The organism is Nocardioides baculatus (assembly GCF_016735675.1).
Taxonomy (GTDB): Bacteria; Actinomycetota; Actinomycetes; order Propionibacteriales; family Nocardioidaceae; genus Nocardioides; species Nocardioides baculatus.
In genome coordinates, this window is the sequence record NZ_JAERSG010000002.1 from 620054 (window position 1) to 732724 (window position 112671).

Below are 112671 nucleotides of genomic sequence, written 5' to 3' on the forward strand. Positions count from 1 at the left end.
TGGACTGCGTGGTGCGTCGAGAAGTCGTTCGGAGCGGCCCTGCCCTACTGGCCGATCCGCGTCCGGACCTCGTAGAGCTCCGGGAAGAAGGTGAGCGACAGCGCCCGGCGGAGGAAGTCGACGCCCGACGAGCCGCCGGTGCCGACCTTGTGGCCGATGACCCGCTGGACGACCTGGAGGTGGCGGAAGCGCCACTGCTGGAAGGCGTCCTCGACGTCGACGAGCTCCTCGCAGGTCTCGTAGACGCCCCAGTGCTCCGCGGGGGCGGCGTACACCTCGGCGAAGACGTCGATGAGGTCGGCGTCGGTCGTGTAGGGCTGGGACCAGTCCCGGTCGAGAAGGCGCGCGGGGATGGCATAGCCCTGGCGTGAGAGGTGGGCGAGGAACTCGTCGTAGAGCGACGGCTCGTGCAACAGCTCGTGCAGGGCGTCGTGCGCGGCGGAGTCGTGGGAGAAGACCTTGACCATGTCGGCGTTCTTGTTGCCGAGGAGGAACTCGACCTCGCGGTACTGCGCGGACTGGAAGCCCGAGCTGGTCGCGAGGAACGGCCTGATCTCCGCGTACTCCGACGGCGTCAGCGTCGCGAGCACGGACCACTGGTCGGTCAGCGTGTGCTGGATGTGCTTGATCCTCGCCATCCGCTTGAGGGCGGGGGAGAGGTCGTCGGTGCGCAGCAGCGCGCGGGCCGAGCGGAGCTCGTGGATCATCAGCTTCATCCAGAGCTCGCTCGTCTGGTGCTGGATGATGAAGAGCAGCTCGTCGTGCTGCGGCGGGTCGGACAACGGGGTCTGCGCTGCGAGCAGCGTGTCGAGGCGGAGGTAGTCGCCGTAGGACATCGACGTCGAGAAATCGCGCTGGATGCCGTCCTCGAGGTCGCGCTTGTGGGGCGTCGCATCTGCCATGGCGGCAACCTAGTCGACGTACGCTCCGGGGATGAGCGACGACCTCGACCTACGCCGCCCCGAGCTGATGGGTGAGACACGGACGGGGACCGTGCGATGGTTCAAGACCGAGAAGGGCTACGGCCGGATCACCGCGGACGACGGCGAGGTCCTGTTCGTGCACTTCTCGGCCGTGGTCAGGGACGGGTACCGCGCCCTCGAGGCCGACCAGCGGGTGGAGTTCGTGTGGCGGGGCACGCTCGGCGCCCACGGTCGCCACGCCGCCGAGGACGTGCGCGTCCTGGGCTGACCGCGCGTCGGTGGGCTGGTCTACCGTCGTCACCATGGCCAGCCCCACCAGCCTTGACGACGGGGGGCGCACGCGCACGTGGGTGCCCGACTGGCCGTGCGCGCCCGCCCAGGTCCTGCGTCCGCAGCGCCGCGGCGCCGGGGACCCGACGCAGCGGCACGAGGAGTCCGGTCGGATCTGGCGTGCCATGCGTACGCCGACGGGGCCGGCGTCGCTGTGCATCCAGCCGCGCCCCTCGACGGGCGACGTCCTCGGGCGCGCGTGGGGGCCGGGTGCGGAGTGGGCGCTCGACCGGATGCCGTCGCTGCTCGGCGCCGACGACGACCCGACCGGCTTCGAGCCCCACCACCCCGAGGTCGCGGCGGGATGGAGCCGCCACCAGCACTGGCGGATCGGTGCGACCGGTCTCGTGATGGAGGCGCTGTTGCCGTCGATCCTCGAGCAGAAGGTGACCGGCAAGCAGGCGTTCGGTTCGTTCCGCGAGCTGGTCCGGCGCCACGGCGAGCCCGCCCCGGGGCCCGTCGCGTCGCTGCGGCTGATGCTCCAGCCGACCCCTGCGGTGATCGCGTCGATCCCGTCGTGGGAGTGGCTGCGGCTCGGCGTCCAACCTGCGCAGTCGCGCACCGTCGTGACTGCCTGCCGGCTCGCCGCGTCGCTCGAGCGGATCACGCAGGTGTCGCACGAGGAGGCCGACCAGCGGCTCCGCACCGTCCGTGGCATCGGCGTCTGGACGAGCGCGGAGGTGCGCCAGCGCGCGCTCGGCGACGCCGACGCGGTCAGCTACGGCGACTACCACCTCGCCAACTGGGTCGGCTGGGCGCTCGTCGGCCACGACATCACCGACGACGAGATGGCCGTCCTGCTCGAGCCCTACAAGCCCCAGCGGGGCAGGGCCGCCGCGATGGCGATGGCGGGCGGGCAGAGCCGTCCGCGCCGCGGGCCGCGGATGAGCATCCCGACCCACCTGCCGACCCGCTAGGTCACAGCAGGGGGCGCAGCGGAGCGAGGAAGCTCTCGGTGAACTTCCGGTTGAGGTCGCGGGCCTGCCACTCGTCGAGGGTCAGCTCGAGGCAGTTGGTCTCGTCGGTCCGGAACACCTTCTCCATCACCGCCGCGAAGTCCGGGTCGATCACCTCGAGGTTGATCTCGTAGTTGCCCTGGAGGCTGAGCCGGTCGATGTTGGCGGTGCCGACGGTCGCCCAGCTGCCGTCGATGGTCGCGGTCTTCGCGTGCACCATCGCGTCCTTGAAGCGCAGGATCCGCACGCCCGCCGCGAGCAGCTGGCCGTAGTAGCCGCGCGAGATCCAGTCGGCCACGATGTGGTTGCTCTTCAGCGGCAGCAGGATGCGTACGTCGACCCCGCGACGCGCCGCGTCGGCCAGCGCGTCGACGAAGTCCTGGTCGGGCAGGAAGTAGGCGGTGGTCAGCCAGACGTTGCGGCTGGAGCGGTTGATCGCCTCGAGGTACATGCTGCGGATCGGGAAGTTCCACTGCCGCGGGATGTTGCGGTGGATCCTGATCTGCGGGTCCCAGTCGGACGCCGTCTCCAGCAGCAGCGGCCGCTCGCTGCGGGTGAGCCGACGGCGGCGGTTGAGGTTCCAGAAGTCGGCGAAGGCGCGCTTCATGTCCCAGACCCCCGGCCCGGTGATCCGCACGTGGGTGTCGCGCCACTCGGTGGCGTAGGCCGAGCCGATGTTGTAGCCGCCGAGGAAGGCGACCTCCTCGTCGACGACCAGCATCTTGCGGTGGTTGCGGCCGTAGCGGCGCAGGTCCCAGAAGCGCAGGCCGGCGTTCCAGATCGGGTAGCGCATGACCTTCAGCGACGCCGGGAACCTCTTGAACGCCGGTGACACGACGACGTTGGCGAAGCCGTCGTAGATGCAGTGCACGTCGACCCCGCGGGCGGCGGCCGCGGCCAGGGCGGACTTGAACTTCCACCCGATCTCGTCGCCCTTCCAGATGTAGGTCTCGAAGAGGATCTGCTTCTTGGCGCCGTCGATCGCGGCGAGCATGTCGTCGTAGAGGTCGCGCCCGAAGGTGTACGTCGTGATGAGCCCGGCGCCCACCGGCACTGTCTCGGGGGGCGACACCGGGAAGGGCTTCGGCTTCTTGCCACGCCGGCGGTAGGAGTCGACGAGCGACAGGGCGATGGCGACCGCGAGCTGGAGGCCGAGCAGCATGAGCAGGCTGCGCCGCACGGCGGTCAGTGTGCGGGCGACGGTCACGCGCACAATCTAGCGAGGGGGTGCGCGTGGTCGGCCCCGCCCCGGATGGCAACATGCGGCCCCATGCGTCGCCTCGTCTACCTGGTCGCCGTCACGCTCGACGGGTTCATCGCGGGACCCGACGGAGGGGACCCCAGCGGAGCCGACTTCTTTCCGGTCACGCCCGACCTGGTCGAGCACCTGGTCACCTCTTGGCCGGAGACGCTGCCGGGACCGGCCCGCGACGCGTCGGGTCTCAGCGGTCCCGGTGCGCGGTTCGACACGGTGGTCGAGGGCCGCGCGTCGTACGACGTCGGGCTGGCCGCCGGTCTCACGGACGCCTACCCGCACCTGCGCCACCTCGTCGTCTCCCGGTCACTCGCGGGTCGCGACGACCTGCCGGTCGAGGTCGTGGGCGGAGACCCGGTCGAGCGGGTGCGCGAGCTCAAGGCCGAGGAGGGGAGCGACATCTGGCTCGTCGGCGGCGGAACGCTGGCGCACGCGCTGCTGCCGGAGATCGACCGCCTCGTGCTCAAGGTGAACCCGTCGGTCATCGGTGACGGCGTACGCCTCTTCGCCGGTCCGTTCACCCATGCCCGCTTCGAGCACGTCGACCAGGTCGACCTGCCGGGCGGGGTCCGCGTCGTGACGCTCGACCGCGTGCGCTGATCAGGTCGGGTCGCTAGCGATCGGCCGGCCGCTTCCTGCGCCAGAGCGGTGCGAGCATGAACCGGGCCACCGTTGAGTCCGGCCAGAGGTACGACGCGCCGACGAGGAGGCCCAGCCCGATGCCCGCTGCGCCGTACCACGTGCGGCCGTCCTCGATCCCGATGATGCCGAGAGCCGCCCACCCGAGGGCGAGCACGAGGAAGATCGGCCGGCCTCGCCGACTGGTGTCCGACGACGCCGTCATGGTCAGATCGTAGCCAGCGCGGCGGCATACGTCTGCACGTCGCACGGGACGTCCGAGAGCACCCGGAAGATGGCGGCGCGCAGCATCGCCTGCCTCCGGACGCCCGTCCGCCACTCGTCGAGCGCGCTGTCGTCGGCGCCCAGCCACAGCACGGCGTCCAGCACGCAGATCGCCTCGGCCCAGAGCGCCGGGCGCCAGGAGGGCGAGAAGTCGATGACGAACGGGACGCCGGACGCGTCGAGCAGCACGTTGCCGGCGAGGTCGGCGTGGACGAGCTGGTCACGGCCGAGGTCGGAGTCGTCCAGGCCGTCGACGAGGCGCGCCACGAGGTCGGCCAGCCCGGGCTCGGGCCGACCCGCCGCCGCCTCCCTCGCCAGCCCGGGGTCGTACGCCGCGCGCTCCGCGTCGGCCCACTGGCCGGTCCGGTCGTCGAGGCCGGGGGGCCGCTCGGGGACCTCGCTCGCCAGATGGGCATGGAGGAGGTGTGCCGTGGCCCGGAGGATCGCGAGGTCGTGGCACGGCGTCGCACCCGGCTCGAAGCGGGTCGCCGCCCACCCGTCGACGGCCAGGTTGCCATCCCGGGCGGGGACGGGCAGCGCCAGGCGCACGGACCGCGGGACCTCCTCGTCGAGGCGTACGGCGAGCCGGGCCTGGACCGGGGCGAGCCACGACCCGGACGCGTCGTGGCCGGGCTTCAGCACGAGGTCACCGGCCCGCCAGCTCGTCCCGCGACCGCCGTCGAGCGGTTCGAGCACGCCCTCGGCGGCGAACAGGTCGAGGACGTGGTCCGGGGGCTGCGACGGATGGGGCACCGCCCGAGCGTAGGGCTGCGCACGACGTGGGCAGTTCGCGGTCTCGGAGTGATCGGCCACGCTCGGCCCGGCGTCTGATCGACCGAACTGCCTTCCCAGGACCGTCAGCGGCGGTAGACGACCTCGGCCGGACTGTTCGCGTGGGCGTAGCGGAGGACCAGCACGCGCCGACCGGCCGGCCCGCGTAGCTCCAGGACGGGCTCCCCGATCACGCTGCCGAGCGCGATCTCCTGCCGCGTCGGCTCCACGCCGCAGCTCCCGGACGCGGCCGAGCGGGTGATCGCCGGAGCTCCGTGCCACTCGCGCCACCGGCCGCGCGTCGTCACGCAGCCGTTGCTCGTCGTGAACCGGCCACCGTTCGGGCTGCTCTCGTCGAACCGGACGAAGGGGCGGTGCCCACGTCTCCAGGTCGCGCGCCGGGTGGTGCCGGAGTCGTCGGTGTACGACGTCACCCACCAGGTGCGCCCGACGACCCGGGCGCGGGGCCAGAGCGGCTCGCGGCGCAGCTCGAGCACCACGCCATCGCCGGTCAGCATCAGCGTGTCGCCGTCGCGTGACACCGTCCCGACGTCGTCGAGGGCGGACAGGTAGGCCGACTCGAGGGCCTCGGGCTCCTCCCCGCACCCCATGAGGGTCCGGCTGATCCCGTCGCCCGTGACGGCGAAGGAGTCGCCGTGGACCTCGTAGTCGGAGCCGTAGTCGTTGCACGGCGCCGTGCCGCCGAAGCCGTCGTCGTCGAAGAACAGCGTGACGTGGGTGTGGCGGGTGACGGTCAGTGGCCCGTCCGGGGTGCTTCCCGACGCCAGGACCCAGGAGCCCAGCACGTCGACGTCCGTCTCGGTGCCGGCGGCCGAGCATCCGGCGGCCGCGAGCCCGCACGTCAGTGCCACCGCGGCTGCTGCTCGTCGTACCCCCATGGCAGCAGTGTGGACGACCCGGGTCACGACGGGGTCACGACCGGCGAACGCCCCGCTGTCGGTGGTGGCCCGTAGGCTCGACGCATGCGTCCAGTCACCGATCTCCAGCGCCGGGTGGCCCCCTTCAAGGTCGAGTCCGACTACGAGCCGTCCGGCGACCAGCCGGCCGCGATCAAGGAGATCGTCGGGCGGATCAACGCCGGTGAGCAGGACGTCGTGCTGCTCGGTGCGACCGGCACCGGCAAGACCGCGACGGTCGCCTGGGTGGCCGAGCAGGTCCAGCGCCCGGTGCTCGTGCTCCAGCCCAACAAGACGCTGGCCGCGCAGTTCGCCAACGAGCTGCGCCAGCTCTTCCCGCACAACGCGGTCGAGTACTTCGTCTCCTACTACGACTACTACCAGCCCGAGGCCTACGTCCCCCAGACCGACACCTACATCGAGAAGGACTCCTCGATCAACGAGGAGGTCGAGCGGCTGAGGCACAGCGCGACCAACAGCCTGCTCACCCGCCGCGACACGATCGTGGTCTCGACGGTGTCCTGCATCTACGGCCTCGGCACCCCGCAGGAGTACGTCGACCGGATGCTGCGGCTCAAGGTCGGGGAGGAGCACGACCGCGACTCGGTGCTGCGCCGCCTGGTGGAGATCCAGTACACCCGCAACGACATGTCCTTCACCCGCGGCACCTTCCGGGTCCGCGGCGACACCCTCGAGATCTTCCCGGTCTACGAGGAGCTCGCCGTGCGCGTCGAGTTCTTCGGCGACGAGATCGAGCGGCTGATGACCCTCCACCCGATCACCGGCGAGGTGATCTCCGAGGACACCGAGCTGCACGTCTTCCCCGCCACCCACTACGTCGCCGGTCCCGAGCGGATGGAGAAGGCGATCACGGGCATCGAGCTCGAGCTCGCCGACCAGCTCGCCGTGTTCGAGAAGCAGGGCAAGCTGCTCGAGGCGCAGCGGCTGCGGATGCGCACCACCTACGACGTCGAGATGATGCGCCAGGTCGGCTCGTGCTCCGGCATCGAGAACTACTCGATGCACATGGACGGCCGCAAGCCCGGCAGTGCACCCAACACGCTGCTCGACTACTTCCCCGAGGACTTCGTGCTCGTCGTCGACGAGTCCCACGTCGCCGTGCCGCAGATCGGTGGGATGTACGAAGGCGACATGTCGCGCAAGCGCAACCTCGTCGACCACGGCTTCCGGCTCCCGAGCGCGATGGACAACCGGCCGCTGCGGTGGGAGGAGTTCCTCGACCGGATCGGCCAGACGATCTACCTGTCGGCGACCCCTGGCAACTACGAGCTCGACAAGGTCGGCGGCATCGACGGCACCGTCCAGCAGATCATCCGCCCGACGGGCCTGATCGACCCCGAGGTCGTCGTCAAGCCGACCAAGGGCCAGATCGACGACCTGATCCACGAGATCCGCACCCGCTCCGAGAAGGGTGAGCGCGTGCTGGTCACGACGCTCACGAAGAAGATGTCGGAGGACCTCACCGACTACCTCCTCGATGCCGGCATCCGCACCCGCTACCTCCACTCCGAGGTCGACACGCTGCGTCGCATCGAGCTGCTGCGCGAGCTGCGGATGGGGGAGTACGACGTCCTCGTCGGCATCAACCTGCTCCGCGAGGGCCTCGACCTGCCCGAGGTGTCCCTGGTCGCGATCCTCGACGCCGACAAGGAGGGCTTTCTGCGCTCCGACAAGTCGCTCATCCAGACCATCGGCCGCGCGGCCCGCAACGTCTCCGGTCAGGTCCACATGTACGCCGACAAGATCACGCCCTCGATGGAGATGGCGATCGGCGAGACCAACCGTCGCCGCACGATTCAGGTCGCCTACAACACCGAGCGCGGGATCGACCCCCAGCCGCTGCGCAAGAAGATCGCCGACATCACCGAGATGCTCGCCCGCGAGGACGAGAACACCGAGGCGCTGCTCAAGACCTGGGCCGACGTCGGCCAGAAGGGTCGCGCCGGCGGGGTCAAGGCCGGCAAGTCACCGACGCCAGCCCTCTCGCGGATCCACGCGGACCAGCCCGACACCGCCGGTATCCCGTCCGCCGACCTCGCCGAGCTCATCCAGGGACTCACCGACCAGATGAAGCAGGCCGCCGCCGACCTCCAGTTCGAGGTGGCCGCCCGCCTGCGCGACGAGATCTCCGACCTCAAGAAGGAGCTCCGCCAGATGATGGAAGCGACGAAGTGAAGAGGGGGCCACGAAGCGACGACAGTGCGGTGACTGTGGTGCGGGAGACGCACCAGGAACACCGCACAAGCCTCGGCGCCGCGGGGGCGCCCGCCTAGTGGGCTGCGGCCGCAGACGCGGCCCGTGAGAACTTGTCCTCCACCGAGGTGAACCTCAGGTCGGGGTAGCGGTCGTTGTCGAGCGAGCCGAGCCGGACCCGCCCGGAGAACATGTCGCGGGTGTACTGCATGCCCTGCCACGCGGGGAAGACCGCGCCGTGCTCCGGGGCGATGGTCCTGATCGCGCTGATCATCAGGCCGAGGGTCCGGATGGTGCCCACGGGCAGCGGGCGGTAGCGCTCGCCGGTCGTCCGCGAGAGGACGCCGGCCAGGTCGCGGACGCTCAGGGTGTCCCCGGCGACCTGGAGCACGCGTGGCGTGGTGGGGTCGAGCGCTGCTTCAGCGGTGAAATCCGCGACGTCGTCCTTGGTGGTGAAGTCGAGCAGCTGGTCGGCGCTCTGCCAGTAGAGCACCCGCCGGATCCGCCGCTGGATGATCGGCATCTCGGCTCCCAGCATGTCCATGAAGGCGCCGTTGAGGATCGAGGTCACCTGGATCGGGGCGCGGTCCGCGCGGCCCATGAACTCGCGTCGGAGGTCCAGGTTGCGGTTGTCGCCCGGCGGGGTGGTGGTGAAGTCGCCCGAGTAGTCGGACGGGATGAAGCGGGGCACCCCTGCCGCGACGGCTGCGTCGAGCAGCACGCTCTGCCGGTCGACGATGACGTCGCGGAGCCCGTTGAGCGCGGAGACGACGCAGTCGGTGCCGCGGCAGGCCTCCGCCGTCGACCAGAGGTCCGTCGCGTCGTGGACGACCGGCTCGGCGCCGAGCTCCCGCACCTCCTGGAGCGCCTCGGGTCCGGCGTCGTTGCGTACGAGCGCGCGTACGGTCGCTCCCCGCGCCACCAGCGAACGGGTGATCCGGGATCCGAGGTCGCCGGTCGCGCCAGCGACGGTGATGGTGGGTTGCGGCATGCTGCGACCTCGATCTTCTGGGGGTCGACGAGCCGGTCCCGTCCTGCTCGACACTACGAGCGGGTGGAAAGCGTGCGGACGGTCCGGGTCAGAGCCCGTCCTCGCGGCGCTTGAGCTCCTTGCGCTCCTTCTTCTCGATCCGCTTCACGTGCTCCTCGATGATGTCGCGCTTGTTGACCTGCACGCGCACGAGGTTCATGAAGGCGAAGCCCATCGGAAAGAGCGGCCACGGGAACTCGCCGAACATCGTCACGGCCCAGATCGTCCACAGCAGCGCAGACAGGCCGATCAGGCCGACGAACGCCTCGCGGCGGTCGCTCTGCCACTTCCGGACGGCCTGCTCCTGCAAGGAGCTCGGGCTCGACTGCGGCTCGCGGGCGACCGGGAGGTCGTCGACGAGGGGGAGCAGGTCGCCGAGCGTCCGGCTCGTCATCGCGGCCTCCACGCGCTCGTCGTACTCGCTGCGGGTGAGGCGTCCCTCCGCGAAGGCGTCGGCCAGGACGGTCTCGATCACGGCGCGGTCGCGGTCGGACGCGCGCATCGTCGTGTTCGCGGGGATGCGCGGGTCGTGGTCGAACTGCTTCCACACCTCCATGCCTGGCACGTCGCCAGCATAGGCACGGCACGCCGACGGCGGACGGGCAAGCCCGTCCGCCGTCGGTGAGTCCTACCGGTGAAAGGTGCCGGTCAGGGGCAGCTGCTCGTGGTGCTGGCCTGGGCGGCGGCAAGCGCGGCCTGGGCGTTGGTCAGCGCGGTCGTCGCGGTCGCGGCCTTGGCCCGGGCCCGCTTGAGGGCCTTCTTGGCCTTCTTGACCTTCTTCTTCAGCTTCTTGATCTTCTTCTCGGGGGCGTCAGCCTTGCGGGCCTTCTTGAGCTTCTTCTTCGCCTTCTTCAGCACCTTCTTCGCGGTGGTCACCGTCTGGTTGGCAGCCGTCAGCGTCGACGTCGCGCTCGTGACCGTGGCCTGCGCCGAGGTCGCGGACGCCTGGGCGGTGGTGCATGCGGTCGACGCGTTGTCGGTGAAGGCCACCGAGTCGATGCCGACGTACAGGCCGTTGCGCTGCGTGTCCTTGACGTAGTAGCGGAAGGCGACGCAGCCCGAGACGTTGGTCGTGCTGAGACCCGTGAGTGGCAGGTTGTACTGCGTCCACACCGTGGGGTAGCCGTTGACGACCTGGTCCGGGTTGATCGCCCCCAGCAGCGTCGTGAAGTCGCCGACGCCGTCCGTCGTCGTGCCCGGGTTGCAGGAGCCGTTGGTCGACATCCGGACCTCGATGCGGTCCGGGTACGTGCTGCCCTCGACCCGCGTCCAGAAGTTGAGGGCGTCGGTGCTCGACAGGGACGTCTGCTGAGGGCTGATCAGCCACGCGCTGGCGTCCGGGAAGCCAGCCTCGTACGAGACACCGATGTAGGAGTTCTCCGCACCACTCTGGGCCGGGAAGTTGGCCGGGTCGCCCTGCTGCCACGAGGTCGCAGCGACGGGCTGGTCGGGGTTGCTGAGGTTGACGACCTTCCACGAGGTGAGGGCGGCCACGTTGTCGAACCCCTCGGTGTAGCTCGCGGCCTGGGCAGGAGTGGTGGTCGTGACGGCGAGCGCGCCCGCCACCAGGCCGAAGACGGCGAGGCGTGACGTGCGTCGGAACATGGACTTCAAGGAGACTCCCCATGAATCAGTGCGCCGACCCCCTGCCGACGCGATGTCGCGAACCTAGGCACTCAGGCGCGCAATCGCAGGGCTTTCGCCGAAAAGGGGACAGAACGAGACCCCCTGGGGTGAGTTCCGGTCACCACGGCGTCGCTACGGTCGCCCGCATGAGCACCTCGAGCACCCCCATCGACCTCGGCCGTCCCGTTCAGGGCGACGTCATCGACCTGATCCTCGACGACCACCGCCGCTTCGAGTCCCTGATGCGCCAGCTGCGCGACAGCACGTCCGACCGGGACGCAGTACGCAAGGCACTGGCCGCGCTGCACGTCGCGCATGCGGAGGCCGAGGAGCGGCACGTCTACCCCAAGCTGCGGCGCAAGGACGCGATCACCGAGCACGAGGCCGAGCACGGCGAGGAGGAGCACGCCGAGGGCCACGAGGCGATGCTCAAGGTGCTCGAGCTCAAGGGCACCGACACCCAGGCGTTCGACGACGCCGTCGAGGAGCTGGCGACGGCGCTCAACCACCACCTCACCGAGGAGGAGCTGACCATCCTCAATCCGGCCCGCGAGGAGGTCGGCGAACAGGTCCGCGCCGAGCTCGGGATCGCCTTCGCGACCGAGCGCAACAAGCAGCTCGACGACGACTGCGGCGCCATCGACAACGTACGACGGATCGTGGAGGCTGCCGAGAAGGAAGGTCTCCTCGACGACGACGAGGACGAGGAGTCCGAGGACTGACCCCGAGGGGGCACCGTGGACGTCACGCAGGTGCACGAGCTGTGCGCGGCGCTCCCCGGTGCTTGGCCGGACAACCCGTGGGACCACGAGCACCCGGTCTTCAAGGTCGGGCCGGGGGAGCGCGGCAAGATCTTCGCCCTCCTCGGCGCGACGACGGTCGGCGTGAAGGCCGGCGCCACCCGCGACGTGGCCGACGAGTGGCTGCACCGCTACCCCGACGACGCGAGCGTGATGGCCTACATCGGCCGCTCGGGCTGGAACGACCTCGCCCTGGGCGGGGCGATCCCCGACGACGAGCTGGTCGAGGCGGTCGAGGAGTCCTACCGCATGGTCGTCGCCAGGCTGCCGAAGAAGGACCGCCCCGACGCCTAGCGGCGGTGCCGCATCATCGTCAGGCCAACCATCCGCGAGACGACCATCGCGACGTAGAAGACGCCGACCATCATCTCGACCATCAGCAGGGCGCGCGCCTGCTCGCCCACGGCCACGATGTCGGACAGCCCGACGCTGGTGAGCGTCGAGAAGGACAGGTAGAGCAGCTCGAACCACGACCGGTCGAAGCCGTCGGCGTTGACGTAGGAGTCGGGCCACACGACCTGCACCGCGGCGTAGAGGTAGGTGAAGCCCCACGCGACCACGGTGAACGCCGCGCCGGTGGCGTAGTACTCGTCCGTGGTGACCACGTCGTCGTGGAAGAGGTAGCGCAGCATCGCGTAGGAGACGTAGAAGTAGAACGGCGCGTGCAGCAGGCCCGAGACCAGGACGATCGTGCCGTTCTCGTAGAACGTCGCCTCGAGCAGGGTGAAGACGATCGTCGGTGCCCCGAGGAAGAGCACGACACGGCTCACGTTCGGCGTACGCCGCACGGCGAGGACCGCTGACCCCACGGCGAGCATGCCGATGACCCCGAGGACCGCACCGCCGAACCGTGACTCGCCGAGGAACGGGTACGCCAGCACCTGCGCGAGCTGCGCCAGCAGCAGCATCGCCGACGGGTGCGCGGTGAGGTGCCGCATGGATGAGGTCACGACAACCCAGTCTAGGGAGGCCGATGAGCGGCGCGGCGGCACTCGGCTCCGCTAGGTTCGCGGCGTGGGAGGACGCGGCAGCAGGTGGCTGGTGGGCGCGCTCGCGCTCGCGCTGGTCGGCCTGCTGGTCGGGATCGGCGTCGTCGTCGCGGGTCGGGGCTCCACCGACGAGGAGCTGACGGACGCCCAGCAGGAGGTCGCTCGCGCCGCGCGCACCGAGGCGCTGGCGTTCCTGACCGTCGACCACACCGACATGGAGCCGCTCATCGAGGCGGTGCTCGCCGGCGCCACCGGCGACTTCAAGGAGGAGTACGACTCCCAGCGCACGAAGCTGACCAAGGAGGCGATCCGCACCGAGGCGACCTCGACCGCCGAGGTCGTGGCCCTCGGCGTCGGCGACCTCGACGACGACTCGGCCGTCGTCCTGCTCGCGGCCAACAGCACCGTCGCCAACAAGAGGACGGGGAGTGAGGGGCAGGTCCGCTACTTCCGCCTGCGGCTCGACCTGGTCCGTGAGGGCGACCGGTGGCTCACCAGCAACGTGCGGTTCGTGAGGTGACGACGTGACTGCACAAGGGGTGTCCCGGGTCCTGGCCGTGCTCGTGGTCGCGGCCGCTGCCGTGCTCGGCTGGATGGTGCGGGGTGCCGACGACAGCGCCGGGCTCACCACCACCAGCGCCGAGTCGTCCAGCTCGACGGTGGCCTCGGCCCGCACCAAGGCCGCCGCGCTCGACGTGGCCGGCGAGGCGACGACCCTCGCCTACAGCTACTCCTGGAAGAGCCTCGGCGAGGACCGCGCCGCGGCGCGAGCGCTGATGACCCGCGACATGCAGCGGCGCTACGACCGCACGATGGCGGGCGTCGGCACCGCGAGCCGGACCGACCACACCGTCGTCTCGGCCGAGGTCGTCGAGTCGGCGCTGGTGACGGCCACCTCGTCGTACGCCCGGGTGCTGCTCTTCGTGAACCAGACCACCGACGGCGACTCGCTCGACGACCCCCTGCTCGACCTCGACCGCGTGCTGGTCACCCTCGTGCGCGACGGGGACGAGTGGCGCCTCGACGACCTCGATGCCCTGTGACGACCTCTGTGACGACCCTTGTGGCTTGACCGACCGGACGGAAGGATCGCGGCGTGGACGACGTGACGACGGACCTGCTCATCATCGGAGCAGGCCCGACCGGGCTCTACTCCGCCTACTACGCGGGCTTCCGCGGGATGAGCGTCGCGGTCGTGGACTCGCTGCCGGAGCTCGGCGGCCAGATCACCGCGATGTACCCCGAGAAGGCAATCCTCGACGTCGCGGGCTTCCCCAGCATCAAGGGACGCGACCTCGTCGAGGGGCTCGTCGCGCAGGCCGCCACCGCGAGCCCGACGTACCTCCTCGACCGCACCGCCACGACCCTGGAGCACGGGGAAGACTCGGTCACGATCACGCTTGACGACGGCACGCGGGTCACCGCCGGAGCCGTGCTGATCACCTCGGGCATCGGGAAGTTCAGCCCGCGGCCGCTGCCCGCCGGTGACGACTGGGTGGGACGCGGGATGGAGTTCTTCGTGCCCAGCTTCGCGCCGTACGCCGGCAAGGACGTGGTCATCGTCGGGGGAGGGGACAGCGCCTTCGACTGGGCGCAGCACCTCGAGCCCGTCGCGAAGTCCGTGACCCTCGTCCACCGACGCGACGCCTTCCGCGCCCACGAGCGCACCGTCGCGGCGGTGAAGGCCTCGAGCGTCGAGATCGTCACCAACGCGCAGGTCACCGCGCTCCGCGGCGACGCACACCTCGAGGAGGTGGAGATCAGCGTCGACGGCGAGGAGCCGCGGGTGGTCGAGGCGCAGGCGCTGGTCGCCGCGCTCGGCTTCATCGCCGACCTCGGCGCCATCCAGCAGTGGGGCCTGGTCACCGAGAAGCGGCACGTGGTCGTCGACTCGGCGATGCGCACCAACCTCCCGCGGGTCTTCGCGGCCGGCGACATCACCGACTACCCCGGCAAGGTGCGGCTGATCGCGGTCGGGTTCGGCGAGGCCGCGACGGCGGTCAACAACGCCGCGGTGACGATCGACCCGTCGGCGCACGTCTTCCCGGGGCACTCGAGCGAGGGATAGCGCGCAGGGGCCTACCGACGGGTAGGCATAATGTCCGCGTGCGCATCGCCCTGCTGTCCTACCGGAGCAAGCCGCACTGCGGTGGCCAGGGCGTCTACGTCCGACACCTCAGTCGCGAGCTCGTCCGCCTCGGCCACGAGGTCGAGGTCTTCTCCGGCCAGCCCTACCCCGACCTCGACGAGGGCGTGGTGCTGACGAAGGTGCCGAGCCTCGACCTCTACCGCGAGCCCGACCCGTTCCGGGTGCCGCACGTGCGCGAGTTCCGCGACCGGATCGACGTCGAGGAGTTCCTCACGATGTGCACGGCCGGGTTCCCCGAGCCGAAGACCTTCGGCTCGCGGATCGCGCGGCTGATGAAGGAGCGCGCCGGCGACTTCGACATCGCCCACGACAACCAGGTGCTGGCCCCGGGGGTCATGGAGCTCGAGGAGCTCGGCCTGCCGGTGATCGCCACGATCCACCACCCGATCACGATGGACCGCCAGATCGACCTCCAGACCGCGCCGACCTGGCGCAAGCGGCTGACCCTGCGTCGGTGGTACGGCTTCCTGCGGATGCAGACCAAGGTCGCCCGGCGGGTCCGCACGGTGCTGACCCCGTCGGAGTCGTCGCGCCGCGACGTGGCCCGCGACTTCGGGGTCGACCCCGAGCGGATGCGGACGATCCTCCTCGGGGTCGACGACGTCTTCGCGCCGCCCACTGCGCCGCGCGTGCCCGGCCGGATCCTCGCCATGGCCAGCGCCGACGCCCCGATGAAGGGCATCGCCACGCTCCTGGAGGCCTTCGCCAAGCTGAGCGTCGAGCGCGACGTCTCGCTCGTGCTGGTGACCCGCCCCGAGCCCGGCGGGCGCACCGAGCGGCTGATCGACCAGCTCGGCATCGCCGACAAGGTCACCTTCGTCAACGGTGTCAGTGACGCCGAGCTCGTCGAGGTGATGGGCTCGGCCGAGGTGGCGTGCGTGCCCTCGCTCTACGAGGGCTTCTCGCTCCCGACCGCCGAGCTGATGGCCTGCGCCACCCCGCTCGTCGTGTCGCGGGCCGGCGCGATCCCGGAGGTCGTCGGCGACGACGGCGTCTGCGCCGACCTGGTGACCCCGGGCGACGTCGGCGAGCTGGTGACGGCGATCGCCGCGCTGCTCGACGACCCCCGACGCCGTACGACGATGGGTGCGGCCGGACGCGCCCGCGTCGAGGAGCTGTTCAGCTGGCGCGCGGTGGCCGAGGCCACCGCAGCGGCCTACGAGGAGACCATCGCCGACTACCGGCGGGAGAGCCAGGAGGCCAGCCGTGCTGACCGTTGACTTCGACCGGCTCGGGCTGCGCCCGGGCGACCGCGTGCTCGACATGGGCTGCGGCGCGGGCCGGCACGCGTTCGAGATGTACAAGCGCGGCGCCGACGTCATCGCCTTCGACCAGGACGCCGACGAGCTCGCGACCGTGCGCGAGTGGTTCGCCGCGATGCGCGAGGCGGGGGAGGTGCCCGCCGGCGCCGACGCCGACGTCAAGGAGGGAGACGCGCTGGCGCTCCCCTTCGCCGACGGCGAGTTCGACCGCATCGTGTGCGCCGAGGTGCTCGAGCACATCCACGCCGACGTCGACGCCATCAAGGAGCTCGTCCGGGTGCTGCGCCCGGGCGGCACGCTCGCGGTCTCGGTGCCGCGGTGGCTGCCGGAGGTCGTCAACTGGAAGCTGTCCGACGACTACCACAACGCCGAGGGCGGCCACATCCGCATCTACACGGCCGAGGAGCTCGTCGACAAGGTCACCAAGTCGGGCCGGCCCAACGACGGCACCCCCGGTGACGCGATGGTCCTCACCGGCAAGGGCTACGCCCACGGCCTGCACACGCCCTACTGGTGGATCAAGTGCGCGGTCGGCGTCAACGACGAGGACCACCCGCTCGCCAAGGCGTACCACAAGCTCCTGGTCTGGGAGATCATGAAGAACCCGCGCTCGCTGCGCGCGGCCGGCAAGGTGCTGGACCCGATGATCGGGAAGAGCCTGGTGCTCTACTTCCGGAAGCCTTCATGACGCTCTCCCGGGCGCAGGTCGAGCAGACCGCCGCCTCGATCGAGGCCGTGCAGGAGCCGTCCGGCGCGATCCCGTGGTCGGTCGGCGAGCACACCGACGTCTGGAACCACCTCGAGTCGGCCATGGGCCTGATGGTCGGCGGCCGTCGCGAGGCCGCCGAGCGCGCCTTCGCGTGGGCGCGCGCGACGCAGCGCCCCGACGGCTCGTGGCCGATGAAGATCGTCGCCGGCGAGGTCGAGGACCACTCCGGCGAGTCCAACATGTCGGCCTACGTCGCCGTCGCCACGTGGCACCACTGGCTGGTCGCGCGCGACGAGGACTTCGTCCGCCTCATGTGGCCGACCGTCCGGCGCGCGCTCGACTGGGTCGTGTCGCTCCAGCTGCCGTTCGGCGGCGTCGCGTGGTCCCAGGAGTGGCGCGACGGTGCGCCCGCCTCGGTCAACGAGGACGCCCTGCTCGCCGGCTCGTCGAGCATCCACCACTCGCTGCGCGCCGGGGTCGCACTGGCCGAGCTGGTGGGGGAGCCGCAGATCGAGTGGGAGCTCGCCGGTGGTCGGCTCGGGCACGCGCTGCGCGAGCACCGCGGCCTGTTCCTGGACAAGTCGACCTTCTCGATGGACTGGTACTACCCGGTCCTGGGTGGTGCTGTCCGCGGCGACGCGGCCCGCGCGCTCATCGAGGAGCGCTGGGACACCTTCGTGGTGCCGGGCCTGGGCATCCGTTGCGTCTCGACCAACCCGTGGGTGACCGGCGCCGAGACCTGCGAGCTGGTGCTGGCGCTCGAGGCGATCGGCGACCGCGACCGCGCCGCGCAGCTGCTCGCCGACATGCAGCACCTGCGCACCGACGCCGGCTCCTACTGGACCGGCTACGTGTTCCCCACGGACGTCGACGAGGTGGGCGTGAACTGGCCGGGGGAGCAGACGACCTACACGGCAGCCGCCGTCATCCTGGCCGTCGACGCGCTGACGGACGGGACCGCCGGCGCCGACATCATGCGCGGCACCACCCTCGCACCTGACTTCGCGGAGATCGCGCTCGAGTGCGGCTGCGCCTCAGAGGACGTCGCCGGCCTCGCCCGCCGTACGGCGTAGCACCCGCATCGACCCGACGACCTCCACCTCGGTGAAGGCGCCGCTCGCGAGCGCGGGGAGGTAGATGTCCTCGTAGGGCGGGCGCCCGCCGTCGGCGGGGTCGGGGAACACGTCGTGGACGACGAGCACGCCGCCGGACATCACCCAGTGCGGCCAGGTGCGGAAGTCGGCCCGCGCCGGCTCGACCCCGTGCCCGCCGTCGACGAACAGCAACGACAGCGGCGTACGCCACCACGCGCCGACCGTCTCGGACCGCCCGACGACCGCGACGACCTGCTCCTCGAGCCCCGCGTCGCGGATCGTGCGCCGGAAGGTGGGCAGCGTGTCCATCACGCCGAGGTCGGCGTCGACGAGGCTGTCGTCGTGGTGCTCCCACCCGGCCTGGTTCTCCTCCGAGCCGCGGTGGTGGTCGACCGTGAACACCGTGCCCCCGACATCGCGGGCGGCCGCGCCCAGCCAGATCGCCGACTTGCCGCAGTAGGTGCCCACCTCGAGCGCCGGCCCGTGAGGCAGCCGCTCCCGCGCCCACCGGTGCAGCAGCTCGCCCTCGTCCTCGGGCATGAAGCCCTTCGCCGCGCGGGCATGGGCGAGCAGGTCCTCCGGCATCACGGGTGCGAGCCTAGTTTGCCTCGACCGGGTGAGTGCACCCGAGGCCGACGAGCTGACCCGGACCCCGCCGTCGCTGGAGGACTACCTGCACCTGAGGTCGGCGTCCGGGCTGTCGCCGAAGACGGAGGCCCAGGGGAGCGGGGCGCTGGTGGGCACCTGGTGCTGGAGCGTCGTACGCCGTGGTGGCCGTGCGGTGGCGATGGGACGCGTGATCGGGGACGGCGGGTGGTACTTCCACATCGCCGACATGGCGACCCTGCCCGAGCACCAGGGTCGCGGGCTCGGGCGGCGCGTGCTCGCCGACCTCGTCGCCCAGATTGACGAGGCCACACCCGACGGTGCCTATGTCACGCTGATGGCCGACGCCCCCGGACGGCGGCTCTACGAGTCGGCGGGCTTCGTCGAGACCGCGCCCGACTCCCTCGGCATGCGACTCAGCTGACGAGGGACCAGAGGAGCACGGCCTCCGCGACGCAGAGGACGAGGGCGCAGGTCGCCATCGCAGTGGAGAGCCGCGTCCTCCCGCGTCTCGCGAGCAGCGCGGTGCAGGCCGCGATGACGGAGCCCGGCAGCCCGATGACAGGCAGGAGCAGCCACAGCAGAGCGACGATCGCGTGGTGGGCCGGCGTGGTGTCGGGCGGGGCCACCGCCGGCGTCGTCGGGGCAGGCGCCACGCCGGGCTGGGTCTCGTCCACGGATGGTCCCCCTCGTCGTCGACGGCGCAGCGTAGCCCGATCCAGGGCCATGTCGCGGGTGCGTCAGCCCGCGTCCGACATCTCCTCGGGGTCGACGCCGCTGTCGGCCTCGAGCCCGTGGCGCCACGTGTTCCAGTGCCACGTCAGGTAGCGGTCGACCGCGCGGACCGCGTGGCCGCTGCGGATCGAGTGGAAGACGTCGAAGGCGTGCTGGGTGCCGGGCAGCGTGGCGAGGACGACGGACTTCGTCGACGTCCGCCGCAGCTCGGCTGCGAACAACCGGGCCTGCTCGACCGCGACGAGCGTGTCGAGCTCGCCGTGGATGACGAAGAAGTCGGGAGCGTCGGCCGTGATCCGCAGGATCGGCGACGCCGCCTCGTAGACGTCGGGGGCGTCGTCCCACGTCGTCTGCATCACGCGCGGGCCGAGGAAGTGGTCGCGCATCCCGATGGCATTGGTCAGCCCGGTCGACCCGGCGAAGTCGTAGATGCCGTAGAACGGCACGGCCGCCTGGACGCTGGTGTCGGCGTCCTCGAAGCCGGGCTGGAACTCCGGGTCGCCCGGGGTGAGCGCGGCCAGCGCCGTGAGGTGGCCGCCGGCCGACCCACCGGTGATGGCGAGGTAGTCGGGGTCGCCGCCGTGGTCGGCGATGTTGTCCTTGATCCAGGCGATGGCGCGCTTGACGTCGACGATGTGCGCCGGCCAGGGATCGCGTGGGGAGAGCCGGTAGTTGATCGCGACGCACACCCAGCCCTTGGCGGCCATCCGGTTCATCAGCGGGCGGCCCTGGTGCTCCTTGTCGCCGACGGTCCACGCACCGCCGTGCACCTGGAGCAGGACCGGTGCCTTCTTGATCGCGTCGTCCCCGGCGGGGAGGTAGATGTCGAGGTGCCCGCGCCGTCCGGCGTCGCTGTAGGCCACGTTCCTGATGACCCGTACGCCCTCGTCACGGAAGTCGAAGGGCCGCGCCAGGCGCCGCCACGGGGTGGCGAGATCGGCCGGGTCGGGCACCTGGTCGAGCTGCTCGACGTAGTCCACGCCGAGCCCCTCGACGAGAGCGTCCTCGAACCCGTCGGCGACCCGGCGGCTCTGCTGCACCATCCGGGCCAGCCCGAGCACGCTGGCACCCGCGAGCGCGAGCCCGGCCTTCGCGCGGACGCCGGCTCGTCGCCCGCGCGTGAGGTGGGTGGCGATGTCGAGGGCGGTCAGTGCCAGCACCTGAGGGGCGGTCTCCGTGACGAACCAGCCGGCGAAGAACGCCGGGACGCCGGCGCGCCGCCCGCGCGGCGGTCGTACGGCGTTGGCGACGAGAGCGGCGAGGACGGACTGGCGGCTCAGGAAACTCACCTGAACGATATTACCGACCGGTACTACAGTCGCCCGCGATGACCGCGATGCATGCCGACGAGATCACCGTCGAGGACGAGACCGTACGCCGGCTGCTCGCCGACCAACTGCCGGAGTGGGCGTCGCTCCCGCTCGTCCGGCTGCCCCCGGCGGGCACGGACAACCAGCTGTTCCGGCTCGGCGACGAGCTGCTGGTCCGGATGCCGCGCGTCCCCGGGCCGGCGGAGACGGTCGCCTTCGAGCACACCTGGCTGCCGCGGCTCGCCGACCACCTGCCGCTCCCGGTCCCGGCGCCGGTGGCACTGGGCGAGCCCGGGCACGGCTATCCCTGGCAGTGGACGGTCGTGCCGTGGATCGACGGTGAGACGCCGACGCCCGAGACCTTCGACCCCGAGGAATGGGCGGTCTCGCTCGCGTCCTTCGTCCGGGCCTGTCGATCGGTGCCGGCGATGGACGGGCCGGTGAAGACCCGCGGGCGCGGGTCTCCGCTCGCCGCGCACGACGCCTGGGTGCGGGAGTGGGCACCGCGGGCCGACCCGTCGCTCGTCTCCCTCGATGCCGTGATGGCCCTCTGGGAGGACGCGCTCGCCGCGCCGGTGCACGACGGTGAGCCGCGCTGGTTCCACGGTGACCTCCACGAGGGCAACCTGATCGTGCGCGGCGGGCGGCTGGCCGCGGTGATCGACTGGGGCGCCGCCGGCCGCGGCGACCCGGCGATCGAGCTCAACGCGATGTGGGGCTACCTGCCCGAGCCGGTCGCCGACCTCTACCGCGCCGAGCTCGGCCTCGACGAGGCGGCCTACCGCCGCGCACGCGGCTTCGCGCTCGCACCGTCGATCAGCGCGCTGACCTACTACCGCGACACGGCCCCGTGGATCGCGGAGGGCTCGCTCGAGACGATCCACCGGCTGCTCGCCTCGATGGACTGACGCGTGGACACGTCGTACCCCTCGGTCGGACTCGTCGCGCACGACCCGTCGTGGGCGGCGCGGTTCGCCGCCGCGCGGGACAGCCTGGTCGACGTCCTCGGCTCCGGCTGGACGGTCGAGCACATCGGCTCGACCGCCGTGCCCGGCCTGCTCGCCAAGCCGGTGATCGACCTCGCGGTGCGGGTCCCGTCGGGCGAGACCCTCACGCCGTACGACGACGCGCTGGCCGCCGCCGGGTGGGTCGAGGTCGGGTCCTCGGTCACCACCCACGACGTGCGGATGCGGCTCGACGGGTCGGTGCGGACCCACATCGCGCACTTCTTTCCCGCCGACGGGTGGGAGACCGCCCACCAGCGGTTGTTCGTCGCCCGCCTCCTCGCCCACGACGACGAGCGCGACCGCTATGCCGCGCTCAAGGAGTCGCTGCGCGCGGCCGGAACCTGGGGCCGGGCCTACACCGAGGCCAAGGGCGCCTTCGTGCAGGAGGTCGTCGACCGGGCGCGCGCCGAGCGCGGACTGCCGCCCGTGGTTGTGACCGACAAGCCCTGACGTCCCGAGGACGCTGGTCTCGCGACGTCCTCACCCAGCGGTCGACAGGCGTTCGCCGAAGAACTCCAGCACCGCGTCGACCGCACGCTGGGAGCGGTGCTCGGTCACGGTCGAGTGACCCTTGCCCTCGAGGTCGACGCGGATGAACGCGTCGCCGAGCTCGGTGGTCAGCGTGTCGAAGCGCTTTCCGACGGCCGGGTCCTTGCGGTAGCGGACGCCCAGGACCTGCTGCCCGGCCGCGCAGCGGCCCTTGACCACGTCGAGGTCGGCGGGGGAGAGGTTGAGGTCGCGCGCGCGTCGGGGCGAGACCGCGAACGGGGCGCTGGGCTGGCACAGCACGGGCGCGGCGACCGAGTCGTCGACCATCATCGCCAGCGCGAACCCTCCGGTGAAGCACATCCCGAGCGCCCCCACGCCCGGCCCACCGAGATCGGCGTGCAGCTCGCGGGCCAGCGAGCGCAGCCAGGTGGCGACGGGTGTGGTCTCGCCGGTGCGGAGCTTGGTGAACTCCTTGCTGACGCACACCTGCCGGATCGCACTGGCGGTCGAGACCGTGGTCATCGCCGCGCCGTCGGTGCCGAACAGGCTCGGCATCACGACGGTGTAGCCAGCGTCGACGAGCTCCTGCCCGAAGCCTGCGACAGACGGCGTGATGCCCGGGATCTCATGGATGACGACCACCCCCGGCCCGGAGCCCTTGCGCCACACGGGGTGGGTGGTCGGCCTCCCGTTCACGTCGGCGGTGTGGTCGGAGCGGGTCCAGCTGTTGAGTGCGTCCACGAACGGAAATCTTCCAGCCGCACGACGCCGTGGGAAGGGCCTGTCCGCCGGAAGGCTTGACCCGCAGGGGTCTATCCGTGTGTCTGTCCGTCCGGTTAGGTTGCTGCGGTCCTACATCCCACAGACAGGTGAACACTCGGATGCGACACTCTCGCCCCCTCCGTGGCCTCGTGATGGCCGGCTCGATGGCGCTCGCCGCCACGACGCTCTCCGCGACAGCAGCGGTCCCCGCCACCGCCGTGGCTCTCTCGCCCGGCGCGCAGGCCTGCGACACCCACTCCGACCACGCGGCCGAAGCCCGCGTGCGCCAGGGATCCAAGAAGTCCGAGCCGGCGCCTTTCAAGGGCACCGGCGAGGAGTACGCCAACCTTGCGAACGCCGCGACCCTGCCGACGGGGTCCGTCACCGTCCCCACGTACTTCCACGTCGTGCTCCCGGCCGCCGAGGCGGCCGACGGCATCAGCGCCGCCGAGAACCGCCTCACGACGCTGGTCACCAACCAGGTCGCCGTGCTCAACGAGGCCTACGCCGGCCGCGCCGCCGGCAAGAAGTCGCCGGGCGCCTCAGCCGCGACCCCCTTCACGTTCGCCCTCCAGAAGATCGACTTCTCCTACAACGACGCGTGGTACGGCGTGGTGCCCGGCGGGGTCGAGAAGGAGATGAAGGCCGCGACCCGCGTCGGTGGCAAGAACACCCTCAACGTGTGGACCGCCAACATCGGCGACGACCTGCTCGGCTGGGCGACCTTCCCGAAGAAGAGCCTCGACACCAACGACGGTGTCGTCATCCTCGACGAGTCGATGCCGGGCGGCACCGCAGGCAAGTACGCCCTGGGCGACACGCTGCCCCACGAGGTCGGCCACTGGCTGGCGCTCTACCACACCTTCCAGGGCGGCTGTAACGGCCAGGGCGACCAGGTGTCCGACACGCCGGCCGAGGCGTTCCCGCAGTTCGACTGCCCGCCCGACTCGACCGACTCCTGCCTCAAGCAGCCGGGCACCGACCCGATCCACAACTACATGGACTACACGCAGGACTCCTGCATGTACCAGTTCACCTCCGGTCAGGCCGCTCGCATGAGCGACGCCTGGACGCAGTACCGCGCCAGCTGAGCCAGGCCAGCACGCCGTACGACAGACACCGGACACCGGGTCAGGCAGCCGCCTGACCCGGTGTCCGCACGTCCGGGTGCCGACGCGTCAGAACGTGTAGCCGTACGCCTCGAGGTCGGCGGCGTAGACGTCGGCCACCTTGTCGCGGGCAGCGGGGGAGTAGTAGTCGCGATAGTCCGAGCCGCCGTGGGCGGACTTGTTGCGATGGGGCACCCGCGTCGGCTCGCCGCCGAGGCGCCGCTCGACCTCCTGGAGGTCCTCGGCGAAGCTCTCGGTCCGCCCGACGAAGTCGACCTCGCGACCCGGTGCGCGCAGGTAGTCGACCTGCGGCCGCCCCACCCGGGGCAGCTCCTCGGTGCCGCGCAGGACGAACTCCTCGAAGCCCGAGTACGCGGCCGCGGCGCGCCACATGTCGTTGCCCTGCATCCTGTCGCCGGGCGGTCGTCCGCTGGACGGGCCCCACTCGCGGTCCCAGTCCTGGATCATCGACCACCACGACACCATCCGCGCCCACGGGTTGCGCACGAAGGCGAACGACCAGTAGTCGGCCACCTGCGGCTCCGCGCGCAGGATCCGCTCGTAGGGGGCGTGCCGGCCGAGCGGCGGCTTCACGCCCGGCGCCTTGCTGCGCGCGTCGGGGCAGCAGCGCTCGAAGGCCACGCCGACCGACACGCCACCGGTCTTGGGCACGTGCACGAAGAGCGCGCGCCGGGCGTCGGAGATCAGCACGGCGCGAGGCTAGCCCACGTGGGTGGGATGATCTGCGGGTGATGACGTTCCTCGGACTCGGCCCGGGACGGGACTTCGTCCTCCTCGCCCTGCCGAAGACGGCGAGCACGGCGCTCGAACGCACGCTGACGCCGTACGCCACCGAGGTGGTGGGCTCGCCGCCGGCCCAGAAGCACCTGCCCGCCCGCGGCTTCGTCCACACCCGGGTGGAGCAGCTCTCGGCGGACGGGCACCCGCGCGAGTCCTACGAGCTGGTCACGATGTTCCGTGAGCCGATCGAGTGGCTGGAGTCGTGGTGGCGCTACCGCGGTCGCGAGGACGCCCGGCACTCGACGGCGGGGATGAGCTTCGAGGAGTTCGCACTGAGCTACGTCTCCGGTGACGACGGGGCGCCGATCCCCGCGGGCCGGCCGGCCAAGTTCATCCGCGCCCAGGGCTCGGTCGCGGTCGACCGGATCTTCAGCGTCGACCGCCCGGACGTCTGGTCGGCCTGGTTCGCCGAGCGCGTGGGCGAGCCGCTCGCGTTCGAGCGACGCAACGTCTCCTCCACGGGGCGCGGGGAGCTCAGCCCGGCGACGCGGGAGCGGGTCGAGGCGTGGTTCGCGCCCGAGTACGACGTGTGGCGCAGGCTGGCCGACACCGGTGAGTGGGCGGACGCGCGCGGGACGAAGCTGGCGAAGCGGCCCCACTCCTGAGCAGCGCTCAGTAGGTGTAGCCGAAGAGGTCGATGTCCTCGGCGTAGACCTCGGCGACCCGCTGGCGCGTCTCGTCGGTGTAGTAGTCGTGGTAGGTCCCGTGCTTGGACTTGTTCTTGTGCACGGGCGTGCTCGGCTCGAGGCCCAGCTGCACCTGCACCCGCTGGAGGTCGGCGACGAAGTTCTCCGTGCGGCCGATGAAGTCGACCTCGCGGTCGTGCTTCGGCGCGCGCAGGTAGGTGATCTGCGGCGCACCGACGCGGGGCAGCTCCTCGGTGCCGCGCATCACGAACTCGTCGAAGCCGGAGTAGGCCGCCGCGGCGCGCCACATCTCGTTGCCGTCGCGCATCGAGCCGTGCTTGACGTCCTGCGGCTTGCCGCTGGCGGGGCCGTGGCGCCGGTTCCACGCGTCGATCATCGAGTACCAGGACACCATGCGGGCCCACGGGTTCCGGACGAAGCCGAAGGTCCAGTAGTCGATGACCTGCGGCTCGTTGCGCAGGATCTTGCCGAGCGTGGCGTGGCGGCCGATCTTCTTGCTCGCCTTCCGGGCGTCCGGGCAGGCCTCCTTGACCGTGTCCTCGACCGAGACGCCGCCCGTCTTGGGGACGTGGACGAAGAGGACCTTCTGGGAGTCGGAGATGAGCACGCGCCGAGGCTATCCCAGCCCGGTGGGCGGTCCGGACCTGTGCCCGCGTCTGGCACGATCGCGCCCATGTCGGCCCCGGTTGCAGCACCCGCGCGCGGCTACCGCGGGTCGCAGAAGCTGCTGCACTGGCTCACCGTGGGCGCGGTGGTCGCCCAGTTCGCCGTCGGCTACAACCTCGACCTCGACGACGGGGGAGCCGACTGCGACCAGCCGGGCGAGGAGCTCAGCGGCGGCGACACCACCGACGCGTTCGAGGACCGGCTCGACCGGCTCGAGGAGGCGTGCGAGGCGCGCGCCGGCGACTACGACCTGCTCGGCGGCGGGTTCGACCTCGCTGAGCTCCACCTCGCCCTCGGCCTGACGGTGCTGGTCCTCGGCGTGCTGCGACCCCTGGTCCGCAAGGTCGCCGGGCTGCCGCCCTGGTCGGACCACCTCTCGGCCGGTCAGCGACGGCTCGCCGGCGTCACCGAGAAGTCGCTCATGCTGCTGCTCGTCCTCGTGCCGCTGTCCGGCCTCCTGCTGGTCGGCACGGGCGACGACGCGTGGCTGCCGCTCCACGTCGGCGCGCACATCGCGTTCTTCGCGGCGCTGGCGGCGCACCTCGCGACCAACCTCAGACCGGCGATCCTGCGCCGGATGCTCTGAACCTCAGCGGTCGAGCGGCCAGCCGCGCTGCGCCCAGCCGTTGGTGCCGCCGGCGACGTTGAAGGCGGGGATGCCCTGGGCGCGCAGGTGGTCGACGACCTGACGGCTGCGCCCTCCAACCGCACAGATGACGAAGACCGGCTGGTCCTGCGGCAGCTCGGCCGCACGGGCGGGGATGTCGTTCATCGGGATGTGGACGGCGCCGGGCACGCGCCCGCCGGCCACCTCGTCGGCCTCGCGGACGTCGACGACGTACGCCCCCTGGCTGTGGGCGGCTGCGAAGTCGTCGAGGCCCACCTCGTCCTGCGGCGCGTTGGCGGCGGCCTCCTGCTGCGCGGCGACCTCCTGGCGTACGGCGTCCATGTCGAGGTCGCGGGCCTGCTGGATCACCCCGGTCAGGGCCTGCGGCGGCAGCGCGCCCGCCTGGTTGAACAGCAGCACGCCGTCGCGGAAGAGCATCAGGGTCGGGATCGAGGTGATCGCCGCCATCTGCGCGAGCTGCTGCTCGGCCTCGGTGTCGACCTTGCCGAAGACGATGTCGGGGTTGTCCTCCGCCGCCTTCTCGAAGATCGGCGCGAACTGGCGGCACGGTCCGCACCATGCGGCCCAGAAGTCGACCAGCACGATGCCCTCACCGCTGACGGTCTGCTCGAAGTCGGCCAGGGTCAGCTCACGCGTGCTCATGCCTCAAGCGTGCCACGCGTGCGGGCGCTGTCACCAACCGCGCTCGCGCCACTCCGCGAGGTGCGGGCGCTCGTCGCCGAGCCGTCCGTCGTTGCCGTGGCCGGGGTAGAACCAGGTGTCGTCGGGCAGGCGGCCGAAGATCTTCGTCTCCACGTCGCCGAGCAGCTGGGTGAAGGCCTCGGCGTTGCCGCGCGTCGCCCCCACGCCGCCGGGGAAGAGGCAGTCGCCGGTGAAGAGGTGGGCGCTGGGCGCGACCGCGGGGTCGTCGAGGAGCAGGCAGATCGACCCGGGCGTGTGGCCCGCCACCGGGATCACCGTGAGGTCGCACGGGCCGACCGCCACCTTGTCGCCGGCGTCGACGCGACGGTCGACCGTCACGCCGGTCTGCTCCTCGATGGCGTCGGCGTCGGGCGCCCCGGCGACCACGAGGGCGTCCGGGTGGGCGGCCTTGACCGCGGCGAGCGCACGGTGGTGGTCCCAGTGCTGGTGCGTGGTGACGATCGACAGCAGCGACGTGTCACCGATCAGCTCCAGCAGCCGCTCCGGCTCGGCCGCTGCGTCGATCAGCACTGCCTCGTCGGTCACCGCGCAGTGCAGCAGGTAGCAGTTGTTGGACATCTCGGGGTCCACGGCGAGCTTGGTCACCGTCAGCTCGCCCAGGACGCGCACGTCCGGGTCGCCGCCGGGGGACACCTCGCCCGTGTAGGTCTCGCTCACCATGACTCCACCTCCGGGAGGGTTCTGCTGTCGGATGTCAGGCCCTCGCCGTTGCCCCGGCCGGTGAGCCACCAGCCGAGCGCGGCCGACGTACCGCTCACGAGGGGTCTGCCGTCGCCGTCTTGTTCCCAGTCGCCGTAGCGCCACGTGCCGTCGAGGTCAGTGGGGTGCGCCTCGAACGGCGCCGGGTAGGGGCGCTTGGTCATCGACTCGAGGAGGACCACGCGGAAGTCCTCGGGCCAGTCGGCCGCGGTGTGGCCGACGCCGAGGTCGGCGTGGTGGATCGCGACCTCGCGCACCCGCATCAGTGGGACGTTGGCCAGCGCGAAGTCGGGGCCGCCGGGGGTCCGCTCGAAGCGTCCGTCCCAGTCGTCCGCGCGCATTGCTCCGTAGGCCTCGTCGAACGTGCCGCTCGAGGCGAGGAAGCGCTCGCGGAGCTCGGCCGGAGGAGCGGTCGCCAGCTCGGCGATGTCGCCGTCGCGGCCCTCGGGCGAGGCGTACATCGGCTGCGGCCGCCCGACGTGCGCGCCGTGCAGCACGCCGGCGAGCCCCTCGGCGTTGAGCGCGAGGTGCGCCACCACGTGGGCGCGGGTCCAGCCGGGGAGGAGCGAGGGCTCGGCGTACGCCGCGTCATCGAGGGCGTCGACGGTGCGGACGAGCGACTGGTCGACGTCCGCGAGGAGCCTGGCGAGGTCGGTCACGGTGCCCATCGTGCCACCACGGACCACCACCCCGCTGGGTGGACGATGGGCCCGTTGTCGGTGGTGGGTCATAGTGTGGAGCGGTGCGTCGCCTTGACCGGGGGACGCCGTCGAGACGAACATGTGTTCGACTCCACCACAGCTCGTTGTCGAGGACCAGACAGAGGACCACAGTGGCCGACCAGCTCATCATCCGGGGCGCCCGTGAGCACAACCTGAAGGACGTCTCGCTCGACCTCCCGCGCGACTCCCTGATCGTGTTCACCGGCCTCTCGGGCTCGGGCAAGTCCAGCCTCGCTTTCGACACGATCTTCGCCGAGGGCCAGCGCCGCTACGTCGAGTCGCTGTCGGCCTACGCTCGCCAGTTCCTCGGCCAGATGGACAAGCCCGACGTCGACTTCATCGAGGGCCTGAGCCCCGCGGTCAGCATCGACCAGAAGTCGACCTCGAAGAACCCGCGCTCGACGGTCGGCACCATCACCGAGGTCTACGACTACCTCCGCCTGCTCTACGCCCGCGCCGGCCGCGCGCACTGCCCGACGTGCGGCGCCCCGATCGAGCGGCAGACGCCGCAGCAGATCGTCGACCGGATCCTCGCGCTCGAGGAGGGTCGTCGCTTCCAGGTCCTCGCGCCCGTCATCCGGGGCCGCAAGGGTGAGTACGTCGAGCTGTTCCGCCAGCTCCAGCAGCAGGGCTTCAGCCGGGCGCGCGTCGACGGCCAGACCCACAGCCTCGACGAGCCGCCCACGCTCGACAAGAAGCTCAAGCACACCATCGAGGTCGTCGTCGACCGCCTCGCGGTCAAGGACTCGTCCAAGCGCCGCCTGACCGACTCGGTCGAGACCGCGCTCGGCCTCGCCGGCGGGCTCGTCGTGTTCGACTTCGTCGACCTCGACGCCAAGGACCCCGGCCGGGAGATGAAGTTCTCGGAGAAGATGGCGTGCCCCAACGACCACACCATCGACACCGACGACCTCGAGCCCCGGTCGTTCTCCTTCAACTCCCCGTTCGGCGCCTGCACGGTGTGCTCGGGCCTCGGCACCAAGATGGAGGTCGACCCCGAGCTGGTCGTCCCCGACACCGGTGCCACGCTCGGCGAGGGTGCGATCGCGCCCTGGAGCGGCGCCCACGTCGCCGACTACTTCCTCCGCCTGATCAACGCGCTCGGCGAGGAGCTCGGCTTCGACCTCAACACCCCGTGGGACCAGCTGACGCCGCACATGCGCACGTCGCTGCTCGAGGGTCACAAGACGAAGGTCCACGTCGTCACCAAGAACCGCTACGGCCGCCAGCGCGCCTACTACGCCGCCTTCGAGGGCGTCCGTCCCTATGTCGAGCGGCGCCACAAGGAGGCCGAGTCCGACACGAGCCGCGAGCGCTTCGAGGGCTTCATGCGCGAGGTCCCGTGTCCCGCGTGCCAGGGCACCCGGCTCAAGCCGGTGTCGGTGTCGGTGACCCTCGGCGCGCGCGACCAGGGCGGCAAGAACATCGCCGAGGTCTGCGCGATGTCGATCGACGAGACCGCCCACTACCTCCGCACCGTCGAGCTCTCCGCGCGCGAGCGCCAGATCGGCGAGCGGGTGCTCAAGGAGATCCAGGAGCGCCTGCGGTTCCTCCTCGACGTCGGTCTCGACTACCTCTCCCTCGACCGGCCGAGCGGCTCGCTGTCCGGTGGCGAGGCGCAGCGGATCCGGCTGGCCACGCAGATCGGCGCCGGCCTCGTCGGCGTGCTCTACGTCCTCGACGAGCCGTCCATCGGCCTCCACCAGCGCGACAACAAGCGGCTCATCGAGACCCTGCTCCGGCTCAAGGAGCTCGGCAACACGCTGATCGTCGTCGAGCACGACGAGGAGACCGTCCGCGTGGCCGACTGGGTCGTCGACATCGGTCCCGGGGCCGGCGAGCACGGCGGCCAGGTCGTCCACTCCGGCTCGGTCGAGGACCTGCTCGCGCACCCCGACTCGATGACCGGCCACTACCTGTCCGGTCGCCGCGAGATCCCCGTGCCGGCCGTACGACGCCCGCGCACCGTCGGTCGTGAGCTGACCGTCCACGGCGCCCGCGAGCACAACCTGCGCAACGTCGACGTGAGCTTCCCGCTCGGCGTCTTCACCGCCGTCACCGGTGTCTCCGGCTCCGGCAAGTCGACGCTGGTCAACGACATCCTCTACACGTCGCTGGCCAAGCAGATCTACAACGCCCGCACCGTCCCGGGGCGGCACACGAAGATCACCGGGCTCGAGCACGTCGACAAGGTCATCCACGTCGACCAGTCGCCGATCGGTCGCACCCCGCGGTCCAACCCGGCGACCTACACCGGCGTCTTCGACCACATCCGCCGGCTCTTCGCCTCGACGCCCGAGGCCAAGATGCGTGGCTACCTCCAGGGCCGCTTCTCGTTCAACGTCAAGGGCGGGCGCTGCGAGGCGTGCTCCGGCGACGGCACCATCAAGATCGAGATGAACTTCCTTCCGGACGTCTACGTCCCGTGCGAGGTGTGCCACGGCGCCCGCTACAACCGCGAGACGCTCGAGGTCCACTACAAGGGCAAGACGATCGCCGAGGTCCTCGACATGCCGATCGAGGAGGCCGCCGACTTCTTCGCCGCCGTGCCTGCGATCGCCCGCCACATGAACACGCTCGGCGAGGTCGGTCTCGGCTACGTCCGGCTCGGGCAGCCGGCCACGACCCTCTCCGGCGGCGAGGCGCAGCGCGTCAAGCTCGCCAGCGAGCTCCAGAAGCGCTCGACCGGTCGCACCGTCTACGTCCTCGACGAGCCGACCACCGGCCTGCACTTCGAGGACATCCGCAAGCTGCTCCACGTCCTCTCCGGGCTGGTCGACAAGGGCAACAGCGTGCTGGTGATCGAGCACAACCTCGACGTCATCAAGACCGCCGACTGGCTCATCGACATGGGTCCCGAGGGTGGGTCGCGCGGCGGCTACGTCGTCGCCGAGGGCACGCCCGAGGAGGTCGCCGCGGTCGAGGAGAGCCACACCGGCACGTTCCTCAAGCCGATCCTCGAGGGTCGTGGCGCCCGCCAGCCGGGACGCCCGCGTCGAGCGGCCGCGGCGAGCTCCGCGCCGACCCGGACGAGCGCCACGAAGAAGGCGACGAAGGCTCCTGCCAAGAAGGCGGCGAAGAAGACGGCCGCGAAGAAGACTGCCGCGAAGAAGACTGCTCCGAGGAAGGCTCCTGCGAAGAAGGCGGCGGCCAAGAAAGCCTGAGTCACAGGATCCTCACAGGTCGGCTGGTTACTGTCTGGCGGCATGACGTCCATCAACAGACGACGAGCCCTGTCCGGATCCGCCGCTGTCGCCGTGGGGGTGCCCCTCCTCGCCGCGTGCGGTGACGACTCCGGGTCGACGGCCACCGACGCGGGCTCGACCAGCAGCCCGAGCGACGACCCTTCCACGTCCAGCGAGGACACCGGGTCCACGGGCGTTGGGGCCACGGCCCTCGCCAGCACCTCCGACGTACCCGTCGGCGGGTGCTTCGTGGTCGCCGCCTCCAAGATCGTGCTGACCCAGCCGACCGAGGGTGACTTCAAGGCCTTCACCGCGGTCTGCACGCACCAGGGCTGCATCGTCGAGTCGAGCACCGAGGGCGACATCCCGTGCCCGTGCCACGGCAGCAAGTTCTCCCTCGACGACGGCTCGCCGCAGTCCGGGCCGGCCAGCTCGGCGCTCGCCGCCGTCGAGATCACGGTCGACGGGGACTCGATCACCCAGGCGTAGGCATCCCGGCAGACCTCGGACCATGTCGGAGGTTTGAGCGTCGGTCCGATGAGACATGATGCTCCCCGACACGCTCCGACGGACGGTGCGTGCGCACACGGGGGAGCACGACATGTCACGTCGGTCTGTCAGATCACGCATCACCATGGCGACGGCAGCGGCCGTCACCGCGGCGCTCGTCGCGCCGATCCAGGGGGGCGCCGGAGCGGCGCCCGCCACCGCCCGGGACACCGTCGACGTCAGCGGCACGGTCGTCGTGCTCGCTGGTGAGGACGGCAATCCCGACCGCTACTCGCTGCTGCTGCCCTCCGGGCGTACGGTCGACCTGGCGAAGGGCTTCACCGCCGAGCCGCTGTCGCACTTCACCGGCACGGTGGCCGCTCCGGGCGTCGGCAGCGGGCGGGTGCTGACCGGCTCACTGCGCTCCCGGACCCTCGGCCGCGCGGCCGCCTCGGGCACCCCGCTCGAGGTCGTCGACGCGCGCGTGGCCACCCCTGCCGCCCCGGCGGGCGGCCCGACGACCCACAACACCTACGTCGCGAAGGTGACCAACTTCGGGGCGATCGGCCTCACCGACCAGCAGATCCTCGACGGTCTCGCCGGCGCCCAGCAGTACTGGGTGCGAGAGTCGAGCGGCCTGATCCCCGCGTGGAACACCGTGACCGGGGTCGTCCCGGTCGCGTCCGGCGCGGGATCGGCGACCGACTGCGGACTGACCAACAACGGTGCCAGCTTCGGCGCCATCGCCGACAGCGTCGGGAGCCAGGCGTTCCCGGGCGTCGACTTCTCGGGCGGCTCACCCAACCACCTCGTGGTCGTCGTGCCTGACGGTTGTGGCGGCACCGAGGCGGCCGGGCGAGGCCGCCTCGGCACCTCGCTCGCCAGCGGTGGTCCGGTGATCACCGAGGCCAACGGAGGGTCGGGCTTCCGGGTGGTGATGGAGCACGAGTACGGCCACAACCTCAGCCTCCAGCACAGCAACAGCCGCTTCGGCGAGTACGGCGGCGTCTACGAGGTGATGGGCGCAGGCCCGTCCAACTACCTCAACCCCTCGCTCGGCACCGTCTACCGGATGGAGCAGGGCATCGTCGCCGCCGGCGAGGCGGTCGACGGCCTGGGCGGCGGCTCGTGGAACCTCGCGCCGCGGTCGTCGGGCACCGGCCTGCGGAGCGTGTTCTTCATCAACCCCGACGACGGCAAGCGCTACTTCGTCGACTACCGCGACGGGGGCGGCTCCGACGCCGGCACCTGGTACGCCGCCAACAGCGCGGGTGTCGTGCGGGGCCAGACCTACCGCACGGGCGTCGTCGTCGAGCGTGAGGACGACCGCACCGGCTCCTACCTCATCGACACCAACGGCGCGGCCGCCGACACGGGCGCGATGCGTCCCGGCGACGCCCCGTGGGCCAACGCCTCCAACACCCTGCGGGTCGCGGTCAGCGGCACGTCCACCGTCTCCATCAGCCGCTCGCCCGCACCCAACGGCTCCCTCGGTGCCGGCTCGGTGAGCTTCGCCAAGCCGGCCGCGCTGACCGAGGTGAGCGCCGCAGCCAGCCTTCCGGGTGCCACTGCGGTGCGCTACCAGTGGACCTTCAACGGACAGCCGATCCCGCAGGCGGACGAGCCGACCTTCACCCCCAACCTCTCCATGGTGGGCGGCACGCTCGGGGTCACCGCCACCGGCTATGCGGTCGGCTTCAATCCCAGCCCGACGGCGACCGCGTCGCAGGTGGTCGCCCCGGCCACCCTCTTCTACCGCAGCGGCACCAAGTCGCGGGCGACGATCAGCGGCAAGGCGCGGGTCGGCCAGGTGCTGACCGCCTCCGGGCTCGACTGGGTGAGCGACCTCGGCACCACGCCGCCCGGACTGAGTCTCTCCTACAAGTGGTACCGCAACGGCAAGCTCATCAAGGGCGCCCGCAAGTCGACCTACCGCCTCACCTTCCGCGACCTCAAGAAGAGGGTCCGGGTCAGGGAGCTCGTCAGCGCGCCGGGTTTCGAGACGGGCGCCTACTCCCTCGCGGACGAGACGAGGAAGGTCCGGATCGGCAAGCTCGCCTCGCCGCGTCCCAGGATCGGCGGCAAGGCCAAAGTCGGCAAGCGGGTCAAGGCCCGCACCGCGGGGTGGACCCGCGGGACGAAGTTCCGCTACCAGTGGTTCGTAGGGAAGAAGGCCATCCGCGGCGCGACCGGCAAGAAGCTCCGGATCTCCCGCTCGCTCAAGGGCAAGAAGATCGCGGTCAAGGTGACCGGCACGAAGAAGGGCTTCAAGAAGGCCAGCGCGAAGTCGCGGGCCACGAAGGTGAAGAAGTGACGTCTGCGTGACCCCCACCGGGCGGCCCCCTCTGTCGGGGGCCGCCCGTAGGGTTTGACCGTGGCCACGCCGAGCTCCTATCGACCCGCCCCCGGGTCGATCCCCACGCAGCCGGGGGTCTACCGGTTCCGCGACGCCAAGGGCCGCGTGATCTACGTCGGCAAGGCCAAGAGCCTGCGCGCCCGCCTGTCGTCCTACTTCCAGGACATCGGCAACCTCCACCCACGCACGGCGACGATGGTCACCACGGGCGCCAGCGTCGAGTGGACCGTCGTCGACACCGAGGTCGAGGCGCTCCAGCTGGAGTACAGCTGGATCAAGGAGTTCGACCCGCGGTTCAACGTGAAGTACCGCGACGACAAGTCCTACCCCTGGCTCGCGGTGACCGTCGGCGACGAGTTCCCGCGCGTCATGGTCGGTCGCGGCGCCAAGCGCAGGGGCACCCGCTACTTCGGCCCCTACAGCCACGCGTGGGCGATCCGCGAGACCGTCGACATCCTGCTGCGCGTCTTCCCGATGCGCTCGTGCTCCAACGGCGTCTTCAAGCGCTCCAGTCAGATCGGCCGGCCCTGCCTCCTCGGCTACATCGACAAGTGCTCGGCCCCCTGCGTCGGCAACGTCTCCGAGGAGGAGCACCGCCGCATCGTCGACGACTTCTGCGACTTCATGGGCGGCCAGACCAAGCCGTTCATGGCGCGGATCCGCAAGGAGATGTACGCCGCCAGCGAGGCGCTCGACTTCGAGAAGGCCGCGCGCCTGCGCGACGACCTCGGCGCGCTGGAGCGGGCGCTGGAGAAGCAGGCCGTCGTCCTCGGCGACGGTGCCGACGCCGACGTGATCGCCCTCGTGGAGGACCCGCTCGAGGTGGCCGTCCAGATCTTCTACGTCCGCGGCGGCCGGATCCGCGGCCAGCGCGGCTGGGTCGCCGACCGGACCGACGAGGGCGGCACGCCCGAGCTCGTCCAGGACTTCCTGCTCCAGCTCTACGGTGGCGAGGGCAGCGACAGCATCCCGCGGGAGGTGCTGGTCCCGGCGCTCCCGCCCGACCACGACGTGCTCGAGGAGCTGCTCTCCGAGCGGCGGGGGAGCAAGGTCGCGATCCGGGTGCCGCAGCGTGGCGACAAGAAGGACCTCCAGGAGACCGTCGCGACCAACGCCGCCCAGGCGCTGGCGCTGCACAAGACCAAGCGCGCCAGCGACCTCACCACCCGCAACCGGGCGCTCGAGGAGATCCAGACGTCGCTCGGGCTCGACGAGGTGCCACTGCGCATCGAGTGCTACGACGTCTCCAACCTCCAGGGCACCGAGGTCGTCGCCTCGATGGTGGTCTTCGAGGACGGCCTGTCCCGCAAGTCCGAGTACCGCCGCTTCGTGATCCGCGGCGTCGACGGCCAGAACGACGTCGCGTCGATGCACGAGGTGATCACCCGGCGCTTCAAGCGGCTCCAGGACGAGCAGGCCAGGAGCACCACGGTCGCGACCGACTCCGGTCCGATGCTCGTCGATCCCGAGACGGGCCGCCCCCGCAAGTTCGCGTACGCCCCCTCGCTGGTCGTCGTCGACGGCGGACCGCCGCAGGTGGCGGCCGCCCAGCAGGCGCTGTCCGAGCTCGGCGTCAACGACATCCCCGTGTGCGGCCTGGCCAAGCGGCTCGAGGAGGTGTGGCTGCCGGGGGAGGAGGACCCGGTGATCATGGCCCGCACCAGCGAGGGGCTCTACCTCCTCCAGCGCATCCGCGACGAGGCGCACCGCTTCGCGATCACCCACCACCGCGGCCGTCGCTCCAAGTCGATGGTCGAGAGCATGCTCGACGACGTGCCCGGCCTCGGCGAGGTGCGGCGCAAGACCCTGCTCAAGCACTTCGGCTCGCTGAAGAAGCTGCGCGAGGCCGAGCCCGAGGCCATCGCCCTCGTGCCCGGCATCGGTCCCCGCACCGCGACCGCGATCAAGGAAGCGGTCGCGAAGGCCGACGCGACCCGCAAGACTGCAGCCCAGCCGAAGGTCAACACGGCCACCGGCGAGATCCTGGAGGACTGATTCGTGGACCCGACTCCCGGCGAGCTCGTGATCGTCACCGGCATGACCGGCGCGGGACGCAGCACCGCGGCCAAGGAGCTCGAGGACCTGGGCTACTTCGTCGTCGACAACCTCCCGCCGACGCTGGTGCGCGACGTCGTACGGCTCGTCGACGACAGCCGCGGCGTCGACCAGCCCATCGCGGTGGTCGTCGACGTGCGCTCGGGCTCGTTCTTCGACTCGCTCCAGGCCAACCGGCACCAGCAGGTGACCGGCCGGCCGACGACCCTGCTGTTCCTCGAGGCGAGCGACGAGGTGCTGGTCCGCCGTCAGGAGGCCGCGCGCCGCCCGCACCCGCTTCAGGGCGGCGGTCGCCTGCTCCACGGCCTCCAGCGCGAGCGCGACGTGATGGCCGATATCCGCGGCGACGCCGACGTCCTGCTCGACACCTCCAACTTCAACGTGCACCAGCTCCAGGACCGGATCACCGAGCTCTTCGGGAGCGAGGCGTCGACGCGGCTCAAGGTGACGGTCATCAGCTTCGGCTTCAAGTACGGCATCCCGGTGGACGCCGACTGGGTGGCCGACATGCGGTTCCTGCCCAACCCCCACTGGATCCCCGAGCTGCGCCCGCAGAACGGTCGTGATCCGGCAGTGGCCGACTACGTGCTGTCCCAGCCCGGTGCCAGCACGTTCCTCGAGCAGTACCTCCCGGTGCTCGGCACGGTCGCCGAGGGGTACCAGCTCGAGGGCAAGCGGTTCATGCAGGTCGCCGTCGGCTGCACGGGCGGCAAGCACCGCAGCGTCGCCATGACGGAGGCGGTCGCCGCGCGACTGCGCGACTCCGGCTACGCCGTCCGCACCGCCCACCGCGACCTCGGCAGGGAGTGACGTGGCTCGCGGGACCGCGCAGGCCGCGGTCGCCCTGGGCGGCGGGCACGGGCTCTTCGCCACGCTGTCGGCTTTGCGCCGGCTCCACGACGACCTCACGATCGACGACCTCACCGCGGTGGTGACGGTCGCCGACAACGGCGGGTCGTCGGGCCGGCTGCGGGGCGAGTTCGGCGTCCTGCCTCCGGGGGACCTGCGGATGGCCCTTGCCGCACTCTGCGGCGACGACGAGTGGGGCCGCACGTGGGCCGAGGTGCTGCAGCACCGGTTCGCCGGGCACGGCGAGATGCAGGGGCACGTGACGGGCAACCTGCTGATCGTGTCGCTGTGGGAGCTGATGGGCGACCACGTGCGTGCGCTCGACTGGGTCGGCCGGCTGCTCGGCGCCCACGGGCGGGTCCTGCCGATGGCGACGACGCCGATGGACATCTCGGCGCGGGTGCGCGGCGCGGATCCTGCCGACCCGGACGCGATCACGGTGGTGCGCGGCCAGGTCGAGGTGGCCACGACCGACGGTCAGATCGAGTCGGTCGCCCTCGTCCCCGAGGACCCCGAGGCCTGCGCGGAGGCCGTCGAGGCGATCCGCGCCGCGGAGTGGGTCGTGCTGGGGCCGGGCTCGTGGTTCTCCTCGGTCATCCCGCACCTGATGGTGCCCGGGCTCCGACGTGCGCTCGCCGAGACCGACGGCCGGCTCATCGTCGTGCTCAACCTCGAGGCACAGGCGGGGGAGACGACCGGCTTCGGGCCGGCCGACCACCTCGCGGTGCTCTTCGAGCACGCGCCCGACCTCAGCGTCCACGCCGTCCTGGTGGACTCCTCGGCGGTCGCCGGCGAGCGCGACCGGCTCGAGAAGGTGGTCGCCGATCGCGGCGCCCGGCTCGTGGTCGCGGACATCGCCGTGCCGGGTGAGCCGCGGCACGACCCCGACCGGTTGGCCGCCGCGTTCGGGCGCATCGTCGACGAGGGCTGAGCCCCGTCGCCGTCGGCCTGTCCCGGCCCATCTCGGGGCCGAGGGTCGTTGACTCGCATGCGAGGATTCCGACCATGGCAATGACGGCACAGGTGAAGGCGGAGCTCGCCAACACTCAGATCACCAAGACCTGCTGCCGCAAGGCCGAGGTCGCCTCCATGCTCCGCTTCGCCGGAGGGCTCCACATCGTCAGCGGCCGGATCGTCGTCGAGGCCGAGCTCGACACCGGGGCGGCCGCCCGCCGGCTCCGTACGGACATCGCCGAGGTCTACGGCCACCCCTCCGACGTGGTCATGGTGCAGGGCAACGGCATCCGCAAGGGCAGTCGCTACATCGTGCGCGTGACCAAGGACGGCGAGGCCCTCGCGCGCCAGACCGGACTGCTCGACCAGCGGGGCCGACCGGTGCGCGGCCTGCCCCCGGCTGTCGTCAGCGGCGGCGGCTGTGACGCGGTCGCCGCATGGCGCGGTGCGTTCCTCGCGCACGGCTCCCTGACCGAGCCGGGTCGCTCCTCGTCGCTCGAGATCACCTGCCCCGGCCCCGAGGCCGCCCTCGCGATCGTCGGCGTCGCCCGCCGGCTCGGCATCTCGGCCAAGGCGCGCGAGGTCCGCGGCGTCGACCGCGTCGTGATCCGCGACGGCGACGCCATCGGCGCGCTGCTCACCCGCCTCGGCGCCCACGAGTCGCTCATGGCGTGGGAGGAGCGCCGGATGCGCCGCGAGGTCCGCGCCACCGCCAACCGGCTGGCCAACTTCGACGACGCCAACCTGCGCCGCTCCGCCCGTGCGGCGGTCGCGGCCGGTGCCCGGGTCGAGCGCGCGCTGGAGATCCTCGGCGAGGAGATCCCCGACCACCTGCGCCAGGCCGGTCACCTGCGCCTCGAGCACAAGCAGGCCTCCCTCGAGGAGCTCGGCCAGCTCCACGACCCGGTGCTGACCAAGGACGCGATCGCCGGTCGGATCCGTCGCCTGCTGGCGATGGCCGACAAGCGCGCCGAGGAGCTCGGCATCCCCGACACCGAGGCGTCGCTGACGCCGGAGATGCTCGCCGAGGACGGCTGACGTCGCGCTCATCTCGCCCGCAAGTCCCCGGATATCCGGGGACCTGCCTCCTTGTCGGCCGAGATATTGGCCGACAAGCAGGCATCTCGGGTGCAAAGCCCGCTTGCAGGGACTCGTCCGTGTGACGCTCGTCCCGAGGCTTGGAACGATCCAAAGTTACCTGTCCGTACCGCGGGAGACTGCGCTCGAAGCCCCCATCCGCAACCGATAGGGTCGGTTTCGGTCACCAAAGGCCAGATCGTCCACGGGGTCACTGAAGGCCCCACCCAAGGAGACAAGCACCCATGACCGTTCGCGTAGGCATCAACGGCTTCGGCCGCATCGGCCGCAACTTCTTCCGCGCCGTCCGCGCCTCGGGCGCCGACATCGAGATCGTCGGCGTCAACGACCTCACCGACAACGCGGTACTCGCGCACCTGCTCAAGTACGACTCGATCCTCGGCCGCCTCGACGCCGACGTGTCGAGCGACGACTCGTCGATCAAGGTCGGCGACCAGACCATCGCCGCGTTCGCCGAGCGCGACCCGGCCAACCTCACGTGGGGCGAGCTCGACGTCGACGTCGTCGTCGAGTCGACCGGCTTCTTCACCGACGCGACCAAGGCCAAGGCCCACATCGACGCCGGCGCCAAGAAGGTCATCATCTCCGCGCCTGCCTCCAACGAGGACATCACCATCGTGATGGGCGTCAACCACGAGGACTACGACGCCTCGGCGCACCACGTGATCTCCAACGCGTCCTGCACGACCAACTGCCTGGGCCCGATGGCCAAGGCGCTCAACGACGAGCTCGGCATCGTCAAGGGCCTGATGACCACCATCCACGCCTACACCGCCGACCAGAACCTCCAGGACAACATTCACAAGGACCTGCGTCGCGCCCGCGCGGCGGCGATCAACCTGGTGCCGACCTCCACCGGTGCCGCCAAGGCGATCGGCCTCGTGCTGCCCGAGCTGAAGGGCAAGCTCGACGGCTACGCCGTACGCGTCCCGGTCCCGACCGGTTCGGCGACCGACCTCACCTTCGAGGCGGGCCGCGAGACCACGGTCGAGGAGGTCAACGCGATCATCGAGAAGGCCGCCGACGGCCGCTTCCTCAAGTACTCCACCGACCCGATCGTGTCCTCCGACATCGTCACCGACCCGTCGTCGTGCATCTTCGACGCACCGCTCACCAAGGTGATCGGCAACCAGGTCAAGGTCGTCGGCTGGTACGACAACGAGTGGGGCTACTCCAACCGCCTCGTCGACCTGATCGGCCACATCGGCGCGACGCTCTGACGTCGATGACCTCCACTGCAGGCATCGAGTCGCTGGGTGACCTGACGGGGAAGCGCGTACTGGTCCGCTCGGACCTCAACGTGCCCCTCGACGGCACCACGATCACCGACGACGGCCGGATCCGCGCGAGCGTCCCGACCATCAAGCAGCTCGCCGAGGCAGGTGCCCGGGTGGTCGTCACCGCCCACCTGGGCCGCCCCGACGGCTCGCCCGACCCGAAGTACTCGTTGAAGCCGGTCTCCGAGCGGCTCTCCGAGCTGCTCGGCAAGCCGGTGGCGTTCGCGACCGACACGGTGGGCACCAGTGCCACCGAGACGGTCGAGGCGCTCCAGGACGGCGAGGTCGCCGTCCTGGAGAACGTCCGCTTCAACGACGGCGAGACCAGCAAGGACGACGCCGTGCGCGGCTCGTTCGCCGACCAGCTCGCGCAGGTCGCCGACGCCTTCGTCTCCGACGGCTTCGGCGTGGTGCACCGCAAGCAGGCGAGCGTGTACGACATCGCGCTGCGGCTGCCGTCCGCGATGGGCGGGCTGGTCGCGGCGGAGGTCGACGTGCTGCGCCGGCTCACCGAGCACCCCGAGCGCCCCTACGTGGTCGTGCTCGGCGGCTCGAAGGTGTCGGACAAGCTCGGCGTCATCGACAACCTGATCGACAAGGCCGACAAGATCCTCATCGGCGGCGGGATGGTCTTCACCTTCCTCAAGGCGCAGGGTCACGAGGTCGGCAAGAGCCTGCTCGAGGACGACCAGCTCGACACCTGCACCCGCTACCTCACGGAGGCGGCGGACCGGGGCGTCGAGATCGTCCTGCCGACCGACGTCGTGGTCGACACGGCGTTCCCGTCGGGCGACCGCGAGCCCGAGCCCCGCGTCGTACCCGCGTCGGAGATCCCGTCCGACGCGCTCGGGCTCGACATCGGTCCCGAGTCCGCGGCCGCGTTCGCCGCGGCGCTGGCGGACGCGAAGACGGTCTTCTGGAACGGCCCGATGGGTGTCTTCGAGGTCGACGCCTTCGCCGACGGCACCCGTGCCGTGGCGCAGGCGCTGACCGAGGTGGACGGGCTGTCGGTCGTCGGTGGCGGTGACTCCGCTGCCGCCGTGCGCCAGCTCGGTTTCGACGAGGCCGCGTTCGGTCACATCTCCACCGGCGGTGGCGCGTCGCTGGAGTTCCTGGAGGGCAAGGAGCTCCCGGGCATCGCCGTACTCGAGAGGGGCTGACATGGCCGACAAGCGCACACCGCTGATGGCGGGCAACTGGAAGATGAACCTCAACCACCAGGAAGCGGTGGTGCTGGTCCAGAAGCTCGCGTGGACGCTGTCCGACAAGCGCCACGACTACGGCAAGGTCGAGGTCGTCGTGGTGCCGCCGTTCACCGACATCCGCTCGGTGCAGACGATGGTCGACGGCGACCGGCTCGCGATCCGCTACGGCGCGCAGGACGTCTCCGTCCACGACAACGGCGCCTACACCGGCGAGATCTCAGCGGCGATGCTCGCCAAGCTGGGGTGCTCCTACGTCGTCGTCGGCCACTCCGAGCGTCGTCAGCACCACGGCGAGAGCGACGAGCTGGTCAACGCCAAGGCCCACAAGGCGCTGTCGGCGGGGATGGTCCCGATCGTGTGCGTCGGCGAGGGTCTCGACGTACGCCAGGCGGGCGAGCACGTGTCCTACACGCTCGCGCAGGTCGACGGCTCGCTCGACGGCTTCACCGCCGAGCAGGTGGCCGGCCTCGTCGTGGCCTACGAGCCCGTGTGGGCGATCGGCACGGGCGAGGTCGCGACCCCGGACGACGCCCAGGAGGTCTGCTCGGCCATCCGCGAGCGCGTGCGCGAGGTGCACGGCGACGCCGCGGCCGACGCGCTCCGCATCCTCTACGGCGGGTCGGTCAAGGCCGCGAACGTCGGCGGGATCATGGACAAGTCGGATGTCGACGGCTGCCTCGTCGGGGGCGCGAGCCTGCAGGTCGACGAGTTCGGCGGCATCTGCCGCTTCTACGACATGCCGGTGCTGTGAGGCGCTGGTGGGTTCGTCGCCGTCGTGACGTAGGCTTCCGCTCGTGATTCTGCTGTTCACCGTCCTGCTCGTCCTGTCGAGCGCGATCATGATCCTGCTGGTACTCCTGCACAAGGGCCGCGGTGGCGGCCTCTCCGACATGTTCGGTGGCGGGGTCTCCAGCAGCTTGGGGGGATCGTCGGTTGCCGAGCGCAACCTCGATCGGTTCACGGTCGGCGTCGGTGTCATCTGGTTCGCATGCATCATCGCCCTGGGCCTGCTGAAGGCCTACTCGGGCAACTGAGTCCCCCCACTCTTCGAAGGAGCCGTCGTGGCTGGTGCTGGAAACGCGATCCGGGGTAGCCGGGTCGGAGCGGGTCCCATGGGTGAGGCCGAGCGCGGTGACGCCGCGCCGCGGCAGACGGTCACCTACTTCTGCAGCCACGACCACCGCTCGGTCGTGACGTTCGCCATCGAGGCGAGCGTGCCCGAGTCGTGGGACTGCCCCAAGTGCGGCCTCCCGGCCAGCCTGGACAGCGAGAACCCGCCCCCGGCCCCGAAGATCGAGCCCTACAAGACGCACCTCGCCTACGTGAAGGAGCGTCGCTCGGAGACCGAGGCCGCCAGCATCCTCGACGAGGCCGTCGCCCTCCTCCGCTCCCGCCGCAAGGCCGGCGAGATCATCTTCTGACGACCTGACGCTTGTGCACGCGCTGAGCGTGCCGAGCTGACGCTTGTGTGCACGCGAGATGCGTCGAGCTGACGCTTGTGCTCACGCGCCGCGCCCGCGCGTACGTCGTACTGCCTCTGCCATGACCGCGAAGATCACCTCCTCGACGCGCTGCTGAGGTCCGTACACGTCGGCGCACACCAACGGCTCGATCACCCAGTCCGCGTCCTTGTTGAGCCACGTGCGACGTACGTCGTCACGGTGGCGGTCGTCTTCGGCGCTGTGCCACTCCTCGCCGTCGTACTCGACACCGGCGCGGACGTCGGCGTTGCCGACGTCGATGAAGGCCAGCCGACCACGGGAGCGGACCTCCACCTGGGGTTGTGGCGGGGCCACGGGCAGGTGCTTCCACCGCCACCGGATCACGCTCTCGCCGCCGGACTGCGAACGTCCGTCGGTGTGCGGTGCCACCTCGCGGAGCGTCGTGACCCAACGCATCCCCTTGAACCTGTCGATCTCGTGCAGCAGCTCGTCGACCGTGAAGGCGTCGAGCCGGTGCAGCGCATCCAAGGCCGTGATCGCGGGCTCGGGCCATCGCTGCCGTCCGAGATCGAGCGCAGTGCGTAGCGGGGTCGTCACGCGGACTCCGTGAACTTCGGTGATGTCTCTTGGCAACAAGGTGCGTTGGCCGCCGTCGACCAGCTTGTTGCGCAACCGCCCGCGACCGAGCGGCAGGTCCATCGTCAGCGGAAGCGCGCTGAGGTGTTCGTTCGGCAGGAGCAGCATCTCCGCACCCAGCAGCCAGCCGGCGTGACGCTCCACGACGATGGCGTCGGGCGGCACCACCAGCCGCAAGCAGGCGCAACGCGTGGAGATGTCGTCCGGCAGAGCGGCCGAGATGTAGCAGTTCCGGATCGGGTGCCGGAGCAGTCCCGCCCGCACGAGCGCTGCGAGATCACGACGTCCGACCCCGTTCTCTGCCGCTGTCCGCGCAGTGAACGGAACGCTGGTAGGCAAGGGGAAGGTGTCGTCGAGGAACGGCCGGTGCAGCCATGGTGTGAGGTCCATCCCGCTCGTGTGCCCAGCCCGTACGACCGATGAACACGTGCGCCATCGCCTGTGGAGAACTTGCACTCAAGCGTCGGCTCGACGCGCTCAGCGTGCGCACAAGCGTCAGCTCGCCACTGCCCGCGTGTGCACAAGCGTCAGGTCGGCAAGCCCGACGCGGCGGGGGCGTCGAGCCACCAGACGGTCTCGTCGCCGCGTACGCCGCGGGCGGGGGTCTCCTCGATCGAGCCGTCGGGAGCGAGGGCGCGGGCGACGGCGTCGGCCTTGCCCTCGCCGCTGGCGATGAACCAGACGGCGCGGCAGCGGTCCATCGCCTCGAAGGTCAGGGTCACCCGGTCGGGCGGCGGCTTGGGGGAGTCGTGGACGGCGACGGCGATCGCGTCGCGGGCCTCGAGCACCGGGTGGCCGGGGAACAGCGAGGCGCAGTGGCCGTCCGGGCCGATGCCGAGCATCAGCACCTCGAAGAAGCCGGCGCCCTCCGAGCGCATCGTCGCGCTGTAGGCCTCGGCCGCCTCCTCCGCGGTCACGACCTCGTCGCTCGCCGGCACCTCGTGCACGTTGGCCTCGTCGATGCCGACGTGGTCGAGCAGCGCCTCGCGGGCCTGGCGCGCGTTGCGGTCCTCGGAGTCGCGCGGCACGAAGCGCTCGTCGCCCCACCAGAAGACGACCCGGGACCAGTCGACCGCCGAGTCCGGGGCACGCCGGGCCAGCTCGCGGTGGAGCTGGTCGGCGATCGATCCGCCGGTGAGCCCGATCTGGGGCACCTCGCCCCGAGCCTGCGCGGCCTCGAGGCGGTCGAGCAGCGCGGAGGCGACGTCCCCGACGAGGACGTCGGCGTCGTCGTGACGGCGTACGTCGGGCGCGGTCACTTCTTGCTCCTGAGCTTCACCAGCCGGGCGGCGGTCGCTGCGTAGATGTCGTCCTCGTCGAGCCGGCGCAGCTCCTCGGCGAGGAGGGCCGGGACCTCGCGTCGCTTGAGGGCGACCGGCCGGTCGGGCCGGCGGGGCGAGGTGAAGGTGGCGAGGCGGCCGTCGGCACGCGAGATGCGGATCGGTCCCTCCTTGGTCTCCATGCTGACCTCGGTGATGCCCGGTCCGTCCGAGATCCCGCGGGAGACATCGACCTTGAGCCGGTCGCAGAGCCAAGCGGCCAGCAGGTCGGCGCTGGGGCTGACCCGCTCGGCCGTCACCTTGGCTCCGGTGACCTTCAGCGGGTGCTGGTCGAGGGCGGCCGCGAGCAGGGCGCGCCACGGGGTGAGTCGCGTCCAGCTGAGGTCGGTGTTGCCCGGCGCGTAGACCTGGGCCTGCGTCAGCATCGCCGTCGACCTGCCGCGCGACACCGACGCGGAGTCCGTGATCCGCCGCTGGGCGAGCGCGCCCAGCGGGTCGGCGGCCGGGTCGGCGGGTGCAGCCGTCGGCCACCAGATGGCGACGGGGGAGTCGGGGAGCAGCAGCGGCAGCACGACGGACTCCGCGTGCTTGACCACCTCGCCCTTGAGCCGGATGAGCGCGGTCTCGCCGCCCCACCCGTCCCCGCTGCCGACCTGCGCGTTGACCTGGCCGGACCCGCGGGCGTCGCCGAGGATCACGCCGAGCACGCGCGAGGGGTGCTCGCGCGATGCTCGCTTGGCCGCAGTCATCGCCTCGGCGGCGTCCTCCTCGGGCGCGACGATGATCAGCGTCATGACCATGCCCATCGCGGGACTGCCGGCGCGGGTGCGGGCCCGCACGAACTCCGCGGCGATCTTGGACGAGTTGGTGTCGGTGAGCTCGATCATCTCGGGGTCCCCTCGATGTTGTTCGGCGGAGGAGCCGCTTGGGGTCCCCGCGGGAAAGTGGTCCGGGGGAGCGAAGCGGAGGAGGTCACTTTGTCGCGGGGTGAAGCGTTGCGGGAGGAGCAAGCGGCTTCGTGGGGTGAGGTCATGGTCACGGCCTCCTCCAGACGCGTCCGTCGCGGGCGAGCATCTTGTCAGCGGACTCGGGACCCCAGGTGCCCGACTCGTAGGGCTCCGGCCGCCCCTTCTTCGCCCAGTGGGCGATCACCGGGTCGAGCAGCTTCCACGAGAGCTCGACCTCCTCGTGGCGCGGGAAGAGCGGCGGGTCGCCGAGCAGGACGTCGAGGATGAGGCGTTCGTACGCCTCGGCGCTGGCCTCGGTGAACGAGCCGCCGTAGGCGAAGTCCATGTTGACATCGCGGATCTCCATCGCGGTGCCGGGCACCTTCGCGCCGAACCGCATCGTCATGCCCTCGTCGGGCTGCACCCGGATCACGAGCGCGTTCTTGGTCAGGTCCTCGGTCGCGGTCTGCGTGAACGGCAGGTGCGGCGCCCGCTTGAACACCACGGCGACCTCGGTCACGCGGCGGCCGAGCCTCTTGCCCGTCCGCAGGTAGAACGGGACGCCGGCCCAGCGCCGGGTGTCGACGTGGACGGTGATCGCGGCGAAGGTCTCGGTGGCGGACGTCTTCTTGATGCCCTCCTCCTCGGTGAACCCGATGACCTTCTCGCCGCCGGCCCAGCCCGGGGCGTACTGCCCGCGCGCGGTGGTGGTGTCGAGCCGCGGCGGCAGCTGCGCCGACCGCAGCACCTTCTGCTTCTCGATGCGCAGGCTCTCGGCGTCGAAGGCGACGGGCTCCTCCATCGCGACGAGCGCCATCAGCTGGAGGAGGTGGTTCTGGATCACGTCGCGCGCGGCGCCGATGCCGTCGTAGTAGCCGGCCCGGCCGCCGATGCCGATGTCCTCGGCCATCGTGATCTGCACGTGGTCGACGTAGTTGGAGTTCCAGATCGGCTCGAACATGTTGTTGGCGAACCGCATCGCCAGGATGTTCTGCACCGTCTCCTTGCCGAGGTAGTGGTCGATGCGGAAGATCGAGCCCGACGGGAAGACCTCGGCGAGCGTCTCGTTGAGCTCGCGCGCGGACTCGAGGTCGTGGCCGAACGGCTTCTCCACCACGACGCGCCGCCACTGGTCAGGGCCCTGCTCGGCGAGGCCGTGCTTCTTGAGCTGGCCCACCACCGTGCCGAAGAAGCCCGGCGGGATCGCCAGGTAGAACGCCATGTTGCCGCCGGTGCCTCGCAGCTCGTCGAGCTCCTCGACCGTGCGGCGGAGCTGCTCGAAGGCGTGGTCGTCGTCGAAGTTGCCGGGGACGAACCGGAAGCCCTCGGACAGCTGCTTCCACACCTCCTCACGGAACGGCGTACGCGCGTGCTCCTTGACCGCGTCGTGCACGATCTGCGCGAAGTCCTGGTCCTCCCAGTCGCGCCGGGCGAAACCGACGAGGCTGAAGCCGGGCGGCAGCAGGCCGCGGTTGGCGAGGTCGTAGATGGCCGGCATGACCTTCTTGCGCGACAGGTCGCCGGTGACCCCGAACAGCACCATGCCGCAGGGGCCGGCGATGCGGGGGAGCCGACGGTCCTGGGGGTCCCGGAGGGGGTTGGTGTAGCTCATCAGCCGCGGTGCTCCTGGTAGTAGCGGATCAGGGACTGGGTGGACGCGTCCTGCTCTGCGGCGACGGCAGCATCGCCCGACACCGCCGGGCGCAGCTCCTGGGCCAGCTGCTTGCCCAGCTCGACGCCCCACTGGTCGAAGCTGTCGATGCCCCACACGGCGCCCTGGACGAAGGTGATGTGCTCGTAGAGGGCGATCAGCTGGCCGAGCACCGACGGCGTCAGCGCCGGCGCCATGATCGACGTCGTCGGACGGTTGCCCGGGAAGGTCCTGGCCGACACGAGCTCCTCGTCGACGCCCTCCGCCCGCACCTCGTCGGCGGTCTTGCCGAAGGCGAGGGCCTTGGTCTGCGCGAAGAAGTTCGCCAGGAACAGCTCGTGGACGTCACTGTCCCCGTCCGTGAGGGCGTACGCCGGCCGCGCGAAGGCGATGAAGTCCGCCGGCACGAGCCGGGTCCCCTGGTGGATGAGCTGGTAGAAGGCGTGCTGGCCGTTGGTGCCCGGCTCGCCCCAGAAGACCTCGCCGGTGTCGTAGCCGACGGTCTCGCCGTCCCACCTCACGCCCTTGCCGTTGGACTCCATCGTGAGCTGCTGGAGGTAGGCCGGGAAGCGGTGCAGCAGCTGGGCGTAGGGGAGCACGGCGTGGGTGTGGGCGCCGAGGAAGTTGGTGTACCAGACGTTGAGGAGGCCCATCCGCAGCGGGACGTTGGCCTCGGCCGGCGCGGTGCGGAAGTGCTCGTCCATCGCGTGGAACCCGGCGAGCATGTCGGCGAAGTGGTCCTTGCCGACGGCGATGACCAGTGACAGGCCGATCGCGGAGTCCATCGAGTAGCGCCCGCCGACCCAGTCCCAGAAGCCGAACGCGTTGTCGGTGTCGATGCCGAAGTCGGCGACCTTGTCGAGCGCGGTCGAGACGGCGACGAAGTGCCGGGCGACCGCGGCGTCGGGGTCGGTGCCGGACGGCAGGTTGTCCAGCAGCCACGCCTTGCACAGCCGCGCGTTGGTCAGGGTCTCCAGCGTGCCGAAGGTCTTGCTGGAGACGATGAACAGCGTCGTCTCCGGATCGAGCCCCGCGAGCTTCTGGCCCGCGTCGGTCGGGTCGATGTTGCTGATGAAGCGGCAGGTCAGTCCGTCCTGCCGGTAGGGCTTGAGCGCCTCGTAGGCCATGACCGGGCCGAGGTCGGACCCGCCGATGCCGATGTTGACGACGGTCTCGATGCGCCGACCGGTGACACCGGTCCACTCGCCCGAACGCACGCGCTCCGCGAAGGCGTAGGCCCGGTCCAGCACCTCGTGCACGTCGGCGACGACGTCCTGCCCATCGACGGTGAGCGAGGCCGACGCCGGGAGTCGGAGGGCGGTGTGGAGCACCGCCCGGTCCTCGGTGACGTTGATGTGCTGACCGGCGAACATCGCGTCGCGGCGCGCGACCACCGAGACCTCGTCGGCGAGGGCGAGCAGGGCAGCCTCGACCTCCGCCCCCGCGAGGTTCTTCGACAGGTCGACGCGGAGGTCGGCCGCGGTCAGCGTTCGCTGCGCGACGAAGTCGGCGTCGGCCAGCTGCCCGCGGAGGTCAGGGGCGTACGAGCCGGCGAGCCGGTCCAGCTCGGCCCACGCCGCAGTGGTGCTGGGATCGACCGCCTCGCTCACTTCCGTGCGGCCTCGAGCGAGGCGCCGAGCGTGGTCTGGAGCTCGTCCCAGGCGACGAGGAACTTGTCGACGCCCTCCTTGATCAGCACCTCGATCACGTCGTCGTAGTCGATGCCCGCCTCTGCCAGCGCGTGCATGTGCGCGTGCGCGTCGTCGTAGAACGGACGGACGCGGTCCCCGCGCACCTCGCCGTGGTCGGCGACGGCGTCGAGGGTCTTCTCCGGCATGGTGTTGACGGTGTCCTCGACGACGAGGTCGACGACGTACATCGTGTCGTCGTAGTCGGGGTTCTTCACGCCGGTCGAGGCCCAGAGCGGGCGCTGCTTGCGGGCGCCCTCGGCCTCCAGGGCCTCCCAGCGCGGACCGCTGAAGAACTCCTCGTACATCTGGAACGCCAGACGGGCGTTGGCCACGCCGGCCTTGCCCTTGAGGTCCGCGTCGGTGCCCGGGCCCTCGGTCGTGGCGTCGAGGCGCTTGTCGATCTCGGAGTCGACGCGCGAGACGAAGAACGAGGCGACCGAGTGGATGTCAGCGAGCGCGTGGCCGTTGTCCTTGGCCTTCTCGAGCCCGGAGACGTAGGCCTCCATCACGTTCTTGTACTGCTCGAGGCCGAAGATCAGCGTCACGTTGACCGAGATGCCGGCGGCGATGGTCTCGGTGATCGCGGGCCAGCCCTCCTTGGTCCCGGGGATCTTGATGAGCAGGTTGGGCTGGTCGACGATCTTCCAGAGCTCGGCGGCCTCGGCCACCGTCTGCTCGGTGTCGTGGGCCAGACCGGGGGAGACCTCGATGGACACGCGTCCGTCGACTCCGTCAGTCGCGTCGAAGACCGGACGCAGGACCTTGCAGGCCTCGCGCACGTCGTCGGTGGTGATCGTCTGGGTGGCCTTCTCGACGTCGGCACCGGCCGCGGCGAGCTCGCGCACCTGCGGGTCGTAGCGCTCGCCGTCCGCCAGCGCGGCCTGGAAGATCGCGGGGTTCGACGTCACCCCGACCACGTGCTTGTTCTGCACCAGGTCGGCGAGGTTGCCCGTCTCCAGGCGCTCACGCGACAGGTCGTCGAGCCAGATGGACACCCCGGCGTCGGCCAGGTCCTTCAAGCGGTCGTTCATGTGGTTCCTCTCGTAGAGGTGGTCTGGGTGGGTCAGGCGGTGACGACGGCGACGCTGTCGCGTGCGGCGTCGGCGACGGCCTGGGCGGTGATGCCGAACTCGGTGTAGATCCGGGCGTAGTCGGCGGATGCGCCGTAGTGCTCGATCGAGACGATGCGGCCGTTGTCGCCGACGAACTCACGCCAGCCCTGCTTGACGCCGGCCTCGACGGAGACGCGGGCCTTGACGGTGGGCGGGAGGACGGTGTCGCGGTAGGCCTGGTCCTGGTCCTCGAACCACTCGAGGCACGGCAGCGACACGACGCGCGCGGAGATGCCGTCCTCGGCGAGGAGGGTGCGAGCCTCGACGGCGAGCTGGACCTCCGAGCCGGTGCCGATGAGGATCACGTCGGGCGTGGCCTTCTCGGAGTCGATGAGGACGTAGCCCCCGCGGGCCACCCCCTCGGTCGACATGAACCCGTCCTCGTCGCGCGGGAAGACCGGCACGTTCTGCCGGGTCAGCACCAGGGCGGCCGGGCGGTCCGTGTGTCCGAGGATGGTCTGCCAGGCGGCGGCGGTCTCGTTGGCGTCCGCAGGGCGTACGACGTCGAGGCCGGGCATGGCGCGCAGGGCCGCGAGGTGCTCGATCGGCTGGTGCGTGGGGCCGTCCTCGCCCAGGCCGATGGAGTCGTGGGTCCAGACATAGGTCACCGGCAGCTTGCTCAGCGCCGCCACGCGCACCGAGCCGCGCATGTAGTCGGAGAACGTCAGGAACGTCCCGCCGAACACCCGGGTCAGGCGGTCGGCCGCGATGCCGTTCATGATCGCGCCCATCCCGTGCTCGCGGATGCCGAAGTGCAGGACGCGGCCGGCGTGCGGGTCGGTGCTCCACTCGCCGACCTCGGCGACCACAGGGCCGACCGAGGGAGCGCTGGTGATGGTCGTGTTGTTGGAGCCGGCGAGGTCGGCCGAGCCGCCCCACAGCTCCGGCAGGACCGGGGCGAGGGCGTTGATGACCTTGCCGGACGCGGCCCGCGTGGCGACGCCCTTCTCGTCGGCGGGGAAGGTGGGAAGCGCGTCGGCGAGGTCGTCGGGCATCGCCCGACGCTTGAGCCGCTCCAGCAGCTCGGCCGACTTCTTGTGGCTCGAGGACCAGGTCGCGTAGCGCTCGTTCCACTCCGTCGACCACGCCGAACCCCGCTCGCGCAGCTCGCGGGTGCGCTCGAGGACACCTGACGGGACCTCGAAGGTCTGCGCGGGGTCGAACCCGAGGACCTCCTTGGTCGCGGCGACCTCCTCGGGGCCGAGCGCGCTGCCGTGGGCGGCCTCGGTGCCCTGCGCGTTCGGGGCGGGCCAGGCGATCACCGTGTCGAGGACGATGATCGACGGCTTGTCGCGGACGGCGTGCGCCGCGCGGATCGCGGCGTAGAGCGCGGGGACGTCCTCGACGTACTTCTTGCCGCCGTTGGTCCAGTCGACGTTCTGCACGTGCCAGCCGTAGGCCTCGTAGCGGGCGGCGACGTCCTCGGTGAACGCGATGTCGGTGTCGCCCTCGATCGAGATCCGGTTGCGGTCGTAGATCATCGTGAGGTTGCCGAGCTGCTGGGTGCCGGCGATCGAGGAGGCCTCGGAGCTGACGCCCTCCTCGAGGTCGCCGTCGGAGGCGACGACGTAGACCTGGTGGTCGAAGAGGCCCTCGCCCGCCCCGGCCGTCGGGTCGAGGAGGCCGTGGATGCGGCGGTTCGACAGGGCCATGCCGACGGCGTTGCCGACGCCCTGGCCGAGCGGCCCCGTCGTCACCTCGACGGCAGCGGTGTGGCCGAGCTCGGGGTGGCCGGGGGTCTTGGAGCCCCAGGTGCGCAGCGCCTTGAGGTCGTCGAGCTCGAGGCCGAAGCCGCCGAGGAAGAGCTGGGTGTAGAGGGTGATCGAGCTGTGCCCGCAGGACAGCACGAACCGGTCGCGGGCGACCCACTCGGGGTCGGCCGGGTCGTGCCGCATGACCTTCTGGAACAGCAGGTACGCCACCGGCGCCAGGCTCATGGCCGTGCCGGGGTGGCCGTTGCCCACCTTCTGGACGGCGTCCATCGCCAGGACCCGGGCCGTGTCGACCGCCTTGTCGTCGGTGGCGTCCCACTCGAGGGTGGCGGGCAGGGCGGACTTCGTGGTCAACACAGTTCCTCTCGGTGGAGTGCAACGGGGAACACAGGCCCCTCGACTGCGAGCCTAGCGCCGTGCCCGAGTAGACTCGACCCCACCCGAGGGTGCCTCCGGACGCTGCGACGACAGGCGTTGAAACCCCTCGGTTCCCACGATGTACCCGTCTCATCCGCACCCTTCCCGCGAGGTCCCCTCCGTGTCCCAAGCAGGTCCGCACGCCGACGCCTCAGCGCGGCCGTCGGACGGCGACGGCGCGGGCGTCCCCGGTCCCGAGTCCACGACGTGGCGCGACGTCGTCGGGGCCTACGTCGGCCTGACGAAGCCGCGGGTCATCGAGCTGCTCCTGCTGACGACCGTCCCGGTCATGTTCTTCGCGGACCGTGGCATCCCGGACCTGATGCTCGTCGTGTGGACCGTCATCGGCGGCACGCTGTCGGCGGGCTCTGCGTCGGCCTACAACTGCGTCTACGACCGTGACATCGACGAGCAGATGCGGCGGACCCGGCGCCGGGCCCTGCCGCGGCACATCGTCACCGCGCGCTCGGCCCTGGTCTTCGCCACCGTGCTCGCAGTCGTCTCGACCGCGGTGCTCTGGTGGGGGGTCAACGGTCTCTCCGCGGCGCTCTCGCTGGGCGCCAACGCGTTCTACGTCTTCGTCTACACGATGCTGCTCAAGCGCCGCACGACCCAGAACATCGTCTGGGGCGGGCTGGCGGGCTGCTTCCCGGCCCTGATCGGCTGGACGGCCGTCACCGGTGAGCTCGCCTGGACACCGGTCGTGCTGTTCCTCGTCGTGTTCTTCTGGACGCCGCCGCACACGTGGGCGCTGGCGCTGCGCTACCGCGAGGACTACCGCAACGTCGACGTCCCGATGCTCCCGGTGGTCAAGCCGGCGGCCGAGGTCGGACGCCAGGTCGTCCTCTACAGCTGGGTGATGGTGGCGACGTCGCTGGCGCTCTGGCCGGTCGCCGGCACCAGCCTCGTCTACCCGGTCGCGGCGGCCGTCCTCGGCGCCGTCTTCCTCGTCGAGGCGCACCGGATGTGGCGGCGCGCGAAGACCTCGGACGCGCTCTCGGAGATCAACCCGATGCGCCTCTTCCACGCCTCCAACCTCTACCTCTCGCTGCTCTTCGTGGCCGTCGCACTGGATCCGCTGCTCGGACGCTGACAATCTCTTGAGACGTTGTCCCGGGTCTGCGAAGACTCTGGGCGTCTTCTTGAGACGTTGCCCCGTGCCCGGCCCGTGCCGATCTCGTTCAATCGAAGACCGGGGTGGGCATCAGGGCCTGCCCCTGACTTTGGGGAGCACCAGGACAATGACTTCAGTGGCAACACGCGGCAACCGCGCCGTGTCGAGAGCGGTGACGCTCGTCCTCGCGGTGGGCTTCGCCGTCGTGGGCGTGGCGGGGGCCGCGAGCGCCCACCACAACACGGTGACCGGCACGGTGACGTGCAAGTCGGGTGGCGGCTGGACCGTGACCTGGACCGTGCAGAACAGCGAGACCATCTCGGAGACGATCACCCAGTCCAACCGGACGTCCGTGATCCCGGTCGGCACGGTGATCGCGGGTTCGCAGAAGAAGACCGTGACCGAGACGGTGACCACGAAGCCGACCTCCGCGATCAACCTCACGGTTAAGGGCAAGTGGGTCCGCGACGGCCAGAACATCTACTCGACCAATGGCGACTCGGTCGAGGTCAGCGAGTTCAGCGACGGCTGCAACGTCACCACCGTGACCGCGCCGACCGTGCCGGTGATCGACGACTGCGGCCCGAACAACGCCCACTTCGGCACGGTTCCGTCGGGCCCGTGGACCTCGAAGCTCAACCCCGACGGCAGCATCACCATCACCGCCAACCCGGGCTACAAGTTCACCAACGGCCAGACCTCGGTGACCTACCCCAAGCCGACCGACAGCAACGCTCCGTGCCCCGTGGGGATCCCCCAGGTGCCGGTCATCGACGACTGCGGTCCTGGCAATGCGCGCTACGGCACGGTGCCGAGCGGCCAGTGGACGTCGGTGGTCAACCCCGACGGCAGCATCACGATCACGGCCGACGCGGGCTACTCGTTCCCGAACGGCCAGACCACGGTGAAGCTGCCGGTGCCGACCGACAGCAACACGCCGTGCCCAGCCGTCGTGCCGACGGTGCCGGTGATCGATGACTGCGGTCCTAGCAACGCGCGCTACGGCACGGTGCCGAGCGGTCCGTGGACGTCGGTGGTCAACCCCGACCGCAGCCTGACGATCACGGCCGACACCGGCTACGCGTTCCCCGGCGGTCAGGCAGCAGTGACCCTTCCGGCGCCTGCCGACAGCAACGTCGCGTGCCCGGTGGTGACGCCCCCGGTCGTCACCCCGCCCGAGGTCCTGCCCGCGCAGGTGCTCGTCGTGAAGGCCGGCGCGCGCCGCATCGACAAGTGCGGTCGCCAGGGTGACCTCTTCAAGGTCGCGAAGAAGTCCGGCGTCGTCTACACGGTCAAGGGCAAGGTGCTGCGCCAAGGCGTCTGGCTGAAGGCACGCACCCGCACGGTGAAGGTCCGCGCGAGCGCGGCCGACGCGTCGTACCGCCTCCGGGGCAAGTCCGTGTGGAAGCTCTCGTTCACCAACAGGTCGTGCGCGAAGGCTCCCGAGGTCGCGCCGAGCACCGGATCGTGATGCGACGCACCGTCGCCGCGATCACGCTCTGCGCGTCGGTGCTCCTGCCCGCCGGTCAGGGTGCGGCACTCGCTGCCGCCCCTGACCGGCTCACGATCGCCCGCACCGGGACCGACGCCGTGGTCGTCGAGGTGGCGTCGCGGGGCGACACGCTCGCGGTCGGCTCGCGGCTCCGTGGCACGGTCTACACCTGGTCGAAGGGCGACCCGCCCTGCGACCCCAGCGGGAGCACCGTGTACGCCGGCCACGCCTGGCGGGCCGGCCACGGTGTCGCCGACAGGTGGGGGCAGCTGCGCCCGGGCGACCGGATCAAGGTCGCCGGCTGCCGGTTCGAGGTGACCCGACGGGAGTACTGGCCGGCCAGGCGCCGGATGGGGCACCTCTACTCGGTGTCCGGACCGCCACGGATCGTGCTGGTGGGCTGCAAGGCCGACGACTACAGCAAGCGGACCGTGGTGTTCGCCCGCAAGCTCGGACGCAGCTGAGCCCGAGTCCGGGTCCGGGTCGTCAGGGAAGGCGCGTGGCCGCCCTCGGCTGCTCCTGCCCGTCCGCGCGCGCCTCGTGGTGCGCGTGGTGGGGCAGGACGGCCAGGGCGATCCGGGCCAGCCCGGCGGCGAGCAGGGCGGCGCCCAGCATGTGCAGGGCGACCAGGCCGACCGGCAGGTCGAGCCAGTACTGCACCCAGCCGAGCACGCCCTGCAGCACCTCGATGAGCAGCACCAGGCCGGTGACGCGGGCGAGCCACGGGTGGCCACCGCGCAGGGCCACCACGAGCAGCGCGACGGTCAGCGCCACCAGCACGTAGACGGCGTACGCGTGCACGTGCGAGACGGTGGCCGGGTCCAGACCGTTGCGGGGCGACTCGGTGTCACCGGCGTGGGGCCCGGCGCCCGTGACGACCGTGCCGAGGTAGAGCACGACCCAGCCGCTCACGAGCGTCGCCCACGCCAGCGCGCGCGGCAGGGGAGGGGCAGCCGTGCGGTCCGGGCTGCGCAGCTCGTCGACCAGCGCCACGCAGACCATGATCATCGCCATCGACAGCAGGAAGTGGCCCGCGACGATCCACGGGTTGAGGTCGGTCAGGACGGTGATGCCACCGATGACGGCCTGCAGCGGGATGCCGAGGCCGATCACGAGCGAGAGCCGCGTCGCCCGGCGGTGGGCGGCTCCGAGCGCCGCGAGGAAGCAGAGCACGGCGATCGCTGCGAGCGCGAAGGTCAACATCCGGTTGCCGAACTCGATGACGCCGTGGACGCCGAGCTCGCCATGGGCGACGTAGGACTCGTCGGAGCAGCGCGGCCACGTCGGGCACCCGAGGCCAGAGCCGGTGAGGCGTACGGCGGCACCGGTCACCACGATGCCGATGTTGGCGACGAGGTTCGCGAGCGCCAGGGGCCAGAGGTGGCGCGAGAGGCGTTGCAGGACTACGGACACGGTCACTCCCACCTGAAGGTCCGGGCGGTCAGGACGGTGCCCACGGCCGCCCAGACGGCGAGCACGAGGAGGGACCGTACGTCGACGGTCGCGTCGACCAGCGCGGAGCGCAGGGCCTCGCCGAGCGCGCCCGAGGGGAGCCACTGGATCACGGTCCCCGCGGAGCCGTAGGTCGTCGTCGGCAGCACGACGCCACCGCCCGCCATCAGCAGCAGGTAGACCAGGTTGGCGAGGGCGAGGGTGGCCTCGGCCCGCAGCACGCCCGCGACGAAGAGACCGAGGGCGGCGAAGGCCGCCGTGCCGAGGGCGACCGCCAGGACCAGCGCGAGGATGGACGTGGGCGGGTGCGCGAGGGAGGGCCGCCAGCCCAGAGCGAGGCCCACGACGACCAGCACCACGAGCTGGAGGGCGACGACGTTGAGGAGCGCGACGACCTTGCCCAGCAGCAGGCCGTGCCGGGGGAGGGGCGAGGACCCCAGGAGCTTGATCACGCCGTAGCGACGCTCGAAGCCGGTCGCGATCGCGATGGAGGTGAAGGCGGTGGACATCACGGCGAGCGCGAGCACACCCGGGGTCAGGACGTCGACCGCCCGGTGCCCGTCGAGGTCGAGGCCGAGCCGTCCCGCGGCTGCCACGCCGCCGACGAGGACGATGACCGGGATCACGATGGCGAGCAGCAGCTGCTCGCCGTTGCGCAGCATCAGCCGCGCCTCCATCCGGGCCTGTGACAGGACCATGCGCGACAGCGGGGCGGCGCCGGGTGCCGGTGTGAACGTCGCGCTCATGTGGCGAGCTCGCGTCCGGTGAGCTCGAGGAAGACGTCCTCCAGGTTGCGCTGACCGAGGTTGAGCGTCTCGGGCAGGACGTCGTGCTCCTCGCACCAGCGGGAGACCCGGCCGAGGGTCATCGAGTCGGCCGGTCCGTGGATCAGCATGCTGACCTCGTCGAGCTGGCGGACCTCGGTGTCGGGGCCGAGCTCGGCACGCAGCGACTCGGGTGCGCCGTCCGGGAAGGGGCGGTTGACGACCAGCCGGATGGTCGCGGAGCGGCCCTCGCGGGTCAGCTCGCCGGGCGTCCCGCTCGCGATGACGCGCCCGCGGTCGATGATGTGGATCCGGTCGGCGAGGTGCTCGGCCTCGTCCATGTGGTGGGTCGTGAGCACGACGGTCACGCCGTCCGCGCGCACCTCCTCGAGCAGCTCCCACGTCGTACGCCGCGCGGCCGGGTCCATGCCCGCGGTCGGCTCGTCGACGAAGACCAGCTCGGGTCGACCGACGAGGGCGATCGCCAGGCCGAGCCGCTGCTGCTGGCCGCCCGAGAGGCGGCGGTAGGGCGTACGCCCGCAGTCGGCCAGGCCGAGCCGCTCGCCGAGCATCGCCGTGTCGAGCGGGTGCGCGTGCAGCGAGGCCATGTGCTCGAGCATCTCGTGGGCGCGCACGCCGCTCCACGCACCACCGGCCTGCAGCATCACGCCGATGCGGGGCAGGAGGTCGGCGCGGTCGCGCTGCGGGTCGAGCCCGAGCACGCGGACGGTCCCCTGCTGCGGGACGCGGTAGCCCTCGCAGGTCTCGAGCGTGGTGGTCTTCCCGGCGCCGTTGGGACCGAGGACGGCGGTGATCGACCCGCGGGCCACCTCGAGCGAGAGCCCGTCGACAGCGACCTTGTCGCCGTAGCGCATCACCAGCCCGTCGACCGTGACGGCAGGCGTAGCGGTGGACACCCGGTCAGTCTAGGGAGAGCTTCGCGATGTCCCTCGTCCGCGTCGACGAGACGGTCGTCACCCGGGCCCTTACACCCGCAGCAGTCGGTTTCGCATCCTTTTGTGTGAAGTTCTCGCCCGGCCCCTTGACTGGTCGGCTGCGATGGCCTTGTGTGAGTTGGCCCACGCGCGTCGAGACCCGGCGACTGGGCGAGCTGGCGAGCTGGTCGCCAGCGCCATCCCCCGGAGGAATTACGTGTCGATCCACCTGACCGGGCGAGCCGCGCGACGCGGTCTCGCCGTCCTGACCACAGCCGCCGTGGTGTGCGGCGTGGCAGCAGGCGTTCCCAGCGCCAACGCCGCCACCAAGAAGAACGACCGCTCCATCGCCACCCGGACCGCCCCCAAGGCCTCCACCCTCGACGCCGGTCGCTACGTCGTCGTGCTCAACGACGCCGCCGCCGCGCGCTACGACGGAGGCGTCGCCGGTCTGAAGGCGACCGCGGCTGCGCCCGGGAAGTCCTTCGACGCCCGGTCGGACAAGGTCACCGCCTACCAGGCATACCTGACGAAGCGCCAGAACAGCATCGCCTCCCGCGTCGGTGCCGACGTGATGACGCGCTCGACGCTCGCCGCCAGCTCGTTCACCTCGCGCCTGACCGGCAAGCAGGCCACCGAGCTCTCGCAGTCCAAGGACGTCCTGATGGTCGTCAAGGACACGGCCTTCAGCCTCGACACGTACGCGTCCCCGACGTTCCTCGGGCTGGAGTCCGCGCCCGGAACCGGCACGGGCGGGGTCTGGCAGCAGCAGGGCGGCGTCGCCAAGGCCGGCGCCGGCACCGTGGTCGGCATCCTCGACTCGGGCATCTGGCCCGAGTCCGGCTCGTTCGCCGGCACCAAGATCGGCCGCAACCCGACCAGCGGATCCAGCCCCTACCGCAAGGGCAACCAGATCTTCTTCAAGAAGGCGGACGGCTCGACCTTCGTCGGCGAGTGCGAGCCCGGCGAGAAGTGGAACGTCGACGACTGCAACAGCAAGCTCATCGGTGCCCGCTACTACCCCGAGGCCTTCCTCGACAGCGTCAAGCCGCAGGACCGCTACGCGAACGAGTACATCTCGACCCGTGACGGTGACGGACACGGCTCCCACACCGCCAGCACCGCCGCCGGCAACTTCGGCGTCCCCGCGTCGGTCGAGGGCCGGAAGTTCGGCAACGTGAGTGGCATGGCTCCTGCCGCCAAGATCGCGGCCTACAAGGTCTGCTTCAGCGACAACGACCCCGACACGGGCGGGTGCTACACCTCCTCGACGCTGGACGCGGTCGACGACGCGATCCTCGACGGCGTCGACGTCATCAACTACTCGATCTCGGGAGCGACCGACACAGTCGTCGACGCGGTGGAGTTTGCCTTCCTCGGCGCAGCCGATGCAGGAATCTTTGTTGCCGCCTCGGCCGGCAACAGCGGACCGACCGCGTCGACCGTCGCCCACAACAGCCCGTGGATCACCACGGTGGCGGCGTCGACGCACGTGAACTACGAGAACACCGTGGTCCTCGGCAACGGCCAGAAGGTCAAGGGCGCGTCGATCGCGGACTCGCCGGTGCCGTCGACCCCGCTGGTGAGCTCCACGCTCGCCGGCGTCGCCGGTGCGGACGCCACCGCCCTGAACCTCTGCGGTCCCAACACCCTCGACCCGGCGAAGGTCACCGGCAAGATGGTCCTCTGCGTGCGTGGCACCTACGACCGCGTGGCCAAGAGCGCCGAGGTCAAGCGGGCCGGCGGTGTGGCCATGATCCTGGCCAACGCGACCACCGGCAGCCTCGACGCCGACTTCCACTCGGTGCCGACGGTCCACATCGACGACACGTCGGGCGCGGTCCAGGCCTACAGCAAGACCGCCGGCGCCACGGCGGCGTTCGAGCTCGGCAACAACGTCAGTCCCACGCCGATCCCGCAGATCGCCGGGTTCTCCTCGCGCGGTCCGGCCGTCGCCAACAGCTCCGACGTCATCAAGCCCGACATCTCGGCCCCCGGTGTCAGCGTGCTCGCAGCGGTGGCCCCGCCGTCGGGCGGTGGTCGCAGCTTCGACCTCTACTCCGGTACGTCGATGTCGAGCCCGCACGTCGCGGGCCTCGCCGCCTTCATCATGGGCAAGAACCCGACATGGACGCCGATGATGGTCAAGTCGGCCATGATGACGACGGCCTACGACCTCAAGAACGCGGACGGCTCGGACAACACCAACCCGTTCGACGAGGGTGCCGGACACGTGGACCCGAAGAAGTTCTTCGACCCCGGCCTGGTCGTCACTTCCGGCACGGCCGAGTGGCTGAGCTTCTTCGAGGGTCAGGGCTACGACTTCGGCCCGACCGTCTCGCCGATGGCCGCAACGGACCTCAACATCCCGTCGATGGCCAAGGGCCAGGTCACCTCCAGCGTCACGATCAAGCGCACGTTCACCGCACTGAAGGCCGGCACGTGGAGCGTCGCGGCCACGGTGCCCGGCTTCGACGTGAAGATCGACAAGCCGACGATCACCTTGGCGAAGGACGCCTCCGCGACGGTGACGTACACCTTCACCCGTACGGACGCGTTGCTCGGAAAGTTCTCGACCGGCTTCGCCACTCTGACGCCCGCGGGCGGCGGCAACGTCGTCCGGCTCCCGGTCGCGCTGCGGCCGGTGGCCGTCGCGGCTCCGGCCGAGGTCAAGGGCACCGGTGCCGCCGGCAGCGCCAAGGTCGACATCACGGCGGGCTTCACCGGTGACCTGGACGTCACGACCAGCGGTCTGGCCAAGGCGGTCACCAACGCGGGCACGCTCGCCGTGGGCGCCGCCTACACCGAGAAGGTCACGATCGCAGCGGGCACGAAGTTCGCCCGCTTCGACGTGGATGCCACCAACGACGGGGCCGACCTCGACCTCTACGTCTACCGCCTGAACGCGGCCGGTCAGCCGGTTGCGCTCGCCGGGCAGTCGGCGACGGGCTCGGCGGACGAGCGCGTGACGCTCACCAACCCGACCGCGGCCGACTACCTGGTCGAGGTCGACGGCTACGCCGCAGCCAGCGGCGAGAGCGGCATCGCCTACCGCTACGACCGGTACGTGGTCACCGGCGCCACCACGCTCGGCGGATTCGCGGCCGACCCCAACCCGGTGCCGGTGGTCCAGGGCCAGCCCACGTCGTTCAACGCGGTCTGGTCCGGGCTCGACCCGGCGGCTCGCTACCTCGGCGTGCTGGAGTACGAAGGTGCGCTCGCGCCGACGTTCGTCACGGTGACCGTGCCGTGACCTGAGCACCAGCAGCACCACCAGCACGACCAGCTCGACCTGTCGGCGGGCGTGACTCCTCCAGGTGTCACGCCCGTCGGCGCGTCCGGGGGACGCACTTAGGCGACCCTTGCTTGAATGCCGGGAAGCATTAACGACACACTGTCGTTGTGGAATTCGTGAGGACACCGGTGGCACAGCGTGAGGGCGACGCCCCCACGCGTGACCGCGTGGCCCGCACGATCCTCGAGAACGGCCCGTCCACGGCCGCTGACCTGGCGGTCGCGCTCGACCTCACCCCGGCCGCTGTACGACGTCACCTCGACCACCTCGCCGCCGAGGGCGTCGTGGAGTCGCGCGACCAGAAGGTCTACGGCGCCCGCGGCCGCGGTCGTCCGGCGAAGGTGTTCGCCCTGACCGAGTCCGGACGCGACAGCTTCGACCAGCAGTACGACGACCTCGCCGTGCAGGCGATGCGCTTCCTCGCCGAGACCCAGGGCGAGGACGCCGTCCTCGAGTTCGCCCGCCGGCGGGTGGCGTTCGTCGAGCGCGACTACGCCGCGGTGACCGAGCTGGACCCCGACCTCAGCCCGGCCGAGGCGCTGGCCAGGGTGTTCACCCAGAACGGCTACGCCGCCTCGGTGCGTGACCTGCCGGCAGCCAACGGGCAGAGCGTGGGGGAGCAGCTGTGCCAGCAGCACTGCCCGGTCTCCCACGTCGCCCACGAGTTCCCCCAGCTGTGCGAGGCCGAGACCGAGGCGATCGCCGCGGTGCTCGGCACCCACGTCCAGCGGCTGGCGACCATCGCCCACGGCGACGGCGTCTGCACCACGTGCATCCCCCAGATCACCAAGCCTGCACCACAGCCCGCACCAATGAAGGAGAAGGCATGACCTCCATCGAAGAGCTCAACCCGTCGCTCAAGGGCATCGGCAACTACGAGTTCGGCTGGTCCGACTCCGACACCGCCGGTGCGACCGCGACGCGCGGCCTCAACGAGGACGTCGTGCGCGACATCTCGTCGAAGAAGTCCGAGCCGCAGTGGATGCTCGACCTGCGCCTGAAGGGCCTCAAGCTCTTTCACCGCAAGCCCATGCCCACGTGGGGCTCGGACCTGTCGACGATCGACTTCGACAACATCAAGTACTTCGTGCGCTCCTCGGAGAAGCAGGCCACCTCGTGGGAGGAGCTGCCCGAGGACATCAAGAACACCTACGACAAGCTCGGCATCCCGGAGGCGGAGAAGCAGCGCCTCGTGGCCGGCGTCGCCGCGCAGTACGAGTCCGAGGTCGTCTACCACTCGATCCGCGAGGACCTCGAGGAGAAGGGCGTCATCTTCGTCGACACCGACACCGCGCTGAAGGAGCACGAGGACCTCTTCAAGGAGTACTTCGGCACCGTCATCCCGGTCGGTGACAACAAGTTCGCCGCGCTCAACACCTCGGTGTGGTCGGGCGGCTCGTTCATCTACGTGCCGAAGGGTGTGCACGTCGACATCCCGCTCCAGGCCTACTTCCGGATCAACACCGAGAACATGGGCCAGTTCGAGCGGACGCTGATCATCGTCGACGAGGACGCCTACGTGCACTACGTCGAGGGCTGCACCGCGCCGATCTACTCCTCGGACTCGCTGCACTCCGCCGTCGTGGAGATCATCGTCAAGAAGGGCGGCCGCTGCCGCTACACGACCATCCAGAACTGGTCCAATAACGTCTACAACCTCGTCACCAAGCGCGCGACCTGCGAGGCCGGCGCGACGATGGAGTGGGTCGACGGCAACATCGGCTCCAAGGTGACGATGAAGTACCCCGCCATCTACCTGATGGGCGAGCACGCCAAGGGCGAGACGCTGTCGATCGCCTTCGCGGGCGAGGGCCAGCACCAGGACGCCGGCGCCAAGATGGTGCACGCCGCGCCCCACACGTCGAGCTCGATCCTGAGCAAGTCCGTCGCACGCGGCGGTGGTCGTACGTCCTACCGCGGCCTGATCCAGGTCAACGAGGGCGCCTACGGCTCGAAGTCCAACGTGCTGTGCGACGCGCTGCTGGTCGACCAGATCAGCCGCAGCGACACCTACCCCTACGTCGACATCCGCGAGGACGACGTGTCGATGGGCCACGAGGCGAGCGTCTCGAAGGTCTCCGACGACCAGCTCTTCTACCTCATGTCGCGCGGCATGGAGCAGGACGAGGCGATGGCGATGATCGTGCGTGGCTTCGTCGAGCCGATCGCCAAGGAGCTGCCGATGGAGTACGCCCTCGAGCTCAACCGCCTGATCGAGCTGCAGATGGAGGGCGCGGTCGGCTGATCGCCGACCCGTCGCCCACGCCCGTACGTAGAAAGTAGAGCTTTGACCGTCACCACCGAATCCGTCCGCTCCGCCCTGGAGCAGGCCGCACCCGAGCGGAACAAGATCGAGAGCCACCTCAACCCGGTGGGCTCCTTCGACGTCGCTGACCACCCCGTGCCCACCGGCCGCGAGGAGATCTGGCGCTTCTCGCCGCTCAAGCGGCTCAAGGGCCTGCACGCCGAGGCGCCGTTCAACCCCAGCACCACCTCGTGCACGTGGAACACCCCCGAGGGCGTCCGCATCGAGGGCGTCAGCGGCGACGAGGCCCGGTCCCTGCGCGGGATCAGCGGCCTGGTGCCCAACACGCGCTTCGCGGCGCGGGTGCTGGCCGAGGTGCCGGCGTCGCTGCTCGTCGACGTGCCGGCCGACCTCGAGGTCGCCGAGCCGATCGTCGTCTCGCTCGACGGCGAGGACGCCTCCAACACCGAGGCCGGCCACGTGGCGATGCGCTTCGGTGCCCACAGCAAGGCGATCGTGGTGATCAACCACGAGGGCTCCTCGGCCATGGCCGCAGTCGTCGAGATCGTCGTGGGCGACGGTGCCGACGTGACGGTGGTGTCGATCCAGGACTGGGCCGACGACGCCGTGCACCTCGCGCACCACCAGGCGCGGGTCGGGCGCGACGCGACCTACAAGCACGCGGCGATCTCCTTCGGCGGCGACGTCGTACGCATGGACGCCAACGTGACCTACGACGGTCCCGGTGGCTCCGCCGAGCTGCTCGGGCTCTACTTCGCCGACGCCGGCCAGCACATCGAGCACCGGCTGTTCGCCGACCACAACGCGCCGCACACCAAGAGCAACGTGGTCTACAAGGGAGCCCTGCAGGGCGAGGGTGCCCACACGGTCTGGATCGGCAACGTCCTGATCCGCAAGGTGGCCGAGGGCATCGAGACCTACGAGGAGAACCGCAACCTGGTGCTCACCGACGGCTGTCGTGCCGACTCGGTCCCCAACCTGGAGATCGAGACCGGTGAGATCGAGGGCGCCGGCCACGCCTCGGCGACGGCCCGCTTCGACGACGAGCAGCTCTTCTACCTCCAGTCGCGTGGCATCTCGGAGAAGGAGGCGCAGCGCCTGGTGGTGCACGGCTTCTTCAACGACCTGATCCGCCAGGTCGGCGTGCCCTCGATCGAGGAGCGCCTGCTGTCCACGGTCGAGGCCGAGCTCGCGAAGAACGTCCTCAAGGACCTCGCCGCGTTCGGACAGGACGACTGATGGCGTTCGAGCGCGCCTGCGCACTGGACGAGATCCAGTCCGACAAGGCCCTGGCGGTCACCCTCGGGCGCTACGACATCGCGATCGCCCGCGACGGCGACGAGGTCTTCGCCATCGAGGACACCTGCAGCCACGCCGAGGTCGCCCTCAGCGAGGGCGAGGTCGAGCAGACCGACGGCGGCTGCCAGATCGAGTGCTGGCTGCACGGGTCGATGTTCGACCTCCGCACCGGCAAGCCCACCAACTTCCCGGCGACCGAGCCGGTCGCCACCTTCCCCGTCGACGTACGCGGCACCGAGGTGTTCGTCGACACCGAGACCACCCTGAACGGAGTCACCCCCGCATGAGCAAGCTCGAGATCACTGACCTGCACGTCACCGTCGACACCGAGGACGGCCCCAAGGAGATCCTCAAGGGCGTCACGCTGACGATCGCCGACGGCGAGACCCACGCGATCATGGGTCCCAACGGCTCCGGCAAGTCGACGCTGGCCTACTCCATCGCCGGCCACCCCAAGTACGCGATCACCGGCGGCACGGTGACCCTCGACGGCCAGGACGTCCTCGCGATGTCCGTCGACGAGCGCGCCCGCGCCGGCATGTTCCTCGCCATGCAGTACCCCGTCGAGGTCCCGGGCGTCTCGGTGTCCAACTTCCTGCGCACCGCGAAGACCGCCATCGACGGCGAGGCCCCCAAGCTCCGCACGTGGGTCAAGGACGTCAACGCCGCGCTCGAGCAGCTCAACCTCGACCCGTCGTTCGGCACCCGCAACGTCAACGAGGGCTTCTCCGGTGGTGAGAAGAAGCGCCACGAGATCGCGCAGCTCGAGCTGCTCGACCCGAAGGTCGCGATCCTCGACGAGACCGACTCGGGCCTCGACATCGACGCGCTGAAGGTCGTCTCCGAGGGCGTCAACCGGTTCCGTGCGCGTGAGGGCAAGGGTGTCCTGCTGATCACCCACTACACCCGCATCCTGCGCTACATCGAGCCCGACTACGTCCACGTCTTCGTCGACGGCAAGGTCGCCGAGTCCGGCGGCAAGGAGCTCGCCGACCAGCTCGAAGCAGAGGGCTACGACCGCTACCTGAAGGCCAACGCCTGAGGTCTCGGGGCTCGCTGCGCTCGCACCTCAACCACCGATTGCTGGCAGGAAAGGAAGACCGATGGAAGGACTGCTCCCGGATCTCGACGTGATCCGCAAGGACTTCCCCATCCTCGAGCGCGTGCTCGCGGGCGGGCAGCCGCTGGTCTACCTCGACAGCGCCAACACCTCGCAGAAGCCGCAGGTCGTCATCGACACGATGGTCGACCACCTCGAGCGGCACAACGCCAACATCGCCCGCGCCATGCACCAGCTCGGCGCGGAGTCGACGGAGGCCTACGAGGGCGCCCGCGACAAGGTGGCGACGTTCCTCAATGCGCCGTCGCGCAATGAGATCGTCTTCACCAAGAACGCCACCGAGGCGCTCAACCTGCTGGCCCGCACGATCGACCTCGGTCCCGGCGACAACGTCGTGATCACCGAGATGGAGCACCACTCCAACATCGTGTCGTGGCAGCTGGCGTGCGAGCGCTCGGGTGCGGAGCTGCGCTGGTTCGGGCTGACCGACGACGGCCGGCTCGACCTCAGCAACGCCGACCAGCTGGTCGACGAGCACACCAAGGTGCTGGCCTTCACGTGGGTCAGCAACATGCTCGGCACGATCAACCCGGTCACCGACCTCGTCGCTCGGGCGAAGGCGGTCGGGGCGCTGTCGGTCATCGACGCCTCGCAGGCCGCGCCTCAGCTCACGGTCGACGTCCAGGCCGTCGGCTGCGACTTCCTGGTCTTCACCGGCCACAAGGTCTGCGGCCCGACGGGCATCGGCGTGCTGTGGGGCCGCGAGGAGCTGCTCAACGAGCTGCCGCCCTTCCACGGCGGCGGCGAGATGATCGAGACGGTCACCATGGCACGGTCGACCTACGCCAAGGCGCCGCACCGCTTCGAGGCCGGCACCCCGCCGATCGTCGAGGCCGTCGGGCTGGGCTGTGCGGTCGACTACCTCGGCCACATCGGGCTCGACGCGATCCACCGCCACGAGCTGGCGATCACGGCGTACGCCCTCGAGGGCCTGCAGTCCGTCCCCGGCGTGACGATCCTCGGCCCGCTCGACGCGGCCGAGCGCGGCGGTGCGATCTCCTTCGAGCTCGACGGCGTGCACCCCCACGACATCGCACAGGTCCTCGACTCGCGCGGCGTCGCCGTGCGCGCCGGGCACCACTGCGCCAAGCCCGCGCACGCGCGGTTCGGCGTGCAGAGCACGACGCGGATGTCGTCCTACCTCTACACGACGCCCGCCGAGATCGATGCGCTCGTCGAGGGCCTCCACCACACCCGCAGCTACTTCAAGGTGGGATGACGATGAGCGCTGAGCTCGACAACCTGTACCAGGAGATCATCCTGGACCACTACAAGAACCCTCACCACAAGGGACTCCGCGACCCGTTCGAGTCCGAGGTGCACCACGTCAACCCGACCTGCGGCGACGAGGTGACCCTCCGGGTGCACCTGGCCGACGGTGTGGTCGAGGACGTGTCCTACGACAGCGTCGGCTGCTCCATCTCGCAGGCGTCGGCGTCGGTGATGGCCGACCTCGTGATCGGCAAGCCGGTCGACGAGGCGATGTCGATCCACCAGACCTTCCTCGAGCTCATGCAGGGCAAGGGGAACGTCGAGCCCGACGAGGACGTCCTCGAGGACGGGATCGCCTTCGCCGGTGTCGCCAAGTTCCCCGCGCGCGTGAAGTGCGCACTGCTCTCCTGGATGGCGTGGAAGGACGCGACCACCCAGGCCCAGACTGAAGGAGTCAGCTCATGACCGAGTCCCCGCACGTCGACCACGGCGACCTCCCCGAGGTGCCCGAGGCTGGCCAGACCGGCGGCGGCACGTCGACCGTCACCATCGACGACGTCACCGAGGCGATGAAGGACGTCGTCGACCCCGAGCTCGGCATCAACGTCGTCGACCTCGGACTCGTCTACGGCGTCCACATCGACGAGGGCTCCAACGCCGTCCTCGACATGACGCTCACGTCAGCCGCCTGCCCGCTGACCGACGTGATCATGGACCAGACCAACCAGGCCCTCGAGGGGCTCGTCAACGACGTGGCCATCAACTGGGTCTGGATGCCGCCGTGGGGTCCCGACAAGATCACCGACGACGGCCGCGAGCAGCTGCGCGCCCTCGGCTTCAACGTCTGAGGTCGGGCACGCGCGCAGCGCGTGACCGAACCCGACGAGCTTGAGGGAGCCCCGCCTGCGAGGTCGTGACGGGCGGCTCGAAACCTGTCTGACCTCGCGGTCCGCGGGAGCGGTGGCCCAGCGACGTTCTGCGGCCCTCGAACGTGGCTCGACCACCGCCCGCCCGCGTGTCGCAGTACGACGCGCCGGCGGGCGGTGTCGTACCCACACTTTGGCGGCGCAGAAGGTGGCTGGACCACCGCTGGAAGATCGGCGGTGAGGGCAGGTCAGTCGCCGGCGCGCGCCCGCACCTTGGTCACCCAGTAGTCGGTCGTCGGCGTCGGGGTGGTGGTGAACCGGGCGTTGGGGAGGTAGAGGCGTGAGCCGAACCTGGCAACCGTCGTCGGCACGTCGAAGCTCGTCGACGACGCGAGGTCGCCGGAGTCGATCGTGCGCACGAGCCGTCCGCTGAGACCGGAGCGCGACAGGCGCAGGACGGCGATCTCGTTGAGCCGGTTGCGGACGACGTAGAGCGTGCGTCCGTGGCGCAACATGCCGTCACCCGCCGTGAGCGACGCGCCTCCGAGGTCCACCTCGGTGGCGACGCCGGTGGCAGGGTCGACGCGGTAGAGCAGGCCGCTGGTGGAGTTGACCACCAGGAGCGCCCGGCCGGTGGGCGTGGTGCTGATGCCGTTGGCACCGAGCCCCGACCCCTGGACCCACTCACCCGTGAGCGGCACCGTGGTCGCGGAGGCCGCGGGCTCGCCGTCGGCGCTGCGCGCCACGCGATAGAGCTGGGGACGGTTGGAGTCGGTGAACCAGGCAGCGTCCCTGGTCAGGACGACGTCGTTGACGAAGGTGGGCGCAGTCGCGAGCGGGATGTCGCGCAGCACGGCACCGGTCTCGGTGTCGATGACGCGGGCGGTGCCCGACGTGCCGCCGGCGACGTAGAGCCGGCCGTCCCGGTCCGTCTTCAGCCCGAGGGACGGCGTGCCCGGTCCCTGGCTGATCGTGCGACCCTCGCCGGTGCGCAGCGAGAGCTCGTAGATGTCACCGTCGGCGCGGGACCCGAAGTACGCCGTCGGGCCGGGACCGATGGCGATGCCCTCGGGCTGGAACCCGTCCGGCAGCTCGATGCGAGCCGGGAACGAGCCGCCGGGTGGAGCGCTGACGGCTCCTGCCGGCTGGGCACCGGAGACGAGGGCGAGGCTGAGGACGGCGACGGCGCCGGCGGTGAGCAGACGGGACATGGTGACCTCCGAGCAGGTGTGGACCATCGACGGTAGCCGTGCACGGCAAGCGGGCCGTGCGCGTCGGCGGCAGATAATCCGTGGCACCGCACACTGTGGAAGCGCACACTCCTCCCGTGCTGAACCCCCACCCGACGCGCTACGCCGAGCTCAACGGCGTGCTGCACGACCTCGTCACCGGCGCCCAGGCGGCGCTCGGCGAGTCGTTCGTCGGTGCGTACCTCCAGGGATCCTTCGCGCTCGGTGCGGGCGACCTGCACAGTGACTGCGACTTCCTCGTGGTCGTGCGGGAGCGACCCGACCCGCAGCAGGAGGCGGCGCTGCGCGAGCTCCACCGCGACCTCCCGCACCGCGAGGGCTTCTGGAACAGGCACCTCGAGGGTTCGTACGCCGTCGCTGGCGACCTGCGCACGACCAACGGCCTCGACCGCGAGTGGCTCTACGTGGACCACGGCAACGACGAGATGGAGTGGAGCACCCACTGCAACCGGCCCTGGACCCGGTGGATCCTCCGTGAGCACGGGATCACCCTCGTCGGCCCCTGCCCGGTCGAGCTGGTGGACCCGGTGCCCGACGACGTGCTGCGCGACTCCGCTCGCGCCGGCCTCACGACGCTCACCGACGACGTCCTCGGCTGGTGCCCGGCGCACATTGCGTGGTGCCAGCGCTACCTCGTCGTCCAGGCGTGCCGCAGCCTCTACACCGTGCGAACGGCGCAGGTGGCGAGCAAGCGCGACGCCCTGCGCTGGTCGATGATGCACGGCGACCCGCGCTGGCGACCGCTGCTCCAGCAGGTGCTCGCCGACCGCGACCGCGGCTTCGACCCGCACGACGAGCCGCGGCCCGGCTCGATCGACGAGGCGCGTGCGTTCGCTGCCCACGTCGCCGCCGTGGCCTGATGCTCTGGCCGGGTGGCTACCCTTCCCGCATGGAGCATCCCGAGGGCGAGGCCGACGCCGTTGACCTCAGCGAGATCGAGTTCGACCACGAGGAGCTGCGGGTCTTCTGGGAGCTCGCCCGCTACCACGCCAAGCTCAACGCCGCGCCGACCTACTTCGGCCCGACCACGCTCGAGTCGGTCCCGCCGCCCGCGTGGGCGTACGGCGACGCGGCCGAGGAGTCCGACGCGTTCGTCGCGCAGGTGCTGGCCGACGACGAGGGTCGGACGACCGCGCCGGAGGTGGACTACGCCGGGGAGCACCCGGAGACCGGCACGCTCTCGATCCTGTGCGACGGGTCCGGCGTCCCGCGGGCTCTCGTCGAGGTCACCGACGTGACGGTGACCGGTGACGAGGTCGTCGAGGCGTTCCGGGTCGTCTACCAACCCTGAGTGCCGGCGCCGTGTGGGAGAGTCCTTGCATGGCCGAGCGGATGACCTACCTCCTCGTCGACGGGGAGAACATCGACGCCACCCTGGGCACCTCCATCCTGGGTCGCCGGCCGCGACCGGAGGAGCGGCCGCGCTGGGACCGCCTGCTCGAGTGGGCCGAGCGCGCCTTCGACCAGGACGTGACGGGTCTCTTCTTCCTCGCCGCGAGCACCGAGCTGCCGACGAGCTTCGTCCAGGCCCTGCTGGCGATCGGCTTCAAGCCGATCCCGCTCAGCGGCGAGGGCAAGATCGTCGACATCGCCATCCAGCGCACGGCCGAGGCGCTCGTGGACCGCGACGCCGACGTCGTGCTGGTCAGCCACGACGGCGACTTCGTCGACCAGGTCTCGGCGCTGTGCGACGGCAGCCGCCAGGTCGGCGTCATCGGCTTCACCGAGTTCGTCAACGCGCAGTTCCGCAACCTGCCCGGCCTGCGGATCTTCGACCTCGAGTACGACCTGGGCGCCTTCAACACGCCGCTGCCGCGCGTCCGGATCATCCCGATCGACCAGTTCGACCCGCTCGAGTTCCTCTGACGCCTCAGAAGGACGGCACGAAGGCCGATGCGAGCGCCAGGGTCACGGCACCGATCCCCAGCAGGGACGGGGGACCTGCGCACCACGCGATCGTGCGTTGCAGCCTTGCGTCGGCACCCGCGTGCGCCAGTGCGAACCGCCAGTCGAGGTAGCCGCGGTACTGGGCCGGCGCGGTGGCGAAGCTGAGGGGGACGTAGACGAGCATCGCCGGACCAGTGGCGACCAGGGCCCACAGCGGGTTCCCCAGGTGCTCGGCGACGGCGTGGCCGGCGTACGCGAGAAGGCCGAAGCCGCCCAGCGCCGCGGCCGACAGCATGAAGGACAGCGGGCCGGTCGCCGGACCCCACGCCTCCACGCGCGCCAGCCACCACCGCGCGAGCCGGTCCTCGGAGCCGAGCTTGACGTCGGCGTAGACCGCCCACGCGAACAGCGCGACGGCCGCTACCCAGAACGCCGGCCAGCCACCCACGTCAGGAGAACATCCCCGGCGCACCACAGGTGTCGAAGCCGAGGCCGTGGCGGCTGTAGGTGTAGATCGCGTCGTCCGGGTTGGTGGCGTTGTGCAGCACGGTGACGATGCGTCCCTCACGTGACATCTGCCAGCCGGCTTCGTAGGGCGACTCGTTGCCGTCGGCCGGCATCAGGACGCCGAGGGGTTCCTCGGACTCGACGGCCGCGCCGCCGTAGAGGCGCTTGCGGCCCTCGAGGGCGCGTTGTGCTGCCGCCTCGTCGGCGAACAGCGACCGGTGCACGACTTCCTCGCCGGGCACCCACGTCAGCATGGTGGCGCCGGGCACGCCCAGCTCCTCGATGCCGAACTGCCGTGACCAGGCGGCGATGGCCCGGGGTGTCGCCCGGTTGTCGGTCGTCACCGAGACGGGTTCGTAGCACCGCATGTAGGAGTACGGGGTGAGGGCGAAGCGCTCGACCTCCTCCGGGGCGGTGGGCAGGAGCGTCCGCAGGGCTTCCACGGTCTCGCGGGAGGACCCGTCCGGCACCAGGACCTCGGTGTCGCCGAGCGCGACCAGGTGGGCGTCGGGATGCACGGCCACGTCCGGGAAGAACAGCTCCGGGAACCGGCCGTCGATGGTGTTGCCGTCGAGGACGTCCACCTCCTCGCTGAGCTGGCCGTCGAGGTGGAACTTCTCCCAGCCGTCGTCCGTGGTGCGCTCGAACCCGGCGTCCTCGAGGTCGGCCACCACATCGGTCATGTCGATCCCGTCGACGAGCCGGAACGCCTGCACCGACCTGGCGTCGTCGTCCAGGGGGTCGTGGTCGGTGGTGGCGAGCATCGTCCACCGCACGTCCACCTGGCTGAAGGTGGCACCGCCCTTGGTCATCTCCTCCACGGCGTCGGCGAGCGCGCCGATCGCGGCGAGGTCGGACTGGTCGACGGCGTCCACGCGGTCGGCGTACGACGTCCCGAGGTCGGTGAGCGTGGCCGCGTCGTCGTCGATCAGCCCGAGCCGCTCGGCCGAGTGCCGGTCGCTGCTGAAGTCGACGAGACCCACGTCGGGAGGCAGCAGGCCGAGGGCCTCCTCGACCGGGCTGACGTCCGTCGAGTCCTCGCTGACCGACACCTGCTTCGCAGGGTTGTCCGGGTCGTCCGGGTCGGACGACCTCGCGTCCGAGCACCCGACCAGCACGAGTGCGGCGACCGCGAGCAGAGCCGACCTACGGTGTCCCCCGACATGGCGCATGGCGCGGACTGTAGCGGCGGCGTCGCGATCCGGGCACCCCCTCAGGACGCACTAGGGTCGGCGGCGTGCCGACCGTCCTCGTCCCCGCCGTCCGCTGGGAGCGCTGGGTCGACAACTTCGTGGCGGGGCACGGCGCGACGCCGCTCGTCGTGGCGGACGGCGGCCTGCGCGGGGAGGCCGAGGACGGCTCGCACTTCGCAGCGCGGCTGCCCTTCGACACGTCGTACGCCGGACCGGCGGAGCCGGGTGGCTTCGCGTCCGCCGCTGCCGTGCCCGACGCCTGGGGCGTGCTGCTGGTGCGCAAGGGGGGCTTCGCGGTCGCGCGGCTGGCCGCCGCGGCGATGGTCGAGCACAAGATCGGCCAGCGCCACGTGCAGGGACGCACCAAGGCCGGCGGCCAGAGCCAGCAGCGCTTCGCCCGCCGCCGGGACAACCAGGCGCGGCAGGCCTACGAGGCCGCCGCCGACCACGCCGCGCGGATCCTGGCCGGCGTACGCCTCGTGGTGACCGGCGGGGACCACGGCGCCGTCGACGCCGTGCTGGCCGACGCCCGGTTGTCGGGCCTGGCGGTCGTCGAGCCGTGGCTGGCGGTGCCCGATCCACGCCGCGCGGTGCTGGACCAGGCGATCCTCGATGCGCAGGCGATCAGCGTCGAGGTCGTCAACGCGTAGCGTCAGGGCCGCTCGTCCCGAAGCTCGGCCTCGATCTCGCGCCGTCGCACGTCCCAGCGCTCGACGATGCCGTCCAGCTCCGCGCTGACGAAGGCGAGGTACTCCCGCATCAGGACCAGTCGGTGCCGCGCGGCGGAGTCGTCGGCGAGCCCGGCGATGCCGTCGTCGAGGGCCTTGAGCATGGGCGTGTACGCGTGGTCCTTCTGCATCATCGCGCCGTGCCAGGCGTCGTCGTCCACGACGTAGACGTCGCGCCGGGTCCCGTGCTCGCGCTCGCGGTGGACGAACCCGACCTGGGTGAGGAACTTGATCGCGCCCGACACGGCCGCCGCGCTGATGCCGAGGGCTGCCGACAGGTCGGCGGAGGTCATCCGCCCGTCGTCGTCGGCGGTGAGGGCCGCGAAGACGCGGGACGGGAGCCGGGGGAGTCCGGCATCGGTCAGTGCGGCGCCCATCCGCTCGACGTACTGCTGGACGGGGGAGCGCTGCATGCAACCATCTTACGAAGATTCACAAAACTGTGAAGACGGGCGTACGGTGGAAGGCGTGAGCAACCCGATCGAGGTCCACGGCCTGGTCAAGACGTTCGGCAGCACGGTGGCCCTCGCCGGCCTCGACCTCGAGCTCGCGGCGGGGGAGGTGCACGGCTTCCTCGGGCCCAACGGGGCGGGCAAGTCGACCACGATCCGCGTGCTGCTGGGGCTGCTGCGCAGCGATGCGGGCAGCACGACCGTGTTCGGCCTCGACCCGTGGCGCGATGCGACCGAGATCCACCGGCGGCTGGCCTACGTCCCCGGCGACGTCAGTCTCTGGCCCAACCTCTCCGGTGGCGAGACGATCGACCTGCTGCTGCGGATGCGGGGGATCGACCCCCGCGGCACGCGGCGCGACGAGCTGCTCCAGCGCTTCGAGCTCGACCCGACCAAGAAGGGCCGCGCCTACAGCAAGGGCAATCGCCAGAAGGTCGCCCTCGTCGCCGCGTTCGCCGCGCCCGTCGACCTGTTGGTCCTCGACGAGCCCACCTCCGGGCTCGATCCGCTGATGGAGCAGGTCTTCAACGAGTGCGTCGCCGAGCACGGTGCGGAGGGCACGACGGTCCTGCTGTCGAGCCACATCCTCAGCGAGGTCGAGCGGCTCGCCGACCGGGTCACGATCATCCGCGCCGGCCGCGCGGTCGAGTCCGGCTCGCTCGACGACCTGCGGCACCTGCGCCGCAACCGGGTCCGCGCCGAGGTGTCCGGCGTCGTGCCCGACGTGTCGCGGATCGACGGTGTGCACGACGTCGACGTCGACGGGCGCGTGATCACTGCCTCCGTCGACCCCGCGGGCCTGTCCGGCCTCCTCGCCGCCCTCACCGGCGCGGGGGTCGTCTCGCTGACCAGCACGCCACCGACCCTCGAGGAGCTGTTCCTCGACGCCTACCGGACCACGCCATGAACCTCGCCGGCACCCGGCTGCTCCTGCGCTTCGGCCTGCGTCGTGACCGGGTGCTGGTGACCGCCTGGGTGCTCGTCCTCGTCGCCACCGTCGCGGTCAGCGCCGCCGCGACCGGTCCGCTCTACGACACCGAGGCCGACCGGGTCGCCGCGGCGGAGGCGCTCAACGCCAGCCCGGCGATCGTCGCGCTCTACGGTCCGATCCTGGACACTTCGAGTCTCGGCGAGCTGTCGATGACCAAGATGACCGTGCTCTACGCGGTGTTCGTCGCGTTCATGTCGGTGGTGCTCGTACGCCGGCACACGCGCGTCGAGGAGGAGACGGGTCGTGCGGAGCTGGTCGGCGCCACGGCCGTGGGGGCGGCCGCGCCGACGGCGGCCGCGGTGCTCGAGGCGGTGCTCGCCTCGCTCGTGCTCGGGACGCTGGCCGCCGTCGCCGACATCGCCTGCGGCCTGCCGGTGGTCGGCTCGATCCTGTTCGGTGCCTCGTGGGCCGGCATCGGCCTGGTGGGTGCCGGGATCGCGCTGCTGGCCGCGCAGCTGTCGAGCAGCGCCCGCAGCGTCGGGTTCCTCGCCTCCGCCGCGGTCGGCGCCCTCTACCTCCTGCGCGTGATCGGCGACGTCACCTCGGCGACCTGGCTGTCGTGGCTGACCCCCTTCGGCTGGGGGACGCAGCTCAGCGCGTGGTCCGAGCCCCGGGTGTGGCTGCTGCTCGGCTACCCGCTGCTCGCCGGTGCCCTGACGGCGCTGGCGCTTCGGTTGCGACGTCGTCGGGACCTCGGCGCCGGGGTCATCCCGGACCGCCCCGGCCCGGCCGTCGGCTCGCCCCGGCTGCGCGACGCCGCCGCGCTCGTCGTACGCCAGCAGGGGCCGGCGCTCGTCGGCTGGACCGTCGGTATCGCCGTCATCGGCACCCTGATGGGGTCGATCGTCCCGTCAATCGGCGACCTGCTCGACACCGACCGCACCCGCCCGGTCATCGAGGCGATGGGAGGGGCGGGCGGGCTCCAGGACGCGCTGGTCTTCGCGATCGCGTCCGTCGTGGCGGTCGTCATCACCTGCTTCGGCATCGGCACCGTGACCCGCGCCGCCGGCGACGAGCACGACGGCCGCACCGAGACGGTCCTCGCGACCGCGACCTCGCGACGGCTCCTCCTGCTGGCCGTCGGGGGAGCGGCGGTGCTCGGCAGCACCTGGCTCCTCCTCGTCGCAGGTGTGGCGACCGCGATCGGCCGCGGTGACGGCCTCGCCGCGGTCGGCGCCTCGCTCGTCCAGGCTCCCGCGGTCTGGCTGGTCCTCGCCCTGGCCCTCCTCCTGCTGTCCGTGCGCAGCCGATGGGCCGTGGCCGGGTGGGCCGTGCTGGCGCTCTTCGTCACCGTCGGCCAGGTGGGTCCCGGTCTCGACCTGCCCGACTGGGTCCTGGGCCTCTCGCCCTTCCACCACGTGCCGCGCTACCCCTCCGAGGCGTTCGCCTGGCGGCCCGAGGTGCTGATGACGGCGCTCACGGTGCTCGTGCTGGGCGTGGCGTGGACGCGCTACCGCAGCCGCGACATCGGCTAGCGTCACGCACATGTGGCAACCCGAGCCGGGATGGCAGCCGCTCCCGGGCGCGGGACCGGCGACCGCGGGCGTCTGGTCGGCCACCTCGGGAGGCCGCGAGGTCGTGGTCAAGCGGCTGCGCCGACCCGATCCCCACGACGCGCCGGGCGCGCTCATCCCCGGCGACGTCAACTACTGGCGCCGCGCCGCGGACGTCGCCCTGAGCGGGGTCGTCGCCACGTCACCCGGCCTGCGCGAAGCCGCCGTCGTACGCGTCGAGGAGGACGACGAGGGCGTCACGCTCGTCCACGAGCGCGTCGAGCACCACGTCGCACCCGGGCTCTGGCTGGCCTCGTGCCTGGGCCGGTTCGCCGCGACCGACCTCGGCGACCACGCCTGGCTGGCCCGCGACCAGCTGCGCAGCCGCCTCGCCCTGGTCGCGCACCGCGGCGGCTGGCTGACCCTCGCGCGTACGCCCATGGCCGACATCGCCGACCACCTCTGGTCCCACCGCACCCGATGGCTCGACACGTGCGACGCGCTCCCACAGGTCGCGCAGCACGGCGATCCCTCCGCCGCCAACATCCCCGGCCGATGCCCGGACGCGGACGGTGCCGTCGCGATCGACTGGGCACACCTCGGGCGTGGCCCGGTCGGTGCCGACCTCGGCTACCTCTCCCTCGCCACCCGCGAGGACGTCGAACCCCTCGTCGAGGCCTACGTCGCCGCCCTCCCGGCCGGCATCGCCGGCACCGACGACGTACGCACCGGTGCGCGCGTGATGGCCGTCTACACCGCGCTCACGCGGCTCGACTGGGCGCTGGCGCGCGTCGCCGACGGCGAAGGTGCGCTCGCCGGGAAGTTCCGCCACCCCAGCGTCGCGCCCTACATCCGCGCGATGCAGCGCCAGGTCGACCAGATCGAGGCCCTGCTGGCCTGACCGGACCTACAGCTGGGAGGCCGAGAAGGTGTCGCACGCCTCGAGCGTGCCCTCCTCGTAGCCCTTGGTGAACCACGCCATCCGCTGCTCCGACGAGCCGTGGGTCCAGCCCTCGGGGTCGACGCCCTGGCCGGACTTCTGCTGGATCCGGTCGTCGCCGACGGCCTTGGCCGAGTCGAGGGCCTCGGCGATGTCGCCGTCGTCGAGGGTGATCAGCTCGCTGTCCTCGGCGTAGGACGTCCACATGCCGGCGTAGCAGTCGGCCTGCAGCTCGAGGCGTACGGCGTCGGAGTTGGCCCCCTGCTGGGTGCGGACCTGGCCCATGGTGCCCATCAGGTTCTGGATGTGGTGGCCGTACTCGTGGCCGATGACGTAGGGCTCCACGAAGTCGCCACCCTCGCCGCCGAGCTGCTGCTCGAGCACGTCACGGAAGAAGGTGGTGTCGAGGTAGATCCGCTGGTCGGGCGGGCAGTAGAAGGGCCCGACCTGCGAGGAGGCCTCGCCGCAGCCGGTGTTGACGGCGCCGCTGAACGTGCGCAGCGTGGCCGGCTGGAGCTCCATGCCGCCCTGCTCGGGCAGCGTCTTCGTCCAGTAGTCGACCAGCGAGTTCTCGACCGCGACGCGGGCGCAGTCCTCGTCCTCGTTGGCGTCGGCGCCGGTCTTGCAGTTGGCGTAGCGCTCGCTGTCGTCCATCCGGCTGGCGTCGGTGCCGCCGCCCTGCGGGTCGATGCCGGTGCCGCTGCCCGTGCCGCCGGGCAGGCCGCCGCCCGTGCACTGGGTGAGCACGACGAACAGGATGATGATGACCAGTCCGCCGATGCCGCCGCCGGCCCGCGTCCCGCCGGGGAGCGGGATCCGCATCGGGCCGCCACCGCCGCCTCCGCCGCTGCCGCCGTCGCCCACGCGGGAGGTGTCGAGACGGGACTTGGGGTTGAAGCGCATCGGCGTGCCTTTCCGCAGGTCGACGGGTCGCAGCAGACGTCGCCGGAACCCTCAGCGCAGGTTAGCGCGTGAGGTCGCCGATGGGGCTCCGGGCACCACCCCTTCGTAGGATGACGTCCGAGATGATCACCGCCCAGAAGCTCGAGGTCAGAGCCGGCGCGCGGCTCCTCATGGAGGACGTCACCTTCCGCATCGCCGCAGGCGACAAGGTCGGCCTCGTGGGGCGCAACGGTGCCGGCAAGACGACCCTCACCCGCATCCTCGCCGGCGAGGGCACGCCCGCCGACGGCCAGGTGCTCCGCACCGGCGAGGTCGGCTACCTGCCGCAGGACCCGCGGGTCGGCGACCCCGAGGTGATCGCGCGCGACCGGATCCTGTCGGCCCGCGGCCTCGACGAGGTCGTACGCCGCCTGCGTGACGCCGAGGTCGAGATGGCCGACCCCGACCCGAAGGTCCACGAGCGTGGGATGAAGCGGTGGTCGCGCGCCGACGCCGAGCTGCACGCCGGTGGCGGGTACGCCGCCGAGTCGGAGGCCGCGCAGATGGCGGCTGCCCTCGGGATCGAGGAGCGCATCCTCGCCCAGCCGATCGGCACCCTGTCCGGTGGCCAGCGCCGCCGCGTCGAGCTCGCCCGCATCCTCTTCTCCGGCGCCGAGATCATGCTGCTCGACGAGCCGACCAACCACCTCGACGCGGACTCGATCGTGTGGCTGCGCGACTTCCTCAAGGCGCACCGCGGCGGGTTCGTGGTGATCAGCCACGACAACGCGCTGCTCGAGGCGACCGTCAACAAGGTCTTCCACCTCGACGCCAACCGGGCCGTGATCGACGTCTACAACATGGGCTGGCACAACTACCTGACCCAGCGCGAGGACGACGAGAAGCGTCGCAAGCGCGAGCGCTCGAACGCCGAGAACAAGGCCAAGGTGCTCACCGACCAGGCCAACAAGATGCGCGCCAAGGCCACCAAGGCCCAGGCGGCACAGTCGATGCTCAAGCGCGCCGAGAAGATGATGGCCGGCATCGAGGGCGAGCGCGCCGCCGACAAGGTCGCCCGGATCGCCTTCCCGGAGCCGGCCCCGTGCGGCAAGACGCCGCTGATGGGCTCGGAGCTCTCGAAGTCCTACGGCTCGCTCGAGGTCTTCACCGCGGTCGACCTGGCGATCGACCGGGGGAGCCGTGTGGTGATCCTCGGCCTCAACGGCGCCGGCAAGACCACGATGCTGCGCATCCTCGCGGGCGTCGACCAGCCCGACACCGGCGAGGTCGTGCCGGGCTACGGCCTCAAGATGGGCTACTACGCCCAGGAGCACGAGACGCTCGACGTGAACCGGACGGTGCTGGAGAACATGCACTCCGCCGCGCCCGAGCTCACCGACACGCAGGCCCGCTCGGTCCTCGGATCGTTCCTCTTCTCCGGCGACGACGCCCACAAGCCAGCCGGTGTCCTGTCGGGTGGCGAGAAGACCCGGCTCGCGCTGGCGATCCTCGTCGTCTCGAGCGCCAACGTGCTGCTCCTCGACGAGCCGACCAACAACCTCGACCCGGCCTCCCGCGAGGAGGTGCTGCACGCGATCCGCAGCTACACCGGCGCGATCATCCTGGTCACCCACGACGAGGGCGCCGTGCGGGCGCTGTCCCCGGACCGGGTGCTGCTCCTGCCCGACGGCGACGAGGACCTCTGGAACGACGACTACGCCGACCTGGTCTCGCTCGCCTGACCGAGACATTACTGACGAGTAGTAACCTGCGGCCATGACTCCCGAAGAGCTCGCCGCCGTCGGTCTCCGCCTCGATGTCGACGGCGCCGTCGCGGCCGTGACGCTCGACCGGCCCGACGTCCGCAACGCGCAGACGCCGGCGATGTGGCTGGCGCTCGGCGAGATCGGCCGCACCCTGCCCGACGACGTACGCGTCGTGGTGGTCACGGGGGAGGGGGAAACCTTCTCCGCCGGTCTCGACCGCGCGATGCTCGACCCGTCGACGTCGGGGGAGGAGAGCGTGATCGGCCTGCTGGCGCTCAGCGACGAGGAGGCGTCGGCGCGGATCGAGGAGTTCCAGCGGGGCTTCACGTGGCTGCGCGACCCGCGCTTCGTCTCGATCGCCAAGGTCCGGGGCTACGCCATCGGGGCAGGCTTCCAGCTGGCGCTGTCGTGCGACCTGCGGGTCGTCTCGGACGACGCGAAGTTCTCCATGAAGGAGTCGGCGCTCGGGCTCGTCCCCGACCTCACCGGCACCAAGCCGCTGGTCGAGCTCGTCGGCTACGCCCGGGCGCTGGAGATCTGCGCGACCGCGCGCGTCGTACCCGCGGACGAGGCCGTGCGCATCGGCCTCGCCTCGGCGTCGCATCCCGCAGACCAGCTCGACGCAGCCGTCGACGAGCTCGCTGCCGCTCTCACGGCGCCGATGCCCGGCGTCGTCCCGGAGACCAAGGCGCTGCTGCAGGGTGCGGCCGACCGCGACCTCGACGAGCAGCGTCGCCTCGAGCGGGAGGCGCAGGTACGCCGCTTCCGGGCCGTCGCGGCCGCACTGGCCGGCTGAGCGTCGTACCCCTCCGGAACACTGGGGGCGGAGCAGGCGTTGTGCCTGCGGTTGGCGGAGCTAGGGAAGGGGCATCAACATGTCGGTCGGCATGGGCGGACCGCCCTGGCGGCACCTGCGCAGCGACCGGAGCGTCGTCGACAACAAGATCGAGCGCAACACGGTCCGGCGCGTCCTGGGGTTCGCCGGCCCGCACCGCAGGCTGATCGCGGCGTTCCTCGCCATCACGGTCGTCGACGCCGCGCTCGTCGTGGTCCCGCCGCTGCTGCTCAAGGCGATCATCGACGACGGCGTGCAGACGGGCGACACGTCACTGGTCGTGTGGCTCGCCGCCCTGGTGGCGCTGGTCGCAGTGCTGGACGCCGGGTTCGGGCTGGTCACCGGTTGGCTGTCCAGCCGGATCGGCGAGGGGCTGATCTACGACCTCCGCACGCAGGTCTTCGCCCACGTCCAGCGCCAGTCGCTGGCGTTCTTCACACGCACCCAGACCGGTGCGCTCGTGAGCAGGCTCAACAACGACGTCATCGGCGCGCAGCGCGCCTTCACCTCGACGCTCCAGGGCACCGTCTCCAACATCATCGCGGCCGTCGTCGTCGGCGTGACCATGCTCTTCCTGAGCTGGCCGGTGACGCTGCTGTGCCTCGCGCTGTTCCCGATCCTGCTGCTCGCCTCCCGGCTGGTCGGGGCGCGGCTCGCCGACCTGTCGCGCCAGCAGATGGACGGCAACGCCGACCTCGGCAACGCGATGACCGAGCGGTTCAACGTCGGTGGCGCGATGCTGCTCAAGCTCTTCGGCAGGCGTGAGGCCGAGGACGTGGTCTACGCCCGGAAGGCTGCGGTCGTCCGCGACCTCGGCATCCGGATCTCCCTGCTCACCCGGATCTTCTTCGCCGCCATGACCCTGGTGCCGTCGCTCGCGACCGCCCTGGTCTACGGCATCGGCGGCTGGCTCGCGATCCGCGGCGACCTCTCCGTCGGCACGATCGTCGCGCTCGGCGTGCTGCTCACCCGGCTGCTCGGTCCCCTGCAGGGCCTCTCCAACGTCCGCATCGACGTGATGACCGCGCTCGTCTCCTTCGACCGGGTCTTCGAGGTGCTCGACCTGCCGTCGCTGATCCAGGAGAAGCCCGACGCCGTCGCGCTCCCGCCCACCGCCTCACGCCTCGAGTTCGACCACGTCGCCTTCACCTACCCGCGCGCCGACCAGATCTCGCTGGCCTCGCTCGAGACCGTCGCCCGCACCGAGTCCCGCGACACCGGTCAGGTCCTGCACGACGTGTCGTTCGTGGCCGAGCCCGGGTCGATGGTCGCCCTCGTCGGCCCGTCCGGTGCCGGCAAGACCACGGTCACCCACCTCGTCGCCCGGCTCTACGACGTCGAGTCCGGCGCGGTCCGCGTCGGCGGCCGCGACGTGCGCGACGTGACCCTCCAGTCGCTGGAGGACGTCGTCGGCTACGTCACCCAGGACGCCCACATGTTCCACGACACGATCCGGGCCAACCTGCTCTACGCCCGCCCGGGAGCGGTGGAGGGCGACATCTGGGCGGCCCTCGAGGCCGCGCAGATCGCCCACCTGGTGCGATCCCTCCCCGACGGCCTCGACACCGTCGTGGGAGACCGGGGTTACCGGCTCTCCGGCGGCGAGCGACAGCGGCTCGCGATCGCGCGACTGCTGCTCAAGGCGCCGTCGATCGTCGTCCTCGACGAGGCGACCGCCCACCTCGACAGCGAGTCCGAGGCCGCGGTCCAGCAGGCGCTCGACGCCGCACTCGAGGGCCGTACGTCACTCGTCATCGCGCACCGGCTCTCGACGGTTCGCAACGCCGACCTGATCCTCGTCCTCGACGACGGCCGCGTCGTCCAGCAGGGCACGCACGCCGACCTGATCGCCGCCGGTGGGCTCTACGCCACCCTCCACGCCACGCAGTTCCGTGAGGACCGGGCTCCAGCGAGCACCTAGCCGACGCAACGTCCCGTGCAGTGGTGCGAGGGGGCGCCCGACTGCGATCGGGAGCGCGCACGCGCATCGGTTCCGCGGCACGTGCACGGGTGCTTGCACGCAGGGCCGGGGACCCGTGGTGGCTAGGGTCGAAACCATGGACCTCCAGCTCACCGACCGTGTCTACCTCGTCACCGGGGGAGGCCGCGGCCTCGGCCGGGCCACCGCCGACGCGCTGGTCGCCGAGGGTGCGCGCGTCGTCATCTCGGGGCGCTCCCAGGAGTCGATCGACGAGGCGACGTCTGCCCTCAACGAGGACGCAGGGCGCGACGCCGCCGTCGGCGTGGTCGCCGACAACGCCGAGCACGACACCCCTGCGCGCCTGCTCGCCGCCGCCGACGGGGCGTGGGGCCGCGTCGACGGAGCGCTGATCAGTGTCGGCGGCCCGCCGAAGGGTCCGGTCACGAGCATCACCGACGAGCAGTGGAGCGCGGCCTTCGAGTCGGTGTTCCTCGGAGCCGTACGCCTCGCTCGCGAGGTGGGCGTGGCGCTGCCGGCCGGCGGCTCGCTCGGCCTCGTCCTCTCCTCGAGCGTGCGTGCCCCACTCCCGGAGATGGCGATCTCCAACGGCCTGCGACCCGGGCTGGCGATGATCGCCAAGACCCTCGCGGATGAGCTCGGACCGCAGGGCGTCCGCGTCAACGGGCTGCTGCCCGGTCGCATCGCGACCGATCGCGTCGCCGAGCTCGACGCGTCCACCGGTGACGCCGAGGCCGCGCGCCGGGCATCGGAGGCGAGCATCCCTCTGGGGCGCTACGGCGAGCCGGAGGAATTCGGCGCGGTGGCCGCCTTCCTGCTCTCGCCCGCAGCCTCATTCCTGACGGGCGTGATGCTCCCGGTCGACGGCGGGCTGCTCCGCAGCCTCTGACCCGGCCCGGTCGGCCACGTCGTCCTCGTCGTCCTCGCTGCCCGAGTCGAGGCGCTCGCGCCACGTCTTGCGTCGCGGCCCCGCCGGCTGGGGCGTCGGACGCTCGACCGTCGGCCGTGCCGGTCCGCGGCCTCCGCGCATCTCGTCGTACACGAGGAAGAGGAAGCCGAAGATGGCCAGCGCGCCGAAGAACCACCACTGCAGGCCGTAGAAGAAGTGCGGTCCGTTGTTGAGCTCGGGCAGCTCGACCGGCAGGAGCGCCTCGGCGGGCTCGGGCGACTCCGAGCGGAGGTCGACCCAGCCGCCCAGGACCTCCCGGTCCAGCGCACGGCCGATCTCCTCGCTGTTGACCGCGCGGGTCGACTGGCCGCTCACCTCGGTGCTGTCGCCCTCCGCGTCCTGGCGTACCCATCCGGTCACGGTGACCTCGCCGCTCGGCGGCGCCGGTACGTCGGCCGTGGTGGCGCCGCGGTTGGTGGTGGCGTACCAGCCGCGGTCCACCAGCATGCTCGACCCGTCCGCCAGCTCGAGCGGGACGACGACGTCGACACCGGCCTCGCCCTCGCGGGTGCGGTAGCGCACGATCACGGTGTCGTCGACGGCGTAGGTCCCGGTGGCCTCCACGATGCGCCACTCGGAGTCGGCCGCGACCGGCTGTCCGGGGGCCATCACCTCGGCGACGGGAGCCGGACCGGCCTCCTCGTTGCGCTCGATGATCGCGTTGCGGTCGCGACGGTCGTCGAGCCGGTGGAACTGCCACTCACCCAGGCGCCAGGCCACCCACGCCAGGAACACGACGACGAGCGCGAAGGCGATCCAGCGGCGCGAGACCAGGAACCGCAGCTTGTGCACGCGACGAGGCTATCCGGGACGGCCACAGCGGATGAGGGGTGCCTCGTTAGAGTGATACGTGTGACGACACCTCTGGCAGACCGCTTCGGCCGCGTGGCCACGGACCTGCGGGTCTCGCTCACCGATCGCTGCAACCTGCGGTGCAACTACTGCATGCCCGCGGAGGGCCTCGACTGGCTCCCGACCGAGCAGACGCTGAGCGACGACGAGACCGTCCGGTTGATCACGATCGGTGTCGAGCGGCTCGGGATCCGCGAGGTGAGGTTCACCGGCGGTGAGCCGCTGCTGCGCCGGGGTCTCGTCGACATCGTGGGCCGGACGCACGCGCTCGGCGTCGAGACGTCGCTCACCACCAACGCGCTCGGGCTCGCGCGCACGGCGCAGGCCCTCGCCGACGCCGGCCTCGACCGGATCAACGCCAGCATCGACACCGTGCGCCCCGAGACCTTCGCGACGATCACCCGGCGCGACCGGCTCAAGGACGTCGTGGCCGGCCTCGAGGCGGCCAAGGCCGCGGGCCTGGGTCCGATCAAGCTCAACGCCGTGCTGCTGCGTGGGACCAACGACGACCAGGCCGCCGAGCTGCTGCGGTGGAGCATCGAGCACGGCTACGACCTGCGCTTCATCGAGCAGATGCCGCTCGACGCCCAGCACGACTGGAGCCGCGCCGCGATGGTGACGGCCGACGAGATCTTCGAGCAGCTCAACGCCGAGTTCGTCCTGACGCCCAACGGCGAGCCTCGCGGGAGCGCGCCCGCCGAGCTGTTCGACGTCGACGGCGGCCCGGCCACCGTGGGCATCATCGCCTCGGTCACGCGCCCCTTCTGCGGTGACTGCGACCGCGTCCGGCTCACCGCCGACGGCCAGGTGCGCAACTGCCTGTTCGCACGCGAGGAGTCCGACCTGCGACTGGCGCTGCGCTCCGGGGCCACCGACGAGGAGATCGCCGAGCGCTGGGTCGTCGCGATGCGTGGCAAGCGCGCCGGCCACGGCATCGACGACGTGACCTTCCTGCAGCCCGACCGCCCGATGTCGGCGATCGGCGGCTGATCACCGCCGCACCTGTGCGCTGACGCTGGTCAGTCCGGCTGTCGGTCAGTCCGGCTGGTGGCGTACGACGTCGCGCAGGAACCCGCGGGCTCCGAGGAAGTCCGAGAGGGACACCCGGTGCTCGTCGCAGGCGAGCCACGACTTGCGGCGCTCCGGCGTGTGGATCTTCGGGTTGTTCCACTGCAGGTCCCACACGGCATCGGCCTGGCAGCCCTTGGCCGAGCAGATCGCGCGGTCCGGGTCGTCCATCGAGGGCCTCCCGGGCGACGGAGATGGGATCGGGGCTGGAGCGGAAAAGAAGAGGTGCCGGACAGCCACGGGGGGAAGCTGTCCGGCACCTCAGGTACGAGGCACAGACGGGGGATGCTGCGCTCGCGAGCCAGATCATTCCACGGGGATGGGTGAAAACCAAACTTTCGGATGACGGCGATTCTTCAAATTTTCCTCAACGTTCGGGATCGCCCGCCGTCAGTTCCTTGGCGCCGGGGCCCTCGGGCAGACGGAATCCGTCGTCGCGCTGGTCGCCGGCGTTGGCGATGACCACGGCGAAGAACGGCAGGAAGACCGCCGCCGCGACCAGGACCCATCGAAAGACGCCGGGGCCGACGAGGACGGCGGCGAAGAAGCACACGAAGCGGATGCTCATCGACACGGCGTAGCGCACCTGTCGCGACTTCATGTCGTCGGCCGCGCTGCTGCGTGCCGTCGTGATGCGTACTGCGTCCGCCTTGGCCATGCCCTCCACAGTACGTCGCTAGGCTCCCGATCACACGGGGCGTGAGACCGCACTGGGAACCGTCCCCGGCCCATCACGAGGAGGACCCATGTCCAACCGCACCTACCGCGTCACCGAGATCGTCGGTACGTCGCCCGACGGCATCGACCAGGCGATCCGCAACGGCATCGAGCGGGCCGGCCAGACACTGCGCCACATCGACTGGTTCGAGGTCACCCAGGTCCGCGGCCAGGCCAAGGACGGCGTGGTCGAGCACTTCCAGGTCGGCATGAAGGTCGGCTTCCGCCTCGAGGACGAGTGAGGCGGGCCGAGTTCGGCCTACCACTCGGTAATCACTAGCGTCGTGGAGCGTGAGCGAGATTCCCAGCACTGACCCCGGTCCCGCGCCCCGTTCCGTCCTGGTCACCGGGGGCAACCGCGGCATCGGCCGCGCGATCGCCGAGGCCTTCATCGCCCAGGGCGACAAGGTCGCGGTCACCACGCGCAGCGGCGGCGCCCCCGACGGCGCCCTCGACGTCCGCTGCGACATCACCGACCCCGACGCCGTCGAGGCCGCCTTCGCGCAGGTGGAGGAGGCGCACGGCCCGGTCGAGGTCCTCGTCGCCAACGCGGGGATCACCAAGGACACGCTCCTGCTCCGGATGAGCGAGGACGACTGGTCGTCGGTCATCGACACCAACCTCACCGGGACCTTCCGGCTCGCCAAGCGCGCCGCCAAGGGCATGCTGCGCCTGCGTCGCGGCCGGATCATCCTGATCTCCTCGGTCGTCGGCCTGCTCGGCTCCGCCGGCCAGGTCAACTACGCCGCCTCCAAGGCCGGACTGGTGGGCGTCGCCCGGTCGCTCGCGCGCGAGCTCGGCAGTCGCTCGATCACCACCAACGTCGTCGCGCCCGGCTTCGTCGAGACCGACATGACCGACGTGCTCACCGACGAGCAGAAGGCGACCATCAAGACCCAGGTGCCGCTCGGTCGCTACGCCTCCCCGGCCGAGGTCGCCTCGGCCGTCACCTGGCTCGCCTCCGACGGCGCCGCCTACGTCACCGGGGCCGTGATCCCGGTCGACGGCGGCCTCGGCATGGGCCACTGAGCCTCCACGCCCCCCGACCTCGACCAGAGAGCAGGCAACGCACATGGGAATCCTCGACGGCAAGCGCATCCTCGTCGCCGGCGTCACGATGGACAGCTCGATCGGCTTCGCCACCGCGCGGGTCGCGCAGGAGCAGGGCGCCACGGTGCTGATCTCCAACTTCGGCCGTGCGCTGGGCATCACGAAGCGGATCGCCAAGCGGCTCCCGCAGGAGGCGCCGGTGCTCGAGCTCGACGTCACCGACGAGGACCACCTCGCCGGCCTCGCCGACCAGGTGCGCGAGCACGTCGACGGCCTCGACGGCGTCGTCCACTCGATCGCGTACGGCAACCCGGAGACGCTGCTGGGCGGCAAGTTCATGACCGGTCCCTGGGAGGACGTCGCCCAGGCCGTCCAGGTCTCGGCGTACTCGCTCAAGTCGCTCGCCGTCGCGACCCGCCCGCTGATGCAGCGCGGCGGCTCCATCGTCGGGCTCACCTTCGACGCGACGACCGCGTGGCCGGCGTACGACTGGATGGGCGTGGCCAAGGCCGCGCTCGAGAACACCAGCAGGTACGTCGCCCGCGACCTCGGTCCCGAGGGGATCCGCTGCAACCTGGTGTCCGCGGGCCCGCTGAAGACCCTCGCCGCCAAGGCGATCCCGGGCTTCGAGGACCTCGAGTCCGCGTGGAAGGACCGCGCGCCCCTCGGGTGGGACGAGACCGACCACACGCCGACCGCGCAGGCCGTGTGCGCGCTGCTGAGCGACTTCTTCCCGGCGACCACGGGCGAGATCGTGCACGTCGACGGCGGCTTCCACGCCATGGGGCTCTGACGACGGTCGAGTCGTTCGGTAGTTTCCCCGGGTGACCTCCCTCGTCGAGCTGCGCATCCTCGAAGGCCCCAACCTCTACTTCCCGCGAGCGGCGGTGAAGCTGACCCTCGACGTCTCGACGATCACCGAGGCGAGCGACGAGGCCGTGCTGCGCTTCGCGCGGCGCATCGGGCTGCGGACGTCGCGGCCGGGAGCGGCCGGGTCGGGCTTCCGCCAGCGGTTCGCGCTGCGGGCGGTCGAGCGGCTCGTACGCGCGATCGCGGGGGAGGCCGGCACCAAGCGCCTCGCCGTGCGCGTGCGGCCCACCTCCGACCCGGACGTGCTCGTGGTCGCCTTCCCGTGGCGCAACCGGGGGCGCGCCACAGCGCTCGGCAACGCGGTCGCGCACGCCCTCGACGCGTTGCCGACCCCGGACGTCGAGTCCGCAGTCAGCGCGGCCGCAGAGGAGGTGCGCTCCGCCGAGCGGGGCAGCCGACCGACGACCATCACCCCGAGGATCCCGGTGGTGGCGGTGACCGGCACCAACGGCAAGACCACCACCAGCCGGATGGTCGCCCACATCGCGCGGACGAGCGGGCTCGTGGTCGGCTGGTCCAACACCGACGGCATCTACCGCGACGGCGTGCTGGTCGAGGCCGGCGACTACTCCGGCCCGTCCGGTGCGGCCCGCGCGCTCGGCCTCGACGGCGTACAGCTCGCGGTCACCGAGACCGCGCGCGGCGGCATCCTGCTCAAGGGCATCGGCATCACCCGCAACGACGTGTCCGTGGTGACCAACGTGACCGCCGACCACCTCGGCCTCCAGGGCATCGACACCGTCGACCAGCTCGCCGAGGTGAAGTCCGTCGTCCCGCGCATCACCCGCAAGGACGGCTGGGCCGTGCTCAACGGTGACGATCCGCGCGTGCTCGCGATGCAGTCCGTCATCGCCGCGCAGCCGTGGATCTTCAGCCGCGACCCGGACTCGCCGGCCGTCCGGGAGGTGCTCGGCCACGGCGGCGGGCGCGCGACCACGGTGATCGACGGCTGGATCACGGTCCTCAAGCCGGGCACCGACCCCGACCCGCTGGTGGAGCTGGTCGACGTGCCGATGACGCTGGCAGGTCTCTCACGCTTCAACATCGAGAACGCCCTCGCCGCCGCGTCCGCCGCGCTCGCGATCGGTCTCTCCCGCGACGACGTGGTCGCCGGCCTCCGCTCGTTCCGCCCGGACGCGGAGCACAACCCGGGCCGGATGAACTTCTTCTCGATGCCGGCCAGGGACGGGGAGTGCGTCTCCGTGGTCATGGACCTGGCGCACAACGAGGCCGGGCTCGAGGCGCTGCTGGAGATCATGGCGGGCGTACGCCGTCCCGGCGCGCGCCTGCTCCTCGGCCTCGGTGCCGTCGGCGACCGCACCGACGAGCTGATCGACGCGCTCGGCGAGATCGGCGCCAAGGGCAGCGACGTGGTCGCGATCGGCCACAAGGAGTGGTACCTCCGCGGTCGCACCATGGACGAGATCGACCAGCTCCTGCGCGCCGGTGCCGCACGGGTCGGCGTCACCGACATCGACACCTACACCACCGAGGTCGAGTGCCTGGCCGCCCTCGTGGCGCGCGCCGAGCCGGGTGACGTCGTGGGACTGATGTGCCACGCGGAGCGGCAGGAGGCCTACGACTGGATCGCCGCCCACGGGGGGACTCCGGACAGTCCCGAGACGCTGTCCGCGAAGGTGCGGGCCGCGACCGTCGTCTGATCAGGCGGTGACCAGCGGCTCCAGCAGCCGGTGGGGCTCGCGCAGGGCCCGGGAGACCGGGTCGCTGCGCAGCGTCGGGTCGGCGCCCGGACCCCGGCGGGTCTCGACGTCGCGTGGGTGGGGAGCGACGTCACAGGTCGAGCAACGACCGTCGCGGCCCAGGATGCCGCAGCCCACGTGGTGGAAGGTGCGACGCGGGCGACCGGGACTGGTGCGCTGGTCGCCCCACTGGGCGAGCAGGAGCAGGACGGGCCAGAGGGCGATCGCGTCCTCGGTGAGCTCGTACGACGCATGGCCGTCGCCGACCCGCTCCAGCAGTCCCTCGGCCACGAGCGCGTCGAGCCGGGAGGACAGGACCGCGCGGGACACGTCGAGGTGGGCCTGCAAGTCGGAGAAGCGGCGCACGCCCAGGAAGCAGTCGCGCAGGATGAGCAGCGTCCACCGCTCACCGACGAGCTCGAGCGAGCGCGCGATGCCGCAGTCCTGCCGCGGGTAGTCGGTACCGAGTGCCATGGAACGATGCTACCGTGGTTTGGTCTGTTCATCGAACCAAATGCAAAGGTGTCCCGTGACCGCACGACGCGTGCTGACCACTGCCTCCCTCGGCACGGTCGCGGTGCTGGTGGCGTTCACCGCGCCGCTGGCCAGTTTCAACCAGACGGTCGCCGGGCTGGGTGCGGGCCACAGCGGTGCGACGTGGGTGCTCAGCTCGATGAGCATCGGCCTGGGCGGCTTGCTGCTGACCGCCGGTCGGCTGGCCGACGACTACGGCCGGCGGCGCTGGTTCGTCATCGGCGCACTGGTCCTCGGCCTGTCCTCCCTCCTCGGGGCCGTCGCCGGTGACGTGGTGACGTTCGTGGCCTCGCGGGTGCTCGCCGGTGCCGGCGGCGCCGCCGTCATCGCCGCCGGACTCGGGATGATCGCCGAGGCACACCCCGACCCGGTGGAGCGGCGCCGGGCCACCGGCCTGTGGGGCGCGAGCATCGGCGCCGGGATCGCCATCGGGCCGCTCCTCGGCACCTACCTCGGACGGGTCCACTCGTGGCGCGACGTCTACGTCGTCCTCGGCGTCGCCGGCCTCGCCCTGGCGCTCGCGGGGTCGCGGTGCCCCGAGTCGCGCAGTGACCACCGTGCGCAGCTCGACGTGGCCGGAGTCGTGCTGATGGCGCTCGGCACAGGGGCGGTGCTCGCCGGGCTCACCGCGGGCCGCGGAGGATGGGCGCGCCCCGCACCGGTGCTCCTCCTCGTCGCGGGGGTCGCGATGCTGGTCGCGTTCGTCGTGGTCGAGCGCCGCTCGACCCACCCGATGCTCGACCTCGGTCTGCTGCACCATCCGCCGTTCCGGTCGGTCAACGTCGCGGGCCTGGCCACCGGCGCCGGGATCATCGCGCTGATGTCGTACGTGTCCGGCTTCGTCGGATCGGCCCTCGCGATCCCCGCGACGACGGCCGCGTGGCTGATGCTGGCCTGGTCGGGCCCGAGCGTGGTGACTGCCGTCCTCGCCCGCCGGCTACCCGCGCGGTGGGGCGGTCGCAGCCAGATGGCCGCCTCACTCGTCCTCATCGGCGTGGGGCAGCTGCTCGTCCTCGGGGTCCACACAGCCAGCGGTCCGGTTCGCTTCCTGCCCGGTCTGCTGCTCGCCGGTGTCGCGACCGGCGTGCTCAATGCCGCCATGGGCCGTGAGAGCGTGGCCAGTGTCCCGCCGGGCCAGGCGGGACTCGGGAGCGGCGCGAACAACACCGCGCGCTACCTCGGCTCCGCCCTTGGTGTGACGGTCGTGTCCGTCGTCGCGGCCCCGGTGGGCGCGGTGACCGCCCAGGGACTGGTCGACGGCTGGCACCGCGCGGTGCTCGTCACCGCCGCCGTCTCCTTCGTGGGCGCGGCCGGCGTGGCCCTCCTCGGCGAGCGGACCGTACGCCGTACGGAGGTCCCCGCCTCCGAAGCCTCGACGAGCAGTGGCTGAGCCACGTTCCCGATCGCCGGAGTGTGGATGGACCACCGCTCAACGGGGGTCAGACGTCGCCCGGGTCGACCTGCTCGCCGGGGGCGCCGATGTCGAGGTCGCCCTCGACGATCATCGCCGACATCCCGCGCGGGGACCGGGTCTCGTGCACCTCGCCCGGCTCCCACACCGCGGCCTGACCGGCGGTGAGGTGGTGCACGTCGCCCTCGGCACCGGCGACCTCCGCCTCGCCCGACAGCACGAGGAGGAGCTGGCGGCCGGCCGCGGGATGACGCCCGATGGTGCCGCCGGGGGTGAGCGACACCGCGATCAGGTGGGCGTCGGCGCTGATCCCGAAGGCGCCCACCGCGAACCCGCGGCTGCCGTGGGCGTCGATCGGGCGGTGCGGCAGGTCCGCCAGGTCGAGGACCCTCACTCAGCGTCCGCGGCGGGCGGCGTGTAGTCGGGGTCGGCCGACGGGGCGTCGGGGTTCGAGGCCGAGCCGGCTTGCGCCGTGTCGGACCAGTTCTCCAGCTCCGCCATCACCTCGGCGTGCTTGTCGACGCACACCACGACGAGGTCGCCGCGGTTGGCGCGGCTCATCGCGTGGCGTACGGCCTCGATCTCCTCGACGACGAGCTCGGCCTGCTTGCAGCGCGCGCCGTCGGCCATCGCGGCGCGTACGCCGTCCAGCACGAGCTGGGCCGTGGCGCCGCGCTCGCGCCCGCGCAGCGCCACGTCCTCGCGGACGATGCACACGTCGAAGTGCTGGGCCGCGACCATGCCGAGGTCGATCATGTCCTGGTCGCGGCGGTCGCCCGCGGTGGCGATGATGCCGATCCGCGAGGGCCGGGCGAGGTCGTGCGACGACGCCAGCGAGTCGCCGACGCGGTCCACGAAGTCGCCGAGCATCCTCATGCCGGGGGCGTTGTGGCAGTAGTCGACGATCACGTTGACGCCGTTGACGTCGACCTCGTTGAGGCGGCCGGGGGAGAGGTAGTAGTTGGTCGAGAACGTCCGCAGGCCCTGGCGGATGTCGTGCAGCGGAGCGCCGGCGGCGAACGCCGCAGCGGCGGCGGCGAGCGCGTTCTGGACGTTCATCCGCGCGCGGCCGCTGAAGGTCGCCGGGAGGAGGTGGGTCCAGGCGAGCTGCATCTCGCGGCGGCCGTGCTGGACGACGATCATCTCGCCGCGCTCGGTCGGGTTGAGGACGATGGCCTTGCCACCGCGACGGCAGTGCGCGTCGATCATGTCGCGCACCTCGCTGCCCGGCTCCTCCATCGAGAACCAGACGACCTGGCCCGAGCACTTGCGGCGCATCTCCCGCACGAGCGGGTCGTCGGCGTTGAGGACGGCGTGGCCGTCGCGCGGCACCGCCTCGACGATGACGGCCTTGACGTCCGCGAGCTGCTCGACGGTGTCGATGCCGCGCAGGCCGAGGTGGTCGGGCTGCACGTTGAGCACGACCGCGACGTCGTTGCGCTCGTAGCCGAGGCCCTCCCGCAGGATGCCGCCGCGGGCGACCTCGAAGACGGCGAAGTCGACGCGCGGGTTCTGGAGCACCATCCGCGCCGAGCGCGGGCCGGACGCGTCGGCCCGGATCACCAGGCGCTCGTCGATCACGACGCCGTCGGTCGAGGTCATGCCGACCTTGCGGCCGAGGCCCTTGAAGATGTGGGCGATCATCCGGCTGGTGGTGGTCTTGCCGTTGGTGCCGGTCACCGCGACGATCGGGATCCGCGAGGTCGCGCCCGGCGGGAAGAGCATGTCGACGACGGGCTTGGCGATGAACTGTGGCTCGCCGATCGTCGGGTGGGTGTGCATCCGGAAGCCGGGTGCGGCGTTGACCTCGCAGATCGCACCGCCGGCCTCGCGGACCGGCTCGGTGATGTCGGGGCAGATGAAGTCGATGCCGGCGATGTCGAGGCCGACCATCCGGGCGGCCTCCTCGGCGATCTCGACGTTCTCCGGGTGCGCCTCGAAGGTCCGGTCGATCGAGATGCCGCCGGTCGACATGTTGCCGGTGAGCGCCAGCTTGACCATCTCGCCCTCGGCGGGCACCGAGTCGAGGGTGTGGCCCTGGTCGGCGAGCACCTCGATGGCGGCCTCGTCGATCTTGATCCGGGTGAGCACCTTCTCGTGGCCGACGCCTCGGCGCGGGTCGGCGTTGGTCAGGTCGACGAGCTCCTCGACCGTCGCCTTGCCGTCACCGGTCACCGACGCGGGCACGCGCTCGGCGATGGCGACCATCCGGCCGTCGATGATCAGGCAGCGGTAGTCCTTGCCGGTCACGAACGACTCGACGATGACGTTGCCGCGGCGCGACTGCCCCTCCGCGATCGGGAACGCGGCGCGTACGTCGTCCTCGTCCTGCAGGTCGAGGCAGACCCCGCGGCCGTGGTTGCCGTCGAGCGGCTTGAGGACGACGGGGTAGCCGATCCGGCGGGCGGCGGCGACCGCGGCGTCGACCGAGCGCACCGACTCCTGCTTGGGCACCGGGAGCCCGGCCGCGCCGAGGAGCTTGGTGGTGAGGTCCTTGTCGGAGGCGATGTCGACGGCGATCGACGACGTCTCGGAGGTCATCGTCGCCCGGATCCGCTTGGCGTGGACGCCCTGGCCGAGCTGCACGAGGGAGTACTGGTTGAGCCGGATCCACGGGATGTCGCGGGAGACCGCCTCGTCGACGATCGCCTGAGTCGAGGGGCCGAAGGCGGTGCGCTCGGCACGGCGGATGAACTCGTCGCGCTGGGTCTCCCAGTCGAACTCCGGGTCGCCCTCGACGAGGTGGTTGACCAGCTTGACGGCCAGGCGGCCGGCGGAGAGTCCGACGTTCTCGTCGATGTAGCCGTAGATGATGTTGTAGCGGCCCGGCTCGCCCTTGACCTGCCGGGTCTTGCCGCGTCGGATGTCGTGGCCGACCAGCTGCTGGAGGGCGAGAGCGACGTGCTCGGCGACGTGGCCGAGCCAGGTGCCCTCGTTGAGCCGCTCGAGGAAGCCGCCGCGGCGACCGCGCGAGCACGAGTGCTCCCGGAGGCCGGGGAGCATCGAGACGAGGTCCTCGCTGAACCCGGGGATGGTGTTGGTGGGGAACTGCTCGAGCGAGCCCAGGTCGACGACCAGGTGGATCGACTTGTCGTAGGACCAGACGTTGGCGCCGCGGTAGACGCGGGTCTCGACGATCTCCAGGTCCGGCGTGGGCCGCTCACTCATGCACGTACTCGCTTCGCTCCGTGCGCGCATGAGGCACATGTCACGCTGCACCTGTTGATTCGCTCGCTTCGCTCGCTCATGCGTTCTCTCCATCGGTGGGGGTCGGATCGGGTTGGTTGCGCGTACGCCGCAGCGCGAGGCGGCGGCGGATCGCCGCGGGCGTCGCGTCGGCCGCGGCGATGTCGCGCACCAGCTGGCGCAGGTCGCGGGTCGCCTCGGCGAGCTCGTCGGCGTCCTCCGGGTCGACGACCGGCTCCTGCGGCACGAGGACGCGCGTCGACAGATTGAAGGCGCTGCCCTCGGGCAGCACGTGGAAGAGCACCCCGCTCGCGAGCAGCGGCGACGACCGGGTGGCCTCGTAGGCGTTGGACACCATCCGCGAGCCGTCGAAGATCGTGACCGCACCCTTGCCCAGGACGCGCATCACCAGGTCGCCGTCGACGTCCTCGACGAGACCGCACGTGTCCTCGTCGACGCCGATGCCCAGCAGCTGCGGGCTCTGCGACACGATCATCAGCAGCCGGCCGTAGCGGTTGCGCTGGTCGAAGTGCTGGTCGATGACGGTGTGGTTGACCAGGCCCAGCCCCGCGGCGACCTGGGTCATCCGCTGCTTGGGCGTCGCCCCGCCGACGCCGAAGGCGACCATGTGGGACGACTGGATGCTCGCGCCGGCGGAGGTGCCGGCGACCACGGCGCCGCGCTCGTGCGCGCGGAGGATCGCGTCGCCCACCGGCGTGCCGCAGACGATCGACGACAGCTTGAGCTGGTTGCCGCCGGTCATGAAGATGCCGGTCGCCTCGTCGAGCGCCTTCACCAGCACCGGGTCGTGGGCCTGCTCGCGGCTCTCCGGGCGTACGGAGTCGACCCGGGCGGCGCCGAACTTGGTGAAGAGGGCGTCGTAGACGTCGACCACCTCGCGCCCGAGCGAGGAGGCTGTCGGGATCACCGCGATCCGGGCGTCGCGACCCCCGCTGAGTGCGACGAAGTGCTTGAGGATGGTCGGCTTGCGGACCTTGTCCTCGGCACCACCGATGATCATGAGTGGTCCGTTCGGCATGACAGGCAGGCTAGCGGCTGCAAGGGTGGGCGGATGCAGCAGTCAGGAGAGGACGCGGGCAACGGGGCGACCCGGCGGCTGGTGATCATGCGCCACGCGAAGGCCGAGCCGACCGCGCCGTCCGACCACGAGCGCGCCCTCGCGGCCCGGGGCAGCGACGACGCCGAGGCCGCCGGGCGCTGGCTGGCCGAGCAGGGGATCACGCCCGACGTCGCCCTCGTGTCCGACGCGCTGCGCACCCGCCAGACCTGGGCGCGGGTCGCCGGCGGGGCCGGGTGGGACGAGGCCGTGGCCGAGTTCTCCGAGGCGCTCTACGCCGCCGGCCCGGACCCCGCGTTCGACCTGCTCCGCGAGACCGACGCCGCCGTGGGCACGCTCGTCGTGATCGGCCACAACCCGACGATGGCCTACGTCGCCGAGCTGATCGACGATGGTGAGGGTGACGGCGACGCCACCACCGGCATGGTCACCCGCGGCTTCCCGACGTCGGCGCTCGCGGTGTTCGCCGTCGACGGTCCGTGGTCCGACCTCGGCCCCGGTGCCGGCCGGCTCGAGGCCTTCCACGTCGGCGGCGCGTGACCCCTCCTGACGTCGTCGCGCGGCTGCGCGCGGCCGGCTGCGTGTGGGCCGAGGAGGAGGCGGCGCTGCTGCTCGACGCGGCCGCCGACCCCGGCGAGCTCGACGCCCTCGTCGCCCGGCGCGTGGCGGGCGAGCCGCTCGAGACGGTGCTCGGGTGGGTCGGGTTCCTGGGCCGTCGGCTGGTGGTGGCACCGGGCGTCTTCGTGCCACGACGCCGCACCGAGCTGCTCGCGCGGGTGACGGTGCGCGAGGTCGCCGCGCGGACGGGGCCGGTGGTCGTGGAGCTGTGCTGCGGCGTCGGTCCGGTGGCGGCCTGCCTGGAGGGGACGGGCGCCGAGGTCCATGCCGCCGACCTCGACGCGTCGGCGCTCGCCTGCGCCCGTACGAGTGCACCGTCGGCGCACGTCCACCTCGGCGACCTGTACGGCGCGCTCCCCGACCGCCTGCGGGGTGGGGTCGACGTGCTCGCGGCCAACGCGCCCTACGTCCCGACCGACCGGATCGCCGACATGCCGCCCGAGGCGCGCGACCACGAGCCGCGTGCCGCGCTCGACGGGGGACCGGACGGCGTCGACCTCCACCGGCGGATCGCCGGCGCGGCGCCGGAGTGGCTCGCGCCCGGTGGCGTGCTGCTGATCGAGACCAGTCCGGGGCAGGCGTCCCTCACGACCGCGGCGATGGACGCAGCCGGACTCACGACGAGCGTCGAGGTCGACCCGGAGATCGGCGGCTGTGTCGCCGTCGGAAGGCTCAGTCCGCCACCAACGGTGGAGCCGGCGTGACGAAGCCCGCGGCTGCGTCGGCGTCCTCGATCTGCTCGCGCGAGATGCCGAGCAGGTAGAGGATCGCGTCGAGGTAGGGCACGTTGACCGCCGTGTCCGCAGCGTCGCGCACCATCGGCTTGGCGTTGTAGGCGATGCCGAGTCCGGCGGCGTTGATCATGTCGAGGTCGTTGGCGCCGTCGCCGATCGCGATCACCGCGTCGAGCGGTACGCCGACCTCGTCCGCGAACTCGCGCAGCGCCACCGCCTTGCCCGCCCGGTCGACGACGTCGCCGAGGATCCGGCCGGTGAGCAGGCCGTCGACGATCTCGAGCTCGTTGGCGCGCGCGAAGTGGATGCCGAGGTCGGCGGCGAGGCGGTCGGTGATCTGGCTGAAGCCGCCGGACACGATCGCGAAGCGGTATCCCAGGCGACGGAGCGTGCGCACCATCGTGCGGGCGCCCGGCGCGAGCTCGATCGAGTCGTAGACCTCGTCGAGCGCGGAGGCGGGCACCCCCTCCAGCAGGGCGACGCGCTCGCGGAGCGACTCCTCGAAGTCGAGCTCGCCGCGCATCGCCGCCTCGGTCACCCGCGCGACCTCGGCCTCCTGGCCGGCGTGCGCGGCGATCATCTCGATCACCTCGCCCTGGATCAGCGTCGAGTCGACGTCCATCACGATCAGCCGGATGCCGCGGCGGTGCAGGGAGTCGCGCTGCACGGCGAGGTCGATGCCCTGCTTGACCGCCTCCGCGGCGAGCAGCGGTCGCAGCGTGTCGGCCGGTGCGCCCGACACGTGGAGCTCGATCGCGGTGACCGGGTAGCGGGCCATCCGCTCGATCTTGTCGATGTTGGCGCCCGAGTCGGCGATCCGGCCGGCGATCGCGGCCATCGCGGTCGCGCGCAGCGGGTTGCCGATGATCGTGATGTGCGAGCGGTGCCCGGCCCGGCTGCGGTTGTCACCGGCGCCGCGGTCGACCTCGACGTTCATGTCGAGGTCCGCTGCGGTGCGCTCGATGACGTCGCGCAGCTTCTTCCAGTCGCGCGGGGCCGTCACCAGGATGCCGAGCACGAGACGTCGTCGCAGCACGATCTGCTCGATGTCGACGACCTCGACCCCGGCCGCGGCGAGCGCGGCGAACATGGCAGAGGTGACTCCGGGGCGGTCCTTGCCGGTGAGGGTGACCAGCAGTGTCTTCGGCACGTCGTCCAGCTGGCTGCTCATGGTGCGACGAAGGCTAGTCCCGATCGGGGGACGGGTTCGGCCGAGGTCCGCGCTGCGGGCGCCCACGCCACGTGTCGACGGTGCTGGCAGTCCGGGTGTTCCTGCCCTACGTTGCTCGCAACGGTGGACCCACCGGGGTTCCGCACCAGATCAGGGGGATCAGATGGACTTCATGACCGCGGTCCGCACGTGCTTGTCCAAGTACGTCGACTTCTCGGGCCGTGCCCGACGCTCCGAGTACTGGTACTTCGTGCTCTTCAACATCCTCGTCAACATCGTGGCGACGATCCTCGACAACATCCTCGGCACGGACTTCGAGGGGTCTGGCGGCATCGTCAGCACGGTGGCGAGCCTCGCGCTCTTCCTGCCGGGCCTCGCTGTCGGTATCCGCCGACTGCACGACATCGACAAGAGCGGCTGGTGGATCCTGATCGGCCTCATCCCGATCATCGGCTGGATCCTCCTCATCGTCTGGTACTGCACGGACTCCAAGCCCGACAACCAGTACGGCCCGAACCCGAAGGGTGCCAGTGCCGGCGTCGCCGGCGGCTACCCGCCGCCCCCGCCGCCCGCCTACGGCAGCGGCCAGTAGTCCCGCTCCACTCCTCACGACCGGTCCGCCCGGGTCGGGGTCGCCTCCGCGGTCCCGACCCGGGCGGTTGTCGGTGGCGGGTCCTAGCGTCGTGGGCATGACGCACGTCCACCACGCCATCGACTACATCGAGATCAACACGAGCGACCTCGCCGCGTCCCGCTCCTTCTACGAGCAGGCCTTCGGCTGGTCGTTCACCGACTACGGCCCGACCTATGCCGGGATCCGCGCCGCGACCGGCGACGGTGAGGTCGGCGGCCTCAACGGCGAGCGCGAGCCCGGCCCCGGCGGCCCGTTGGTGCTGCTGTTCTCCGATGACCTCGACGCGACCGTGGCGGCCGTCGAGTCCGCCGGCGGCACGATCACCGCTGCGCCCTACGAGTTCCCCGGCGGTCGCCGCTTCGAGTTCGCCGACCCCGCCGGCAACGTCCTCGGGGTGTGGGCCACCGGCTGAGACCCGGTCAGCGGTCCGGCCACACCTCGGGCGAGCAGGCCGCGACGATGGCCCGGCGCGCGGCCCGGCCCAGCGGCTGGAGCAGACCACGGCGCCGTTCGATCTCGTACGACGACAGCGCACCGCCGTCGTCGACCAGGGCGAGGTCGACGATGGCCCACGCCTGCAGTCCGCGCGACGCGAGGTCCACGCAGCGCGGTGGAGTGCCGAGCGGCGCCTCGACGTGGGGCCGGTGGTGGAGGTTCATCAGCACGTCCGCTGCCTCCGGTCGCCACCGGGCGACGTCGAGGTCCGCGAGGTCGCCGGCGGCGCCGAGCAGCGTCTCGCGCAGGGTCCGGTCGGCCTCGCCGACGTCCGGCAGCTGGCGGGGCGCGGCGTCGTGGGCCCGCCACTGCACGGTCTCGCCCTGCTCCGCGGGCACCAGGCCGAGGGTGCCCGCCACCACCGCCTGGCCGGCGTCCAGCGCTGCCGCGTTGAAGCCGGGCGGCCCGCCCAGGCCGAGGGGATCTCCCTCGACGGGCAGTGCGAGGCCGGCGTACGCCGCCCCGGAGGCGCGGGTGATCGTCAGCAGGTCGAGGGCCGAGCCGCCCTCGAGGAGCTGGGTGTCGACCGCGAGCACGTCGAGGACGTGGTCGGTCTGCTCGTGGCCGCGCAACCACGCGGTGAGCCACCAGGCCAGGACTGCGGAGTGGGGGAGCGCGAGCATCGCGGGCGAGGCTACTCGCCGGAGCCATCCGCTGCGCGCCGACCGTCGTGTCCGGACCAGCGGCGCCCACCTCGCTGGATAGGGTGCGCACCATGGTCGCGGTCATCGAGTTCGCAGGCGTCACCGTGCGCCGCGGCCGCTCACTCCTGCTCGACGACGTGACGTGGGAGGTGGAGGAGGACGAGCGCTGGGTGGTCCTCGGTCCCAACGGCGCAGGCAAGACCACGCTGCTCCAGGTCGCCGCCGCCCAGCTCCACCCGACGTCCGGCGTCGCCGGGATCCTCGACGAGGTGCTCGGCACCACCGACGTCTTCGACCTGCGTCCCCGCATCGGCCTCACCAGTGCAGCGCTCGCCGACCGCATCCCGCGCGACGAGCTCGTCAAGGACGTCGTCGTGTCCGCGTCCTACGGCGTGGTCGGGCGGTGGCGCGAGGAGTACGCCGACCTCGACCACGACCGCGCCGGCGAGCTGCTCGTCGAGGTCGGTGCGAGCCACCTCGCCGAGCGCACCTTCGGGACCCTCAGCGAGGGCGAGCGCAAGCGCGTCCAGATCGCCCGGGCGCTGATGACCGACCCCGAGCTGCTCCTCCTCGACGAGCCGGCGGCGGGCCTGGACCTCGGCGGTCGTGAGGATCTCGTCGCGACCCTGTCGGAGCTCGCCCTCGACCCCGACTCGCCCGCGACCGTGCTGGTCTCGCACCACGTCGAGGAGATCCCGCCCGGGTTCACCCACGCCCTGCTTCTGCGCGAGGGCCGGGTCGTCGACGCGGGTCCCGTCGAGGACGTCGTGACCGCGGAGACGCTGTCGGAGACCTTCCGCATGCCGCTGCTGCTCAGCCGCGCCGACAACCGCTTCGCGGCCCGTCGTCGTCCGCCGCGGCGCATGGGGTCCTGACCTCCCTGCGTCGCTGCGCACGACTGGATAGGGTCTGGGTATGGACTGGATCCGCGACCACCTCTGGGAGACCTGGCTGGCGCTGTCGATCGCGCTCGGCGTCGCCGAGATGTTCAGCCTCGACCTGATCCTGGCCATGCTCGCCGCAGGTGCCGTGATCGGCATGGTGGCGGCGTTGCTCGGCCTGCCGGTGTTCGTCCAGATCCTGCTCGCGCTCGGTGCCTCGGTCGCCGCGCTGTCGCTGGTCCGCCCGGCGTTCGTGAAGCGGCTGCACGGCGGCCCCGACCTCACGCTGGGCCACAGCAAGCTCGTGGGCACCCGATGCCTGGTCACCGACGAGATCAGCGGCCTGGCCGCCGGTCGCATCAAGGCGGGCGGCGAGACCTGGACCGCACTGCCGTACGACGAGAACCTGAGGATCCAGGCGGGCGAGACCGTCGAGATCCTGCAGATCAAGGGTGCGACGGCCTACGTCCACCCCGTGGCCTCGCTCGAGTCCTGAGACGTCCACACACCACTACACCGGGGGAGAACCGAAATGACAGCCCTGCTGGTCCTGTTCCTGCTCATCATCGTCTTCGTCGTCGTGATGCTCGCGAAGACGGTCAAGATCGTCCCGCAGGCGCGCGCCGCGGTCGTCGAGCGGTTCGGCAAGTACAAGGCCACGCTGCCCGCCGGCCTCAACATCCTCGTGCCGTTCATCGACAAGCTGCGCTACCTCATCGACCTGCGTGAGCAGGTCGTGAGCTTCCCCCCGCAGCCGGTGATCACCGAGGACAACCTCGTCGTCTCCATCGACACGGTCATCTACTTCCAGGTCACCGACCCGGTCGCCGCGACCTACGAGATCGCCAACTACATCCAGGCCATCGAGCAGCTCACGATGACCACGCTCCGCAACATCGTCGGTGGGATGGACCTCGAGGAGACGCTGACCAGTCGCGACTCCATCAACTCCGGCCTGCGCGGCGTCCTCGACGAGGCGACTGGCAAGTGGGGAATCCGCGTCAACCGCGTCGAGCTCAAGGGCATCGACCCGCCGCCGTCGATCAAGGACTCGATGGAGAAGCAGATGCGCGCGGATCGCGAGAAGCGCGCCGTCATCCTCACCGCCGAGGGTCAGCGGCAGGCCGCGATCCTCACCGCCGAGGGCTCCAAGCAGTCGCAGATCCTCAACGCCGAGGGTGACCGCGAGTCCCAGATCCTCCGCGCGCAGGCCGACCGCGAGGCCTCGATCCTGCGTGCCCAGGGTGAGGGCCAGGCCATCCAGACCGTCTTCCAGGCGATCCACGACGGCCAGCCCGACCAGTCTCTGCTGGCCTACCAGTACCTCCAGATGATGCCGAAGATCGCCGAGGGCAGCGCCAACAAGGTGTGGGTCATCCCCTCGGAGATCACCAAGGCGATGGAGGGCCTCGGCTCCTCGATCCACGAGATCGCCGGCATCCCCAAGGACGCCAGCCCGCGCAAGCGGGTGGACATGGGGCCCTCGGAGCCGCAGCTGCCGTCGACGCAGCGCCCGGACGCCGAGATCTCGGCGACCAACCAGGCCGTCCAGGACGCCATCGCTGCAGCCGAGTCGGCGAGCAAGGTCACGCGCGGCGGCTCCGCAGGCGACGGCACGGCGACCGCCGACGAGGGTCAGGAGCCCCCGACGGCGTGAGCCCCCTCGAGGCCGTGCTGGTCACGCTCGCCGGAGCGGCGGCCGGCACCATCAACACCGTGGTGGGGTCGGGAACGTTGATCACGTTCCCGACCCTGCTGGCGTTCGGCGTACCACCTGTCACCGCCAACGTGAGCAACACCGTCGGACTGGTGCCCGGCAGCGTGTCGGGCGTCGTCGGCTACCGCCGCGAGCTGGCCGGACAGCGCTCGCGTGTGGTTCGCCTCGGCTCCGCCTCGTTCCTCGGGGGAGTGGTCGGTGCCGTGCTCCTCCTGGTGCTGCCGTCGTCGGCGTTCGACGCGATCGTCCCGGTCCTGATCGCGCTCGGCGTGCTGCTCGTCATCTTCGGTCCGCGGATCCAGCGCACCGTGGCGGCGCGCGCGGAGGCGCGCGGCGGCATCCCCGACCACGGCGTGTGGTGGGTGTGGCCCGCGGTCGCCGTCGCCGGTGTGTACGGCGGCTACTTCGGCGCCGCGCAGGGAGTCCTGCTGATGGCGATCCTCGGGATCGGCGTGGCCGACTCGATGCAGCGGCACACCGCCACCAAGAACGTCCTCGCCCTGCTCGTCAACGGGATCGCGGCGATCGTCTTCATCGCCGTCGCCGACGTCGACTGGGTGGTCGCGGGCCTGATCGCCCTGGGCTCGGTCGTCGGTGGCCAGCTGGGCGCGACGGTCGGGCGCCGGCTCTCGCCCGCCCTGCTGCGCGCCGTCATCGCCGTCGTGGGCCTCACCGCGCTCGTGGGCCTGCTCGTCTGACGTACTGCTCACCGGCGCTGGTCAAGTGGCCCCTCCGGGCGGTCGACACCGCGAGCTCAACCGGTTGTTGCAACTCGATCATGAGGTGAGAGGTTGCGGCGCGTGCCGGGAGTGAGGTTGACCGCGGATCAGCGGTTGGTGATTGAGCGGGCGTGTCTGTCGGGTTTGCCGCAGGCGACGATCGCGGCGTTGGTGGGCAAGCATCCCTCGACGATTTCGAGTGAGCTGCGTCGCGCGGGGTCGTTCGGGACCCGGTCCCCGCGGGTCCGTACGGCTCGTGGTGGTGGCCAGGAGTGTCGGTTGAAGTACTCCGCGAAGTGGTCAGAGCGTGAGGCGTCGCGCAAGGCCCGCCGGCCCAAGGCCCGGCGTCTTGATCACGCGCCGGCGCGGGACCAGGTGTGGGAGCTGTTGCGGGCCGACTGGTCGGCGCAGCAGATCGCGGCGATGCTGCCCGTGTTGTTCCCACGCAATGTGAGGATGCGGGTGTCGCACGAGACGATCTGCCAGTGCGTGTTCGTCCAGGCCAAGGGCAAGCTCAAGCGTGAGCTGACCGCGCACCTGCGCAGCCGGCGCCAACGCCGCAAGGCCCAGACGGATGGTGCGGAGCGGGTCGCCTTGGGGATCACTGACGAAATCCGGATCGCCCAGCGCCCTGCTGAGGCCGACGATCGGGCGGTGCGCGGGCACTGGGAGGGCGACCTCCTGATGGACGGCACCGGCAAGGGCGCGGTGATCACGCTGGTCGAGCGGTCCTCACGGTTCGTGCTCCTGGCTCCCTTGCCGGGACGCCATACCGACGAGGTCGCCCGCATGAAGCTCGCGGAGATGGTCGCGGAGATGATCGCGACCCAGCCGCTCGAACTCAGGAAGTCGATCACCTGGGACCGCGGATCCGAGATGGCCCAGCACGCCCGGTTCAGGACCGAGACCGGGATCCCGATCTACTTCTGCGACCGGCAGTCACCGTGGCAGCGTGGGATGAACGAGAACAACGCAAGACCCTCGAGTCGCAGACTTTCGGGCAGGTGCTCAACAAGAGGTTCGTTGCAACAGCTGTTTGAGTTCGCCGACGACCCGGCTGTCGGTGGTTTCCTCTAGAATCGAACACATGATCGAGACGCTGGCAGGACCCGGGGCCGGTGAGGCAGATGCCATCACTGCCTCCGACCTGCTCGCCTCGATCCGCGCCGAGCGCCTCGCCGAGAACGCTGCCGCGGCCCGTCAGCTCGACCTCGCCGCCCGGTGGGCCGACCTCCACCCGCCGGAGTCGATCCACTCCGCGGCCGCGTTCACCGTCCCGGGCACTGACCACGAGGAGCCGCTCGCTGGTGAGGGGTGTCCGTTGGTGGCGGAGTTCTGCGTGGCCGAGCTCGGCACCGTCCTCGGCATTTCGTCGACGTCGGCGAAGAAGCTCATCGGTCACGCCCTCGAGCTGCGCCACCGGTTGCCGCGGCTGTGGGCGCAGGTCCAGTCGGGTCACGTTCCTGCGTGGCGGGCGCGGTCGGTCGCCGAGACGACGATCCACTCCACCCCCGCGTTGACCCGGGAGGCTGCCGGTTTCGTCGACGCCCAGGTCGCGGCGGTCGCGGGGCGGATCGGTCCCGCCCAGCTGGACCGGCTCGTGGCCGAGACGATCAAGCGCTTCGACCTCGCCGACCTTGATCCGGCCGCTGATCCCGAGGACGGCTACCTGTCGGTGGACCCACGGCATGTGACGTTGCACGACGACGACGTCCACTTCGCGGGGACCATGCGGTGGGAGGCCGAGCTCGACATCGCCGACTCCCTCGACCTCGACCAGACCCTGTCGCGCAAGGCCGCCGAGCAGAAGGCCCTCGGCTCCACCGAGTCGTTGGACGTGCGCCGCGCCAAGGCACTCGGTGACCTGGCCCGCACCCAGACCGCACTGGAGCTGCACGTCGCGGGTGCTGGTGCGACGAGTCGCGACGACATGCCTGCCGCCCGCGAGGTCGTCCTCCACGCCCACGTCGACGTCAGCACCCGCACCACCTCAGACGGCGAGCAGACCGTGTTCGGTCCCACCGGCCGCCTCGAGGAGCGCCAGCGGCTCGTCCTGCTCGACCAGCTGAAGTCCTGGTGCGGCGACTCCCGGACGAAGGTCACGATCAAGCCGGTCATCGACCTCAACGCCGAGCTCTCGACCCCGGGCTATGCCATCCCGGACCAGGTCCGTGAGCAGGTCATCCTCCGCGACCGCACGTGTGTGTTCCCGTTCTGCACGAGACCGGCCCGTGGCTGCGACGTCGACCACGTCGTCGAGTACGACCACCACGCAGAGGCCGACGGCAGGTCGCAACCCGGCCCCACGACGACCCGGAACCTGGCCTGCCTGTGCCGGTTCCACCATCGTCTGAAGACCCATTCGGCCTGGCGCTACCGGATGACAGCGAACGGCTGCTTCGAGTGGACCAGCCCCCACGGCCACCGCTACCGACGCGACCGCACCGGCACCACCTCGATCAACGGGCCGGACCCCGATCCACCCGGCATCCCACGACCCCGCCGACCATGACCCCGCCCCGCACCCCGCCGCAACACCGTCCGGCGGGGACGGCGGCATGTCCGAGACAGGCGAGCGTCGTCGAGATCAGACGCTTTTGCGGGCCGGTCGAGCACGAGATCCAGCAGCCCTGCCGTGACGAGCCGTGTGCTGGAGGCCTGGTGCGGGTCGGCCTCGAGCGTCGGGACGCCGAGGACGACCCCTACGCCCAACCCGGTTGTCATCGCGGCGCACCGACCAGAACTGCCCGGGCGACAGGCGCGCCGTCGACCTCGGCGTGCATGGACACATCGCGCCACGTCCCGGACGGTGGGAGGGTTCAGGCTGCGTCTCAGGACGATAGGTCCCGGTCGATGACCGCCTCCAGCGCTGAGGGGTGGACGACCGTTCCGCACGTCGTGCACGGTTCCTGGATCGCGTCGAGGTCCTGCAGCACCGCGGCGAGGTCGGTCCGCCCTTTCATGGCGGCCACCGACGCCAGCAGGTAGCGCAGGTCTGCGTTGGTCTCGCAGTGCTGGAGGCGCTCCAGCGCGAGGGTCAGTCCCCGCTGCATCGCTGACCTGAATGCCGGTTCCAGGTCGCTCGGCACCTCGGCGGCGTACGTGGCGATCAGTCCGCCGACGATGAGGTAGGTGTCGGCCTCCGACGAGTCCAGGCGCGCCGCGAGGTCCATGAGGTAGGGGGCAGCGGCGAAGGCGGCGTCGTACGTCGTCTCCTCGGCGCAGATCTCGGGCCACATCTCCTGGAAGAGCTCGAGATCTGACGGGTTGTCGTCGAGTGCTCGGAGTGCTTGCGGAACCGGGTAGGCGCCCGGCCCCATCCGGGTCCACAGCTGGCTCCACCTCGGGCTGTCCAGAGGCAGTCGACCTGCATCGTCGTTCATGAGAGCCATTCTGGACGATGCACGACGGACGCCTCTCGGCCGACGGCGTCGGACGGTGCGGCATGGACACACCCTTCCCGTCCCCCCCCGGAGGCCGACTGGCTGACGGCTGACCACGCGACTGCCCGCGCGGCGCTACCAGCGGATCTGCAGCGGGTCGGTGACCAGCACGGGTGGGGCCGTCCGGCGCTTCTCCCCGGGAGCGGCGGCGGCGAGACTGGTGAATCCCAGGCCGGTGCGTTGCTCGAGGAGGTCGAGTCCCACGAGGTAGGTGTCGAAGTCGTCGAGGAAGTCGATGTCGGTGCGCTCCCCGAGGTCGTCCAGGTCCTGCGACAGCAGGAACGCCTTGAACCGCACCTGCCCCTCGACCCGGTAGACGACGACCTTCCAGTGCTCGACCGGCAGCTGGACGACACCGCGGTAGGGCGGATCGTCAACAGCGAGGACGGGCCCCCCGAACAACGTGATCCTGCGGTCCTCGAGGCCGTCGAGGGCGAGGACGGCGTTCTCCAGCAGGCCCCAGGTGCCGCCCCGGCCGGACTGGTTGAAGTCCTGGTGCTGCGGGGTGATGTTCGTGAAGTGGAACGAGTCGCTGTTCGCCTGCTTCGCCTCCTCCAGGTCCCCCCACAGCAGGTCGGAGCGCCGGGCGATGTGGCCGCGATCCAGGTCGTTGTCGGCGTACACGACCTCTCCGGTCTGCGCGTCCGCCGGGATGCGGGGGTCGAGCCTGAACCGTTCCCCGGAGCGGCTGATGGACTCGCTCGGAAAGAGGCGGAGGCCGTCGATGTTCCAGCCCACCCACCACGCGAGCCGACGTGCGGGGTGCATCCGGACCGTGAAGTGCACGTAGTCGAGCGGCTGCGCCACGTCGCCCGGCCCGTCGCGGGTGTCGGGTGGATCGAGAGCCGGCACGTCGACGGTGGCCAGGAAGCTGGGGTCGTACCCGAGGACAGGCATGCGTCGAGTGTCCCGCAGGGTTCCGATCTGCGGTTCGTCCCGCACCCGCGGCACCCGACCGCCCCTCCCCAGATGGGGAGGGGCGGCGAGTCGCGGTGGTGTCAGTCGACGACGCGCGTGGTGCGGCGCGTGGTCACCGTGACGGGCGTCCGGCCGGGAGCCGAGGCGACGACCTTCACCGAGATCCGCTTGCCGACGAGTGCGTCGGTCAGCCGGAGGCGGTTCTTCGTCGCGCCCTTGATCTTCTTGCCGTTGGCGAGCCACTGGACCGTGCAGGTGATCGTCGTGGGGTTCCAGGTCCCCCTGGTCACCTTGAGACGCTCTCCGGCGGTCGCGACACCCTTGATGCGGGGGCGCTTGACCATGACCACGGCGGCGGGTGCCGTGGGCGTCTGAGCCACGACGACCGGGGCCACGGGCGTGGGGGTCGGGGTCGGGTTCGGGGTCGGGTTCGGCGCCGGGTTCGGCGCCGGGTCCGGCGTCGGCGTGGGCGGCAGCGGCTTGGTCAGCACCGCGTCGTAGCTCAGGGCGCTCGGGACCGTCACCGCGTCGGCGTCGGCGAGCGCGGCGTGGTCGTCCCAGTACTCGGTGACGCCCGAGACGGGGTCACGGAAGCCGAGCGTGTGGGCGCCTCCGGAGAGGCCGTCGACGTCGTAGCTGCCATCGGCGTCGGCCGTGACCGTCGTGAGCGGCGTCCACTCGAGGCCCTGGCGGACGTACGCCGTCACCTCGGCGCCTGCGACGCTCGAGCCGTCGCTCCAGGTGACCGTGCCGACCAGGTGGGCGACACCCGCGAGCTTCGCCACGGCGAGGGTCGGCATGCCGCCGTTGGTCAGGTCCACGGGCGTCGCCGTCTCGATGGTGGCGGCGTCGTCGTAGAACTCGCTGGCGTAGGTGCCGGCGGGGTCGTCGAACCGCACGCGGTAGACGCCGTCGGCGAGCTTGCCGACGTTGTACTTCCCGAGGTCGTCGGTGATGGCGTCGTCCTTGACGACCCACTGCCCCGACTCCTCGGCCAGGGTGGACACCCGGATGCCGGCCAACGGTGTGCCGCTCTCACTGGTGACGGTGCCCTTGATGCGGGTGGGCGGGCCCACGGCGTCGGCCGGGCCGGCGACGAGCATGGTGCTGGTGATGCCGACGGCCACCGCCAAGGCGGCTCCGCCCTGCCTGATGTTGATGTTCATGTCCTACTCCCCACGAGTATGGGCATCACGGATGTGATGCACTCGCCATGGTCGGAGCCGGCGACACAGTGAGCGTTCAAATGTGCGCGACGTTGACGTCGCGTGTCGTGCTGTCACGCTCCTGTGGATCGACGCGCGCGCTGGACCAGACCGGGAGGGGCGAGATCCGTACTCCCGGGACAACGGCCGGCGAGCGCGCTACGACGTGGTCGGCCGTCCCGACCGGCGGCCCCCTGCAGTGGGCGCCGTCGAGCTCACCGCGGCTGACCGGTCTCCACCCACGCTCCGAGCCACCGGTCGAGGGTGGTGTACGCCTTCGCGCGCACGTCGGGTCGCGAGAGCACCACGTCGTGCATCGCGCCCTCGATCGCGATCGAGGTGACGTGCCGGCCGACCGACGAGGCCCACCGGCGGATCTGCTCGACGTCGAGCACGATGTCGTGGGTCGCTGCGGTCTCCTCGGTCTGCTCGCCGAAGAAGGAGCGCGCCGACGAGAGCACGAGCGCCGGGCAGGGCACGTCCAGGCCGGCGTGGAGCTGCGCGTGTCCACGGCGTACGGCGCGGAGCCAGCCGACGTAGACCGGACGCGACTCGAGCGGCTTCCACGCCAGGTCGTAGTCCCACTCGCCCCCGTGCTCGACGTGCAACGACCGGCCGTAGACCTCGCTGACCTTGCGCGGGATCTCCCGCATCGGGCGGGTCGTGCCGAGGCGCTCGATCGCGAGCCTGGTCGCGGGGCTGCGCAGCCACGCCGCGCCCTGCATGTCGAACCACGGCGAGTTGAGCACCAGCGCGACCAGCTCGGGATGCCGGCGCTCGTGCGCCCACAGCGGCGCGGTGAGACCGCCCGTCGAGTGCGCGGACACGATGACCTCGCGGTGCCGGTCGCGCTCGGTGATCCGCCACCAGGCGAGGTCGATCTCGGCGTAGTACTCGTGGAGGTCGGAGACGTAGTGGGGCGTCTGGTGCTCGCGCAGCGACCGGCCGTACTTGCGGAGGTCCAGGGCGTAGAACGTGTAGCCGCGGTCGGCCCACCAGCGGGCGTACTCGGTGTGGAAGAAGTAGTCGGCGAACCCGTGGACGTGGAGCACCGCGCGACCGTTGGGGACGGCGGGCTCGAGGGTGACGAGGGTGGCGACGACGGGACCCTCGTCGTCGGGCGGGAGCGAGATCGTCTCGACCCGGTAGTCGGGTCCGAGGACGTCGTCCTGGGGCGGCACCGGAGGCATGCTCCGAGCCTATCCAGCCGGGTCGGCGGGTTTGGGTGTTCGCCCTCGGTGCCACCGTGTCCGGCTCTACCCTTCGCGTGTGTCGAACGCGTGGGACTCTCTGGTGCGCGGGGTCTCCACCTATGTCCGGCAGCGCGTCGAGGCCTGGCGTACGGGGTCCCGCGGCAGCCAGGCGTTCCTGCTCTTCGTGCTGCTGGGCCTGGTGCTCGGCGCGGTGGGGATCGGCGCACTCGTCGAGAAGGTCGTGCCGATCTCGCTGTGGTTCCTGCTCCTGATGCTCGGCACGATGCTCCTGCGCTTCGTCCCGCTGCTGGTGCTCGGTGTCGCGATGGTGGGCTTCGCCTGGTGGTCGTCGGTCGAGTCGGGCTTCGCGGCCGCGAGCAGGACGTCGGCCCTGGTGATCTTCGCCTTCGGCGTCATCCTCGCGCTCTACCAGGTCAGCAAGCAGCGCTCGGGCCTCCCGATGGCGTTGAGCGAGGCGGTGCTGAGCCAGCTGCGCGACCGGCTCCAGCGGCAGGGTGTCGTGCCGGAGCTGCCCGACGGGTGGCGCTCGCAGTCGGCGACGATCACCGCCAACGGACCGAGCTATGCCGGCGACTTCCTCGTGGCGGACCTGCGCGAGGGGCGCTGGCTGGAGATGGCGCTGGTCGACGTGTGCGGCAAGGGCACCTCGGTCGGCCCCCAGGCCCTCCAGTTCGCGGGCGCCCTCGGCGGCCTCATCGGTGCGCTCCCGCCTGCCGAGCTGATGTCCGCGGCCAACCAGTTCCTGCTCCGGCAGGACTCGGACGAGTCGCTGGCGACCGCGGTGCACCTCAAGGTCGACCTCGTCACCGGCGACTACACGATCACCAGCGCCGGCCACCCGCCCGCGCTGCACTGGCACCTCGGCGAGCGCGGCTGGTCGATCGACAACGCCCGCGGCATGGCGCTCGGCGTCATCCCCGAGGCCGACTTCAGCCCGAGCCGCGGCCGGCTCCGGGCCGGCGAGGCGCTGCTCTTCTACACCGACGGCGTCATCGAGACGACCGGCCGCGACCTCGAT

At 71.1% G+C, this 112671-nt stretch carries 115 protein-coding genes and 1 pseudogene (1 of these 116 running past the window's edge); 70 read left to right on the top strand and 46 right to left on the bottom strand.

Annotated elements, in window-relative coordinates; translation table 11 throughout:
- Nucleotides 1-44: 44 nt before the first annotated feature.
- On the bottom strand, nucleotides 45-902 hold the full coding sequence (gene kynA / locus JI751_RS08770) for a tryptophan 2,3-dioxygenase (RefSeq protein ID WP_201935534.1): 858 nt from the start codon (nucleotides 900-902) through the stop codon (nucleotides 45-47).
- Nucleotides 903-933: 31 nt separating this feature from the next.
- On the opposite strand from kynA, the gene JI751_RS08775 reads away from it, so the two are divergent.
- Nucleotides 934-1191 (top strand): cold shock domain-containing protein, encoded by a 258-nt coding sequence (locus tag JI751_RS08775; RefSeq protein ID WP_443678518.1) that lies wholly within the window; start codon nucleotides 934-936, stop codon nucleotides 1189-1191.
- 34 nt (nucleotides 1192-1225) lie between these two features.
- On the top strand, nucleotides 1226-2170 hold the full coding sequence (locus JI751_RS08780; protein ID WP_201935536.1) for a DNA-3-methyladenine glycosylase family protein: 945 nt from the start codon (nucleotides 1226-1228) through the stop codon (nucleotides 2168-2170).
- A 1-nt stretch (nucleotide 2171) separates the two neighbouring features.
- Here JI751_RS08780 and JI751_RS08785 read toward each other — a convergent pair whose 3' ends face one another.
- Nucleotides 2172-3371, bottom strand: a complete 1200-nt coding sequence (locus JI751_RS08785; RefSeq protein ID WP_201935875.1) for a phospholipase D-like domain-containing protein — start codon at nucleotides 3369-3371, stop codon at nucleotides 2172-2174.
- 108 nt (nucleotides 3372-3479) lie between these two features.
- Between JI751_RS08785 and JI751_RS08790 the strand changes: the two genes are divergently transcribed.
- Nucleotides 3480-4064, top strand: coding sequence for a dihydrofolate reductase family protein (locus JI751_RS08790; RefSeq protein ID WP_201935538.1), 585 nt, complete (start codon nucleotides 3480-3482; stop codon nucleotides 4062-4064).
- Between the two features lie 13 nt (nucleotides 4065-4077).
- On the opposite strand, the gene JI751_RS08795 is transcribed toward JI751_RS08790, so the two are convergent.
- From JI751_RS08795 to JI751_RS08805, 3 genes are all read right to left on the bottom strand, one after another.
- Complete coding sequence (locus JI751_RS08795) at nucleotides 4078-4308, bottom strand: hypothetical protein (protein ID WP_201935540.1); 231 nt, start codon at nucleotides 4306-4308, stop codon at nucleotides 4078-4080.
- Between the two features lie 2 nt (nucleotides 4309-4310).
- The gene (locus tag JI751_RS08800; RefSeq protein ID WP_201935541.1) at nucleotides 4311-5120 is read right to left on the bottom strand and encodes a hypothetical protein; all 810 of its coding nucleotides are present in this window, start codon (nucleotides 5118-5120) and stop codon (nucleotides 4311-4313) included.
- 104 nt (nucleotides 5121-5224) lie between these two features.
- On the bottom strand, nucleotides 5225-6037 hold the full coding sequence (locus JI751_RS08805) for an META domain-containing protein (protein ID WP_201935542.1): 813 nt from the start codon (nucleotides 6035-6037) through the stop codon (nucleotides 5225-5227).
- An 84-nt stretch (nucleotides 6038-6121) separates the two neighbouring features.
- Here JI751_RS08805 and uvrB point away from each other — a divergent pair, with 84 nt between their 5' ends.
- Complete coding sequence (uvrB, locus tag JI751_RS08810) at nucleotides 6122-8251, top strand: excinuclease ABC subunit UvrB (protein ID WP_201935543.1); 2130 nt, start codon at nucleotides 6122-6124, stop codon at nucleotides 8249-8251.
- A gap of 94 nt (nucleotides 8252-8345) precedes the next feature.
- On the opposite strand, the gene JI751_RS08815 is transcribed toward uvrB, so the two are convergent.
- The 3 genes from JI751_RS08815 to JI751_RS08825 all read right to left on the bottom strand — a co-directional run bounded on the left by JI751_RS08815 (nucleotide 8346) and on the right by JI751_RS08825 (nucleotide 10904).
- Nucleotides 8346-9260 carry an NmrA family NAD(P)-binding protein gene (locus JI751_RS08815; RefSeq protein ID WP_201935544.1) on the bottom strand — a complete coding sequence of 305 codons (915 nt, stop codon included), beginning with the start codon at nucleotides 9258-9260 and terminating at the stop codon, nucleotides 8346-8348.
- A gap of 88 nt (nucleotides 9261-9348) precedes the next feature.
- Nucleotides 9349-9855, bottom strand: a complete 507-nt coding sequence (locus tag JI751_RS08820; RefSeq protein ID WP_236666008.1) for a DUF1707 SHOCT-like domain-containing protein — start codon at nucleotides 9853-9855, stop codon at nucleotides 9349-9351.
- Nucleotides 9856-9947: 92 nt separating this feature from the next.
- A complete protein-coding gene (locus JI751_RS08825) occupies nucleotides 9948-10904 on the bottom strand; it encodes a choice-of-anchor J domain-containing protein (RefSeq protein ID WP_201935547.1) in 957 nt (318 codons plus the stop codon).
- A 167-nt stretch (nucleotides 10905-11071) separates the two neighbouring features.
- Here JI751_RS08825 and JI751_RS08830 point away from each other — a divergent pair, with 167 nt between their 5' ends.
- Entirely contained in the window at nucleotides 11072-11647 is a 576-nt protein-coding gene (locus JI751_RS08830) for a hemerythrin domain-containing protein (protein ID WP_201935549.1), read from the top strand.
- A 15-nt stretch (nucleotides 11648-11662) separates the two neighbouring features.
- Nucleotides 11663-12019 carry an MmcQ/YjbR family DNA-binding protein gene (locus tag JI751_RS08835; protein ID WP_201935550.1) on the top strand — a complete coding sequence of 119 codons (357 nt, stop codon included), beginning with the start codon at nucleotides 11663-11665 and terminating at the stop codon, nucleotides 12017-12019.
- On the opposite strand, the gene JI751_RS08840 is transcribed toward JI751_RS08835, so the two are convergent.
- Nucleotides 12016-12675 carry a potassium channel family protein gene (locus JI751_RS08840; protein WP_201935551.1) on the bottom strand — a complete coding sequence of 220 codons (660 nt, stop codon included), beginning with the start codon at nucleotides 12673-12675 and terminating at the stop codon, nucleotides 12016-12018. The genes JI751_RS08835 and JI751_RS08840 overlap by 4 nt on opposite strands.
- Nucleotides 12676-12739: 64 nt before the next feature.
- Here JI751_RS08840 and JI751_RS08845 point away from each other — a divergent pair, with 64 nt between their 5' ends.
- From JI751_RS08845 to JI751_RS08870, 6 genes are read left to right on the top strand one after another with little or no spacing between them, the layout of a single operon-like run.
- Entirely contained in the window at nucleotides 12740-13234 is a 495-nt protein-coding gene (locus JI751_RS08845; RefSeq protein ID WP_201935552.1) for an Rv1363c family protein, read from the top strand.
- Nucleotides 13235-13238: 4 nt separating this feature from the next.
- Nucleotides 13239-13757 (top strand): hypothetical protein, encoded by a 519-nt coding sequence (locus JI751_RS08850; protein WP_201935553.1) that lies wholly within the window; start codon nucleotides 13239-13241, stop codon nucleotides 13755-13757.
- Between the two features lie 53 nt (nucleotides 13758-13810).
- Nucleotides 13811-14782, top strand: a complete 972-nt coding sequence (locus JI751_RS08855; protein ID WP_201935554.1) for an NAD(P)/FAD-dependent oxidoreductase — start codon at nucleotides 13811-13813, stop codon at nucleotides 14780-14782.
- Between the two features lie 38 nt (nucleotides 14783-14820).
- The gene (locus tag JI751_RS08860) at nucleotides 14821-16083 is read left to right on the top strand and encodes a glycosyltransferase family 4 protein (protein WP_201935555.1); all 1263 of its coding nucleotides are present in this window, start codon (nucleotides 14821-14823) and stop codon (nucleotides 16081-16083) included.
- A complete protein-coding gene (locus JI751_RS08865; RefSeq protein ID WP_201935556.1) occupies nucleotides 16070-16813 on the top strand; it encodes a class I SAM-dependent methyltransferase in 744 nt (247 codons plus the stop codon). Before JI751_RS08860 ends, JI751_RS08865 begins: the two co-directional genes overlap by 14 nt.
- A complete protein-coding gene (locus tag JI751_RS08870; protein ID WP_201935558.1) occupies nucleotides 16810-17907 on the top strand; it encodes a glucosidase family protein in 1098 nt (365 codons plus the stop codon). The genes JI751_RS08865 and JI751_RS08870 overlap by 4 nt, the downstream gene beginning before the upstream one ends.
- On the opposite strand, the gene JI751_RS08875 is transcribed toward JI751_RS08870, so the two are convergent.
- A complete protein-coding gene (locus JI751_RS08875; protein ID WP_201935876.1) occupies nucleotides 17869-18513 on the bottom strand; it encodes a class I SAM-dependent methyltransferase in 645 nt (214 codons plus the stop codon). The genes JI751_RS08870 and JI751_RS08875 overlap by 39 nt on opposite strands.
- Nucleotides 18514-18544: 31 nt before the next feature.
- On the opposite strand from JI751_RS08875, the gene JI751_RS21460 reads away from it, so the two are divergent.
- Nucleotides 18545-18958, top strand: a complete 414-nt coding sequence (locus JI751_RS21460) for a GNAT family N-acetyltransferase (RefSeq protein WP_201935559.1) — start codon at nucleotides 18545-18547, stop codon at nucleotides 18956-18958.
- Here the strand turns inward: JI751_RS21460 and JI751_RS08885 are convergent.
- Entirely contained in the window at nucleotides 18951-19211 is a 261-nt protein-coding gene (locus JI751_RS08885) for a hypothetical protein (RefSeq protein ID WP_201935560.1), read from the bottom strand. The genes JI751_RS21460 and JI751_RS08885 overlap by 8 nt on opposite strands.
- Nucleotides 19212-19274: 63 nt before the next feature.
- Nucleotides 19275-20558, bottom strand: a complete 1284-nt coding sequence (locus JI751_RS08890; protein WP_201935561.1) for an alpha/beta hydrolase — start codon at nucleotides 20556-20558, stop codon at nucleotides 19275-19277.
- A gap of 38 nt (nucleotides 20559-20596) precedes the next feature.
- Between JI751_RS08890 and JI751_RS08895 the strand changes: the two genes are divergently transcribed.
- Both JI751_RS08895 and JI751_RS08900 read left to right on the top strand, forming a co-directional pair.
- Nucleotides 20597-21487: an aminoglycoside phosphotransferase family protein gene (locus tag JI751_RS08895; protein ID WP_201935562.1), complete on the top strand. Its 891-nt coding sequence runs from the start codon at nucleotides 20597-20599 to the stop codon at nucleotides 21485-21487.
- Between the two features lie 3 nt (nucleotides 21488-21490).
- Complete coding sequence (locus JI751_RS08900; RefSeq protein WP_201935563.1) at nucleotides 21491-22036, top strand: GrpB family protein; 546 nt, start codon at nucleotides 21491-21493, stop codon at nucleotides 22034-22036.
- 30 nt (nucleotides 22037-22066) lie between these two features.
- Here the strand turns inward: JI751_RS08900 and JI751_RS08905 are convergent, their stop codons facing one another.
- Nucleotides 22067-22816 carry a dienelactone hydrolase family protein gene (locus JI751_RS08905; RefSeq protein ID WP_201935564.1) on the bottom strand — a complete coding sequence of 250 codons (750 nt, stop codon included), beginning with the start codon at nucleotides 22814-22816 and terminating at the stop codon, nucleotides 22067-22069.
- A 140-nt stretch (nucleotides 22817-22956) separates the two neighbouring features.
- Here JI751_RS08905 and JI751_RS08910 point away from each other — a divergent pair, with 140 nt between their 5' ends.
- On the top strand, nucleotides 22957-23928 hold the full coding sequence (locus JI751_RS08910; protein ID WP_201935565.1) for a zinc metalloprotease: 972 nt from the start codon (nucleotides 22957-22959) through the stop codon (nucleotides 23926-23928).
- Nucleotides 23929-24015: 87 nt separating this feature from the next.
- Here JI751_RS08910 and JI751_RS08915 read toward each other — a convergent pair whose 3' ends face one another.
- The gene (locus JI751_RS08915; protein WP_201935567.1) at nucleotides 24016-24657 is read right to left on the bottom strand and encodes a sulfotransferase family 2 domain-containing protein; all 642 of its coding nucleotides are present in this window, start codon (nucleotides 24655-24657) and stop codon (nucleotides 24016-24018) included.
- A 41-nt stretch (nucleotides 24658-24698) separates the two neighbouring features.
- Here JI751_RS08915 and JI751_RS08920 point away from each other — a divergent pair, with 41 nt between their 5' ends.
- Nucleotides 24699-25352 carry a hypothetical protein gene (locus JI751_RS08920; protein ID WP_201935568.1) on the top strand — a complete coding sequence of 218 codons (654 nt, stop codon included), beginning with the start codon at nucleotides 24699-24701 and terminating at the stop codon, nucleotides 25350-25352.
- Nucleotides 25353-25359: 7 nt separating this feature from the next.
- Here JI751_RS08920 and JI751_RS08925 read toward each other — a convergent pair whose 3' ends face one another.
- Nucleotides 25360-26001 carry a sulfotransferase family 2 domain-containing protein gene (locus JI751_RS08925; protein WP_201935569.1) on the bottom strand — a complete coding sequence of 214 codons (642 nt, stop codon included), beginning with the start codon at nucleotides 25999-26001 and terminating at the stop codon, nucleotides 25360-25362.
- 66 nt (nucleotides 26002-26067) lie between these two features.
- On the opposite strand from JI751_RS08925, the gene JI751_RS08930 reads away from it, so the two are divergent.
- Nucleotides 26068-26646, top strand: a complete 579-nt coding sequence (locus tag JI751_RS08930) for a cytochrome b/b6 domain-containing protein (RefSeq protein WP_201935570.1) — start codon at nucleotides 26068-26070, stop codon at nucleotides 26644-26646.
- A gap of 3 nt (nucleotides 26647-26649) precedes the next feature.
- Here JI751_RS08930 and trxA read toward each other — a convergent pair whose 3' ends face one another.
- The 3 genes from trxA to JI751_RS08945 are packed head-to-tail and all read right to left on the bottom strand — an operon-like array spanning nucleotide 26650 to nucleotide 28748.
- A complete protein-coding gene (gene trxA, locus JI751_RS21780) occupies nucleotides 26650-27330 on the bottom strand; it encodes a thioredoxin (RefSeq protein ID WP_201935571.1) in 681 nt (226 codons plus the stop codon).
- Between the two features lie 30 nt (nucleotides 27331-27360).
- Nucleotides 27361-28047, bottom strand: coding sequence for an MBL fold metallo-hydrolase (locus tag JI751_RS08940; protein WP_372440556.1), 687 nt, complete (start codon nucleotides 28045-28047; stop codon nucleotides 27361-27363).
- A complete protein-coding gene (locus tag JI751_RS08945) occupies nucleotides 28044-28748 on the bottom strand; it encodes a maleylpyruvate isomerase N-terminal domain-containing protein (protein WP_201935574.1) in 705 nt (234 codons plus the stop codon). Before JI751_RS08945 ends, JI751_RS08940 begins: the two co-directional genes overlap by 4 nt.
- 173 nt (nucleotides 28749-28921) lie before the next feature.
- Between JI751_RS08945 and uvrA the strand changes: the two genes are divergently transcribed.
- The 12 genes from uvrA (at nucleotide 28922) to JI751_RS09005 (ending at nucleotide 43700) form a co-directional block, all read left to right on the top strand.
- Nucleotides 28922-31975: an excinuclease ABC subunit UvrA gene (gene uvrA, locus JI751_RS08950; RefSeq protein WP_201935576.1), complete on the top strand. Its 3054-nt coding sequence runs from the start codon at nucleotides 28922-28924 to the stop codon at nucleotides 31973-31975.
- A 42-nt stretch (nucleotides 31976-32017) separates the two neighbouring features.
- Nucleotides 32018-32485: a Rieske (2Fe-2S) protein gene (locus tag JI751_RS08955; RefSeq protein WP_201935577.1), complete on the top strand. Its 468-nt coding sequence runs from the start codon at nucleotides 32018-32020 to the stop codon at nucleotides 32483-32485.
- 145 nt (nucleotides 32486-32630) lie between these two features.
- Nucleotides 32631-34799, top strand: a complete 2169-nt coding sequence (locus JI751_RS08960; RefSeq protein ID WP_236665845.1) for a hypothetical protein — start codon at nucleotides 32631-32633, stop codon at nucleotides 34797-34799.
- Nucleotides 34800-34859: 60 nt separating this feature from the next.
- The gene (gene uvrC / locus JI751_RS08965; protein ID WP_201935579.1) at nucleotides 34860-36836 is read left to right on the top strand and encodes an excinuclease ABC subunit UvrC; all 1977 of its coding nucleotides are present in this window, start codon (nucleotides 34860-34862) and stop codon (nucleotides 36834-36836) included.
- Nucleotides 36837-36839: 3 nt separating this feature from the next.
- Complete coding sequence (gene rapZ, locus JI751_RS08970) at nucleotides 36840-37706, top strand: RNase adapter RapZ (protein ID WP_201935580.1); 867 nt, start codon at nucleotides 36840-36842, stop codon at nucleotides 37704-37706.
- A 1-nt stretch (nucleotide 37707) separates the two neighbouring features.
- Nucleotides 37708-38676: a gluconeogenesis factor YvcK family protein gene (locus JI751_RS08975; protein ID WP_201935582.1), complete on the top strand. Its 969-nt coding sequence runs from the start codon at nucleotides 37708-37710 to the stop codon at nucleotides 38674-38676.
- Nucleotides 38677-38750: 74 nt separating this feature from the next.
- Complete coding sequence (whiA, locus tag JI751_RS08980) at nucleotides 38751-39737, top strand: DNA-binding protein WhiA (RefSeq protein ID WP_201935584.1); 987 nt, start codon at nucleotides 38751-38753, stop codon at nucleotides 39735-39737.
- 284 nt (nucleotides 39738-40021) lie between these two features.
- Nucleotides 40022-41017, top strand: coding sequence for a type I glyceraldehyde-3-phosphate dehydrogenase (gene gap, locus JI751_RS08985; RefSeq protein WP_201935586.1), 996 nt, complete (start codon nucleotides 40022-40024; stop codon nucleotides 41015-41017).
- A gap of 5 nt (nucleotides 41018-41022) precedes the next feature.
- Nucleotides 41023-42234, top strand: a complete 1212-nt coding sequence (locus JI751_RS08990; RefSeq protein WP_201935588.1) for a phosphoglycerate kinase — start codon at nucleotides 41023-41025, stop codon at nucleotides 42232-42234.
- A gap of 1 nt (nucleotide 42235) precedes the next feature.
- Nucleotides 42236-43030, top strand: coding sequence for a triose-phosphate isomerase (gene tpiA, locus JI751_RS08995; RefSeq protein ID WP_201935589.1), 795 nt, complete (start codon nucleotides 42236-42238; stop codon nucleotides 43028-43030).
- Between the two features lie 43 nt (nucleotides 43031-43073).
- On the top strand, nucleotides 43074-43313 hold the full coding sequence (gene secG / locus JI751_RS09000) for a preprotein translocase subunit SecG (protein WP_201935590.1): 240 nt from the start codon (nucleotides 43074-43076) through the stop codon (nucleotides 43311-43313).
- 27 nt (nucleotides 43314-43340) lie between these two features.
- Entirely contained in the window at nucleotides 43341-43700 is a 360-nt protein-coding gene (locus tag JI751_RS09005) for an RNA polymerase-binding protein RbpA (protein ID WP_201935591.1), read from the top strand.
- An 81-nt stretch (nucleotides 43701-43781) separates the two neighbouring features.
- Here the strand turns inward: JI751_RS09005 and JI751_RS09010 are convergent, their stop codons facing one another.
- The 7 genes from JI751_RS09010 to tkt form a co-directional block, all read right to left on the bottom strand.
- The gene (locus JI751_RS09010) at nucleotides 43782-44525 is read right to left on the bottom strand and encodes a type IV toxin-antitoxin system AbiEi family antitoxin (RefSeq protein ID WP_236665848.1); all 744 of its coding nucleotides are present in this window, start codon (nucleotides 44523-44525) and stop codon (nucleotides 43782-43784) included.
- A 359-nt stretch (nucleotides 44526-44884) separates the two neighbouring features.
- Complete coding sequence (gene pgl, locus JI751_RS09015) at nucleotides 44885-45616, bottom strand: 6-phosphogluconolactonase (protein ID WP_201935593.1); 732 nt, start codon at nucleotides 45614-45616, stop codon at nucleotides 44885-44887.
- Nucleotides 45613-46524 carry a glucose-6-phosphate dehydrogenase assembly protein OpcA gene (locus JI751_RS09020; RefSeq protein WP_201935595.1) on the bottom strand — a complete coding sequence of 304 codons (912 nt, stop codon included), beginning with the start codon at nucleotides 46522-46524 and terminating at the stop codon, nucleotides 45613-45615. The genes pgl and JI751_RS09020 overlap by 4 nt, the downstream gene beginning before the upstream one ends.
- A 148-nt stretch (nucleotides 46525-46672) precedes the next feature.
- Nucleotides 46673-48196, bottom strand: a complete 1524-nt coding sequence (zwf, locus tag JI751_RS09025) for a glucose-6-phosphate dehydrogenase (RefSeq protein ID WP_201935596.1) — start codon at nucleotides 48194-48196, stop codon at nucleotides 46673-46675.
- Nucleotides 48196-49845 carry a glucose-6-phosphate isomerase gene (gene pgi, locus JI751_RS09030; RefSeq protein ID WP_201935597.1) on the bottom strand — a complete coding sequence of 550 codons (1650 nt, stop codon included), beginning with the start codon at nucleotides 49843-49845 and terminating at the stop codon, nucleotides 48196-48198. The genes zwf and pgi overlap by 1 nt, the downstream gene beginning before the upstream one ends.
- Nucleotides 49842-50957, bottom strand: a complete 1116-nt coding sequence (gene tal / locus JI751_RS09035) for a transaldolase (RefSeq protein ID WP_201935598.1) — start codon at nucleotides 50955-50957, stop codon at nucleotides 49842-49844. Before tal ends, pgi begins: the two co-directional genes overlap by 4 nt.
- Nucleotides 50958-50989: 32 nt before the next feature.
- Entirely contained in the window at nucleotides 50990-53104 is a 2115-nt protein-coding gene (tkt, locus tag JI751_RS09040) for a transketolase (protein WP_201935599.1), read from the bottom strand.
- A gap of 184 nt (nucleotides 53105-53288) precedes the next feature.
- Between tkt and JI751_RS09045 the strand changes: the two genes are divergently transcribed.
- The 3 genes from JI751_RS09045 to JI751_RS09055 all read left to right on the top strand — a co-directional run bounded on the left by JI751_RS09045 (nucleotide 53289) and on the right by JI751_RS09055 (nucleotide 56237).
- Complete coding sequence (locus tag JI751_RS09045) at nucleotides 53289-54260, top strand: heme o synthase (protein WP_307814034.1); 972 nt, start codon at nucleotides 53289-53291, stop codon at nucleotides 54258-54260.
- A gap of 157 nt (nucleotides 54261-54417) precedes the next feature.
- Nucleotides 54418-55752, top strand: coding sequence for a hypothetical protein (locus JI751_RS09050; protein WP_201935602.1), 1335 nt, complete (start codon nucleotides 54418-54420; stop codon nucleotides 55750-55752).
- A complete protein-coding gene (locus JI751_RS09055) occupies nucleotides 55752-56237 on the top strand; it encodes a class F sortase (RefSeq protein WP_372440558.1) in 486 nt (161 codons plus the stop codon). The genes JI751_RS09050 and JI751_RS09055 overlap by 1 nt, the downstream gene beginning before the upstream one ends.
- A 22-nt stretch (nucleotides 56238-56259) precedes the next feature.
- On the opposite strand, the gene JI751_RS09060 is transcribed toward JI751_RS09055, so the two are convergent.
- From JI751_RS09060 to JI751_RS09070, 3 genes are read right to left on the bottom strand one after another with little or no spacing between them, the layout of a single operon-like run.
- Complete coding sequence (locus JI751_RS09060; RefSeq protein ID WP_307814035.1) at nucleotides 56260-57186, bottom strand: COX15/CtaA family protein; 927 nt, start codon at nucleotides 57184-57186, stop codon at nucleotides 56260-56262.
- Nucleotides 57187-57188: 2 nt separating this feature from the next.
- Entirely contained in the window at nucleotides 57189-57971 is a 783-nt protein-coding gene (locus tag JI751_RS09065; protein ID WP_201935608.1) for an ABC transporter permease, read from the bottom strand.
- Nucleotides 57968-58906, bottom strand: coding sequence for an ABC transporter ATP-binding protein (locus JI751_RS09070; protein WP_307814036.1), 939 nt, complete (start codon nucleotides 58904-58906; stop codon nucleotides 57968-57970). Before JI751_RS09070 ends, JI751_RS09065 begins: the two co-directional genes overlap by 4 nt.
- 235 nt (nucleotides 58907-59141) lie before the next feature.
- Between JI751_RS09070 and JI751_RS09075 the strand changes: the two genes are divergently transcribed.
- From JI751_RS09075 to JI751_RS09115, 9 genes are all read left to right on the top strand, one after another.
- Nucleotides 59142-62177, top strand: a complete 3036-nt coding sequence (locus tag JI751_RS09075) for a S8 family serine peptidase (protein ID WP_201935609.1) — start codon at nucleotides 59142-59144, stop codon at nucleotides 62175-62177.
- A gap of 170 nt (nucleotides 62178-62347) precedes the next feature.
- Complete coding sequence (locus tag JI751_RS09080) at nucleotides 62348-63049, top strand: helix-turn-helix transcriptional regulator (protein ID WP_201935611.1); 702 nt, start codon at nucleotides 62348-62350, stop codon at nucleotides 63047-63049.
- On the top strand, nucleotides 63046-64464 hold the full coding sequence (gene sufB / locus JI751_RS09085; RefSeq protein WP_201935613.1) for a Fe-S cluster assembly protein SufB: 1419 nt from the start codon (nucleotides 63046-63048) through the stop codon (nucleotides 64462-64464). Before JI751_RS09080 ends, sufB begins: the two co-directional genes overlap by 4 nt.
- A gap of 42 nt (nucleotides 64465-64506) precedes the next feature.
- Nucleotides 64507-65724: a Fe-S cluster assembly protein SufD gene (sufD, locus tag JI751_RS09090; RefSeq protein WP_201935615.1), complete on the top strand. Its 1218-nt coding sequence runs from the start codon at nucleotides 64507-64509 to the stop codon at nucleotides 65722-65724.
- Nucleotides 65724-66071, top strand: a complete 348-nt coding sequence (locus JI751_RS09095; protein ID WP_201935617.1) for a non-heme iron oxygenase ferredoxin subunit — start codon at nucleotides 65724-65726, stop codon at nucleotides 66069-66071. The genes sufD and JI751_RS09095 overlap by 1 nt, the downstream gene beginning before the upstream one ends.
- Complete coding sequence (gene sufC, locus JI751_RS09100; RefSeq protein WP_201935619.1) at nucleotides 66068-66826, top strand: Fe-S cluster assembly ATPase SufC; 759 nt, start codon at nucleotides 66068-66070, stop codon at nucleotides 66824-66826. The genes JI751_RS09095 and sufC overlap by 4 nt, the downstream gene beginning before the upstream one ends.
- Nucleotides 66827-66887: 61 nt before the next feature.
- A complete protein-coding gene (locus JI751_RS09105; RefSeq protein WP_201935621.1) occupies nucleotides 66888-68123 on the top strand; it encodes a cysteine desulfurase in 1236 nt (411 codons plus the stop codon).
- A 2-nt stretch (nucleotides 68124-68125) separates the two neighbouring features.
- The gene (sufU, locus tag JI751_RS09110; RefSeq protein WP_201935623.1) at nucleotides 68126-68581 is read left to right on the top strand and encodes a Fe-S cluster assembly sulfur transfer protein SufU; all 456 of its coding nucleotides are present in this window, start codon (nucleotides 68126-68128) and stop codon (nucleotides 68579-68581) included.
- A complete protein-coding gene (locus JI751_RS09115) occupies nucleotides 68578-68964 on the top strand; it encodes a metal-sulfur cluster assembly factor (protein ID WP_201935625.1) in 387 nt (128 codons plus the stop codon). Before sufU ends, JI751_RS09115 begins: the two co-directional genes overlap by 4 nt.
- A 266-nt stretch (nucleotides 68965-69230) precedes the next feature.
- Here the strand turns inward: JI751_RS09115 and JI751_RS09120 are convergent, their stop codons facing one another.
- Nucleotides 69231-70193: an SMP-30/gluconolactonase/LRE family protein gene (locus tag JI751_RS09120; protein WP_201935627.1), complete on the bottom strand. Its 963-nt coding sequence runs from the start codon at nucleotides 70191-70193 to the stop codon at nucleotides 69231-69233.
- A 116-nt stretch (nucleotides 70194-70309) separates the two neighbouring features.
- Here JI751_RS09120 and JI751_RS09125 point away from each other — a divergent pair, with 116 nt between their 5' ends.
- Genes JI751_RS09125 through JI751_RS09135 form a run of 3 tightly spaced genes read left to right on the top strand, consistent with a single transcriptional unit; the run spans nucleotide 70310 to nucleotide 72098 of the window.
- Entirely contained in the window at nucleotides 70310-71092 is a 783-nt protein-coding gene (locus JI751_RS09125) for an aminoglycoside adenylyltransferase domain-containing protein (RefSeq protein WP_201935629.1), read from the top strand.
- A 29-nt stretch (nucleotides 71093-71121) separates the two neighbouring features.
- Nucleotides 71122-71523: a hypothetical protein gene (locus tag JI751_RS09130; RefSeq protein WP_201935630.1), complete on the top strand. Its 402-nt coding sequence runs from the start codon at nucleotides 71122-71124 to the stop codon at nucleotides 71521-71523.
- A 29-nt stretch (nucleotides 71524-71552) separates the two neighbouring features.
- On the top strand, nucleotides 71553-72098 hold the full coding sequence (locus tag JI751_RS09135; protein ID WP_129473573.1) for an NYN domain-containing protein: 546 nt from the start codon (nucleotides 71553-71555) through the stop codon (nucleotides 72096-72098).
- 4 nt (nucleotides 72099-72102) lie between these two features.
- On the opposite strand, the gene JI751_RS09140 is transcribed toward JI751_RS09135, so the two are convergent.
- Both JI751_RS09140 and JI751_RS09145 read right to left on the bottom strand, forming a co-directional pair.
- Nucleotides 72103-72567, bottom strand: coding sequence for a hypothetical protein (locus tag JI751_RS09140; RefSeq protein WP_201935631.1), 465 nt, complete (start codon nucleotides 72565-72567; stop codon nucleotides 72103-72105).
- A 1-nt stretch (nucleotide 72568) separates the two neighbouring features.
- The gene (locus JI751_RS09145; protein WP_201935632.1) at nucleotides 72569-73798 is read right to left on the bottom strand and encodes a type 1 periplasmic-binding domain-containing protein; all 1230 of its coding nucleotides are present in this window, start codon (nucleotides 73796-73798) and stop codon (nucleotides 72569-72571) included.
- A 65-nt stretch (nucleotides 73799-73863) separates the two neighbouring features.
- On the opposite strand from JI751_RS09145, the gene JI751_RS21465 reads away from it, so the two are divergent.
- A complete protein-coding gene (locus JI751_RS21465) occupies nucleotides 73864-74469 on the top strand; it encodes an acVLRF1 family peptidyl-tRNA hydrolase (RefSeq protein WP_201935633.1) in 606 nt (201 codons plus the stop codon).
- A gap of 2 nt (nucleotides 74470-74471) precedes the next feature.
- Here the strand turns inward: JI751_RS21465 and JI751_RS09155 are convergent, their stop codons facing one another.
- A complete protein-coding gene (locus tag JI751_RS09155; RefSeq protein WP_201935636.1) occupies nucleotides 74472-74960 on the bottom strand; it encodes a GbsR/MarR family transcriptional regulator in 489 nt (162 codons plus the stop codon).
- 55 nt (nucleotides 74961-75015) lie between these two features.
- Here JI751_RS09155 and JI751_RS09160 point away from each other — a divergent pair, with 55 nt between their 5' ends.
- From JI751_RS09160 to JI751_RS09170, 3 genes are read left to right on the top strand one after another with little or no spacing between them, the layout of a single operon-like run.
- Nucleotides 75016-75906, top strand: a complete 891-nt coding sequence (locus tag JI751_RS09160) for an ABC transporter ATP-binding protein (RefSeq protein ID WP_307814038.1) — start codon at nucleotides 75016-75018, stop codon at nucleotides 75904-75906.
- The gene (locus JI751_RS09165; RefSeq protein WP_201935638.1) at nucleotides 75903-77465 is read left to right on the top strand and encodes an ABC transporter permease; all 1563 of its coding nucleotides are present in this window, start codon (nucleotides 75903-75905) and stop codon (nucleotides 77463-77465) included. Before JI751_RS09160 ends, JI751_RS09165 begins: the two co-directional genes overlap by 4 nt.
- Nucleotides 77466-77475: 10 nt before the next feature.
- Nucleotides 77476-78384 carry a phosphotransferase gene (locus tag JI751_RS09170; protein ID WP_201935639.1) on the top strand — a complete coding sequence of 303 codons (909 nt, stop codon included), beginning with the start codon at nucleotides 77476-77478 and terminating at the stop codon, nucleotides 78382-78384.
- 6 nt (nucleotides 78385-78390) lie between these two features.
- Here the strand turns inward: JI751_RS09170 and ypfJ are convergent, their stop codons facing one another.
- Complete coding sequence (ypfJ, locus tag JI751_RS09175) at nucleotides 78391-79326, bottom strand: KPN_02809 family neutral zinc metallopeptidase (RefSeq protein WP_201935640.1); 936 nt, start codon at nucleotides 79324-79326, stop codon at nucleotides 78391-78393.
- A gap of 122 nt (nucleotides 79327-79448) precedes the next feature.
- On the opposite strand from ypfJ, the gene JI751_RS09180 reads away from it, so the two are divergent.
- From JI751_RS09180 to JI751_RS09195, 4 genes are all read left to right on the top strand, one after another.
- Nucleotides 79449-81047: an ABC-F family ATP-binding cassette domain-containing protein gene (locus JI751_RS09180; RefSeq protein ID WP_201935641.1), complete on the top strand. Its 1599-nt coding sequence runs from the start codon at nucleotides 79449-79451 to the stop codon at nucleotides 81045-81047.
- Nucleotides 81048-81081: 34 nt separating this feature from the next.
- Entirely contained in the window at nucleotides 81082-81867 is a 786-nt protein-coding gene (locus JI751_RS09185; protein ID WP_201935642.1) for an enoyl-CoA hydratase/isomerase family protein, read from the top strand.
- 79 nt (nucleotides 81868-81946) lie between these two features.
- Nucleotides 81947-83827 carry an ABC transporter ATP-binding protein gene (locus JI751_RS09190; protein WP_201935643.1) on the top strand — a complete coding sequence of 627 codons (1881 nt, stop codon included), beginning with the start codon at nucleotides 81947-81949 and terminating at the stop codon, nucleotides 83825-83827.
- A gap of 136 nt (nucleotides 83828-83963) precedes the next feature.
- Nucleotides 83964-84734: an SDR family oxidoreductase gene (locus JI751_RS09195; protein WP_201935645.1), complete on the top strand. Its 771-nt coding sequence runs from the start codon at nucleotides 83964-83966 to the stop codon at nucleotides 84732-84734.
- On the opposite strand, the gene JI751_RS09200 is transcribed toward JI751_RS09195, so the two are convergent.
- Nucleotides 84678-85586 carry an SURF1 family cytochrome oxidase biogenesis protein gene (locus JI751_RS09200; protein WP_201935648.1) on the bottom strand — a complete coding sequence of 303 codons (909 nt, stop codon included), beginning with the start codon at nucleotides 85584-85586 and terminating at the stop codon, nucleotides 84678-84680. The two genes, JI751_RS09195 and JI751_RS09200, sit on opposite strands and share 57 nt — an antisense overlap.
- Nucleotides 85587-85646: 60 nt before the next feature.
- Here JI751_RS09200 and moaA point away from each other — a divergent pair, with 60 nt between their 5' ends.
- A complete protein-coding gene (moaA, locus tag JI751_RS09205) occupies nucleotides 85647-86636 on the top strand; it encodes a GTP 3',8-cyclase MoaA (RefSeq protein WP_201935650.1) in 990 nt (329 codons plus the stop codon).
- A 45-nt stretch (nucleotides 86637-86681) separates the two neighbouring features.
- Here moaA and JI751_RS09210 read toward each other — a convergent pair whose 3' ends face one another.
- Both JI751_RS09210 and JI751_RS09215 read right to left on the bottom strand, forming a co-directional pair.
- Nucleotides 86682-86885: an acetone carboxylase gene (locus JI751_RS09210; protein ID WP_201935652.1), complete on the bottom strand. Its 204-nt coding sequence runs from the start codon at nucleotides 86883-86885 to the stop codon at nucleotides 86682-86684.
- Between the two features lie 196 nt (nucleotides 86886-87081).
- Entirely contained in the window at nucleotides 87082-87372 is a 291-nt protein-coding gene (locus JI751_RS09215) for a DUF3099 domain-containing protein (RefSeq protein WP_201935654.1), read from the bottom strand.
- Between the two features lie 88 nt (nucleotides 87373-87460).
- On the opposite strand from JI751_RS09215, the gene JI751_RS09220 reads away from it, so the two are divergent.
- The 4 genes from JI751_RS09220 to JI751_RS09235 are packed head-to-tail and all read left to right on the top strand — an operon-like array spanning nucleotide 87461 to nucleotide 91012.
- Nucleotides 87461-87673 (top strand): dodecin, encoded by a 213-nt coding sequence (locus JI751_RS09220; protein WP_201935656.1) that lies wholly within the window; start codon nucleotides 87461-87463, stop codon nucleotides 87671-87673.
- Nucleotides 87674-87731: 58 nt separating this feature from the next.
- Nucleotides 87732-88460, top strand: a complete 729-nt coding sequence (fabG, locus tag JI751_RS09225) for a 3-oxoacyl-[acyl-carrier-protein] reductase (protein ID WP_201935878.1) — start codon at nucleotides 87732-87734, stop codon at nucleotides 88458-88460.
- Between the two features lie 43 nt (nucleotides 88461-88503).
- A complete protein-coding gene (fabI, locus tag JI751_RS09230) occupies nucleotides 88504-89274 on the top strand; it encodes an enoyl-ACP reductase FabI (RefSeq protein ID WP_201935658.1) in 771 nt (256 codons plus the stop codon).
- 31 nt (nucleotides 89275-89305) lie between these two features.
- Nucleotides 89306-91012 (top strand): Mur ligase family protein, encoded by a 1707-nt coding sequence (locus JI751_RS09235; RefSeq protein ID WP_307814039.1) that lies wholly within the window; start codon nucleotides 89306-89308, stop codon nucleotides 91010-91012.
- Here JI751_RS09235 and JI751_RS09240 read toward each other — a convergent pair whose 3' ends face one another.
- Nucleotides 91013-91525 (bottom strand): winged helix-turn-helix transcriptional regulator, encoded by a 513-nt coding sequence (locus JI751_RS09240; RefSeq protein WP_201935660.1) that lies wholly within the window; start codon nucleotides 91523-91525, stop codon nucleotides 91013-91015.
- Nucleotides 91526-91580: 55 nt separating this feature from the next.
- On the opposite strand from JI751_RS09240, the gene JI751_RS09245 reads away from it, so the two are divergent.
- Nucleotides 91581-92975 carry an MFS transporter gene (locus tag JI751_RS09245; RefSeq protein WP_307814041.1) on the top strand — a complete coding sequence of 465 codons (1395 nt, stop codon included), beginning with the start codon at nucleotides 91581-91583 and terminating at the stop codon, nucleotides 92973-92975.
- Between the two features lie 49 nt (nucleotides 92976-93024).
- On the opposite strand, the gene JI751_RS09250 is transcribed toward JI751_RS09245, so the two are convergent.
- The 3 genes from JI751_RS09250 to JI751_RS09260 all read right to left on the bottom strand — a co-directional run bounded on the left by JI751_RS09250 (nucleotide 93025) and on the right by JI751_RS09260 (nucleotide 97221).
- Nucleotides 93025-93390: a cupin domain-containing protein gene (locus JI751_RS09250; protein WP_201935665.1), complete on the bottom strand. Its 366-nt coding sequence runs from the start codon at nucleotides 93388-93390 to the stop codon at nucleotides 93025-93027.
- Nucleotides 93387-96164, bottom strand: coding sequence for a cyanophycin synthetase (gene cphA / locus JI751_RS09255; protein ID WP_236665849.1), 2778 nt, complete (start codon nucleotides 96162-96164; stop codon nucleotides 93387-93389). The genes JI751_RS09250 and cphA overlap by 4 nt, the downstream gene beginning before the upstream one ends.
- A gap of 76 nt (nucleotides 96165-96240) precedes the next feature.
- A complete protein-coding gene (locus JI751_RS09260; RefSeq protein WP_201935669.1) occupies nucleotides 96241-97221 on the bottom strand; it encodes a cyanophycinase in 981 nt (326 codons plus the stop codon).
- Between the two features lie 33 nt (nucleotides 97222-97254).
- Between JI751_RS09260 and JI751_RS09265 the strand changes: the two genes are divergently transcribed.
- Entirely contained in the window at nucleotides 97255-97800 is a 546-nt protein-coding gene (locus tag JI751_RS09265; RefSeq protein WP_201935671.1) for a SixA phosphatase family protein, read from the top strand.
- Nucleotides 97797-98582, top strand: a complete 786-nt coding sequence (locus JI751_RS09270) for a putative protein N(5)-glutamine methyltransferase (RefSeq protein ID WP_201935672.1) — start codon at nucleotides 97797-97799, stop codon at nucleotides 98580-98582. Before JI751_RS09265 ends, JI751_RS09270 begins: the two co-directional genes overlap by 4 nt.
- On the opposite strand, the gene serB is transcribed toward JI751_RS09270, so the two are convergent.
- Entirely contained in the window at nucleotides 98551-99783 is a 1233-nt protein-coding gene (serB, locus tag JI751_RS09275) for a phosphoserine phosphatase SerB (protein WP_201935673.1), read from the bottom strand. The genes JI751_RS09270 and serB overlap by 32 nt on opposite strands.
- Before the next feature lie 163 nt (nucleotides 99784-99946).
- Between serB and JI751_RS09280 the strand changes: the two genes are divergently transcribed.
- Nucleotides 99947-100375: a DUF805 domain-containing protein gene (locus JI751_RS09280; RefSeq protein WP_236665850.1), complete on the top strand. Its 429-nt coding sequence runs from the start codon at nucleotides 99947-99949 to the stop codon at nucleotides 100373-100375.
- Nucleotides 100376-100472: 97 nt separating this feature from the next.
- On the top strand, nucleotides 100473-100829 hold the full coding sequence (locus JI751_RS09285; protein ID WP_201935674.1) for a VOC family protein: 357 nt from the start codon (nucleotides 100473-100475) through the stop codon (nucleotides 100827-100829).
- Between the two features lie 7 nt (nucleotides 100830-100836).
- Here the strand turns inward: JI751_RS09285 and JI751_RS09290 are convergent, their stop codons facing one another.
- Complete coding sequence (locus JI751_RS09290; RefSeq protein WP_201935675.1) at nucleotides 100837-101535, bottom strand: Rv1486c family protein; 699 nt, start codon at nucleotides 101533-101535, stop codon at nucleotides 100837-100839.
- A 92-nt stretch (nucleotides 101536-101627) separates the two neighbouring features.
- On the opposite strand from JI751_RS09290, the gene JI751_RS09295 reads away from it, so the two are divergent.
- The 6 genes and pseudogenes from JI751_RS09295 (at nucleotide 101628) to JI751_RS09320 (ending at nucleotide 107385) form a co-directional block, all read left to right on the top strand.
- Nucleotides 101628-102431: an ABC transporter ATP-binding protein gene (locus JI751_RS09295; protein ID WP_201935676.1), complete on the top strand. Its 804-nt coding sequence runs from the start codon at nucleotides 101628-101630 to the stop codon at nucleotides 102429-102431.
- A 40-nt stretch (nucleotides 102432-102471) separates the two neighbouring features.
- Nucleotides 102472-102933, top strand: a complete 462-nt coding sequence (locus tag JI751_RS09300) for an NfeD family protein (protein WP_201935677.1) — start codon at nucleotides 102472-102474, stop codon at nucleotides 102931-102933.
- Between the two features lie 36 nt (nucleotides 102934-102969).
- On the top strand, nucleotides 102970-104094 hold the full coding sequence (locus JI751_RS09305; RefSeq protein WP_201935678.1) for an SPFH domain-containing protein: 1125 nt from the start codon (nucleotides 102970-102972) through the stop codon (nucleotides 104092-104094).
- Nucleotides 104091-104852, top strand: coding sequence for a sulfite exporter TauE/SafE family protein (locus JI751_RS09310; protein WP_201935679.1), 762 nt, complete (start codon nucleotides 104091-104093; stop codon nucleotides 104850-104852). Before JI751_RS09305 ends, JI751_RS09310 begins: the two co-directional genes overlap by 4 nt.
- Nucleotides 104853-104954: 102 nt before the next feature.
- Nucleotides 104955-105842, top strand: a pseudogene (locus tag JI751_RS09315) (IS30 family transposase); the annotation flags it as partial.
- Nucleotides 105843-105960: 118 nt separating this feature from the next.
- On the top strand, nucleotides 105961-107385 hold the full coding sequence (locus JI751_RS09320) for an HNH endonuclease signature motif containing protein (protein ID WP_201935681.1): 1425 nt from the start codon (nucleotides 105961-105963) through the stop codon (nucleotides 107383-107385).
- Nucleotides 107386-107704: 319 nt separating this feature from the next.
- Here JI751_RS09320 and JI751_RS09325 read toward each other — a convergent pair whose 3' ends face one another.
- From JI751_RS09325 to JI751_RS09340, 4 genes are all read right to left on the bottom strand, one after another.
- Entirely contained in the window at nucleotides 107705-108256 is a 552-nt protein-coding gene (locus tag JI751_RS09325; RefSeq protein WP_201935682.1) for a hypothetical protein, read from the bottom strand.
- Between the two features lie 135 nt (nucleotides 108257-108391).
- On the bottom strand, nucleotides 108392-109213 hold the full coding sequence (locus JI751_RS09330; protein WP_201935684.1) for a DNA/RNA non-specific endonuclease: 822 nt from the start codon (nucleotides 109211-109213) through the stop codon (nucleotides 108392-108394).
- 101 nt (nucleotides 109214-109314) lie between these two features.
- On the bottom strand, nucleotides 109315-110400 hold the full coding sequence (locus tag JI751_RS09335) for a carboxypeptidase-like regulatory domain-containing protein (protein ID WP_201935686.1): 1086 nt from the start codon (nucleotides 110398-110400) through the stop codon (nucleotides 109315-109317).
- A 254-nt stretch (nucleotides 110401-110654) separates the two neighbouring features.
- Nucleotides 110655-111629 (bottom strand): alpha/beta hydrolase, encoded by a 975-nt coding sequence (locus JI751_RS09340; RefSeq protein ID WP_201935688.1) that lies wholly within the window; start codon nucleotides 111627-111629, stop codon nucleotides 110655-110657.
- Nucleotides 111630-111708: 79 nt separating this feature from the next.
- Between JI751_RS09340 and JI751_RS21785 the strand changes: the two genes are divergently transcribed.
- Nucleotides 111709-112671, top strand: the 5' portion of a protein-coding gene (locus JI751_RS21785; protein ID WP_201935690.1) for a PP2C family protein-serine/threonine phosphatase. Its footprint extends 186 nt past the window's final position; 963 of the gene's 1149 nt are visible here — the first part of the coding sequence; the start codon lies at nucleotides 111709-111711; the stop codon falls past the right edge of the window.

Coding starts and splice junctions, on each gene's coding strand:
- gap (WP_201935586.1), top strand. CDS start 40,022: ATGACCGTTCGCGTAGGCATCAACGGCTTCGGCCGCATCGGCCGCAAC.
- JI751_RS09305 (WP_201935678.1), top strand. CDS start 102,970: ATGACAGCCCTGCTGGTCCTGTTCCTGCTCATCATCGTCTTCGTCGTC.
- JI751_RS09165 (WP_201935638.1), top strand. CDS start 75,903: ATGAACCTCGCCGGCACCCGGCTGCTCCTGCGCTTCGGCCTGCGTCGT.
- JI751_RS08875 (WP_201935876.1), bottom strand. CDS start 18,513: ATGCCGGAGGACCTGCTCGCCCATGCCCGCGCGGCGAAGGGCTTCATG.
- JI751_RS09325 (WP_201935682.1), bottom strand. CDS start 108,256: ATGAACGACGATGCAGGTCGACTGCCTCTGGACAGCCCGAGGTGGAGC.
- JI751_RS09185 (WP_201935642.1), top strand. CDS start 81,082: ATGACTCCCGAAGAGCTCGCCGCCGTCGGTCTCCGCCTCGATGTCGAC.
- trxA (WP_201935571.1), bottom strand. CDS start 27,330: ATGAGCACGCGTGAGCTGACCCTGGCCGACTTCGAGCAGACCGTCAGC.
- JI751_RS08785 (WP_201935875.1), bottom strand. CDS start 3,371: ATGCTGCTCGGCCTCCAGCTCGCGGTCGCCATCGCCCTGTCGCTCGTC.
- JI751_RS08955 (WP_201935577.1), top strand. CDS start 32,018: ATGACGTCCATCAACAGACGACGAGCCCTGTCCGGATCCGCCGCTGTC.
- JI751_RS09320 (WP_201935681.1), top strand. CDS start 105,961: ATGATCGAGACGCTGGCAGGACCCGGGGCCGGTGAGGCAGATGCCATC.
- JI751_RS08825 (WP_201935547.1), bottom strand. CDS start 10,904: ATGTTCCGACGCACGTCACGCCTCGCCGTCTTCGGCCTGGTGGCGGGC.
- JI751_RS09260 (WP_201935669.1), bottom strand. CDS start 97,221: ATGCCGAACGGACCACTCATGATCATCGGTGGTGCCGAGGACAAGGTC.
- JI751_RS08870 (WP_201935558.1), top strand. CDS start 16,810: ATGACGCTCTCCCGGGCGCAGGTCGAGCAGACCGCCGCCTCGATCGAG.
- JI751_RS09155 (WP_201935636.1), bottom strand. CDS start 74,960: ATGCAGCGCTCCCCCGTCCAGCAGTACGTCGAGCGGATGGGCGCCGCA.
- JI751_RS09105 (WP_201935621.1), top strand. CDS start 66,888: ATGGAAGGACTGCTCCCGGATCTCGACGTGATCCGCAAGGACTTCCCC.
- sufB (WP_201935613.1), top strand. CDS start 63,046: ATGACCTCCATCGAAGAGCTCAACCCGTCGCTCAAGGGCATCGGCAAC.
- JI751_RS09135 (WP_129473573.1), top strand. CDS start 71,553: ATGGCCGAGCGGATGACCTACCTCCTCGTCGACGGGGAGAACATCGAC.
- JI751_RS09340 (WP_201935688.1), bottom strand. CDS start 111,629: ATGCCTCCGGTGCCGCCCCAGGACGACGTCCTCGGACCCGACTACCGG.
- JI751_RS09335 (WP_201935686.1), bottom strand. CDS start 110,400: ATGAACATCAACATCAGGCAGGGCGGAGCCGCCTTGGCGGTGGCCGTC.
- JI751_RS09210 (WP_201935652.1), bottom strand. CDS start 86,885: ATGGACGACCCGGACCGCGCGATCTGCTCGGCCAAGGGCTGCCAGGCC.
- JI751_RS09220 (WP_201935656.1), top strand. CDS start 87,461: ATGTCCAACCGCACCTACCGCGTCACCGAGATCGTCGGTACGTCGCCC.
- JI751_RS09280 (WP_236665850.1), top strand. CDS start 99,947: ATGGACTTCATGACCGCGGTCCGCACGTGCTTGTCCAAGTACGTCGAC.
- JI751_RS09215 (WP_201935654.1), bottom strand. CDS start 87,372: ATGGCCAAGGCGGACGCAGTACGCATCACGACGGCACGCAGCAGCGCG.
- JI751_RS09290 (WP_201935675.1), bottom strand. CDS start 101,535: ATGCTCGCGCTCCCCCACTCCGCAGTCCTGGCCTGGTGGCTCACCGCG.
- JI751_RS08895 (WP_201935562.1), top strand. CDS start 20,597: ATGACCGCGATGCATGCCGACGAGATCACCGTCGAGGACGAGACCGTA.
- JI751_RS09330 (WP_201935684.1), bottom strand. CDS start 109,213: ATGCCTGTCCTCGGGTACGACCCCAGCTTCCTGGCCACCGTCGACGTG.
- JI751_RS09170 (WP_201935639.1), top strand. CDS start 77,476: ATGTGGCAACCCGAGCCGGGATGGCAGCCGCTCCCGGGCGCGGGACCG.
- JI751_RS08790 (WP_201935538.1), top strand. CDS start 3,480: ATGCGTCGCCTCGTCTACCTGGTCGCCGTCACGCTCGACGGGTTCATC.
- sufU (WP_201935623.1), top strand. CDS start 68,126: ATGAGCGCTGAGCTCGACAACCTGTACCAGGAGATCATCCTGGACCAC.
- JI751_RS09065 (WP_201935608.1), bottom strand. CDS start 57,971: ATGAGCGCGACGTTCACACCGGCACCCGGCGCCGCCCCGCTGTCGCGC.
- serB (WP_201935673.1), bottom strand. CDS start 99,783: ATGAGCAGCCAGCTGGACGACGTGCCGAAGACACTGCTGGTCACCCTC.
- JI751_RS09020 (WP_201935595.1), bottom strand. CDS start 46,524: ATGATCGAGCTCACCGACACCAACTCGTCCAAGATCGCCGCGGAGTTC.
- JI751_RS09285 (WP_201935674.1), top strand. CDS start 100,473: ATGACGCACGTCCACCACGCCATCGACTACATCGAGATCAACACGAGC.
- ypfJ (WP_201935640.1), bottom strand. CDS start 79,326: ATGCGCTTCAACCCCAAGTCCCGTCTCGACACCTCCCGCGTGGGCGAC.
- JI751_RS08795 (WP_201935540.1), bottom strand. CDS start 4,308: ATGACGGCGTCGTCGGACACCAGTCGGCGAGGCCGGCCGATCTTCCTC.
- JI751_RS09265 (WP_201935671.1), top strand. CDS start 97,255: ATGCAGCAGTCAGGAGAGGACGCGGGCAACGGGGCGACCCGGCGGCTG.
- whiA (WP_201935584.1), top strand. CDS start 38,751: ATGGCAATGACGGCACAGGTGAAGGCGGAGCTCGCCAACACTCAGATC.
- JI751_RS09240 (WP_201935660.1), bottom strand. CDS start 91,525: ATGGCACTCGGTACCGACTACCCGCGGCAGGACTGCGGCATCGCGCGC.
- uvrB (WP_201935543.1), top strand. CDS start 6,122: ATGCGTCCAGTCACCGATCTCCAGCGCCGGGTGGCCCCCTTCAAGGTC.
- zwf (WP_201935596.1), bottom strand. CDS start 48,196: ATGAGCTACACCAACCCCCTCCGGGACCCCCAGGACCGTCGGCTCCCC.
- JI751_RS09295 (WP_201935676.1), top strand. CDS start 101,628: ATGGTCGCGGTCATCGAGTTCGCAGGCGTCACCGTGCGCCGCGGCCGC.
- JI751_RS08990 (WP_201935588.1), top strand. CDS start 41,023: ATGACCTCCACTGCAGGCATCGAGTCGCTGGGTGACCTGACGGGGAAG.
- fabI (WP_201935658.1), top strand. CDS start 88,504: ATGGGAATCCTCGACGGCAAGCGCATCCTCGTCGCCGGCGTCACGATG.
- JI751_RS09055 (WP_372440558.1), top strand. CDS start 55,752: ATGCGACGCACCGTCGCCGCGATCACGCTCTGCGCGTCGGTGCTCCTG.
- JI751_RS08805 (WP_201935542.1), bottom strand. CDS start 6,037: ATGGGGGTACGACGAGCAGCAGCCGCGGTGGCACTGACGTGCGGGCTC.
- JI751_RS09130 (WP_201935630.1), top strand. CDS start 71,122: ATGGAGCATCCCGAGGGCGAGGCCGACGCCGTTGACCTCAGCGAGATC.
- JI751_RS08775 (WP_443678518.1), top strand. CDS start 934: ATGAGCGACGACCTCGACCTACGCCGCCCCGAGCTGATGGGTGAGACA.
- tal (WP_201935598.1), bottom strand. CDS start 50,957: ATGAACGACCGCTTGAAGGACCTGGCCGACGCCGGGGTGTCCATCTGG.
- JI751_RS09190 (WP_201935643.1), top strand. CDS start 81,947: ATGTCGGTCGGCATGGGCGGACCGCCCTGGCGGCACCTGCGCAGCGAC.
- JI751_RS09095 (WP_201935617.1), top strand. CDS start 65,724: ATGGCGTTCGAGCGCGCCTGCGCACTGGACGAGATCCAGTCCGACAAG.
- JI751_RS09300 (WP_201935677.1), top strand. CDS start 102,472: ATGGACTGGATCCGCGACCACCTCTGGGAGACCTGGCTGGCGCTGTCG.
- JI751_RS09180 (WP_201935641.1), top strand. CDS start 79,449: ATGATCACCGCCCAGAAGCTCGAGGTCAGAGCCGGCGCGCGGCTCCTC.
- JI751_RS08910 (WP_201935565.1), top strand. CDS start 22,957: ATGCGACACTCTCGCCCCCTCCGTGGCCTCGTGATGGCCGGCTCGATG.
- JI751_RS08830 (WP_201935549.1), top strand. CDS start 11,072: ATGAGCACCTCGAGCACCCCCATCGACCTCGGCCGTCCCGTTCAGGGC.
- JI751_RS08815 (WP_201935544.1), bottom strand. CDS start 9,260: ATGCCGCAACCCACCATCACCGTCGCTGGCGCGACCGGCGACCTCGGA.
- JI751_RS08920 (WP_201935568.1), top strand. CDS start 24,699: ATGACGTTCCTCGGACTCGGCCCGGGACGGGACTTCGTCCTCCTCGCC.
- JI751_RS09115 (WP_201935625.1), top strand. CDS start 68,578: ATGACCGAGTCCCCGCACGTCGACCACGGCGACCTCCCCGAGGTGCCC.
- JI751_RS09145 (WP_201935632.1), bottom strand. CDS start 73,798: ATGCGCCATGTCGGGGGACACCGTAGGTCGGCTCTGCTCGCGGTCGCC.
- kynA (WP_201935534.1), bottom strand. CDS start 902: ATGGCAGATGCGACGCCCCACAAGCGCGACCTCGAGGACGGCATCCAG.
- JI751_RS08820 (WP_236666008.1), bottom strand. CDS start 9,855: ATGGAGGTGTGGAAGCAGTTCGACCACGACCCGCGCATCCCCGCGAAC.
- cphA (WP_236665849.1), bottom strand. CDS start 96,164: ATGAGTGAGCGGCCCACGCCGGACCTGGAGATCGTCGAGACCCGCGTC.
- JI751_RS09195 (WP_201935645.1), top strand. CDS start 83,964: ATGGACCTCCAGCTCACCGACCGTGTCTACCTCGTCACCGGGGGAGGC.
- tpiA (WP_201935589.1), top strand. CDS start 42,236: ATGGCCGACAAGCGCACACCGCTGATGGCGGGCAACTGGAAGATGAAC.
- JI751_RS09120 (WP_201935627.1), bottom strand. CDS start 70,193: ATGTCCCGTCTGCTCACCGCCGGCGCCGTCGCCGTCCTCAGCCTCGCC.
- JI751_RS08780 (WP_201935536.1), top strand. CDS start 1,226: ATGGCCAGCCCCACCAGCCTTGACGACGGGGGGCGCACGCGCACGTGG.
- JI751_RS08960 (WP_236665845.1), top strand. CDS start 32,631: ATGGCGACGGCAGCGGCCGTCACCGCGGCGCTCGTCGCGCCGATCCAG.
- JI751_RS08930 (WP_201935570.1), top strand. CDS start 26,068: ATGTCGGCCCCGGTTGCAGCACCCGCGCGCGGCTACCGCGGGTCGCAG.
- sufC (WP_201935619.1), top strand. CDS start 66,068: ATGAGCAAGCTCGAGATCACTGACCTGCACGTCACCGTCGACACCGAG.